This window comes from Paenibacillus konkukensis (genome assembly GCF_023523925.1).
Lineage (GTDB): Bacteria > Bacillota > Bacilli > Paenibacillales > NBRC-103111 > Paenibacillus_S > Paenibacillus_S doosanensis.
In genome coordinates, this window is sequence record NZ_CP027059.1 from 3,197,210 (window position 1) to 3,310,000 (window position 112,791).

The window sequence follows — 112,791 nt, forward strand, 5'->3', positions numbered from 1 at the left end:
CAGCGAATTTCTGTTAATTCCGAATTTGACGACCAAGGAGTGCACTCCGGCGAACGTTCGCCTGAAGACGCCTCTGGTCAAGTACAAGCAAGGGGAAGCGCCGGCAATTTCGCTCAATATCCCGTTCTCCTCCGCCGTCATGCAGGCCGTATCCGACGACGGCATGGCGATCGCCCTCGCCCGCTGCGGCGGCATCTCGTTCATCTTCGGCTCGCAGTCGGTCGCGGATCAGGCCGCAATGGTCCGCAAGGTCAAAGGCTACAAAGCCGGCTTCGTCGTCAGCCGCTCCAACCTGACTCCGGAGCATACGCTCGCCGACGTGCTGGCGCTCAAAGAGCAGACCGGCCATGCCACCGTCGCCGTCACGGAAGACGGCACCGCCAAGGGCAAGCTGCTCGGCATCGTAACGAGCCGCGATTACCGGATCAGCCGCGATTCGCAAGACAAGCCGATCCGCGACTTCATGACCCCCTTCGCCTCGCTGATTTACGGCCAATCCGGCATTACGCTGTCCGAGGCCAACGATCTCATCTGGGAGCATAAGCTGAACTGTCTGCCTATCGTGGATGAGCGGCAATGCCTCGATTACCTCGTGTTCCGCAAAGATTACGACGCCCACAAGGAAAATCCGCTTGAGCTGCTGGACGCCAACAAAAGCTATATCGTCGGCGCCGGCATCAATACCAAAGACTACAAAGAACGCGTGCCCGCGCTCGTCGCAGCCGGCGTAGACGCGCTCGTCATCGATTCGTCGGACGGCTACAGCGAATGGCAGCGCGAAACGGTGCAGTACGTCAAGGAAAACTTCGACGTGAAGATCGGCGCCGGCAACGTCGTCGACCGCGAAGGCTTCCTGTATCTGGTCGAATCGGGAGCCGATTTCGTCAAGGTCGGCATCGGCGGCGGATCGATCTGCATCACCCGCGAGCAGAAGGGCATCGGGCGCGGTCAAGCTTCCGCCGTGATGGAGGTCGTCGAAGCGAGGGATCAATACTTCAAGGAAACGGGCATCTACGTGCCGATCTGCTCGGACGGCGGCATCGTGCACGATTACCATATTACGCTGGCGCTGGCCATGGGCGCGGATTTCGTTATGATGGGCCGCTATTTCGCGCGCTTTGACGAAAGCCCGACCCGCAAGCTGAGAGTCGGCAACAACTTCGTCAAGGAGTTCTGGGGCGAGGGCTCGAACCGGGCGCGCAACTGGCAGCGGTACGATACCGGCGGCAAGAGCGGTCTCTTGTTCGAGGAAGGCGTCGATTCGTACGTGCCTTATGCGGGCACCCTGCAGGAAAATCTCGACAAGACGATCGGCAAAATCAAATCGACGATGTGCAACTGCGGCGCCACCAGCATTGAGGAGCTGCAGCGCGTCGCGCGGATTACGCTCGTTTCGGCGACAAGCCTTGTCGAAGGCGGAGCGCATGACGTCATTTTGAAGGAAAGCAGTCTTTCGGAAGAGTAAAAGACAAAAAGCCGGCGGAAGGTCATCCCTTCCACTGGCTTTTTCCATGATGACGCCGATTATTGGCCCGTCGCTTTGAGGAACGGATCGGTGACGATGAACTGATCCGCCGGCACGACTTCCTTCAGGCTGCCGTTCTGTACGAACAGCTTCTCCAGATTTTCATACCATTTCTTCGCCGTTCCGTCCTTGAACGCATCGGCCACCCGTTTATTATCCAGCCATTCGAGCGAGTCCAGCTGCAGCTTCAACGATTCTTCGGGAACCTGCGTATAGGCGGCGGTCATTTTGATCGCTTCGTCCTTGTTTTTCAATTTGTAGTCGGTCGTCTGTGCGATCGCTTTCAGAAATTGCTGCACAAGCTCCGGCTTCTCCTGGAAAAACTTCGGATTCACAACCCAGCTGGCCGGGAATATATAGTCCGGGAAAAAGTCGCTGTTATCGCCCAGCTTCACCATATTTTCCTTGCCGACCTGCTTCTCGATCTCCTGCGTATACGGCGACCAGATCGCCACCGCGTCCACCTTGCCGGCGACATACGCGGAAACCGCGCCGGCTACGTCCATATTGACAATGTTCACATCGCTCGGCTTCAAACCGCCTTTTTCCAAACCGAGGTTCAGTACCATTTCGCCTGACGTTCCTTTCGGCACGCCGACCGTCTTGCCTTTCAGGTCTTTCCATTCTTTAATGCCCGATTTCTTGGTGGCGAACACCATGTCGCTCTTGCCTAAGCTGACGATATCGATAATATGCCCTTTGCCCTGCGCCGCCAGGAACGTAGCTCCCGGTCCGATGTAAGCGATATCGATATCGCCCGAAGCCATCGCCTGGAATTCAGGCGGGCCGCTTAAAAATTTCACGGCGTTGACGTTGATTCCGGCTTCCTTGAAATAACCTTTCTCCTCGCCGATGACGATCGGAGTCGCGCCGTTCATATCCGGCATATAAGCTACATTGATCGTAGGCAGCTTGCCTGCCGGTTTGTTCGGCTCCGGCGTCTGGGCCGGAGAGGCGGCGCCGCCTCCGCCGCTCGGGGCGCCCGAGGAGCAGGCGGCCAGCACGAGCAGGATGCTGAGCATAACGGCGGCGATAGGAAGCTTAAGCGATAATTTCGACTTGCGAACCATAAGAATCTCTCCTTTAAATATGAGACTATTTTGCCACTTCCAGGTATTCGCGATACACCTTGGACCAGATCTCGTTCTTGATTTGCACGAACCGCTCGTCCAGCTTCGTTGCCTGATCCCGCGGGTAAGGAATGTCGACGTCGATAATTTCCTTGATCCGTCCCGGTCTGGCGCTCATGATGATCACCTTCTGGGCCAAAATGACGGCTTCCTCGACATCATGCGTGATGAAGAAGCAGGTTTTTTTCTCCGTCTGCCACGTCTTAAGCAGCTCTTCCTGCAGCTGCGCCCGCGTCTGGGCGTCCAGCGCGCCGAACGGTTCATCCATCAGCAGCACCTCCGGCTGCACCGCGTAAGCTCTGGCAATCGCCACGCGCTGCTTCATCCCGCCGGACAGCTCCTTCGGATAAGCGTGGGCGAAATCCTTCAGCCCGACTATCTCCAAATATTTCTCCGCCGTCTCCTTCCGCTCATGCTTGCTAAGGCCGCGCAGCTTCAATCCGAATTCGACGTTTTTCAGCACCGTCTTCCACGGGAACAGCGCATACTGCTGGAAGACGACGCCCCGTTCTTTGCCCGGCCCCTTGACTTCCACCCCGTCGACCTTCACCGAGCCGGAGGTCGCCTCTTCAAGGCCCGCGATAATGTTGAGCAGCGTCGTTTTGCCGCAGCCGCTCGGGCCGACGACGCAGACGAACTCGTTCTGATGAATGGTCAGATCGGTGTTTTGCAGCGCGGTCACGTCGCCGCTGCGCCCTTTATAAATTTTGGACAATCCGCTGATTTCAATCTTGGGACGGCTCTGCTCCTGCTGAGCCTTCGCGATCTCTAGGCGTTGCGTACTTCCTGCCATCCGGTTAGCCTCCTTTCCAAGAAGAGAACGAACTTATCCATGGCCAAGCCGATGATGCCGATGACGATAATGCCGAGAATGACGACTTCCATCCGGAAGTAGAGGCTCGCTTCCATAATCATATTGCCGAGCCCCTTGTTCGCTCCCGTCAGCTCCGCCGCCACCAGCGTCGTCCACGCGGCGGCAAGACCGAGTCTTACGCCGACAAGAATATAGGGAAACGATGCCGGTACGATGACTTCGAAGAAAATATCTCTATCTCTTGCTCCCAGCACCCGCGAAGCGCGGATTAAGGTCGGGTCCACGTTGCGGACGCCCTGGAAGATCGAAATGACCATAACCAGGAAGGTCGAAACGAAGATAACCGTCACTTTGGCCGATTCTCCAACCCCCTGCGCTACGATAACGAGCGGAATGAGGGCGATCGGCGGAATTGTCCGGAAAAACTGAATCCATGGCTCCACTACGGAGCGTACGACGCTGTACCAGCCCATCAGGAAGGCGACCGGTATCGCTACGATCAGTCCGAGCGAGAAGCCGCCGAGAACCCGGAACAAGCTTGCGCCTACATTCGTCCACATGCGTCCGCTCGCCGTTTCGGAGATGAAGGTTTTGACGACAATGGTCGGATTGGTAATAATGGCTCCAATCGCCGGAATGGCCGACAAGATATACCAGAGCACGATCCCGATAACGATCGAGACGGCCGTAAGCAGGGAGTGCGGCATCTTTTTCATAGTTGTTGTCCTCCTTATCCGTCGTATGCCGGCTGCACGGCTTCTCTGCTGTAGGTGCTCCGCAGCTTCTCGGCGGCTTCCTTCCAGCCCTTCTGATTCAGCCGCCGCACCCAATCGTTGGCGCTCAAATATTTCCAAGGGCCCGTTTCGATCACCTTCTGCATCGGATCGACCTTATAGCCCGGCTTGCGGGCCTGCTCATGCTGCCACTGGGACAGCCGGTGATCCATTTCTTTCACGATCTCGGGATGCCGGTCGGCTACATTCGTCGTCTGGTTCGGATCGGCGATCATGTCATAGAGCGTCACTTCGTCAAAATGCAGGTACAGTCCCGGATGGTACGTGCGGATGAAATACCAGCGTTCGTCCCGCACCGCCCTCTGGCATACATACAGAGCGTGATCCATCACCAGATAATCGCGCCCCTGCCAATGCTCGCCCCGCAGCGCCGGAAGGAACGACTGACCGTCCCAGCCCGACGGCACCTTGAGCCCGGCCATCTCCGCTATCGTCGCTATGACGTCGACATTGTAGACGAACCCGTCGATGGCCGTTCCCTTGTTCTCCATCCCCGGAGCCTTGATGATCAACGGCAGATGATGCACCGCTTCGGTAGCGCTTGCATGTTCGAGGTAAATGCCCTGCTCTCCCATCGATTCGCCATGATCGGCGCTGATAATGAAGCATACCTCATCCTCGATGCCGAGCTCCCTCAGCGTCTCCAGCAGCTCTCCGACATGCTTATCCATGTAGCTGATGCCGCCGTCGTAGCCGTCGACCGCATGCTTGAAATCGCTGCGGTTTGCGATCTGCCCCGGCATCGTCGCCGGATATTTGTCCCCCCAATGCAGGAACGGCGCGGATCGCGGAAAGCTGTGTTCCTGCTGCGCGGCAATCGCCGCTTCATCCGGGAAAGCCTTAGCCGGCGAATCCTTCCACTGCTCCATATACTCGATCGGATACGTATAGAACGTGTGCGGGTCCCAATATTGAATGTGCAGGAAGTAATTGTCTTCCTTGCCGTGCTGCCGCAGCCACGGAATGACCGAAGCGTTCACTTCGTCGGCGTTTTCGTTGCCTTCTTTTAGCGAATGGGTGTGCACTTCATTCCATCCGGCAAAATACCACCAAGCATGGTGACGGTCGCCGAAGGTCGAAAACGTAACCGTTTTCATTCCTGCTTCACGCAAATAACGGGTGAAAAAAGGGATTTCCTTGCTGTGTCCGTCCCCTTCGGGATATTGGAATTCTCCCCCGGGTCCCCAGTGCGTAAGCGCGCCGTGATGAATGCCGAACCGGCCGGAAATGAAGCTGCCCCGCGACGGCACGCAAGGTGATGAAGCGCAGTAGCAATCGTTGAAGCGGACGCCCTGCGCGGCGATCGCATCGATGTTGGGCGTCGTATTCCGGTGATACCCGTAGCAGCCCATATGATCCGGCCGCAGCGAGTCGATGTCCAAATAAATGATTCTCATTATGACTGATGCCTCCTGCCAATTGATTTGCGAGTGGGATTACTGCTAATTATAGAGGAGGTCCGAGGGGCTCAAAAGGTTGAACTATTTTCAAACCTTTTGGGGAGGCATCATGGGGATATGCGGTCTATATAAAACGAATGCGACCCGCAGCCATGGACTGCGGGTCGCAAATCTATATTAAGGGGGGTCACTGTCTATCATACAGAACGATGCTTAAAATCACCTGAAAGGAAGGTTATGTTTTCCTTAAAATATGCCCGATATTAGCGTCAATCCTCGAACAGCTCGGCCAAAACCGCCTTCCGGTTTTCCAAAAATCTTCGGGTGACGATATAATGCAGCGTGTTCTCGTAACGGATCTCTTCCAGCGGCGAGCTGTCGAAGTTCCATATTTGCGCGTTCGGATAACCGAGCAGAATCGGCGAATGGGTCGCGATAATAAATTGCGCGTCTTTCTCCAAATCTTTGATAATGCGCAGCAGCGCCAATTGACGGGCTGGAGACAGCGCGGCCTCCGGCTCGTCGAGCAAATAGATCGCTTTTTTGCCGAACCGGTGCCGGAACAGCGACAAAAACGCTTCTCCGTGCGATTGCTTATGCAAGGAACGACCTCCGTAATATTTAAGGCTCTCCGGCATCTTGTCAATATGGGTGGCAAAATGATAGAACGTCTCCGCGCGCAGAAAAAAACCGTTCGTCACTTTAGGCATCCAGGACAGCCGCATATAATCTCCGAGCGAAGCTCCGGAAGCTTCCACTTCGTACGTGTTGTTTCTCCCGCCTCCGGCCGTATTGAAGCCGCATTGATAGGCGATCGCCTCCAAAATCGTCGACTTGCCCGAACCGTTCTCTCCGACGAAAAACGTCACGTTGCCGTTCAAAGCGATCGTGCCGGCATCCCGCAGCACGGGAATCGAGAACGGATATTCCGCCGGTTGCGGAAACCGGCTTCTTAAAATTTCCACGCTTTTCAGAAACACAAGTCTCACCTCCACCAAAGGGAACGTATGTTTCTGTATTATACAGCAAGCCGGCCGATTTGGAAAGCTCGGGAGTAAGGCGGAAGGCTTGCGCTGCGGAGAACTAACCGCAATGTTTAATATCCGCTTATTTGGTAAATGAATGTATAGAAGCATGAGAAGCGTGGTGAAAAAAAGAGCGGAGGGGCCATTTGAAGCTGGAAAAGCGTTAGCGCTCGCCTTTGAAAACGGATTTTGTCCATAGAAAAAGGAGACGACACTCCAAAAATCCGGTTTCAACAGTTATTGGAAGACCAAATGGGCGCCGCAGCGGACTTTTTCATCTCGCTTTTAGATAGAACGTTCAAAACAAAATGGGGGTCTATAATGGAAGCAAGCTGGGTTCGGATATGGAGAAGTCCTTATATTATCATTACTTTGCTGCTGTGGGTCAAGGTCGCCCTGCTGAGATATTTTTTATTCGACGAAGTGATCGTTTCCTGGTGGCTGCTCGATCTCGCCAGTCTTGCCGTGTTGTCAGGATGCGTCGAGCTGTTATTCCGTTATCCGGCCAAGAAAACCGCCTACTGGATTGTTAATGCGGTGATGTCGCTGATCTTTTTTGCCGCTACGCTCTATTTCGAGCATTTCGGCTCCGTTATTACCTATACCTCCGTTTTGGAGATCAAGCAAGTTTTGCAGATTTCCTCCAGCGTCAAAGCGACGATCCGGCTTGCGGATTATTTATTTTTCCTTGATTTTGCCGTGTTTTTTTTGTTATGGCTTGTTTTTAGACGCAGCGGGGCTCATATCCTGCTTGCCGTCGCTTTGCGCAAGTATGCGGTCATCGCCGTAACGGCCGCCTGCCTCATCGTCTGCGCCGTCTTCATCAAGCTGAACCTCGGCATCGTCAACGAGCTGGTTCGCGCCAATCAGTTGGGGCTGCTCAACTATGAAGCGTCGGTTTTGGCCAATAGCATTAAAGGCAGAAAAACGACCAACTTCAGCACCACATCGGAAGCTTTGAATGTCGTAAGCGATTATGAAGCGAGCTACGGATACAATCCGAACGCCGGAGAAACGCCAAAATATTTCGGCTCTCAGCAGGGGAAAAATGTGATCGTCGTGCAGTTGGAAGCGTTCCAGAACTTCCCGATCCATCTTAACTTCCACGGTCAGGAGGTTACGCCCGTATTGAACAAGCTGGCTGCCGAAAGCTACTATTTCCCTCACATTTTCCAGCAGATCGGCCAAGGGAATACGTCCGATGCCGAATTCATGTCCAACACGTCGATTTATCCGACAGGGACGATTCCGATGTCGACCGGTTACGGCGACCGCGTGCTGCCCAGTTTGCCCCGTCTGCTCGAAGCGATCGGCTATGAAGCCGATACGTTTCACGTAAACGAGGTTCATTTCTGGGACCGGTATAAGCTGTATCCGGCGCTCGGCTTCACCCATTACTACGACAAGCCCTATTACAACAACGACTTCTTCAACTCCTTCGGAGCATCGGACGAGGAATTGTTCCGTGTCGGGGCAGAAAAGCTAAGCGAGCTGCACAAGCAGGGCAAACCGTTCTATGCCCAGTTTATTACGGTATCCAGCCACTTTCCGTTCAAGATTCCGAACGATCGCCGCAAAATGACGATCCCGGCCGATCTCGAAGGCAAACAGCTCGGCGATTATTTGCTGTCCGTCAATTATACCGACTATGCCGTCGGCACGTTTATCGACCGTCTGAAGGCGGCCGGCATATGGGATAACACGATATTCGTCGCTTACGGCGATCATTTCGGCCTGCAGCCGGAGGACAACGATCCGAAGGAGCTGAGCGAGCAGCTCGGAATGACGTACCATCCGGTTATCTCCCGCTTCAACATCCCGCTGTTCATCCATGTTCCCGGGCAAACGGCCCCCCAAGTGGTGAACCAGGTGGGCGGGCAGCTCGACATTATGCCGACGATAACCAACCTGCTCGGCATTTCGCTGCAGCAGCAGCAATTTCTTCATTTCGGGCAGGATTTGCTGAATATGCGCCATAATGTGCTCGGGATGAGATATTATATGCCGACAGGCTCCTTCTTCAACAACATCATTATGTTCCAACCGGGCAAGGCATTCGACGACGGTACGGCCGTCACGCTTCGCACGCTGGCTCCGGCCAACATTCAGCCGTACCGAAGCGACTTCGACTATATTATGAACTTGATGAAAATGTCCGATGACTACGTGAAGCTGCTGCCCAAACGATGATCCGTCCGGGATTCTCGCTTCTCTGTAAGCGCCTGCGGCTGTGCGGCAGGAGGAGAGGGCCGTCCCGCCATGACCGCGGCGCGGGCAGGAAGGGTTACGCTTGCATAACGCCGCGCGTCTGCGTTTGCGCCCGCGGCATATCGGGAAGCTCGTTGACCGATACGACGTCGTCGGTCCGTTTCTTCGGACGCTTCCAGAAGCGTTCGCTGCCGGGAAGATCATCAAACCAAGCGGCGTCTTCGGGGCAATCGAGCACCATAAATTTGCCGTATTCATCGTCCCGCGACTGATGGTATTTGAGATAAGCCTTGCCGTTCTCGATAGCCAAAATTTCGATTTTGCCCGAAGTGTGGCTCATGGACAGGCGGATTCGTTTGCCGAGGCCGGAAGTTCTGGCCTTGGCGCCTTCTACGATTCGGTACACTTCCTGCAGCGGCAGCACGAAATCGCGGTTGCCGGCAACGGGGCGGTTGATGAAGAAATAATACGGGGTTACGCCGGCCCAGGACAGCTTGTCGAGCAATTCGCCGAGCACGGCCGGGTCGTCATTGATTCCGCGCAAGACCGGCGTCTGGTTAACGACGATGGCTCCTGCCTGATGCAGCGCCTCGAAGCCGAGCTTCGCCTCGCGCGTAATTTCTCGCGGATGATTGATGTGCGCCATCACATAAATGCGCTTGTTGGCGGTGGAAAACTCGCGGATCGTCTCCAGAAGAGCCTCGTCCTCGTAAATCCGCATCGGATTAAACACCGGAATCTTCGAGCCGAGCCGGATGATCTGAACATGCTCGATCGCTCTAAGCCGCTCCAGTATACCGCGCAACTTGGGCGTTCCGAGAATCAGACTGTCCCCTCCGGTCAGAAGCACGTTATTGATTTCGGGGTGGTTCTCGATATATTGAAGCCCGGGATCGACGTTCGACATCGCTTCCTTGACATCGTTGCGGAACAATCTTTTGCGGAAACAGTAACGGCAGTACGCCCCGCACACCTCGGATACGATGAGCAGCGCCGTCGTCTTGTATTTATGCTGACAGCCCGGCACCACATAGTTGGTATCTTCGTCGGACGCATCCCAGCGCCCGTATTCGGAAAGCTCGCCTTCATTGGGGATGACCAGCTTGCGGATCGGATCGTTGGGATCTCTCCAATCGATCAGGTTCAAGTAATAATCGTTTACGCGAAACACGAACTTCTCCGTTATTTGCTTAAGCTTTTTTCTCTCCTGCTCGGGAATCTCCAGGATTTTGTCGATATCGGTCAAATATTTCGGCTGCGGCATAGAGTATCCTCCTTGAAATGACAGATTGGTTATGGGGAATCGGCGTCATTAGCGGAATATCAAGGTAAACGCTTGCATATCCTTCTGCGGCTCCGGTCCGATAAAGCCAGTCTGCTAACCTGCTCCTGCTTACGCCTCCCTGTACTCCCTCCTTCCACGCGGTATGAATAAGCTTGCGTCAGCTTCGTCTGCGCCGGCTTGCTGCTTACATTCAGCGCAAACGATAATTCCATGAATGAACTTAAAAGTTAATTTATGTATAAAATTACATTCAAAAAAGACCCGTGCTCCATTCGGAACATGCAAGCCGTAAGCGCTGCATGGTTCTCCTCCTGGCTCTAGCCTCGGGTCCTCATATGCAAAAAGACCCGATTTCCACGGGTCAATGAATGCAATTTCATGCATAAATAATAACTTGACCCATCCACTGCTGACGAGGTTAGCTGCCGGGCTCGGGAAAGATGGTTCCCTACAATCGTTACTGATTCGCCCCAAATAATGGTTCCCCCGCTTCCCGGTTCCATAAACCGGAAATTAAGCGTAGTACTATCATACACTACGAAAGTGGATGAGTCAAATTGGATCGTGCCTAGTCTTCGCGGGCAGCGATAAATTCCGGTCGCGGCGGCTGTCCCGAGTATGGCGGCTGCAGCTTGTTCTCCACGCTGTTATAGACGATGAAGACATTGCTTCTAGGCATCGGCGTAATGTTGCTGTTCGAGCCGTGCATAATGTTGCAATCGAACAAAACGATCGATCCTGCCTTGCCTACCGGCGTATCGATGCCGTAGCGCTGCACGAGCTCAGCCAAACTATCGTGGTCGGGCACGCCGTACTGCTGCCGGCGCAGCGATTTCTCATAATGATTGTCCGGCGTCCGTCCGACGCAGGAGACGTAATCCATCTGCGAGCCGGGCACGACCATCAGCGGGCCGTTAAAATGGTAATTGTCCTCCAGCGCGATGGAGCAGCTGAGCGCCCTCATTCTCGGCATACCGTCCTCCACATGCCATGTTTCGAAATCGGAATGCCAATAAAACTCTTTGCCGGTAAAACCCGGCTTAAAGTTGATCCGCGATTGATGGATGTACGTCTCGCTTCCCAAAATGTAGTCGGTGATGCTCTTCAGCCGGGAATGGCCCGAGAGAGCCTTGAACACATCGCTGCTGCGGTGAACGTTAAAGATCGATCTTACCTCGTCGCTGTCCGGCTCGCGTATGACCTCTCCGTCGGCCGAGTCACGGCTTGCCGCCCACATCCGCTTCAGCTCCTCCTTCAGCCCTTGCACCTCGCTCGGGGAAAAGAACGATTCGATAAACAAGTAGCCGTTCCGGCGGTAAAATTCCGACTGCTCCTCGGTGATGGAGCAATTGGGCGACCATGCGGAGTAGACGACGGGGTCCCGGCGTTCCGTAATCGACGGCGTATCGGAGATCCGTGAAGGATACAAATCCGTTGCGTGCTGGACTTCGCTTGCAGGATGCGTGCTTTTCATAAGATATTCCTCCTCGCAGGTTTTAGTAAAATTAGATCAAGCTTAGACCGGCATCGGGTTTAAGCGGGTTAAGCGGGTTAAGCGGGTTAAGCGGGTTAAGGCAGCAAAGGATACGTACCGTTCTCATCGTGCACTTCCTGCCCGACAAGCGGGGGATTGAACACGCAGAGCATGCGCATCTGCGTCTTGCCGCGCAAATAATGCTTCTCATGCCCGTCGAGCACATAAAGCATGCCCGGACTGATCGGATATGTCTCTCCTCCGATGACCTCGATCTCGCCTTCGCCTTCGATGCAGTACACCGCCTCAATATGGTTCTGGTACCAGATCAGCGTCTCCGTCCCCGCTTTGATGATCGTGTCGTTCAGGGAGAAGCCGACGCCGTCCTTGCGCAGCAGCAGTCTTCTCGAATTCCATGTCTGCGTATCCACATCGTCGACCGTATGAATCAGTTGCTCCAAATGCTTCACAATCATGATGATCCGCTCCTTTTATTTCGAATAAATTACCGGGACAAGGATTACTGTCCCTGCGCCTGTTCAGCCAGTTCTTTCATGGCTTCCGCCATAATCTGCAGCCCTTGCTCCAGCAGCCCGTCTTCAATGGTCAGCGGAGGCATCAGCTTGGCGACCTCGCTGCGCGGTCCCGAAGTTTCCATGATCAAGCCCTTATCGAATGCCGCTTGGCATAACCGCTCGGCCAAGCCGTCTTCCGCGAACGCAATGCCCTGAATCATCCCTCTGCCGCGAATTTCCCCCTGCAGCTCGGGATGACGGGCTGCCATCCGCTCCAGCGCCGCCCTTACGGTTCGGCTTTTAAGCTCGATCGCCTTCCTGAACTCGTCGTTCGCCCAATACTGCAGCGCCTCGGCGGCCGCCACAAAAGCGAGATTGTTCCCGCGGAAGGTGCCGTTATGCTCGCCGGGCGACCATTGGTCGATGTCCGGCTTCAGCAGCGTAAGCGCCATCGGCAGACCGTATCCGCCGATCGACTTGGACAAGCAGACGATATCCGGCTCCAATCCGGTATCGTCGAAGCTGAAGAAGGAACCGGTCCGGCCGCAGCCCATCTGAACGTCGTCGACGATCAGCAGGATGCCTTTGCTTCGGCACAAGGCTTCCATACTTTTGAGCCAAGCCGGGCTCGCCGCATTCAGTCCGCCTTCGCCCTGAACCGTCTCCAGGATGACGGCGGCCGGCAGGTCGACGCCGCTTCCCGGATCGTCCAGCAGCTTCTCCATATACTTCACGGTGTCGACATCCGGGCCGAAGTAGCCGTCATACGGCATAAAGACAGAGTGGCTCAGCTCCACTCCCGCGCCCTTGCGTTTGAATGAGTTGCCGGTGACGGCCAAGGAACCGAGGCTCATGCCGTGGAAGGCGTTCGTAAAGCAGATGACCGTGGACCGCCCCGTTACTTTCCGCGCGATCTTCAGCGCGCTCTCTACCGCGTTCGTTCCGGTCGGACCCGGGAACATAACCTTATAGCTCAACCCCCGGGGCTTCAAAATAACGTCGTTAAATCTCGTTAAAAACCGCTCTTTGGCGCCTGTCGCCATATCCAAACTATGCGTGACGCCGTCCTTCAGCATATAATCAAGCAGTTTGCCGCGAATGCGTTCATTGTTATGACCGTAATTCAACGCTCCCGCTCCGGCAAAAAAATCGATATATGCATTGCCGTTTTTATCCCATAGCCTGGCGTTTTTGGCTTTGTCGAAAACCGTTGTAAAGCTTCGGCAGTAACTGCGAACCTCGGATTCCATCTCTTCGAATACGTGCATAGAGGGCTTTTCCAGCGTTAGCGTTTTCATCGGTTTTCCTCCCTGTGTGCGGTTCTTTTTATCACTGTGAATCTGCGGCTATATGCCCGGGGCTGATTTCGGCCCCAATACGAACAATATTTCATCCTCGTGCTGCTGCCCTTCGGAGAACATCGAAGCCGGATATCCTTCGGTTAGCTGAACCTCGACTCCCCGTTCCTCAGCAACGGCCAGAAACAGCGCCTGCGAAGCCCGATTCGAGGGGCTGATCGTCGTCTCCGCATAGCGGACGCCTTCGCAGCAGGGCGATGAGAACAGCTCCCGCAGCAGCTGTTTGGCAATGCCTCTTCTCTGCCGGTCCGGCGCGACGCCGATCTGCCATACGAACAAGCGGTCCGGCTTGCCGGGAATGCGAAATGCGGACACGAAGCCCGCGATGCCCGCTTCATCCTCGGCGACGATGCAGCTGTCCCTGAAGTAATCGCACAGCAAAATGTAGCAGTAGACGGAATTGACGTCGAGCGCCCCCGTTTGCTTCGCGAGGCTCCACACCGCCGCCCCGTCTTCCTTGACCGGGTGGCGGTAACGTATGACAGGCGATTCCATGAAGCCTCTCCCTCCCTTCAAGACGAACGGAATCGTTTGAGAAACGATTGCAGCCGTTCGCTTTGCGGATTTTCAAAAATCGCCTCCGGAGGACCTTGTTCGACGATCCTTCCTTCGGCTCCGAAGATGACCCTGTCGGCGACATCCTTGGCAAAATCCATCTCATGCGTGATCAGCATCATGGCCATGCTGCCTTCCTCGGCGATTTCGCGAATGACTTCGAGCACTTCGCCCACCAGCTCCGGGTCCAGCGCCGAGGTCACCTCGTCGAACACCATCACCATCGGCCGCATGACCAAAGCTCTGGCGATCGCCACGCGCTGCTTCTGTCCGCCGGACAACTGGGCCGGATACACGTCCAGCTTATCCTGCAAGCCGACCTTGCCCAGCATGCTGACCGCCCGCTCGGCCGCCTCTTCCCTGGACAGCCCTAGCACCTTGCGGGGCGCTTCCGTCACGTTGCGGAGCACCGTCATATGCGGGAACAGGTTAAAATGCTGGAACACCATGCCGACCTTCCCGCGCATCCGGTGCAGATGCCGTTCATCCGCCCGCACGAATGCCCCCTTCCGGGGCATATGCCACAATCCTTCGCCGTCCAGCTCGATCGTGCCCGAGGTCGGTTCCTCCAAGGTCATCAGCATCCGCCCGAGCGTCGTCTTTCCCGAACCGCTCGGACCGATCAGCGCCAGCTTCTCGCCCGGCGCCATCTCCAGATCGATGCCTTTGATCACTTCGAGATCGCCGAACGATTTGGTTACTTGCGAATATTTCACTATTGGCTGCATGCTCTGCCCCCTTCGTTGTCCTAGCTACTTTACGAGCCGACCGCCTTCTTGGCGCTCCTCCCGGCCTGCCCCCGTCCGCTCTCCGGCCGCTGCCCCGGCTGAAGCGTAAGCCGCTTCTCCAAGGCGCGAATGAGCAGCGAGGCCGGGTAGCTAATGATCAGGAACAAGACGCCGACCATCGTGTAAGGCTCGAATACGCGATACGATTCGGAGACGATATTTTTGGCGGTCAGCAGCATTTCGACCAACGTAATCGCAGACAAAACCGGGGTTTCCTTGAACATTACCAAGAGATAATTCCCCATCACGGGAATGACGGGCGGTATCGCTTGCGGCAAAATGACCGTCATCCAAGTTTTCGCCTTCGGAAAATTCAAAGCGACCGCCGCCTCCCACTGCCCTTTGGGCACCGCCTCGATCCCGGAGCGGTACACCTCGGACATGTACGTGCTGTAATGAAGCCCAAGTCCAATAATCCCTACGGCAAAAGCAGACAATGAGATGTTTGCGACTTTGGGCAGCGTATAATACAGGAAAAAAATTTGCACGAGCAGCGGCGTGTTGCGGATAAAGCTCACCACTCCCCGCGAGACCGCGGACATCACGGCCCAGCGGGAGGCCGAGGCCATTGCCAGCAGCAGCCCGCCGAAGCAGGAGAGCGCGAAGCCGCAGCATGTCGCGAGCACCGTCATCTGCAGCGCTCGCAGCAGCTCGGGCAATATTTGCATTGCATAGTGCCAGTTCCACATGCTTACTTACATCCTTCCCGCCGCCATTTTACGCTCGGCCAGCCTAACCGCCATCGATACAAGCGAGGCAATGGCAAAATACATCAGAAGCAGCAGCACCATAATGACCGGCGACCAGGAGATGTAGTTGTTTCGCAGCACCATAGCCTGATACGTTAAGTCGGCCAATGTGATGAAGTAGACGAGCGATGTGCCTTTGATCAGCTCGACGAGCAAATTGCCGAACGGAGGCAGCATTCTTAGAAACGCCTGCGGCAAAATAATCGTTTTCATCGTCTGCCATGGCTTCATATTCAAGGCCGTGCAGGCCTCCCATTGCCCCTTGGGAATCGCCTGAATCGAGCTTCTGACGATTTCGGAGCCGTACGCGCCGTAGTTCAGCCCGAAGGCGACGACGGCCGCAGCGAATTTCGGCAGTTCAATTCCGATGAACGGAAGCGCGAAATAAATCCAGAACAGCTGAATGAGCAGCGAGCTTCCCCGGAAAAATTCCACATACACCGCAGATACCGCTCTTACCGCCCTAAACCTGGACAGTCTGCACAAGCCGATCAGCAGCGAGACCGCCATCGCAACCGCCGAGGAGAGGAAGGCGATCGCAATCGTCACCTTCGCTCCTTCCGCCAGCAGCGGGATGAACTGCGTCCACGAAGTTACCATGCTACTGCTCCTTGCAGAGCGCTTCGGATGTCATGTCGCCGGGAAGCTCCTGTTCCGTAAATCCGAATTTTTGCAAAATTTCGAGCAGCTCTCCGGAATCCTTCAGCTTCTTCAGCTCGGCGTTAAACGCTTCCTGGAAGCTCTTGTCTTCGGGACGGAACGCCGTTGCGCCGTATCCTCTGACACTCTTGGAATCGATAAGCGGCTGCTCGAAATCGGCGACGCGTTCGAGCTTGCTGTCATTGGCCGAATCCAGCATCGCCTGCAGCGCAGGCCCGGTCATCGTTACCGCTTGCGCCCGGTTGGCTTGAAGAGCGTTCAAAGCCGACGCCTGATCGGGCACGAGCACCATCTGCTCTTTGGCGACGCCCGATTTTTCCAAATAACCGATCTCGATCGCACCGGTCATAACGGCCACTTTGGCCTCTTTGTTATTGGCGATGTCTTGATAACTGCGGAGCTTGTGGGGATTTCCTTCCTGAACCGCGATAGCTTCTCCGATACTGTACTCCGGATTAGCGAAGAGAACCGCTTGGCAGCGCTGAGGATTAATAAACATGCCGGCCGTAATCATGTCGAACCGTTTGGCTTGAAGGCCCCCGATTAATGATCCGAATTCCGTTAATTCGCCTTTCATTTCGTTGATACCGAGTTTGCCCAGAACTACCCGGGCAATTTCTACCGCTTCTCCCGTCAATTGACCGTCGGATGTCTTATAGGCGTACGGCTTCTCGTTAGCGAAGCCCACCGTCACCGAGCCTTTCTGTTTGGCTTGAGCCAACGTATCGTTGCCCGCTTCGGACGCCTGTTTGCCTGCATTGCCGTCTCCGGCGCCCGCTTGCCCGGCGCTTCCGCAGCCGACGACTGATGTGAGAAGCGTTAGAAACAGCACCATCGCTAGCCCCCTTCTCAAGCAGCATCACTACCTCTCTTAAGAATTCGTTCGCGCGAACAGTTATAATGCTAACACAGTTTTTTGGGCTGTGTCATACAGGCTGACACCGGGTATTTCCAGTAAATCCCTCCTGTCCTAGGGTATGGGGGGGATTACCCGGCCTATGCTCCTTTTTCCTTCCCTATCGTCCCATATCGTGTATAACTCTCCATTTTCGATTTCTAAGCCAATATGGTATTGGTAATGATAAATGACTCCTTTATATCAAAAGATGTCCCTGATCGGCATTTATTGCAGCTAAAATCACATTCAGAAGGCATATCGCGGAGTGATCCCAATGGCAAAATGGATAAATCGGCCTTCGCAGCGCCTTAACCGCATAGCCTCCCCTGTCTTATGCCAAGCCGTACCGCTCGCCCGACAAGTGCGGTTGCCGTCCCCTCGATGATTGCGGCATTTTAGCGCCAAGGAAATTTTTTCTTTCCCCGCCCAACCGGCTCATCCTACTCGCACGCTCCATTCCTTTTCGTCGCATCATGTCGCTTGTCGTCGCCTGATTTATTTAACCATTGGTAAAATAAAGCGAATACCCGTCTCACAAAACTTCCCTCGCAGAACAATCCCCCAAAAGTGACGTGATGCTCTGAAGCTTATTCCGTCCGCATCCAGCCTAGGCTGGATCGGCGTCTAACCCTTCCTCTGGGATCGTTCTATGGGTAGACATTCCTTTCGGGGGAGCCACAGGATATCCACAGGAATTTGCTGCGCATCATAACAAAGAAAAAAGACAGCCTCTTTTAAAAGAGACTGTCCCAGAGGGATAACGCCCTAGCTCAACGTTTTCAGCAGCCGCTTCGCTTGCCCGTCAGGCGTTTCGATAACTTCGTACATATTGACAGTAATCGGGAATTCGAACTGTTCGCTGGCAATGCTGTTCGTCACAATCGTCTGCGTGCCGCTAACGAGCTTCTGGCTTCCCGTGAAGCTGCCGTCCGCCGTGCCCAGCACCCGTCCTAGCTTGTCTACGACCTCGAAATGAAGCTTGGAGAAATTTTGATCGACGACCACGTTCTCCGCTTGTTTCATATCGAGCGTCAACTTCATTTTATAAGAATAAGATGCCGTCGTCGTTCCATAGTTCGTGCCGACCGTCCAATCCGTCAAATGAATGTCGTAAGGGTACAGATGGAGCGTATTATCGTCGCTTTCCTTCTGGAGCGGCGCCTGCACCGACGCGATCGCTATTTTGTAAGGAGACGCCGTCTGGCCGTCCAGCAGCTTCAGCACGAGCCCGTCTCCGCTTTCGGTCTGCGGGATGTTAAACGAATAGCTTACGACATAGCTGAGACCCGGGTTAAGCGTCGCCGCAACGTTCGTCTGCCTTACGCCGGAATAGGCAGCTCCGCCGCCGCCGACCAGCTCGGTTTCGAAAGCCGGCGTCGGTACCGGCTTATCGCTCTTGTTCGTCAGCACAAACTTGCCGATGGCGGTCTTGTAGCCTTCTCCCGGATTTTGCTGCATATGCAGCTCCATCAGCGTCACCTGCGTATGATCGATCAATTTCGACAACGGATCTACGGCGATCGGCGAGCCTAACGTATAACTTGCCGTAGAGGCCGGGTCAGCCTGCGCCCCAGCGGGCAAAGTTACGGCCAGACGGCCCGTATCGATCTGTGTGCCCGCTGCGGCTTGTCCGCCGCTCGTCTGAGACGAGCCGGAGCCCGAGCCCGGCAGGAACGTATCGGTAGTCATGAGGATCAAGCTGGACGGCTCCGCGTTATTCTCCATCGGAACGGCAAAATGGATATATTTCTGCTCGCCCGCTTCGACGGTTACGTCATCCTTCTCCGTGCGCGCTCCCGCAAAAGTTTTCTGCCCGGCGCGGACGTCCAAGCGGAAATCGGGCACCGTCTCGCGTCCGAGTCCGGGATTTTGCGTCAACAGCGTGACGACCGCTACCGGACCCTTATCCGTATTCTCCGTAGTCAAACCGGCCGGCGTATAGAGCAAATCGGAATTGAGGCCGGGAATGGAGAACGTTTGCCCCCATGCCAGCTGCGTGGTTGGAAGAGCGCTGCCGCTGGAGCCGTACCATACTTCCGAGCCTAGCGGGAAGCCGAGCAGCGTCGTCTCCGTCTTCGGATAGGCGTATTCGTCCACCTTCACGAAGGAGACGCCGGCCAGCTTCATCGCCGCCTTGCTGTCCACGACGCTCATATAGACGAGCTCTCCGATTTCCTTGGGCTTCAGCGCCTTCTTGTTATCGGAGCTGGCATCGAGGGTATAATCGAGACCGTCCGCCGTTTGCACCCTCAGCTCGTAATCGGGCACGCGCTGCTTCTCCGTGCCGCCGTTATACAGTCTGACCGTGACGGCGATGCGCAGCCCGTCCGGCGTCGACTCCACAGATGCCCCTTTGACGGCGGCCTGAATATTCTCCGTCAAATGATTGTCCGCCGGCGTCTCGGCCGCGGCCTCCGTTGCAGCTGGTTCCGCTGCCGCATTCTCGCCGGCCTCCGTTGCGGACGGCTCCGCCGCGAGCGCCGCTGCGGGCAGCGCCGCGCCTCCTTGCATAATAATAGCGGTGCCCAGCATAACCGATGTCAGTGTCATTTTCCATCGTTCATTCATTGTGTCCACTCCTCACTGTCGGATTATTTGGCTTGCTTCTGCCCGTCCGGGGCGGCTCCCGCCGGAGCCGGAGACGGGGAAGGCGCCGCAGACGCGGCTTCTACCTTCTGTCCGTCCTTAAGCTGATGCTGTCCGGTAACGACCAACTGCTCGCCTTCCTTCACGCCGTCCAGCACTTCCTGATAAGAGCCGTTGATACGGCCCAGCTTGATTTTGCGCTTCTGATACGTATCTCCCTGCTGCACGAAGACGAACGCGTCCGATTCCTCCCGGATAATGCTTAACGTCGGCACGACGACGACCTTCTCTTCTTCCTCCGTCGTCAGCTGAACCATCACGCGCGTCCCGGGCGTGATCGTATGGTCCGGATTGGCGACCTCCAGCTCCAGCGTATAAGTTTTCGTCTGCGCGCTCATGACCGGAGCCAGGTAGCTGATTTGAGCCGTTCCCTTCTTGTCCGGGTTATCCGGGCTATAGTAAACGAGCTCCTTCTTGTTTTTGACCAGCTTCATATTGGTCTCGCTCAGCTCCGTCGTGATCTTCACAGGGTCGATCTGCAGAACCTGACCGAGCTTCGATGCGGTGTTGACCGTCTGCCCGACCTCGGGGGTAAAATCGGTCAGCACCCCGCTGGCCGGAGCCTTGACGTTATAATTGTCCAGCGCGCGGATGGAATCCTCCAGCGCCAGCTGATTGGTTTCCGCCTGCGTCTCGGCCGAAGCGATCGTATTGTTGTTATCGTTTGCGGCCAGCTTGTTCTGAGCCGATTCCAGGCTCATGCGCGCATTGTCCACCTGCTGCTGCGCCTGCTCCAACTGATGGTCGCTTGCCAAACCGTTGTCGTAATCGTTGCGCATTTTGTTATAATCCTGCTGCGCGTTCTTCAGCGCCGTTTCGGCCTTCTGCACCGCATCGGCCAAATCCTTGCGGTTGTTGATCTGATCGTCCTTCGCCTTCTGCAGCGACTCTTGCGAGCTCCTTACCGCCAGCTCGTTTTTCCGCTTGGCCGATTCCGCATCCTTGCTGTCGACACGGAACAATACTTCGCCTTTTTCGACATAATCCCCGCGTTTCTTCAATACTTCAATGACTTCCCCGTTCGCTTTGGTTGCAATATCAATCGCGGTTCCGGCCGAAATATCCGCCACCTGCTCGGCCGGATCGCTGATCCGCTGCTTGGCCACCGGTTCCGTCTTAACGGCTCTTACCTGCAGCTGCGCCTGCGCCGCTCCCTTGGGCCCGCCGGGGGCCGAGCAGCCGGCCGCCATGACGGCCGCCAGCGTCAATACGGCCAGAATGCGGACGGCGTGATATTGCCTTGTACCCTTTCCCATGCTGATCCTCTTCATCGTTCTGCCTCCTCCATGCTTTTCCAAATCCCCTGATTGATTCCTTGCATTCTATACGGATCGGATTCGTGCACCGACCTTTTATCCTTCTAGCGTGCTTGTCGGAGCGGCCGAATGGTCCGCTTTATGCAGCAAGCGGGATATGCGCGCCTTGATCTCCTCGATCAGCTCGTACACAATCGGAACGACGATCAGCGTTAAAATCGTCGAGGTGATCAGCCCGCCGATAACGACGACGCCGAGTCCTTTGCCGATCAGCGCGCCTTCCCCGGATAAGCCGAGTGCGAGCGGGAACAGCGCCATAATCGTTGCACCGGCCGTCATAATGATTGGTCTTAGGCGGACTTTACCCGCTTCGATCAAAGCATGACGAACCGTATAACCCTCTTCTCTTAGCTGCTGGGCGCGGTCGATCAGCACGATCGCATTGGTAACGACAATCCCGATCAGCATCATGAAGCCGATCATGGACGTCACGTTCAGCGCCTGCCGCGTAACGACCAGACCGATCAAGCCGCCGATGGCGGCAAGCGGCAGCGAGAACAGAATGGCGAACGGTGCCGCCGCATTTCCGAAAGCGAGCACCATGACCAGATACACCATGAATACGGCGACGGCCATAGCCATAAACAGCTGGGTGAAGCTTTCGTTAATATCCTCGTTAACGCCTCTGACCTCGCGGGTTACGCCGTCAGGCAGTTCAACGGAACGCAAGGCGGCCGATACTTTGCCGCTTACGGCGTTTTTGTCTTCCGCTTTAATCTTCGCCGTCACCCGCACCAGCTGCTTCTGGTCGTCGCGTCCAAGCGATACGGCGCCGGGAACGAGACTAATTTTGGCGACTTCCTTCAAGTAGACAGTTTGGCCGCCCGTACCTGCGAGCGGAATATTGCCCAGCTTTTCCAGCGAGTTTTTATCGGATTTATCCATCGACACGGTTGTCGTATAAGTTACGCCGTCCAGCTTCAGATCGCCGAGATTTTGCTTTTGAATCCACGTGCTGGCGGTCTCCCGCACCGACGAGGCCGTCAAACCGAACGCTCTCGCCTTTTTCTGGTCGACCGCGATCTCTACCTCGGTTTTGCCGTCGCTCAGGCTGTCTTCGATTTCGCTAAGCTCGGGAAACTCCTCCATCTTCGTCTTGATGATGGCCGCAGCCTCCTCCAGCCTCGTCTGATCTTCCCCTTTCAGGTTATAGGAAAAGTCGGTGCTCGACACGCCGTTGCCGCCTCCGACTCCCCTCGGCTGCACCTCGGACCCTGCGGGAAGCTCCGAGAGAATGAACTGCTTCGCCTGCTCCTTTACTTGATCGGGGTCTACTTGCTCATTAACTTCCACATAAATTTGCGCAGCGTAAGCGACCCGGTTATCCCCGTTGCCGTTATACCCCGCCAAGCCTTCGACATAAGTAAACAACTTATTGCCTTGGCTGTCCTTGGCGTCCATCAGCAGCTGCTCCAGCTCCTGCGTCTTTTCCTTGGTCGCTTCGAATGCCGTTTCATTGGGCAGCTTCATGACAAAATACATCGTCCGCGACGGCTTCCCGTCAGGAAGAAACGATACGCCGAGCGCAGGAATGGTCGCAGCCAGTGTGCCTACGAACAACAGCGCCGCCAGAAGCAGCGATTTGATTCGATGGGTCAGCGACCAATGAAGGACATTCTCGTAAACGGTCATAAATTTACCCTGCTTCTCCTGATCATGGGACGCATGCTTCACCTTGCCGCGCAGCACGAGCAGCTTCGCCAGCATCGGAATGACCGTCAATGCGACAAGCAAGGACGAGAGCAGCGCGCAGGCCAGCGTAATGGCAAACGGCCGAAAAAATCCGCCGACGACGCCGCTGACCATCCCGATCGGAGCGAACACGCCGACCGTAGCCAGCGTAGACGAAGTGATCGCCATCGCCACCTGCTTCGTGGCCAGGACGATGACCGATTCCTTGCGCTCCTGAGCTTTCTCCAGCGTCGTATAGATGTTCTCGATAACGACGATCGAATCGTCGACGACGCGCCCGACCGCGATGAACATGCCGCCGAGCGTCATCGTATTCAGCGTCAGCCCGAGCTCCCACATCAGCAACAGCGTAATCAAAATGGACAACGGTATCGACACGAGCACGATCAGCGTCATCCGCACGTTGCGCAGAAACAGGAGAATCATAAAGGAAGCCAGAAGCGCTCCGACGACGCCCTCCCGCAGCATCCCGTTGATCGATTCCTTGATTTCGTCCGCTCCGTCATAGGTCGTTTTGAACACAGCGTTAGGCATAGATTGCTTCCACTGCTCTTTCAGCTTCTCGACACTGTTCGAGAAATCGACGGCGTTTGCGCTGCCGGTTTTGTACAAAATCATCGCAATGGCCGGCTTGCCGTCCAAACGTCCGGAGAAGTTGGACTCGGTAATCGCTTTAACCTTAGCCACGCGATCCAGTGTAATAATATCTCCCTTAGGAGTCGTTATTTCGATTTGTTCAATATCGTAGACGCTCTGAATATCGCCCGTCACGCGGGCGCTCTTGTCGTTCCCGCTAATTTCGACGCTGCCGATCGGACTCTTCGTCACGGCAGCCCGCAAGGCGCTCGTCACCTGAGGCGGCGTTAATCCGTACGCGTTCAGGGCGTCTGCGTCCAGTTCAATGTCGAGACTGGTATCTCTGACGCCGATCGAATCCAGATGGTCGATCCCTTTGACCGATTCCAGGTCCGGCTTGATCGTATCCTCATAACGCTTGTCCAGCTCGGTCTGGCTCATTCCGTTCTCGGCATAAGCCACCAGGTAGATCGAAGGCATCGAGGACGCACCGAACGTCGATGCTTTCGGCGTACCCGCCGAATCAGGAAGCTGAACTTCCTGCAGCAGGCTCTCGACATCCTGCTTCTTCTTATCCGTATCGACATTTTGCTTGAACTGCAAAATGACTCTGGCATTGTTCTCGCTGGAAGTCGACGACATCGAGTCCAAATCCTCGATATTGGCCAGCTTCTTCTCCAACGGCTCGGTCACTTGTTCCATGACGTCCTTCGGCGAGCCCGTATAGGTCGCGCTTACCATAACGACCGGGAACGATACGTTCGGCATGTTCTCCACCTTCAGCTTGCTCGTGGCGTAGACGCCGCTGCCGAACAAGAGAATCATGATGATGAACAAGGCGGAGACATTTTTCATCGAAAAATGGGTTAATCGGTTCATTTCAGCACTCCCCTCGGTCCTTTCCTGATTTATCTTTTGGTTGTATGTACACCAGAATAGAATAATATGGAAGTATGAACTGAATATGAACTGGCGCATATTTTGTCGGGAACCGGCTTCTGTATGGCCACAACCTGCGGCTGTAACCGTTGCGCAAGCCTCCAACGGACACTGATGCCGTTATTGGACCCCCTAATCAGCTTCTTGAATTCTAGCGGACATGATTGCAGCTATTTAATAGAAATATCTCTCTTGATAAGCAAATCGGGACTAATAAGCGCCGTGGCGACCGTTGCCATTTGAAAACGGCCGTTTGCAACGAGATTAGCTCCCATGGTGTCCGTTAAATTTTATGGGTAACGCAGACGGTGAGAATAAGCGGAACAAATCCCCCAAAAGCCATCCATGCCGCCGACGCGGCACCACAGACAATGGAAATGGGGTACCAAGAGTAATTTCCAGGGTAGTGACGTGATGCTCTGAAGCTTATTCCGTCCGCATCCAGCCTAAGCTGGATCGGCGTCTCCTCTAGGATCGTTCTTTGGGTAGACATTCCTTTCGGGGGAGCCCACGGATTTCCACAGGATATGGCTGCGCATCATTTCCTAAACAACCAAAAAACTGACAGAGAACTTCACCGTCAGTTTTTAACCATCTTTGCGGGCTGCGCCTTCAGGCAGTTCACCGCATTCTTCCGCAAGCTCTTAAGAGCACGGAGCGCAATATAATCTGCCGCCCTCAAGCGCCGGCGTTTCTTTTCTTCACCGCGCCGGGCAGCATCACCTTAAACAGGGAGCCTTGGCCCGGCTTGCTGTCGACCGTAATGATCCCGCAGTGAAGATCGACGATTTTGCGGACGATCGCCAGCCCCAGCCCGCTGCCCCCGACTTCGCGCTGTCTGGCGCGGTCCGCTTTATAGAAGCGGTCGAATATATGCGCCAGCTCCTCGGGTCCCATACCGATGCCCGAATCGTGCACCGTCACCTGCACCCGGTCGACCAGCGCCTCAAGCTTCACGCGGATGACGCCGCCCTCGGGGGTGAACTTGATCGCGTTATGCAGCAGGTTAATCCATACCTGACTCAGCTGGTCTTCGTCGGCCGACAGCATGACGGGCGGAAGATTCAGCTGCAGGTCCAGCCGCTTAGCCGACCAGATCGGCTCCTGGGTGACAATAATGCGCCGGATTTGCTCGTCCAGCCGGTATACGACGGGATGGAACGGGTGATGCTCCGACTCCAGCGAAGCTAAGCTGAGCAAGTTTTCGCTGAGCCGCGATAAGCGTTCCGATTCCGTTTGGATAATATCCAAATAGTGGTTGCGCTCCTCCTCCGGCAAATCCGAGTACCGAATCATTTTGGAAAAGCCGGCGATCGAGGTTAACGGCGACTGAATCTCGTGCGACACGCTGGAGACGAAATCTTGTCGCATCAGCTCGAGCTGCTTCAGTTCGCCCGCCATTTGGCTGAAGCTGCGCGCCAGCTCCCCCACCTCGTCCTTGCGCTCGAGCCAGGTGAACGTAATGTCGAAGTCTCCCTTCGATATGCGCTGCGTAGCGCGCGTCATCAGCTTCAGCGGCTGCACCAAATAACGCGCCGCGATCAGGACGAACAAGCTGCCCATAATGAGCGTAATTGCCAGGACGGTAAACAAAATATAGCGAAAATTGTCCTCGTTATTGCGCATGACCGGCTGTACGAAAACCGCGTAGCTGTGCCCGTTCAAGGACAGAGGACGTCCGACCCACTGCTCGATCGGCTCCCCGGACTGGGCGGCTTGCTGTCCTTTCAATACTTGATCCACCGCCTGCTGCGGAATTTCCGGGAGCGGCTGGTCCGGGCCTAGCACCGTCCGGTGCAGCTGCTCGTCGAACACCGTAATGTAATACCGCTGCACCCAATGCAAATGATGCAAATAAGCGTCCATATCCACGCCTTTCATTTCCCGGAAAATAGCGGCAATATCCTCCGACGCATTGGACAAATCCTTCTGCATCCCCGATTCGAACATATCTCTGAACCAGTAATTCGATGCATAGAAGGCGATAATCAGCCCCAAAATGACGGACAGCATAAACGTCAGCGCAACCCGGACATATAAAGAACGGATCATGCTCTCAGCTCCAGTTTGTAGCCTAGCCCGCGCACCGTCACGATCGCGAAGGATGAAGTCTCTTCGGGAAATCTCTCGCGCAGCCTTTTAATATGTACATCTACCGTACGCTCTTCGCCCTCGTAGTCCATTCCCCAAATTTGATCGACGAGCTGGTTGCGGGTAAACACCTGATTCGGATGCCCGGCCAGCTTGAACAGCAGCTCGAATTCCTTCAAAGGCAGCGTTTGCCGCTGTCCTCCTTGAACGACCTCGAGATTGCTCCGGTTGAGCTCGACATCGCCTATTTGAACGGTTTGCGATACGTTAATTTTATAGCGCTTCATCAGCGCCTTGACCCTCATCGCCAGTTCCAGCGGATCGAACGGCTTGACCACATAATCGTCGGTCCCGAGCTGGAAGCCTTTGACCTTATGGGCCTGCTCGCTCTTGGCGGTGACCATCAGCAGCGGCAGATCGGGATAACGCGTCCGCACTTCCCTGCACAGCTCCCAGCCGTCCATCTGCGGCATCATAATGTCCAGAATCATCAAATCTACGCGCGTCCGCTCGAGCATCTCCAGCGCTTCCACGCCGTTACTGCTGTCCAGAAGCTGCATCTCCTCGCCGCGCAGGGCCAGCTTAATCAACTGGCGTATAAACGGATCGTCGTCAACGATTAAAATTTTGGCCATGACTTTCTTCCCCCACGTCACTTCATTTCATCCACCATACCATAAATAGGCAAGAACTTCCCTACATTATCTTACTGCACTAATATGAACTAAATATGAATGGAGTGGCAAAAAGTTTTATCCAATTTTTGGATATTGCATGGCTCCGAAAACCGTACACAGCCCAAACCGTTATACGAAAAAAAAGAAAAAGCAGCCGTGCGAGGCCGCCTTTCCTTCATTCTGCGCTATGCGATTATCGCTTATTTCTCTCCCGATACGGTAATTTCATTTTTGCTGAACCCGGTAACGGAGCGTGTTTTCTCGTAAAAATGCGTGGCGTGGGCTTGAATCCCCTCTCTTGTGTAAAAAGGGTCTTCCTGAGCAAGCGGCAGCTTCACCAGCTGGTTCGTGCTCGCCGATTTATAGATCGCGGTAATCAGCTCCAGCGTGCTGCGTCCGCTATGCCCGTCGATCAGTACCGGCGTGCCCTGCTCGATCCCTTGGAGCACGTTGTCGATCTGACCTTTATGCCCTTCATGCTCCACTTCGGGCAGCCGGTCGTACAGCTCCTGAAGCTGCCGTTCCAGCTCCGGATTCGGCTGGGGAAAGCCGTTCTCCTTGGAGACGGACGCCTTGACCTTCCACGGAGCGGAAATACGCGCCGCCGCGCCTTGGAAGATCAGCTGCTGCTCCTCCCCGTGATGCACGACCGAGCTTGTCACCTGGCCGAGCGCCCCGCTGTCAAAGCGCAGAACCGCTACCGACAAATCCTCCACTTCGGCATTGTCGTGCGAGGTGTTCGCCATCAGCGCCTGCACTTCCTTCGGCATCCCCATCATCCACTGCAAGGCATCGATATGATGAACGGCGTGGTTGATCGTGCAGCCCCCGCCTTCCTTCTCCCAGGTGCCGCGCCACCACAGATCGTAGTAGCAATGGCCCCGCCACCAGTACGAATCGACCTGGGCGTGGACGATCTTGCCGGCGAGTCCTTCATCCAGCACCTGCTTCAGCTTCATCATCGGCGAACGGAAGCGGTTCTGCGCTACGACGGACAATATTTTGCCGCTCTGCGCCGCCGCTTCGTTCATCTCGTCGCATTCGCGGAGCGAGGCGGCCATCGGCTTCTCCACCAGCACATGAGAGCCCGCCAGCAAGAACGATTTGGCAATTTCGGCATGCGTATACGGCGGCGTGCAGACGGAGACAAGGTCGATTCCTTGACCGAGCAGCTCCTTGTAGTCGGCTGCGGCTCGGGCTTGGCCCGCCAATCCGAATTTGTCGACCGCTTCCTCGGCCTTTTCCACAAAAATATCGGCAACCGCAACAATCTGGCATCGCTCCGGAAACGCCAAATATCCTTCGATATGCGCTCTCGAAATCGCTCCCGCGCCAATAATCGCAACACGAATCATATCGTACATTCCTCCCTCGTCATCATACTTCCATCATAAGCGAGAGCGGGATATTTTTATGATCCGATATTGTGTAAAAATGCTCAGATCTTGCTATAATGGAACCAAGTTATTCGGCCTGGCGCGCCGCGCCATAACTATGCTTGGGGAGATGAACCGGATGACCGCCGAACCGTTCTCGTTTGACTACAAACGCACTTCCGAAAGCGCCTTCAAGGAGGTGTTTCACGCGCATCTCGAAATGGAGTTCACCTATATCCATGAAGGCGTCGGCAACTTGATCGTCGAAGGCCGCACCTATCCCATCGGTCCGGGAACGCTGATGGTATTCCACCCGTTTCAGCTGCACCGCGTACAAATTCACGTCACCGCGGAGCGGCCGTTCATCCGCAGCGTGATCATGTTCGACCCGGCTCTGCTCACCCCGTATTGGGAGACGTTCCCGCTGCTCAAGAGCTTCTTCGCGTCGCTCAGGCAGCATGCCAAAGCGGCCCGGCCCATCCGTATGCTGGATGAAGCGGACCCGGCCCTCTTATGGATGAAGTCGTTTCACGAAGCGCGCAGAACCATCCCTCCGGCGGAAAAACAGGAGGAATGGATGTTCTTCCTCCTCGGTTTGATGCGGCAGCTTCGCCGCGCCGAGCTGGCCAAGCGGGAAGAGCCGGACGAGCAGACTACGCTGTCGGCAAGACATCCTCACCGCGCCGAGCAGATCATGCAGTGGATCGAGCGGCATTACGCCGAGCCGTTTCGGCTGGAGCAGATGGCGCGGGAGCTGCACTTATCCCGTTACCATATCGCCCATCTGTTCAAGGAGGCTACGGGAACGACGATTCTCGCCTATGTGACCGCTACGCGGATCAGGCACGCCTGCCTGCTGCTGACGACGACGTCGCTAACCGTGCCGGAGATCGGTCTTCGTGCGGGCCTGCCCAATCCGTCGTATTTTTGCCGCGTGTTCAAGGAAACGATGGGCACGACGCCGCACCAATACCGGCTGAACATTCAGAAGAGCCGCGCTTAAGGCTTATCCCCCAAAAGTGACGTGAAGCTCTGAAGCTTATTCCGTCCGCATCCAGCCTAGGCTGGATCGGCGTCTAACCATTCCGCTGGGATATCCACAGGATATTGCTGCGCATCATTTCCTAAACAATTAAAAAAAGAACGGGCTCCCCGCAGCCTGTTCTCCTACAATCTGTTGCCGCTTATTGCGGCATTCCTTCCTCCACCAAAGCATCGATGCCGCTCAGCGGATGCAGCTTTCCCTTGAACGCAAACGAGGCGTCGCCCGTTTCCTCGGACACGACCAGAATGAGCGCGTCCGTCTGCTCCGCGAGCCCGATTGCTGCTCGGTGCCGGGTGCCGATTTTTTTGCCGGTCACGGCCACATGGGAAACCGGAAGAACGTTGGCCGCCGACACGATCCGGTCGGAATGGATGAGCACGGCTCCGTCATGCAGTGGGTTCCCAGGGTAAAACACGGATTCGAGCAGCGGATACGACAGGTTGGCCTGCATCGGAATACCCGAATGCAAAATTCCGTCGAGCGGATCGTTTCGCTGCACGACAATGAGCGCGCCGTGGCGCCGTTCGGACAAATGCTGAATGCAAATGGACAGGTCCATGAAATTGTTCGTAAACGCAGACAAGTAGCACTGCAAATAAAAAGACGCCGCCTTGGCCTGCACCTGCCTGAACGCTTCACGGATGTCATCGAATTGGCTGAGCATGCAGTAGTCTTCGTCGTTCATCTCGTCCAGGCTGCGCTGAAGCTCATCGGCAATATGACGCATCTGCTGCTTCAGCTGTTCTCTCATCGGGGATACGTCGCATTCGGGATGCAGCATACGGTTCACCTCTAGCTTTAATATGCCCGTTTTCATTCCGTCTATTACACCGCGGTTCGTCCGGAACACAGCCAAAGAGAAAGAGCTACCGGCTCTTCACCAGCAGCTCTACCGCCTGCTTCACCATCTTGCTTGAATCTCTGCCCGCTTCCTTCTCCTCGGTAATGCATCTTTCCAAATTGACCGCAACGACGTAGGCGATCGCCTTGTCCGCAGCGCTGCGCACCGCAGACAGCTGGCTGACCACATCCTTGCAGTCCTGCTCTTCCTCCATCATTTTCAAAATGCCGCGAATTTGCCCTTCCATCCGTTTCAGCCTTCTCTTCACATCGTCGTCATATGTCATCGACATGGCGTATTTCATTCCTTTCGTCGTATACCTGTATAGGTATATTATTGCCGATACGCGCGATGAACACAATATGCCGCGAGAAAGCCGCCATCGTCAAATGAACAAATTTACTTTCGCCTCGGCGGCGTCGCCCAAATAAGCGGCTACGCCGGCATACTCGATTCCGTCCAGCAGTTCCTCCTTCTGAAGGCCGAGCAAATCCATCGTCATCGTGCAGGCCACCAGCTTGACTCCCTGCTCCCGGGCGAGTTCAATGAGCTGCGGCAGCGAAAGCGCCCGATGCTTTTTCATCACATGCTTGATCATCTGCGGGCCCATACCGGCAAAATTCATCCGGGAAAGTCCCAGCTTATCCGCTCCGCGCGGCATCATTTTGGCGAACAGGCTCTCCAGCCAGCCTTTTTTCAAACGTACCGGGGCGTCCTTACGCAGCGTGTTCAATCCCCAGAAGGTAAAAAAGATCGTCACTTCATGATCGTAAGCCGCGGCGCCATTGGCGATAATGAAGGCCGCAATCGCTTTATCCAAATCGCCGCTGAACAGAACGATCGTCGTTTTCTCCGGATGCTCCTCCATAGGAACGGCTCCTCCCGCTTGTTATTTTACATATACCCGTATAGGTATTAATAAATTCAAAAAAAATTTAGTCTTTCTCTATCTTCAGCAGCCTCTGGAACAGCAGCACACATGAGCTTGGGCCGCTCTGACGCCCCGCTCCGCCCGTTTCAGCGATTGGATGCCATGCTCCAAGTAAACAAGCCGCGTAAATCCGGATTTGCGCAAAATTCGTGCAGCCTGCCGGCTCTCTCTATTTACATCGGCGATAATGATCGTTTCGGCTTCCTTATTCAGCCCATGCTTCTTAATAAACGGCAGTCTCCCGAGCGATATGTTGACCGAGCCTTCGATGTGATCCGCATAGTAATCGTTCTGATCGCGGACATCGACGATTTGCAAAGAGCCCGCTTCATTCCGAAGACGCTGCAGCAGCACGTTCGCCTCGATAGACGGCACGCCGCGAACCGGCCGGTTCCTGTACATCCAATACAAACTGACAGCTACAACCGCAATAAGGATCAGCTTCAAATCGATACTCCTCCTCCAATTCATTTGGTCGGCATAGGTCTTATTGTATACCCTCAAGGGTATGATGCACAAGCAGGAAAGGCTTGGTAAAGAGAGCGATTTTTTTTCCATCGCGCAGCCGTTACTTCTTTTGAATCCGGAATGCGTACATTCCCTGCTCCTCCCGTATTTCGACCAGCTCGTGGCCGGTGCGCTTGACCCAAGCCTGAACATCGTTCAGCGAGCCTTGATCCGTCGTTAACAATTCCATCATTTGGCCGCTTTCCATCGCATCGATCGCTTTCTTCGCCTTGACGATCGGCATAGGGCAAGCAAGCCCTTTGGCGTCTATGATTCGAGTGTTCATTTTATGTCCTCCTTTGATTAAAAAAGGTGAAAAACGCCGACTCCGCGTGCGGAAACGTCTTCCGATCACTCTTGTCGCCAGTGCTAATGCCGGTGATGGACGGCGCAGCGGTTAGGCCCCAGCTCCAGCTCGGCGCCGCGCTTGTCGTCTACCTGCAGCTCACCGCGGTTAATCGCGACAATTTCTTCAAAGTGAGGCGGTTTCTCCGTCGATACCGCTCCCGCCGCCTGCTCGATGAACGATTCGCGGTCGTCCGGATGCATCATCGCGTTCATCTTGCGGATCGTTCCCAGCGCTGCCGCAACCGTACCGTCCTCGCGCATCTCCTCGATATCGGCGTAATGCGCGGGCAGAACCAGCACCTCATCGGACAATCGGTTCACTTGGCCGATCAAGGTTTCGTACAGATCGTCCGCCCATTGCCGCGCCTTCCCTCCGAGGTCTGGCCTTCCCAAGCCGCTGACGAATACCGTGTCTCCCGACAGCAAGTACCGGCCATTCAGCAAAAACGAAGTCGAGCCGGGCGTATGCCCCGGCGTCGGGATCGCAAGTACCTCGATCCGCGCCCGCCCTACGCGGATAACCGGATGCTGCTCCAGCGGCTCAAACGCCAGGCCGGTTCCGTCCGCTTCGCCGGAGGATATATAATACACCGCCCCCGTCTGTTCCGCCAGCGACCTGCCTCCCGATATATGATCGGCATGCAGATGGGTGTCGGCGACATGCTCGATCTCGAACGGCGACGCTTCCGCAAGCTGAAGATACACGCCGGTTCGGCGGCTTGCATCGACGATCATCGCCTTCCCTTCCGATACGATCGCATAGGATAAGCAGCCTTTGGCAGGCCGGACGATCTGAATCAGCTTCATCGTCTCATCCTCGGCAATAACGGCGGGATGATGCAGCTCGCTCCAGCCGCGCATGCCTCCTTGCAGGACGGCGGCCATATAACCGCGTTCTTCGAGAAGCCCTGCGACGAATTGGGCCGAGTTGCCTTTGGCACAGACGACGATAATCTCCTTATCCCGCGGCAGAGCGCGGAACAGCTCCTCATCCTCCTCCAGAAAATCGAAGTAAGGGATAGGAATATGCGTCAGCCGCCTGCCTTCAATCTTCCACGCGGCCGCATCGTCCGCATTGCGGACGTCCAAGATAACGGCCTCCCGGCCGGATTGCATCTGTGCATACAGTTGCTCCGCAGTAATCAATGAGAGAGCGGACATACGTTAGCCTCCTTTATTTATGAATGAAACTTGACTTGCTCGCTGTAACTCCCCTCCTCCCAATACCCCCATGGGTATTTTTTCAACAAAAAATAATGAGGCTGCTTTTTCGCAGAACCTCACATAATTACATATACCCGTATGGGTATGTTATCAATATATTCGAAAACTGCGAATCCGTCAACAGGAAGCCGCTATCTTTGTCTTGCAGCTTCCAACATCTATTTCGTCTCGCGCAGCGCTTCCAGCTCCGCCTGCAGCTCGTCCCCGATCCCTTCGAGCTTGGCAGCCAATACTGCGGCACGGCGGGCAAATCCGGCCGGTTCCTCGATCAGCCGATTCTCCATCAGCGCTCTCGCTTGCTCCAGTGTCTGCCGTTCTCTCTCGTCGAGCCTCGAAACAACGGCGGTATAAACCGCTATTTTGTCCAGCGGCCTGCGGCTGTTCAAGTCGATCGCCGCAAATAGCCTCGTTAAAGCATTTTTCACCTCGTCTGCGCTGTTCATCGTGCTCCAGCTCCTTCCTTCATTATCTTTCCCAGAGGCGGATTCATCCTTGTATGCAAATCATTCGCAGCGGCAGCCCAAATTCGGTGAGTCGGAGAACGAAAACAGGAAACATTTTCTACTTTATAAAGTTTGAACCGATACAAAAGTCAAGTCTCCGTGCTTGAACTCCCCTTATGGCGGATGTTCAGCACAAATAAACCGCCTTATCAAAAGGCGGCTCATTTCGCTAACGTCGCTATAATAAACATTCAATTCCATTCCCAAAAATTCGGGCTGGATTGAGGCAAGCTTCTCCATTTCTTCCGCCATTTCAGCGTAACCATGATCCCCCTCTGTCCGCTCGGATGTGAAAATGACTGCATACATAATAAGGCGGCTTTGGTGTTCGGGCAATTCCGCTCGTATCAAACCTCCTTGAATCCTTGCCGCTGTTTGATTTTATCTCCGGTCTCCCGGTCTATCGATTCTCGGATCGGATTCAGAAGCGGAATCCGTGTCGCCCACTCCTTGCCGTAGGAGAGATTGAGGGAGAACAGCGCTAACCGCCACGAATGCTCGGCGACGCTTTCCCGTCTTCCTTCCTGCGTCCAGGCCGTTCGCGTCGTATCTTTTAAATGCCCCAGCTCCTTAACAAAATCCAAAATACGATCGTGACCGTTAGTTAGGCGTAACCGGGAAGAGCGATCCTTTGCCCCGTCTCGTAGGACTCTCTTGCGGCAAGGGCGATCTCCAGCGCTATTTTGCCGTCCTGTTCGTTGACGGAAGGGGCCTCGCCTCGGCGCAAGCAATCGATAAAATGGCATATTTCATTCAAATAAGCGTCTTTGAAGCGCTGCGGGAACGCCGGAACAATATCGTGCGTGCTCCCGTTTCGAGTCAGCAGCTGCACGTCATGATGCCGCAGCGAGCCGATCAGCAGGCTGCCTTCGCTGCCGATGACCTCTCCCCGAATATCGTAGCCGTAAAAGGCGTTTCGGCTCGCCTCGATGTCCGCGGCGGCGCCCGAATCGAAGCTCAAATAAGCGATCGCTTGATCCGCGTCGCCATAGGCTTCCATGAACGAATGGACCAAAACGTTTCCATGAGCCGATACCGAAGTCGCCTCCGCGCTCAGCAAAAACCTCGCTATATCGTAATCATGGATCGACATATCCAGAAAGATGCCGCCGCTGTTTTTAATGAAAGCCTCCGGCGGAGAGCCCGGGTCCCGGGAGACGCCCTTGAAGTAGAGCGGAGTGCCGATGTCCCCGGCTTGAATCCGCCGCTTCGCCTCCGCATAAGCGCCGTCGAATCTTCGCATAAACCCTACCTGGCAGCTGACCCGATGCTTTCTAACCGCGGCAATCGCCCGGTCGGCTTCAGCCAAGCTCTGTGTCAGCGGCTTTTCAATAAAAATATGCTTGCCGTGCTGCGCCGCCTTCTCCAGCATTTCCGCATGGGTATGGGTCGGCGTGGCGATAATGACCGCATCGATCGACGGGTCTTCCAGCACCCGATTCGCATCGGTCGCGAATTTTTCAATGCCGAGCTCCCTCGCCGTTCTCTCCGCCAAATCGCCAAACGGGTCCCCCACATAGACCAGTTTGGCTCCTTTCACTTTGGACGCCAAATTCTCGGCATGCCAATACCCCAATCTCCCAAGCCCAAGCACTGCGCAGCGAATTTGCTCTTTCATCGTCAGCCACCGCTCCTTCGGTCATTTTAAGAATGGATGTCACACCACCAGAATAGCTCCTTGCGCCGCAAAGCAACATTTCATTTTGGCGTTAAAAATGATACATTTGTTGTCCGGTTTTATGGTACATTCAATGTATGCGCTGCCATTCTAACGGGAAAAGCGGTGATTTCCGTGCAACAATTATTCATGATCTCCAGCATTGTCGGGTCCATTCGCCTGGTCGACCTTCAATACACGATCGGCCGCAAGGGCTATTCGTTCCCTGCTCACCGCCACTCCATCTTCGAGTTTATGTACATCATTTCCGGAACGCTGCATAAATGGGTGAACGAACAGCCTTTATCGCTGAACGCCGGCGACTGCCTGGTGATCAAGCCGGGGCAATACCACCATACCCCTCCTACCCCGCATGAGGCCGAGTGGTTCGTGTTACACTTCGAAATCGAGGACAAGACGATCCATGAAATTTTGCAGATGCTGCCTTATCCCGTTATCACGCAGGAAGAGGAAGAAAGCATCCATCTCTTCGTGCGTTCGTTCATCGCCAAGTACGGCTACTTTCTCCACAACCTCACAGGCGAACAAGCGAGCAAACCGGCGGAATCCAAATATACGGCCGTCCAAATGCTGAAGGTGCAGTCAGCGATCTTAAGCCTGATCGGGCTGCTGGCAACCTACGCGTATACCCGAACGGAAGAACTGGGACTCGCGTCCGCTCAGCCGGCGGTCAAACCGTCGCAAATTCATCTGGCGCATGAGGCCGCCTACTGGATCGAGAAGCAGGCCGCGCATAACATGAGAATCGGCGAGCTGGCGGCACAACTGCATGTAGACCGCTGCCACCTGGCGACCAGCTTCAAGAAAGTGTACGGCGTATCCCCTCGCCATTATTTGACGCAGGTCAAGATGCGCCGCGCCAAAGAGCTGCTGATCGACACCGACTGGAGCGTGGAGAAGATCGCCGAAGAGCTGCAATTTTCCTCGCCGTCCCATTTCGTCAAATTTTTCCACAAGGCAGCCGGTCAGACCCCGTTCAGGTTCCGCAATCATTCGAGGTAGAGGGCGCGGCGGCGGAAAACAAAAAGACTGGAATCCATCCCGGACGATTGTCCGAGACATGCTCCAGTCATTTGGTGCTTCGCCGAAAGCGAATTACACATTCCAATTTCTTCGCGGCTTGTAGCCCGCGTTTTCGACGAAATCTCGCTCCACTTCACGAGACAGGCCGTTCATTTTTATGTTAGCCGTTTGCGAAGTAACAAGCATTTGGCAGGCCATCTCCAGCGTCTGCAATGCCATCCGCGCCTCGCGGATGCTCACGTCATAGACCAGCACGCCGTGATTTTCCAACAGCAGAATGTTGGCCTCCTTCGCTTTCGCCGCTACCGCATCGCCCAATGAGGTACTGCCGGGATGACAGTACGGCACCCGCGCCACACGCTCCAGATAATACATCGTCTCGACAAACCAATTGGATGGAATGTCCACCGAGGAGCAGGCAACAAGCGTACTGTAAAAAGGAGATGCGTGCAGCACCGCTCCGATTTCCGGACGATTGTCATAAATGGCCCGGTGCATCGGGGTTTCCTTGGACGGCTTCTTGCCGTCGCTCTCCAGTACTTCACCGGAGAGCGAGCATTCCACAAGATCGGAAGCCTCCAGTTCGCCCAGGAATGTGCCGCTTGCCGTAATGACATAGCGGTCATCCGTTGTACGAGCACTGATGTTGCCCGCATTCCCCCATGCAAGACCGTATTCCATCATATATTTTCCGGTTTTTCTTAATTCCTGTTTAACGGATTCCAGATCCGGCATTTGCACTCACCTTCGCCCTTCATTCAAAGCTATTTTAACAAATGAACAAGACCTATCGACAACTGCGGTATAAACGTCAACAGCAGCAGCGTGACAAGCAGCACCACATAATACGGAAGCATTCCCCTGGATATTTGGTCAAGCCTTATCTTGGCCAGCTGCGCAGATATGAACAAGTTGACCCCCAGCGGCGGTGTACACATCCCAAGCGCAAGGTTCACGATCATCACAATACCGAAATGGATCGGATCGATACCCAAGTTAATCGCAACCGGCAGCAGCAGCGGAGCCAAAATAATAATCGACGCATTCGTTTCCATGAACATCCCTACGATCAGCAGGAAGACGTTCACAAGCAGCAGGAACACCATCGGGTTATCGGAGATGCTCATAAAGAATTGAGCGACCATCTGCGGCACATTCTCCCGCGTAATGATCCAGCCGAACAAGCCGGCGCTGGCGATAATAAACATAATGGTCGCCGTCGTAACGGTAGATTGGGTCAAAATGGTAAAAATTTGTTTCAGCTTGATCTCTTTATAAATGAGAACACCGACAATAAACGCATATCCTACGGCAACTCCCGCCGCTTCTGTCGGTGTAAAAATTCCGCCGTAAATACCGCCAAGAATGATGACCGGCATCAGCAATGCCAGGAAAGATTCTTTAAACGCAACCAACACTTCACGGAACGATTTCCGCGGACTGCGCTTATAGCCGCGTTTTTTGGCAATGATCAGTACGGTAACAATTAATGAAAGACCGATCAGAATACCCGGTATGAAGCCGGCCATAAACAAGTCGCCAATCGATACGGAAGCGGATACACCAAATAAAATCATAGGAATACTTGGTGGAATGATGATGCCGAGCTCGCCGGATACCGCCTGCGTCGCGCCGGCAAAATTAGCATGGTAGCCGCGCTGGATCATAGCGGGAATCAGCATGCTTCCCAACGCTGCCGTCGTCGCCGCGCTCGAACCGGAAATCGCAGAGAAGAACATAGCCGTTACGATCGTTACGATCGCAAGACCGCCCGGCAGGTGTCCGGTTAATGCGTTGGCAAGCGCAATCAGCCGTCTGGAAATACCGCCGAACTCCATTAACGTACCTGCCAAAATAAAAAATGGAATAGCCATCAACGGGAACGAGTCAATAGAGGTAAACGAACGCTGAACCAATACGATAAGCGGCGTGCCGCCGTCCCACCACAAGGCGACCGCGGAGGCCAGACCCATAGATACGGCAATCGGTACGCTGATAATGAAGAGGATCAGCATCGTAATCATTAATATAACAGCCATTAGTGAGCGTCCTCCTTCTTAGGAATAAACTGATCCAGGAGCGCCGCAATGGAGTTAATGGTGAGGAGCACAGCCCCGATCGGTATGGCCGCGTAAGGAAAAGCCATCGAAATTCCCAGCGATGCGGAAGACTGCATTTTTACCCGGCTTAGCATATCGATCCCCTGTTTGAACAGTATTACGAAAAACACAATTGAAACGATAAAAACAAGGCAAAGAAGAACTTTGCGCTTCATGCCGGTCAAAAGCTCCGGAAGAAGCTCAATGGAAATCAATTTATTGTGACGCATAGCGAGACTTGCACCCAAAAAAACGATGTACACCATCAAATAACGCGATAGCTCTTCAGACCAGGTGAGTGGAAAGTGGATGAAAAAACGGCTGATAACCTGTGCGATGATCAAAAGCGACATAACCCCGAGCATAATAGCAAGAATTATGCCGACGACCTTGTTCAAGCCATCGATAATTTTGACTACTTGTTGCATGATGCATCCCCTTTGTTTCCAAGTTCGAAAAAGAAAGAGGTTCCCGATCCGCTCGCGCGGATCGGTTATCCTCGGCGCCTTTTATTACTTCGTGTTCATGATGCCGTCATACAGCTCTTGATCCGCGGGAGATTTTTTCGCAAATTCAGCGTGAACGGTTTTCGCTTTTTCAATGAACGGCTTTGTATCAATATCGACAACTTCCATGCCTGCGTCAGTTACTTTCTTCAGAAGCTCTTTTTCTTGATCAAATACAAGCTTGTTTTCGAAATCTGTAGCTTCCTTGGCCGCTTCTTCAACTGCTTTTTGCTGATCCGGCGTAAGCTTCTTATACGTAATGTCGCTCATGGTAAGCATAACGTAACCGTAAACGTGGTTCGTGTTGATCAAATACTTTTGAACCTCTTGCAGCTTGGAGCTTGTCATCAAAGCAAGCGGGTTTTCTTGCGCATCGATTACGCCGGTTTGCAAGGAAGAGTACACTTCACTAAATGCCATAGGCGTCGGTGTAGCGCCCATTGCTTTCCAAGCGGCGATCGAAGCCGGAATTTCCGGAACGCGGATTTTCAGACCGTTCAAGTCGGCAGGCGTCGTTATCTTCTTGTTCGCTGTCAGCTCGCGAGGCGTGCGCTCCCAGAACTGCAAACCGCGGATTTGCGCGTTTTTCAACAAATCTTCCTTCAGCTTCTCGCCTACAGGTCCGTAAAGCACTTTGTCCATATGCTCTTTGTCGCGGAACAAATAAGGAAGCTCCAAGATCGAGAACGGCTCGTAGAAATTGGACAACACGCCCGCAACGAGTGCGAAGTCGATAGAGCCCAATTGCATGCCCTCGATCAGGTCACGGTCATTGCCAAGCGTAGAGCTCGGGTACAGATCGATTTGTACGCTGCCGTTCGTTTTTTGCTTGACGAGTTCGGCAAATTTCTTGGCGCCCGTATTCCACGGATCGTCTTCCCCCGCAATGTGACCCAGCTTCAATTTCACCGGCTTGGCGCTTGCTCCGCCGGCAGCGCTATCCGCGCCTTGAGTGCCTCCTTTTTGTCCGCAAGCGGCAAGGCTTGCGCCGAGAACTACAGTCAATGCTAATACGCCGATTTTTTTCAACATCATGATGAGTTATACCCCCAAAAGTTTGTTTAATTATAAATGTAGAAATACGAATTAAAAGTGTACAAGGACCTTTAACGAGGAATCCTCTTTCTTATCAACCATCTGGAAGCCCTTGGCCGCTTCATTGTAATGAAGCTTATGCGTAATAATCACATCTTCCTTCACATGGCCTGCAGCGATCAGATCGATGGCCGAAATCGTATCCTCGCGAGTATACGTCATGCAGCCTACAATTTCTTTCTCGCCCTGCTGAAGATTAACGATATCGAACGTTTGCGTGCCGTGGAACATGGCGATCGTTACGCAGCGTCCGCCTTTGCGAAGCAGCGAAATCGCATTGTCGACGATACCCGGAACGCCGGCAGCGACCAATACCTTATCAAATTCCCCTCCGATAAGCTCCTTCGCTTCCGTCGTCCAATCCTGCTTGTTCATAATGTTCAGCGTATGTGTGGCGCCCATGCCAACCGCACCTTCCAGCGCATAATCGATCACGTCGGTCACGAGAGTCGTTGTTGCGCCCGCCGCTTTCGCAGCGGCCATAGCCAGCAAACCGATCGGACCCGCGCCAAGAATCGCTACCCGGTCGCCAAGCTGAATATCCGCTTTACGAACCGCATGTACGCCAACCGCAAACGGCTCTACCAATACGCCCTGATCGTAGCTCATAGATTCCGGCAGCTTGAAGACCGTCTGCTCCGGAGCTGCGAAATATTCCGCCATGGTGCCGTACCATCCGTTGAGACCCGGCGCGCCGCGGCGTGAGCAGTAGTTCAAGTTGCCGGTCAAGCAGCTTTCGCAAACTCCGCAGCCTGTCTGAGGCTCAACCGTTACCCGGTCTCCAATCCGGAATTTAGTTACTGCGTCACCCACCTTAACGACTTCACCGGCAATTTCATGACCGATGATAACCGGCGGCTTCCGGAATAAATGCAAGCCTTTGTAGGTATGGATATCGGAACCGCAAATTCCTGTGACTTTCACTTGAATCAATACTTCATTCGCAGCGATTTCAGGCACTTCTACATCTTTTACGACAACCTTGTAGGCATCGTCGACAAATACAGCTTTCATCTGGTTTCCCTCCACTGAATATAAAGTGCTTCTCTCTGTTGTTGTCCTTCTTCCGGATCTACAAAAATAGCTTTTGTTTGGACTGCTGCAGGTGATCTCTCATTTTGTCTACACTGCGAAGATCCCCGTTTTTCAATAATTCGTAAATCTCTACATGCTCCTGCCAAAACTGCTTCATCCGATGAGGATCTCTCTTTAAGTGCCGCAATGTAATGCGCAGCAAGTGGTCTTGATAATTGAGCAGCACGCGGTAAATTTCCTGATTGCCGGAAAACTCGCACAGCAGCCGGTGAAACTCGTGATCCAGCTGGGCAAAGCCTTTGCCGTCCAGCTCATTGACCTTCTCTTCCGTTTTGCGAAGGTTCTCCTCCACCAGCCTGCACTGCTCTTCTGTCAGTTTGTCGGTAATTTCCGCGCAAATATACGTCTCCAGAGCAATGCGGAGATTATAAATATCCATGATCCGATTTACTGTCAGATCGTTGATGATGACCCCCTGCTTGGAAAAGACGGTAACAAATCCCTCGGTTTCTAACCGCACGAGCGCCGACTTGATCGGCGTTTTGCTCATCTCCAGCAGCTCGATCAGCTCACGCTCGGACAGAAAGCGCCCCGGAGCGAAACGCTCGTCCAGAATATGCTCTTTAATAACCTGATAAGCCACGTCCTTCAGAAGAGGACTGGATGCAGGCTTGTCGTTTGTATGTTCCTTGTCCATCCTCATACCGCCTTCTTGTATTTCGAAAGGGCATCCATCCTTACAGGCTGGAAGCCTTTCTTACATTTTCGAAAAAGTCCGGTCCGCCAAGCTGCCCGCCTTTCAGCGCCAGTTCGACGCCCTCCATCTCCGCTTCCGCAGAATAGGCTTTGCAGAGCGGAGCGCCCGGAGAAATCGGGAGCAGCATCTCCAAACCGTAAATCCCCATCTCGCGTGTAACGAATCCTGAGGTATCGCCGCCTGCTACAATGACGCGACGGATGCCGGTAGCCTCCATCACTTCCCGTGTCCAACGGCCCAGCTGTCTGCCGATAAATTCGCCCGACTGAAGCTCAGGCATTCCGAGTTGCGCGAACCGTTCGCGTGTAGCAGCAATCGCTTCGTCCTCCGGACCCATCGCCGTGTACAGAATGACGCTTTCTCCCTGCTTGACGAGGCGGATTGCCTCATCCAGAAGCTCGCGCGGCGCCGACTCGGCGTTCATGATTTGATCTACCGAAACCCGGATCGCATGAAAGCCGGCTTTCATGGCATTCTCAATCTGCTGCTGGGTAACCATCGAAGCGCTGCCCGATACGGCAAATACTTGCTTAGCCGGTTTTACTTGCGCCTTATGCTGCGCGTTGTCACCCGTACCCATGCCTGCCGCATTCCAATGAGCGGTCAGTGCATAGCCGACGCCGGACGAACCGACCACAAAATGAGTATGCCCGCTCTCCGCAGCGGACTCCCAGATGAGCCGGCCGCTTACACGCATGCGCTCCTCATCCAGCACATCGAACAGCAGCACGCCCGGCTTGTTCGCTTTGCCGTTGTACCTCTCTTTAACCGCTTCGATGTCGCCTTCCAGCTCCAGAATGTTCATAAGCTCGATCGGCTCATCGGTCTGCTTGGCCAGATGAAGGCGAAGATCCGCTTCCTTCATAGGTGTAATCGGATGCTTGGACATGACCGGATGGCGGTCCAGCCGGTACACGGTATCATGCATTCTGGCAAAATGCTGGCCGAACAAGGTAAAGCGGCCTAACGGCGGAGCGCCCACAAGCAGCGGAATGACAGCCTGATCCTTGAAATAGCTTCTGGCTAATTCAATCGCTTTGCCGATACTGCCTACTTCCGGAGCCGAATCGAATGTAGAACAGGTTTTATAATGCACTATCGGCGCTTGAATATCTGCAAACTGCCGATACACCGGCTGCAGCTCCGCTTCCATATCCGTTGGATTTTTCGCCCGGCTCGTTCCGGCAACGCCAATGCAGCGGATGCCGTCAAACCGTTCAACCATCTCCGCCGTCGGAGGCTCCAGAAAGAGCACGGTCCGGTAACCGCTTATTGCAAGCGCCTCCATTGCATCCGTAGAACCGGTAAAGTCATCGCCGTAAAATGCGAGCAGCAGTCCGTTGTCTTTCGTCATCGTGTTTCCTCCAGCTTGTTATTTAGAAAAAGTACGTATCGCCTGCCGCAGCTCTTCGTGCCGCTCCGCGTAGTCTGCGAGCGGAATGCCTTGTACCGCCGCTTCCCACCCTTGGCGTACGCTGCGAACTCCGGCCGCAATGCCGCCCGGATGAGCAAGAACCCCGCCGCCGGCGACCATAATGACATCCGTCGTTTGCACAGCTTCGTACGTAGGAACGGCCGTTCCGGCCCATTGCGCGGAAGATAGCACCGGCATGACCGGATATCCACCCAAAAACGGCTTCATGCAATCTTGAATCGCACGTGCAACCGTTGCATTATCCTCAGAAAACTTATTGTTAAGTCCGTTGGTATGCAGATGATCGACCCCGGCCAGTCTGCAAAGCTTTTGGAATACCGTAAAGCTCATTCCCAGCAGCGGACTTCTGGACATCGCTCCCCACTGGGTACGATGACCGTGTATCGGAAGCTCGGAAAAGCTGCGTAAGTAGGCTGTTCCGGCAAAGCCTAAGCTGTTGACACAGGCCATTACACAGGTTCCTCCGGCTTTCACGACAAGATCGTGGTTCCGGCGAAGCTCATCGATGTCACCTGTAATGTTAAAAGCGTACATGACCTTCTTCCCTGTCCGATCCGCCACACGGTTAATTTCATCCATGACAACCCTTACACGCTGCTCCAGCGGTGCAAATGCAGGATTAGCGCACAGCTCGTCGTCCTTAATGAAATCGATTCCGGCTTCCGCCAGTTGTCTGACCAATGGTCCATAATCCTCCGTATGCAATCCAATGCTCGGCTTAATAATGGTGCCGATCAACGGACGATCGTGCACGCCGCTCAGTGTCCTCGTACCTTCGATACCGAATTGCGGACCCGGATATTTGTTAGCGAATGCATCCGGCAGCTCCAGGTCGATTAACCGCAAACCGGAGAACTCGCCCAATTCATACAAATTTCCGGCAACCGTCGACATCAAATTCGGCAGCGAGGGACCCACATTATCAAGCGGAAAGGACAGGACGACAATCGCTCGCCGATAGCCCGCGCCTGCGCCGCTCTGTTTGGGAACCTTTGCTCCAGGCAAGGACGGATGGTCGACCGATTCAAGCTCGGTAATGCTTACAACGCGAGCGCCGTGCATCTCCTGCAGCTCCGGCGTTTCACCGGGTACGGATATGAACGTTCCCGTCGATTGCTCGCCAGCCATAACCTCGGCGGCGTGTTCCAGAGGATAAGCCGTTTCAATGTAGTAAGAGGCCAAAATCCGATTTTGCTCCAAGATCGAATCCCCCCTGTCTCTGAAAAAACTATTGATGAATTTAGCGTTCAAAACTATGCAACAGAATCTCGGATCTATCTTAGATCTATGTTAGATCTATCTACGTCCTCTATCATATTTAATCGCGCTTTCAGTGTCAATGTTTTTTTAATAATTTAATTATTACCAGTTTGCCCCAATTCCGCCTGAATAAATTTCAATTGTTTTCTTCGAGCCTCCTGCTATATAATGGCCTTTGTGAAATTTTACATATTTGGATTACTACATGAAGAAGACAGGAGACGGAGGCGCAGTATGAAGTGGTTTCATAATTTAAACATTGCTGTGAAGTTTGTTGGATGCTTTGCTGCCATTCTCATTATCTTGATGATCGGCAACGGAATGGGGCTGCTGAATGCAGGCAACATGAATAACAATCTGGTCAATTTGTATGAAAATGATTTAAAAACCATCAAGCAGTTAGGCGAAATATCAAGCTCTTTCCATCTCGTCAACGCTTCCGTAAGCAGCTATGTGCTTTTGAACGGCAGCGACACGAGAGCGAACGCGAAAGAAACGATCGCCGCACAGCAGCAAATCATCAAAGACCGTATGGCATCCATTGCCGGTTCGCCGATAACCGAGCAGGAGCAGAAGGAGCTGGAGCTGGTTAAACTTCTCTGGAGCACCTATCCTCCATCCATCGAGAAGGTGCTGCAGCTTGCGGACCAAAATCAAACGGAATTTGCCAAGTCGGTGCTTGAGAAGGAATTGTTGACCAAGCAGGATGGTATCGATCGAACGATTCAAGGCTTTATCGAATTGAACCAGCAAAAGGCCGACACTCGATACTCGGCTTCTCTCGGCCAATATCAATCGATCAAATGGTCCACCATTATAATTCTGGCGGTGTCGCTGCTGCTGTCCGCTATCGTCGGCACCATCATGACCTTCTCCATGCTGAAGCCGATCAACCGGCTGTTAGCTGCATTCCGAAGCATGGAATCCGGGGACCTCTCGAAAAAGGCCGAAATCAACCGCCGGGACGAATTGGGGCAGCTTGCCGCCGGTTTTGAGAACATGAGGCAAAGCGTCGCCTCCATCGTGTCGCAAACGAAGCAGTCCGTGGGCGTATTATCTGCCGTTGCCCGCGATATTCGCCAAGATGCGCTAACGACGGGCGAAGCTTCGCAGAACATTTACGGCGGGCTGAAGGAAGCTGCCGTTATGTCGGACGAGCAGGCCGCTCGCGTGTCCGACGACGCCGTCGTCATCAAGGAAATGTCCCTTGGTTTAAAACAGGTAGCAGCCGCTATCGACAACGTCAGCAGCTTGTCAAGCGATATGGAGCAAGCGTCGGATCAGGGCCAGAAGATCGTTGCGACCGCGCTTGAAACCATGCAGACGATACAGCGCAAATCTGAGCAAACCAATGCCGTTGTACAAACTTTAAGCCAGCATTCGCAAGAAATTGAAAGTGTCATGATCACCATCAAACAGATTGCCGAGGAGACCAATTTACTTGCGCTCAATGCCTCCATCGAAGCCGCGCGCGCCGGAGAAGCCGGCAAAGGTTTTGCCGTGGTAGCCAGCGAAGTACGCCAGCTTTCCGAAAACAGCAAAAACGCTGCCGGACACGTTGGGTCCGTCATAAAGCGTATTCTCGAGAGTACGCAGGAGCTTGCCCGTTCCAGCCAAGCCTCAACGGCCGAAATGAATGAGGGATATACGAAAGTAAGCGAGGTATCCGCCGCTTTCCGGCAAATTTTTGAATGGATACGAGCTATGAACGACAGAGTACAAGATATTACGGCAACCATCGAAGAAATGGCTGCCGGAAGCGAGCAAATTGACCAATCGATCAAACGGATTGAAACGTATACCGTCAATTTTTCCAGTATCAATCAAGAATATGCAGAGAAATCCGGACAACAGGCTCATCTCATGGATAAAGTCAACGATTCAGCCGAAGAACTGCTGAACATGTCCGGTGAGCTCCTTGCGCTCGTGAACCGGTTCGTCACCTCGGACAGCGAATTCCAGGAACATTCGGCCAACCACGACGTAGCCCAAGCTGCGGATGATAACCAGCTTGACCGACATGCAATTTCATCCGAAATATAAAAGGCTGGAGTGCGAACGGGAATCCCCCGATTGCGCTCCAGCCTTCCTGTTTCCCTCCCGCATCCCCCAATGTCACATATACGTCATTTCACATGACATACGGCGGTGCAATTCCAACTCATAGGCCCCCTCAGCCTTTGATTGTTGATTTTAAGCCGCGCACCCCGTGCGGGATGCGACACCGATTGCCATCAATCAGCCGTTACTTAAACAGACAGGAAATGAACCCTCCGCACAAAAAAATTACCAATAAATCCCATGTGCATTTCAATTTCCTTGTTCTTAAATTTATAACATTCGATGTTATTATATTATTCATAGTTTTAGACAACTCTCATACTTCAAACCAACCGTGCTTGATAATCCAACGTTTCAGGATTCGGTGCGAGGGTGCTCATCCCTATACAGAAATGATAGCTGCTCTCCTCATCTCACGATTAATTTAACATTCCGCTTTGCTTACTGCTCGGAATCCGGCGAGATGCTGTTCCCCGTAACTAATTGCTGCAATGCCGCAGCCACCTCCGGATGTTTCGACTCCCATTGCTTTCCTTTCTCTACCAACTGCTTGCCCAGTTCGGTTTCACCCCAGCCTTCCCCTTTACGCTCTGCATAACGAGTAAGTGCATAGATCAGAAGTTCCGGGCTAAAGCTAGCCACCACCATAAGTTCTTCGTTGTACGAGTCTAGGTTCTTCTCAAACATTGCGCTGATGAAATCGTCTATTGCTTCTTCGTATCTGGTCATAGAAGCGTAAAGTCTAGCACGGTTGGCAAACAAGATATTCTTTTGACTGGCTTTAAGTCTCATGGATTGATTATAATCTTCCAACGCTTTTTTATAGTAGTCGTCTTTCATCTTGGAATCCTCGGATATATCCCCATTAACATGCAAGGCGATTGCACGCCGATTGTAATCATTATAGTTGATTTCTTTAGATCCATTCGCAATAATATACTCGGTAATATCCAGAAACTTTTGTGCTATTTGTACCTGTTCCTTCCCAACTGCCTCGTAACAATAGTTAAGGTATGACCTTACCAGCAATCTGCGATAATAAATATACGGCTTCTCGCTATGATCAAGAACCTTTTCGTAATATTCCGCAGATTTCTTATAATTCTCCTTTTTAAACCAAGTATCACCCAGAAGAAAATAATTCTCATCGTCGATTTCGACGGTTCTTCCCGCTTGCGCCAACCGTTCCTCGAACGATTTTACTTTTCCTTCCGCAATCTTCTCTTTCTCGGTTTCCTTGATGTAATCAACATATTCCTTGACGACTTTCCGTGCCGTTCTCTCCGTAATCGGCTCCGGTATTAAATTCACCATACCGTCTTCGGAGATAATAACGATGACGCAGGGCGTTGGCTCCAGCTTCAGCTTCTCCAGATAACGATGCGCTGAATTGAATCTGGCGCCGCGGCTGGCGTCTCCGATATGTTCTTGCGCCAGTCCGTCGAGAATGACGCCGATAGCATGGCAAGAAGCATCGGTATCGCAATACAGCGCGCCGTCGATCGCCGTCAAATGCTTGATGAACGCAGAATTCAGCTGCGTCTTAATAATTGGCGTAGATTGCTTCTTCAATCGCCGTACTTCCGCCTCGGCCGTATCCGGTTTGGCGATGACAACCATCGTGCCGCTTTGCTGCCGGGTCGCCTCTTTTATTAATTTGCATAGCTTGTCCAAATTTTTCTCTTGAATCGTCGTATCGTCGGCAAAAACGGCAGAAGCAATCCGCTTGAATAAATCCGGATCGAACCGGTCGCGCCCAATTTCAGGGTTCTTAAAAGATATCCCTAGCAGCTTCGTTGAAACGATGCGAAGATTGGTCGTCATTTTGAATAGCTTCTGGTCTTCGTCCGCCTCAACTCGTTTATCTGTGGCTGCCTCTTCTTGCAGCGTGATCAGCATCAGATCATAACGGGACAAGCCTTTGAATTCCAGCTTAAACACACTATCGGTTCCCAGCAAGCTCCAATCGACTTCTCCGATCCCATAGATGGTTTGCTCATCGGCAATAAGGAACAAGTCGCGCTCATTATTGGTCATCTCCAGCAATTTGCGTATCCGATGACCGTCCTCCAGGGCAATCCCTTGGTCCCTTTCGAATTGAATCGCGTAATTCACCAGCCCGGTCCGCGTGCTTAACAGCTCGCTGCTCATGAGCAGCATGCACCCAAATGGGCTCTCTCCCTCATAAGTTCTGGTAGCAATGCCCTCGATTTTCTCCATCAGTGTATTCACATAGTATTGTTGGTTCGGTTCTTGATACCCGCCAAGCAAATATTCAGGGTCAGCTTCGCCCGCTTCCGTTACATACTGCTGAATCTTGCCTAGAAATACGCGTGCCATACGCTGCAAGAAACCGGCCTCGTTCTCCTTGTACTTGGACTCCAGCTCTTCTCCGAGTCTGCCGTCCGCATCCTCCTTATAGTAATCGGCGAAATAATAATCAAGCACCATCCGGAGAAAGGAGAACTGCGGCATCTCGTAAAACATATCGTAAACTTGCGGTCCGGCATAATCTATCGACAAAATATAGACCAAATCAACTGGCTTCCCTTGCAGAGTCAAGTTTAGCTTGTTAGGATAAAGGATGCTTTTTGTCGAACTTTGTATAGAAGCCGGAGCAGCAACCGGTTGAGTCTTACCTATAAAATCCTCCAATGCTGAGTCCTCTGTCGAGTCCTCCGCTGGGTACTCTGCCGCAGCATCAGCCGCCGGCTTCCTGTTGCGCGATTTTTCCGCAATGCTCCGGTTCAGCTGCTCTACGGAATCCTCCCACGGCAGGTCAGATAAACCAAGCTTGGTCAATACTTCGTCAGGCCCGGCTAACTTCTCGAGTATGACCCGCGTTTCTTCATCGCGCGATCCGGTCAAAATCCGTTTAATTCTAGCAGACGCCCGCGAACTACTTTCTTCCTGACATGTAACAGCGTACAGTTTAAGCTCTAACCGATCATCCAGCTTCCGCACCATTGCTTCAAGGTGATGATATACGGCTTTATGAATATCCTCAATAAGTTCCAGCGACATAAGGTCTATCCCTCTCCCAGTTCCTTCATAATGTTTCTATAATACCATAGAACTGGAAGAATACGACCATATTTTAGCAGTAATGAACTACACAGAACATGACGATGAGGAAGCGTCAAGCCTAACGCCAGTCTTTTCACTGACTTCGGCCCCATAGATCACATGCGGATAATAGCTGGAAGGCGCTCTTGAAACAAAGCGAGGACGGTCTCGATCTCTTCCCTCGTCGTAAATCGGCCCAAACTGAATCGGATGGCGCCCAATCCTTCATATTCACTGACGCCCATAGCCCGAAGCACCGGAGAAAGGGAAGTACTTCCGGAATGACAAGCCGAACCGGTGGAAGCCGCGATTTCCGGAAATTGACGCAATATGTCTTGGCCGTTCATTCCTACGAAGCTTACGTTTAACGTATTCGGCAGGCTCAGCTTCGGATCGCCATGGAATCGAACCCGATCGCCGAAAGCGGAGCTAAAGCCTTCACGCAATGCTTCTCTCAGGACACGCATCGCCGGGGAGTGAGCGTGCTCGGCCGCCAGCTCCGCTGCTTTGCCCAGTGCGACAATATACGGCACATTCTCCGTTCCCGCACGTCTTCCGTCTTCATGGCCGGCACCATGTACCAAAGGAGCAAGCTCTACTCCTTCACGCACATAAAGCGCCCCGATGCCCTTGGGAGCATACAGCTTATGTCCGGCGACGGACAATAAGTCCACCCCTAGCGAGTCGACTCGGACAGGAATTTTACCGAACGTCTGCGCCGCATCCGTATGGAAAAGTATTCCACGCCGTTCGGCGATTTTGGCAATATCCTCAATGGGTTGGATCGTTCCTACCTCGCTATTGGCATGCATGACGGAAATCAGGATCGTATCGCTGCGAATCGCCCGTTCGATATCTTCAGGCGCTACCCTGCCCAAACGATCGACCGGAACATAGGTCACCTCTGCGCCAAGCGTTTGAAGGAAGGCACAGGGGTTTAATATCGCCGGATGCTCAATCGTCGTTGTAATAATATGACAGCCCCGCCCCCGCTGACGTGCAGCAAAAAAGACGCCTTTCAAAGCATGGTTATTGGCTTCCGTTCCGCCGCTTGTGAATATAATCTCGCCGGCATTGGCCCCCAAAGCGGCAGCTATCTTGCTTCTCGCCGTCTCTATCGTCTCTTTGAGCGTTGCTGCAGCCCAGTGCGATGAGGAAGGATTGCCGTAGTGCCGCTGCAGATACGGCCACATTTCTTGAAGCACTTCAGGAGCCACCGGCGTACTTGCGTTATAGTCCAAATAAATCGAGTTTAGTGCATCTGTGCCTGATATTCCTGCCATTCATATACCCCTTCCTCCACACGAAATGCCGTAAATCCCGCATTGTGCATAATCTCCACAGCCTGCTTATTCTTCATAAGGATGACAAAAAAGTCTGCGATTTCGAATATGTATTCAATCAATTACTTGAATTACAAACGTCATATCGTTTTATCGTCAAGCTCGATTGAACCAAAATAGAGCAGCCCATCGAGACTATAGCTTCGTGGAAAAGAACTCCATTGCTTTTTCAAGTATCGTCTTATCGCGTAAAATCATAAATTTAGCCGAGTACTCCTCACAATTCCGAGCTGAGTTATTCATCGCTTCTAATGCTTGGTCCAGCGGCATCCATCTTGTTTCCATACCAAGCCGCGCTTCATTCTCACTAAGCATCGTGACGCCTTTCTTACAGGCCTTGGCTATAAAACAGTAGGAATATTGCATAAACTGATTTCTGTTCTTATGCTCCTCGATGTAACCTAATTCATGAACAATTTCGGCCTCATAGCCTGTTTCTTCTTTGATTTCGCGCAAGAATGCCGCTTGCCTATCTTCTCCTTCGTCTACGCCTCCGCCGGGCAACTTGTAAAGTTTTGTTTTGGCCATATACATCATGGCTACGTTCATCTCTCCGTCTACCAAGACGCCTCTGGACCCATAGCGTGAAACCTTGTCTATCCATACAGGGGCGCCTCCCATAAAATCGCTATCCGTTATTCTTTTAATCAACCGCATCCAATCACCGTTCCTTGTAAGCGTAGTCAAAGTTCAACTCGAGGATATTTCATCATAAATTCGCAGATCTGAGACGCACTTGGCGAATCATTTTCACGATCTTCCAGATCGATATAAAGATGAAGTCAGTCAAGATCTCCTACTTCCCCTTGAGACTTCATATTTTCTCCAGTTTCTATAATCTTCATTGTTACATTCGGCAACCACATTAACATCGACATTATCGTATCCTTTGATTTTTCCGTTCCATCCCATCCGCGATTAGCCAGCATTGTCTTTACAATATATGGAGCAAACACTTTCTGTAATCTCCAATTGGTTATATACTTGGATGATGTTATTACAATCGAATAATTGCGTCGTCTTCTTGTTCTTCCAATGACTTTGATCTCCTCATATCCATCTCCCCACAACGCTGGAAAACAATACACTTTTGAGTTGGGGGAAAATTTCTTCGTCCCTTTTCCTATTACTTTTGCTTCTCCAACATATCTTTCTTCAATAATATTGCCGACAAGACACCAAATAAATGGGGGATTATCCTGATTTATGAATTCCTCATCTCCATTATTTGAATCCTTCAAAATATCACCCAACCTATGCCAGCTTGATGAATTTCTTCTCCGACAATTCGTTTGTTTTCTCGCAAATAGTCCTACTACCTTAATAACTTCAACCTCTCCAACTTTCCTTGACCCTTCCATGAAATATCCTTTAACCCTGGTTGAATTCGGTGTCGATGTACGGCTTCTCGCATTTCGGGAATCACGACCCACATTCTTGCCGTCCCTTCTAATGCAATCGCCATCTCGCGATCTAAAATAATCTCGCCTTGTTTATCAACGAATTCTGGATGGATCATATAGAGGCCAGTCTTGGTTATGTCGTCAGGCACCCATATCACAATTTTCACCATCCCATCATACTATGATGAAATACTTAGGTTTAGGCTTGGGTAAAAAATTCGAGATCGCCCAGGAATTTCCTTCTTCTGTATGCCGCGGCAAAGAAAAAGACGGGAGAAACGCTTGGGGAAAGGCCCTTGCATTTTCCAGTCTTTGTGAGTGGTGGATACTAATTTTTATTCAGGGACAGTTTTGTTTCCATACCGTGCCCTCATTCCGTCACTCCATACCCACCCTATAATTGTCATATATTCAGACGAATTCCTTTTTAGAGAGGTTCGATCTTTATCCCTGTACAATAAGAATGAGCAACCTTACGGGAATGGCGGGTATCCGAACTCAACACCAAGTTATTTTTCAAAATTGACGCTTCCGAATCCATGAGACCGATGAATTCCCGGATCGGCTGTCGTCTATATAAACGAAGGCATAAATGAACACAAACTAATTTGACGAAGAGGTGTTTTGAAAATGGCATTAACGTCCGCATTCACGAGCTTCAACCTGCCTGTAAAAAACGTAGAACAATCGAAGGCGTTCTTCACCGGACTCGGATTCGAGCTCAACCCGCAATTCCCCGACAACGAGAATTCGGTAGCCATCGTGATCGGCGACAACCTGCAGGTCATGCTGATCCATCAAGCATTCTTTAATACACTCACGGAGAAGGAATCCGTCGATACGAGCAAGTATGCGCAGATGACGATCGCATTAGCCTTCGTAAACCGAGAAAAGGTCGATGAAATCGTAAATACCGCGGTCTCCTTGGGCGGGAAATTGCACGCTGAACCTGAAGATCATGGGTTCATGTATCATTGGGGCTTCGTGGACTTGGACGGCCATCTGTGGGCCATTAACTACATGAACATGGATGCGGCACAAGGTTAAGGCTAACGGAAAACACGCTCGTACTAAGGTTCAAAAAGAAAGACGCCGGGCATCTTCCCCTGCGTCTTCTTCGCGATGATTAGTTTTGTTCGGTATAGGCTTTGAAATTGTCCATGATCGCTTGCCAGCCTGCTTGCTGGAACTCGACGGGATTGGAGCTTTCCGCGTCGAACGTTTCAATGACCTTCGTCTCATTCTCTTGATCGACGAAAGCAATATCCACTCTTCTTCCGTCTTCCATGGTGTAGCCGATCGCCTCATGCCGATTCACGACATCGTAGACGCCGCCAAAATCAAAGCCCATGCTGCCATCCTTCGCTTCCATCCGTGTCAGAAACTTGCCGCCGACCCGCAGATCGTTTTCGGCTTTCGGCGCATGCCAGTCCTCGGACGCTTGATTCCACTTCGTGATATGATCCGGCTCGGTCCAATAGCGCCATACCTTCTCGACAGGGGCTTGAATGACGGCTTGCACGGTTACTTTCGTCGGTTGACTCATTTCCATTTTAAATAGACACCTCTCTCATGATATTCGTCGTTTGGTTATTCTCAATGTATAGACGTAAGCCGATGGCGAAATTCATCGGTCAATTCGCTCAGGCAGCCCAAATCGCGAAAATAATGGCGTATGAATGAAGTTTTGAACGTGCAGAATTTGATTTTCTTTGGTTTCGATAACGTGGATGCCCCAGGGTACCAGGCCAGAGGAGCCCTCTTTGTTCGGCATATACTGGGCCAACGCCGGATAACCGCCATTCACCGTAATGGGCACAAATCGCGAACCTTCGCAATGCCAGCGAGTAAGCGAATAGAAGGCGGACAAATCTTCCTTGCCGCGAATCCACATCTCGAAGGGCGGCATCGACATGCAGCCTTCCTCGTGGAACAACGCGACGAGCGCAGCAATATCGAATTGCTCGAAGGCCTCCACATACCGGGACAGCAGCAGCTGCTCCGGTTGAACGTCCATGCTGCTGAGCTCATCCGAGCGAAGATGCGCCCGATCCATCGTCTCTCGGGCTCTTTGCAAGGCGCTGTTCACCGCTACCGGCGACATCGCCAACGTTTCCGCGATCTGCTTGGAGGACCATTCAAATACATCCTTCAAAATGAGTACCGCGCGCTGCCGCGGAGGCAAAGTCTGCAGGAGAGCGATGAAGCATAGACGAAGGGTATCTCTGCGGACGAGCCGATCCTCCGGATTGCCCCCAAAGTCGGGAGACGGCCAGATCCAGGCAGAGTCCGGCAGCGTGTTGCGCGGCTCGACGATGGCGACGGCCGGATCGAACAGGTCAACGGGAAGCGCGCGGCGTTTGGATTGTCTCAGCTTGTCCAAGCATAGGTTCGAGGCAATCCGATAGACCCAAGTTTTGAACGAAGAATCCTGTCTGAACGTGCTCCAGCTCTGCCAGACCCGAATACTCGTCTCCTGAACAGCATCATCCGCATCGTCCATGGAGCCTAGCATTCGATAACAGAACGAGGTTAAGCCCGGCTTCAAGCTTGAAAATAATGGTTCGTCAAATGCTTTCTCGTTCATCGCGGCCTCCCTTATCGCTCTCCCCGAAGGGCATTTCCTTCATTATATGCAATGAAGCGGACAGCCTCAATAGAATAAATAAGCAGGATTATCAGCCCTCTCAACCTGATTGAAGTTATGAATCTATCGAAGCCTCTTTACATTATCGCCAGGTTTTATTATTCCTGGACAGTTATTTGGGTAAGTGGACAGGAATAATTGTTGTTTGGTTAATTGCACTTTTCTTTCAATAATTCAATAATCCTTTCGTTTTGATCAATTTGAGTTATGATATTTGAGTTAAGTTTTTGAATAGCAACAAATATTCCAAACAATGCACCTAAAATTAAGAATCCAACAAGACCGCCCATAATTGACTCCTTTCATCAAAAAACATGGTTTTGGAACACAAAACATTTCCATTGATATTCATCATAACAAACTCAATGTCCTTTTTACGTAATATATCCATTGGGTATGGTGGCACTAATCTGCCCGTTCGTACGCCACCGGCTCAGTCCAATTTTAGAAATAGCTGTTTCTACAGCTGGTTTACTTTTCTCAACCTCAATGTCGCTCAAGCTGCCCTGAGAAAACTCCTATCTTTTGAGCAAAATTGTTATTGCAACAATTTCGCTACCAATTTCTCACACAATTTCCCATCGTATCTTGAAATGAAGTGAAGTTCATACAGATCAAGAGACAAGAAAAATCCCGATGTGTCAGGGCTTTGAACCACATCGGGACTATCTTAGTTGTGACAAAGTGAATTACAACTCACATTAGTCATGTATGATCGCTCAGCTAACTCCCCGCTGCCGCATCGCCTCAAACAGCACGACCGTCGCCGCCATCGCCGCGTTCAGCGATTCGGCCCGGCCTTGCATCGGGATGATGATCTCCTCCGTCGCCAGAAGCGATACTTCTTCGGAGACGCCCTGTCCTTCGTTGCCGACAACGAACCAGACCGGCTCCCGGAAGTCGTACTCATAGCAGCTCATCTTAGCCTGCAAGCTGGTGGTCACGATAGCCGCCCCGGCGGAAGCCGCTTGCGGCAGCGCGTCCCGCAGATCGCCTTGCACGATCGGCAGATGGAACAGCGAGCCCATCGTCGAGCGGACGGTCTTCGGGTTGTACAAGTCGACGGTGCCTCTGCCGAGCAGGACGCCCGTCGCTCCCACCGCATCGGCGCTGCGGATAATCGTCCCCAGGTTGCCGGGGTCCTGGATGCCGTCGATGACGACGACAAGCCCTGGCGCCGCGGCGGCAAGCAGATCGCGCGGCTCATAGCGCAGCTTCGGCAGCACGGCGAGCACCGCCTGCGGCGCGAGCGTATCGGTGCATTTCGCCAACACCTGCTCGCTGACGGCGACGCACTCGATGCCCGCTGCAAGCGCCTGCTCGAGCAGGCCGGTCGGCAGCTCCTGCTGCCGGTCCGAGGCGACGATAAGCGTCTCCACCGCCGCCCCCGATGCCAGCGCTTCTTGAACCAGATGAACGCCTTCGATGATGAATTGTCCCTGCTTGTCGCGGCCCTTTTTGTCCAGAAGCTGGGCCCAGCTCTTCACCCTCGGGTTATGAACGGACGTAATGGATGATTCCAATAAAGTCATAGCCAGTCTCTACTCCGCAAATGTTTTTTCGAATTGGTTCAAATCTTCGTTTTTCCCTACGATCACCAGCGTATCGTTTTCCGTGATCAAATCTTCAGCATTGGGTGCGATATTCATACGCGCTCCCATCTTGATGGCGATGACGTTGCAGCCGTATTTGGCGCGAATATCGAGCTGGCGCAAATTTTTGCCGATTAAATTCCGCGACGCCTGTACTTCGATGATACTGTAAGCATCGGATAATTCGATATAGTCAAGAATATTGGAAGAGATCAGATGATGAGCGACCCGCTGGCCCATATCGCGCTCGGGATAGATGACCTTGTCGGCGCCGATTTTTTTGACGACCTTGCCATGCAGCTCGTTTTGCGCTTTCACGACGATTTTCGGCACGCCGATTTCCTTCAAAATAATCGTTGTCAGTATACTCGATTGAATATCCTGGCCAATCGCCACGATTACGACGTCGAAATTGCGCAGCCCCAGCGAACGAAGCGCTTCTTCATCCGTAGAATCGGCCTGAACGACATGAGTGACGATAGCCGATATTTCCTGCGTTCTCTGCTCGCTGGCGTCAATCGCCAATACTTCGTAACCGAGATCGGCCAACGTCCTAGCTACACTCGAACCGAAACGCCCCATTCCGATAACGGCGAACTGCTTTTTCATGGAAACATCCCCTTAACCGTGAGTATATGTACTTGCGTATAAGCCATCACGTCGCCGCTGCCCGGTTTGTCCAGAAATAGACTTGCCAATAGGAAAAATTCCCGCGCAAGGTTGACGGTTCAATAAATTTTAAAGTTCCTATGTGGTGAAAGTGTAAGCCATAAAGCGCTTCTTCATATTATACCATAAAATGCTGCCGCCTATCGAAGGCATGAATCGGGCTGTTTTGGAGCATAGTAAGCGGGTAAATCCATGTGATGAAAGGCGAGGACATTTCCATGAATTTAAATCTGAGACAGGCTATCATCCAACGCGTTACGGACAAAAGCAATGAGGAGCTTTTCGAGGTGATCGAGGATTCCATGGGAGGACAGGAGCAGGTGCTTCCTGGCTTGGGCGTGCTATTCGAGATTATTTGGCAGCATAGCAATCCCGACACACAATCGCAGCTTGTTTCCACATTAAAAGAGCATTTGGCTTAAGGACTAGCGAAAATCCCTTCAAGCTGCGCGGGCGAGCAAAGCTCGGCAGTCATATGCGCCCGTTTCTAAACGGGAAAAAATGCCGTGCACGCCAGTTCCCATTCAGTGGGAGCTTGGCAGGCACGGCATTTTCTAAAAAGGCATAATTAATCCAGAACACCTTTCACTAAACCGGACAGCATCGGCTCAGGTGTATCGCAGCTGCTTTGCATCGTATAATGCTTGCCTTCGGCTGAGGCATCATGGAATCCGTGCATCGCTTCCAGCACATGATAAGCCAGCTCGCCGTTAGCCCGGTTCTTTCGGCCCCCCGAATGGCGTAAGCCATATCCAGAACGCCGAGTCCTCGGCTGTTGTCTGTATATCCGTGCGTCAGCGGAATTTCGCTGAACTCCTTGGCGTCAGCCCGGCGCAGCAGAACCGGACCGCCGAACGTATTCGGGTCCGGCACGCTCAGCGTGCCTTGGCTGCCGTAAATTTCGATCCGCGGCAACTGCGATCCGCCGAACGCATCGAAGCTGGTGATGATCGTGCCTATAGCTCCGCCGTGGAAATCGATAACCCCTGCGACATGAGTCGGCGTCTGCACCTGAATGGTCTGGCCGAATTTGGGCTGGCTCGTAATCGTGCGCTCGGGATACGAAATTTTGGCCGACCCGGTCACTCTTTGCATAGGTCCGAGCATAGCGACCAGAGCCGTCAAATAGTAAGGGCCCATATCGAACATCGGACCGCCGCCTGGCGCATAATAAAATTCCGGATCGGGATGCCAATGCTCATGACCGCGGCCGATCATGAAAGCGGATGCGGCTACGGGCGTACCGATCCAGCCGTCCCGAATCAGCTTGATGCAGGTTTGAATCCCGCCGCCGAGGAACGTATCCGGCGCGCTGCCGACCAGCAGTCCTTTGCTGCGCGCCGTATCAAGTATGCGCTTACCTTCTTCGCGCGTTACTGCAAGCGGCTTCTCTACATATACGTGCTTGCCCGCTTCGAGAGCCTGCAAGCAGACTTCGGCGTGAGCGGCCGGAATCGTCAAATTAATGACCAGATCGATGTCCGGATCGGCGAGCAGCTCCTGAACCGAGTAAGCCTTCGGAATACCGTATTCTTCGGCGCTCGCTCTGGCGCGCTCCACATTCAAATCCGCGCAGGCGGCTACTTCCGGCGCCGCGAACGAGCCGCAATTTTTGAAATAAATGCCGCTGATTTTGCCGCAGCCAACGATACCTACTCTAACCTTCTCCATATCCTGCCGCATCCTCCTCTTGTTATAAGCCCTTATTGAATCGACCCAAGCGCCGGCCGTGCTCTACCGAGCGCCTCTGCATCCGATTAATTGCTGTCCCCCATTCCCGTATAGGCTGCGCCTGTCGCGAAGGCTCCGGCATCCCGTGCTGCCGCCAATTTGCCTTCGGCCGCCCACAGCAGGCCGCGGCGCATAATTTCCTTCACTTGCGGCATTTCTACTATATTAGCCTGATGTCCGAGCGAGCAGTAGAATACGCGGCCGACGCCCCAGCGCTTCGTCCAGATCACCGGCATATCGACCGCTTTATTCAGCGAATGCGGGCCCGGAACGACAGGGAAACGAGTCGTAGCCAGTACCTCTACGGCCGGATCGACGTGCAAATAATATTGTTCGCTCTTGACGGTGAAATCTTCGATCCCTTCGACAAGCGGGCTGGAGCTGTGCTTGATGTTGACGACATACTCCACGCCGTCGTTGCCCGGATGGGCGACCCATTGTCCGCCGGTCATAAATTGCCAGTCGACGTTATTGCGGAACGCATCGCACATCCCGCCGTGGCATCCGGCGATGCCTACGCCGCTCTGCACGGCCTCAGACACGTTCTTGACCAGATCCTTGGTAATTTCCCCCATCGTCCATGCCGGTACGATCAGATCGAGCCCGCGCAGCTTCCCGGCGTCGGCGAACGCTTCCAGCGTATCCGATACCTCCGCTTCGAAGCCCGCTTCCTCCAGCAGTCCGCGGAAAATCTCGGACACTTCCTTCGGCTGATGCCCCTGCCATCCGCCTTGTACGATCAATGCTTTTTTCATCGTCAGCACGCTCCTTTACACTTCCTCGATTTTAACCCAGCGGCGCTCTTCAATCGAGCGTTCCACCGCTTCCAGCACTTCCTGGCATTTGACACCGTCCACGAAATTCGGAACCGGCTGGCGGTCTTCCTCCAGCGCCTGCATCAGCTCCACGACTTCGTGCACGAACGTATGCTCATAGCCGATCGTATGACCGGCAGGCCACCAGGCGTCCATGTAGGCATGAGCCGCGTCGGTCGCGAGCACGCGCCGGAAGCCCTGTACATCATCGGCATCATCGGTAAAATATACCTGCAGCTCGTTCATCCGCTCGAAGTCGAATTTGACGCTGCCTTTGGAGCCGTTGATTTCGAAAGCGTTCGTGCAGCGGTGACCCGGAGCGAAGCGCGTCGCCTCGAAGCTGCCGAGCGCGCCGTTCGCGAACCGGCTCATGAACAGCGTAGCATCGTCGACCGTCACCGGCCCGCGCGGCGCATCCTTTCTGCCTTTGGCGCTAAGCCCCGTCATCGTCGTCGGCAGCGGCCGCTCCTTGACGAACGTCTCGCTCATCCCGATCACTTCGCTCATCCCGCCGACCAAATAATGCGCAAGATCAATCAGATGCGCGCCCAGATCGCCGTGAGAGCCGGAGCCGGCGATTTCCTTCTGCAGCCGCCAGACGAGAGGAAAATCCGGATCGACGATCCAGTCCTGCAGAAACCAGGCGCGGAAGTGATAAATTTGCCCGAGCCGTCCTTCGTCGAGCAGCTTCTTCGCCAGCTGCACGGCCGGAGCGAAGCGGTAATTGAAGCCGACCATATGCTTCACGCCCGCATCCTCCGCCGCTTGCAGCATCTCGCGCGAGTCGGCCAGCGTCAGCGCGAGCGGCTTCTCGCAGAACAAGTGCTTGCCCGCTTTGGCGGCGGCAAGCGCGATATCCTTATGCGCGTCGCTCGGCGCGTTGATGTCGATCAGATCGATATCGCTGCGCTGCACCAGCTCGCGCCAATCGGTGACGTAGCCTTCCCAGCCGAATTGCTCGGCGGCCTGGGCGACGCCCGCTTCGTCGCGCCCGCAGATCAGCTTCATAACCGGCCGGGCCGATTTCGGAAAAAACATATGCAAATCGCGGTAAGCATGGCTGTGCGCCTTGCCCATAAATTTATAACCGATCATCCCGATATTGAACTGCTTCATTCCCGTTCCTCCCGTTCATGAAAATGAATTTCATTTCATTCGATTTGATTCGCTTACCGGTTGGACTTACCGTTTGGAGCACGACTGCCGGACGACCAATTGCGTACCCAGCTTCAATTGAAACGGTTCGCCTTCCTGCAGCACGAGCGACAGCAGCCGATCGGCGGCCAGGCTCCCCATCTCATAGAATGGGACGCCGACGCTGGTCAGCGGCGGATCGGTAACGCGCGCCGCATCGGAATTGTCGCAGCCGATGATCGCGATATCCCGCCCGGCTTCCCAGCCGAACTCGCGCAATCCCTGCATCAGCCCGGTCGCCATCCGGTCATTCGCGGAAAAAACGGCATCGATTTCCTCCCGATGCTCGTAGATGCGGGCCGCTGCGCGGTAGCCGCTCGTCCGGCTGTAATTGCCCTCATAATACCAATGAGGGTACCCCGCAGGCTCGATGCCCGCTTCGCGCATCGCCCTCTCATAGCCCTTGCGCCGATCGTCGCTGCTGGAGAACTGAGGCGATCCGTTCAGGAATGCGATCCGGCGGTATCCTTTTTGAAGCAAATGCCGCACCGCCATGTAGCTGCCGGCCTCGTGATCGGCATCCACTTCGTTGAAGCGTTCGCCCGGGAAATGCTGATTAACCAAGCAGAACGGGTGTCCCGCCTCCTGCAGCCGTTTCAGCTGATCCCGCTCCTGCGGCGTATCGCCGGCGCCGAGAATAATACAGGCATCGACCTTCTGTGAGCGAAAAATATCGCTGTAATCGCTTTCTTCCTCCATGGTGCGGAGCATCAGCAGCAGGTCGTATCCCTTCTCCCGCACTTTCGAACCGATGCCGCTCAAAATTTCCGAGAAAAAATACGTCGAGAATAAATGAACTTTAGGAACGTATGGAAGAACTACGCCCAAATTGCCGCTGCGGCGGCGGGCAAAGCTCTGAGCAATCGCGTTGGGATGATAGTTGAGTGTCTTGGCTGCTTCCAGCACCCGCTGCTTCGTTTCCTCCTTCATCGGCCCTACGCCGTTGAATACTCTGGAGACGGTAGCTTCGGATACGCGCGCTAACTCAGCCACTTCCTTCCTCGTTACAATATGCGCTCCCTCCTTTTCCAAATCAAAGCAAAATGTACACGCGTACATTTTCTCATGCGAACGCCTATCTGTCAATCGGGTATTTTGACCTTATTCCTATAATGATAGTGGTATTGATATTATGCTGACAAGCGTCTATGCTGTTAGTAGCCGCGGGCGAATTAGAATCACCCGCTTTCACATTATTCGTTCAAGGAGTGTTTGCGAATGAAGCTGCTTGTGGCCGAGGACGATACGTCCGTTTGCGAAATGCTGCAGCTGTTTTTTCAAAAAGAGCGGTACGACACGACCTTCGTACACGATGGGCTTACGGCACAGCAGCGTATCGACGGAGAGCCCTGGGATTTCATTATTCTCGATTGGATGCTTCCGGGAAAGGATGGCGTCAGCCTGTGCAAGGATCTGCGTCAAACCCGCGAGACGCCCGTCATCCTGCTTACCGCCCGCGACCGCGAGCAGGATCGGATTCAAGGGCTAGAGCTTGGAGCCGACGATTATGTCACCAAGCCGTTCAGTCCGATGGAGCTGATCGCCCGGATGAAAGCGGTGCTGCGCCGTTACCGGATCGGGACCTCGTCGGAAGCACGAGAAACCGCCGCGGCGGTAGAAGAATCGGACCGCTTCAGCGTGCTTAAGCATAAATCGATTACGATTCAGCTGGAATCCCGTACGGCGGTCATTCAAGGTCAGGAAATTACGAATTTGACCCCGAAGGAGTTCGAACTGCTCTGTCTGTTCGTCCGCTACCCGAAGAAGGTGTTCACCCGGGAACAGCTGCTTGAGAGCATCTGGGGCTACGATTACATCGGAGAAGAGCGCACGGTCGACGTACATATTAAGCGGCTGCGCAATAAAATTTCGACTCAGGAATGCCCGCTGATCGTCACGGTATGGGGCGTAGGCTATAAGCTGGAGGAGTAGCATGCCCAAGATCAAATACCGTTTTACCTTTTTCCAGCGGCTTGCTCTAAGCCACCTCATCGTTTCGCTGCTCATACTCGCCCTGCTCAGCATGGGCTTCGCCTATTACGTCAAGCAGCAGGTGTACGATTCGGTAACGCAGGAGCTGAACAATTCGGCGAAGGTCGTCTCCAAACTGCTGTCCAAGGACGAAGAAAACTCCGGACCGCAGGTGCAAAATTACCGCAACCTGCTCAATGAGCGCAAAATTTCGTTTATTCTTTTCAACAAGACGGGGGAAGTTCTCTTCAGCGATCCGAATATGCCGGCGGCGCTGCTGGGCAAGCCGTTTCTGGACAGTCTTCGCGCGCGAATTTCTTCCATTCAGAACAACGAGAGCTTCATCGTCAGCCGGAATATCCCCGAGCCGCTGGTCGTGCTGGGCAAAACGATCAAGCCCCGCAGCGAAAAGGGCGATATGCACTTGTTTATATTTTCGCCGCTTGAAGGCTATAAGGAGACGCTGCAGACGTTCTATGACGCCCTGCTCTTCATGATCGCGATCGTCTTCTTGCTGGCCGTTTTCGTCAGCTTGCTCATCTCGCGCAATATAAGCAAAAGCATTCAGCCGCTGCGTCAAGCTACCCGGCAAATTGCCGCGGGGGACTATGCCGCCCGCCTCCCCGTAAACCGTACGGACGAGCTCGGCGACCTGGCGGCGGACTTCAATTCGATGGCCGCTCAGCTGGAAGCCTCATCCAATATGCTGGGGCAATACGAGAACCGCAGGCGGCAGTTTATTATGGATGTCACCCATGAGCTGCGAACGCCGCTGACTTCGATTCGCGGCATTATTGAAGGGCTGAAAAACGATCTGGTCGCGGAGCAGGAAGAGAGGTACCGGTATTACGGCATTATCGAGAAAGAAACGTTCCGTCTGATCCGGCTCATCAATGAGCTGCTCGACATGGAGAAGATCGAGAGCGGCATGATCTCGCTGGCCAAGAAGCATACGCCGCTTCGGGAACTGATGGAGATCGTCGCGGAATCGCTGGAAGTGCTGGTGGAGGAGAAAAATCTGCAAATCATTATCGAATGCGAGCCCGGTTTGCAAGTTTACGGAGATTATGACCGGCTGACGCAAATTTTGCTTAATCTGGTCAAAAACAGTATCCAATTCACTCAATACGGCTCCATCCGCTTGAAAGGGTCCGAGACGAATACGGAGACGAGAATCGAAATATCCGATACCGGCCGGGGCATGTCCAGCGAGGAGCTGTCGCTAATTTGGGAACGTTTCTATAAGGCGGACCCGTCCCGGACCAAAAGCAACAGCGAGACCGGCTTGGGACTGTCGATCGTGAAGCAGCTTGTCGAAGCGCATCAAGGGACTATCGAAGTGCAAAGCGCACCCGGCCTGGGCTCGGTCTTTATCGTCTCGATGCCCAAAGAAGAGCGGCAGTCCGCCTTGCCGCAATCGGAGAGAGGCCTGTCCTCGTCCTAGGCCCGAGGTTGCAGCTCCTGGCCCTTCGCGCGATTTGACCGAACCAACGATAATCCCGTATCTATTTCGGTAGCATACGGGATTATCTCTGGGCATAGCAGCCGGCTTACACTCTTCCATAGGCTTTGGCATAGCGGTACACCTTCCTGTACATGCTCTTATTTTTCAATTTGTTGAACACATACGGGTCCGGGCGCGTATTGACTTCCAGCAGCCACGGATTCATATTTTTATCCAGCGCCACGTCGAGCCCGATCTCTTTAATACCGCGGTATTTGGAATGAAGCTGCTTGGCCGTAAGCGTCCCCAGCCTCTTCAAATAAGCTATCAGTTCTTGCTGTTTGTCTTTAGGCAAATAAGCGCTCAGGACCGCTTCCACCGCTGTCGGTGTGCCGCCGTTGTGGATATTGGTCACTACTTTTTTCGGATCGCCTACCTTGCCGATCATCGCGGTCGTCTCCCACTTCTTGCTGGGAGACTGCTGAACCATCACCCGGATATCAAAGCGGCGCTTCCGGTACCGGGCCAAATGAATGCCCATTTGAACGAGGTACAGACGGTTTTTCGTCTTTTCTTTAATGGAATCGTACATCTCGTCATAGGTCGCAAACCGTTTGATTTCGAGGCCGCTCTGGTACCGGTATACCAATTGCGACCGGTCGGCCTCCATCTCGACACGCATAACCCCATGGCCGTAGGTTCCTACGTCCGGCTTGATATACACCATTTGGAACTGGCTAAGCATCTGTTTTAACGAAGCTCGCGTCATTTTCTCCGTATCGGGAATAAAGCGGCGGATTCGGGCATTCGGAATCAGCGCGCATGTTTTTTTCCATTTGCTGAGAATGTGCCGCTTGGATTTGACTTTGCCCATGGGAACCACCTTTCTTTGCCTCATCACAATATTGTATGCATAGACGGCGGCGGCGGCCTTCGTCATCCGCCTAGAAAGACGGCGTCAACCTACTTTTTCTACGTAATTCGGTCGTCCGCATTCTGTTCCCCGTGCCATTTACGTCAGCCAGCAGCCCTCCCCATCCCGGCCGCATGCCAAACACCCCCTATCCTAAAAATGCTGTAAAAACGACGGCTGCGCATGCGCAGGCACATCTTCTTTTTCACCGCAATTTTATATGAATGGGGGGTGTTCAAATCATGTACGGTTCGCCGTTTTCCAAGGTTAGACCGAGGCGGAACCGAGTTCTTTTTCCTTGCGCAGCAAAAACGTAAAAAAACGGATGTAGTAAGAAACCAGCACGAAAAATATGCCTACGGTCAGCGGATCTCTGCCGTACATTTCCATCGGATTTCCCGCCGGAGGGTCGGTCATAGGCGCCTGAGCGTTCATTTGCATCACCCTGTAGGCGATACGTCCGACCAGAAGAACAAGCACCGCGATATTGACCCATAGATGCGTGCGATAATACAAACCGTCGGCCCGCTGCTCGAACTCCGTATGCTTGACGGCGTAGTAAGCAAGCACAAGACCGCAGATCAAGCCGGCGGCAGCGGCAATCAGATTGACAGGATGCAGAAAGCCCGCATACAGGAGCACGCACCCGATAATCGCAAACAACACGGTTCGGAACAAGAGGCGGGAGCGGACCAGCTTTTGCAAGCCGATCGTTCTTTTCGTCCGGCGGTATATCATCAGCCCTACGAGCAGAGCTATTCCTAGAGTCGGTCCAAGATGCTGCATTCCGTCAACTCCTGCCGTCATCGATTTCCATTCTTTTTTTACTTAAGGCGCATTCTCCAAAAATTTCGCAGTCGGATTTTTCTCCATCGCCGACCGCATCGCATATTCGCTTTCGAACAAGACGACATAATGGTCGTTCTTGTCTTTAACCAGCTGCGAGTTGATCCGGAACTTGCCGGGATCGACCTGCTCGTCTACGATCCAGCGGGCGAATTGATAGTTCATTCTTTGCAGCATCACATCGACCCCGTATTCCGCCTTCATGCGGTATTCGAACACTTCGAATTGAAGCTGGCCGACGACGCCGAGAATCATATCGTCGAAGCCGATCGTCCGGAACACCTGAATCGTGCCCTCTTCGGTCAGCTGATCGACGCCTTTTTGAAACTGCTTATGCTTCAGCGCATTTTTGACCGTCACCTTGCAGAACAGCTCCGGCGAGAAGGTCGGCAGCTCATTGAATTCGATGCTGCCCATTTGACTGAGCGTGTCTCCGAGCCGGAAGATACCGGGGTCGAACAAACCGATAATGTCGCCGGGATACGCTTCCTCGACGATATCGCGGTCCTGGGCGAGAAACTGCTGCGGCTGGGACAGCTTAATATCTTTGCCGGCGCGAACGTGCTTAACGGACATACCGCGCTCGAATTTGCCCGAGCATATGCGCAGGAAGGCGATTCTGTCGCGATGCGCCGGGTTCATGTTGGCCTGAATTTTGAAAATATAGCCGGAAAACTTATCGCTCAGCGGGTCGATTTCCCCTGCGCTGCTGCCGCGCGGCGACGGTGTCGGAGCCAGCTTGAGGAAATTTTCCAGGAACGTCTGCACGCCGAAGTTATTGATCGCGCTGCCGAAGAAGACCGGCGTCAGCTCGCCGCTCGCCACCTTGTCAAAGTCGAACTCGTCTCCGGCCACGTCGAGCAGCTCCAGATCCTGAACCAACTGATCGTAGAAGAAATCGCCGGCGATTTCCTTCACAACCGGATCGTCATAACCGCTCACCGAACGCACTTGAATCTCTTTATGGTCGTCGCCCTGAAACAGCTCCACCTGCGTCATCTTACGGTCGTACACGCCGCGGAACTGTTTGCCCGAGCCGATCGGCCAATTCATCGGATACGAACGGATGCCGAGCACCTGCTCCAGCTCTTCGAGCAAGTCGAACGGATTTTGCCCTTCGCGGTCCAGCTTGTTGATAAACGTAAAAATCGGAATGCCGCGCATCCGGCACACCTGGAACAGCTTCTTCGTCTGCGCCTCGACGCCTTTGGCAGAGTCGATCAGCATCACGGCGCTGTCGGCAGCCGTCAGCGTACGATACGTATCCTCGGAAAAGTCCTGGTGACCCGGCGTATCGAGAATGTTGACGCGGTGTCCTTCGTAATCGAATTGCATGACGCTCGACGTAACCGAGATCCCTCTCTGTTTCTCGATTTCCATCCAGTCGGAGGTCGCATGCTTGCTCGCTTTACGTCCTTTGACCGTCCCTGCCAGACGAATCGCTCCGCCGAAGAGAAGCAGCTTCTCGGTCAGCGTCGTTTTCCCTGCGTCAGGGTGGGAAATAATGGCGAAGGTGCGGCGTTTCTGCACCTCTTCATTCATTTTTTGCTTCGTATCCATACTCATGAGATTCGTAATTCCTTCCCTATATTAAGTTAGCTTCAAGCTCCAGTCCGCTTCCTTCAGCCACGTGCGGTTGCTGAATTCTCTGCCGCGTACGGTCACTCTATCTTTATATACCTGTACATACAATCCTTGCGATTTTTCTTTGGATGCATTCTGATAACTGCGGTTCAATACCCGTCCTACGGAGGAGTTATGGAAGTAATGGAACGTTTCTTTTACATAATGCTCCGACCCGTTCTGGAAGTCCTGATGACGGTGCCCGCAAAAAACGAACACATTGGGGTACGGTTTCAAGATCTCTCTGAACTTCTTCGCGGGAATAAGCTGGTGGGTTCCACCGTCCGAGCCGATCGGCGGCAGCGGCTGATGCGTCATAACGAAAATAGGCTTGCCGTCCTTATGCTCGGCCAGCTTGTTCTTGAACCAATCGAGCTGTTCGTCGGAATACCAAGCGCCTTCTCCAACTTCAGGCTTCTCTTGGACATAGCACTCCTGCGACAGCAATATGAGCGGGAAGCCGTTAATAGTAGCCGCATTATATATTTTATCCACATTAAAAAATTTCTGAAACCTTTCGCGGGCCTGCCAATCGGTTTTTCCGTTCGGCATCGTGTCTTTATTGAAAGCGCCTTTCTTATCGACCCATATATCGTAATAATCATGATTGCCCATGTTCGCATAGAGCGGAGGAAGCTTATAGGCGGATAACAGCTTATGCAGCTCCTTGTACCCGTCGTCTCCTCCGAAATCGGTCATATCGCCCGTTATAATTAAGGAATCGATCGGCGACTCGAAATGCTTGATGTCCTCCAGCGCTTCTTTCATGTGCTTAATCGTATTTTGATCGTATACCGAAATATGGAGATCGCTTAAGATCATAAAGGAAAATAACGGCTCCTTCTCGTCCTCCGGCGCAGGCTTCGGAGCAGGCGGCTCCTGCCTAGCCAGCGACAGATCCGGATCTCCGCTTGCATTCGCGGTCTGCTGTTCGCCTGCAGACTTCTGAAGCAGCTTGAACAAACCGGTAAGCGCGGCGCCAATAAGGATCAACAAACCAAGCATCCAGCGAATAAAAGCCCGACGCGACATGATTTACGATAACCCCCCAAATAATATGAATCCGTCTCTCTCGTATCGATTGCCTTACGATTGGTTTCTCTATTATAGCGTTTTATTCGGCTGTCTGCACATATTTTCGGATGGCAAAAAGAAAGGGCCCGTACCCGGTAACAAGTACGGCCCGCTGGATATCGATCCCACTAATTTATCGCTTCTTTACCGCTTCGTAAACTCCCAGGCCACTTCGCCTTCGTCTTGACCGTTCACAGGCCACCATTTGAATCCGTCTTCCGATAAAAGCTGCTGCGCCTGATCCGGTCCCCATGTGCCGGCTTGGTACAAGTTCAGGTTATCCGTGCGCTCGCCCCATGCGGCGGCGATTTTGTCCACATACTTCCATGCCAGCGCCACTTCATCCCATCGGGTGAAGTAGGTCGAATCGCCGCGGGCCGCATCGTGCAGAAGCCGCTCGTAAGCTTCCGGCGTGTTCAACCCGACCTGGCAGCTTTGGCAAAAATCCATCGCCACAGGTACGATCGCACCTTCGGAACCGGGCTGCTTGCCGTTCATCTTGAAATAGATGCCTTCCATCGGATTCACCCGGAATACGAGCAAATTCGGTTCCAGCTTATGCTTCTTGGACAAATAGACGTTGTTCGGCACGTTCTTGAATTCCACCACGACTTCCGTGGTTTTAACCGGGAGACGTTTGCCCGTGCGGATGTAGAACGGCACGCCGGCCCAACGGAAATTGTCTACGAATACGCGCGCCGCGAAATACGTCTCCGTCGTCGATTCCGGATTGACCGAATCTTCTTCGCGGTAGCCTACAACGGGTTTACCCTTCAGATTGCCGGCGGCATACTGCCCGCGCACCGTATTGGCTCTAGCTTCGGCAGCGCTTTGGAATCCCCTCAAGGAACGGAATACTTTGACCTTCTCGTCGCGAATATCTTCGGGAGACAGACGGCTCGGCGGCTCCATCGCCATCATAGCCAGCATCTGCAGCATATGGTTCTGCCCCATATCGCGGAGCGCGCCGGAATGATCGTAATATCCTCCTCGTTCCTCGACGCCGACGGTTTCGCTCAGCGTAATCTGGATGTTCGCAATGTACTTGTTGTTCCATAACGGCTCGAAGAACGCGTTCGCGAACCGGACGACGTTAATGTTCTGTACCATTTCCTTGCCGAGATAATGGTCGATCCGGTAAATATCCTTCTCTTCGAAAACTTGGCGGATTTCGGCGTTCAGCTTCTCTGCGGACGGCAGGTCGTAGCCGAACGGCTTCTCGATGACCAGACGGGCCCAGCCCGGCGTCTCCAGCAAGCCTCCGGCCTGCAGATGATGCGACACGCTGCCGAACAGTTCCGGAGCCAATGCCAAATAGAACAGCCGGTTTCCTCCGACATCGAACTTATCGTCCAGACGGTCGGCGACGGTTTTCAGCTCGCGAAAAGCTTCCGTATTGTTAATATCAAGGGGCATATATTCAAAATGCTCTGCAAAGGACGCCCACTGCTCGTCCTTCGTCACATTGTAGCGCGCAAATTCTTTGATGGATTCGAGCACATCCTCCCGGAATTGCTCGCTTGTTTTGGGGCGGCGCGCCAAGCCGATGACGGCGAAGCGGTCACCCAGCTTACGTTCGCGGTAAAGGCTGTAAATCGCAGGATACAGCTTGCGGCGGGCGAGATCGCCCGTAGCTCCGAAAAGGAAAAATACAGTATTGGTCATATTGGCATCATTCTTTCATATGTATTTTTTCACGATTTTCTTTATTTGTGTCCGAACCCTTTTAGCATAACGAAAACAGCCGCAGGTTTCAATAATTTCCCGTTTATTTAGTATAGAAAATGTCGATTGGACTGATCGAAAACGGAACGAAGCTTGCTAAATCCGTAAAAGCTTCCCCGCTTCTCCGCCGCTTTATACAACAAAATAGGCTCATATCACTGGGCATTCGACCAATCGCCCCGGCGCTGTGCGCATAGACTGGAGTGTAGAAATTATGACGGAGGTGCAACAATGAGGCGTATTCATCCGATAGACGAACCAACCTGCCGGGAGCATTACGGCAAACCGGTTCTCATTGTTCTAAGAGACGGCAGTGAACTGGTAGCCATATTGAGCAGGCACGAGACCGACAAGCTGATCCTGAACAGCAGAATTAATTACGCGGAAAATGCGGTAGCGGCCGAGGACCTTCAGGCCACGAAAGCTTCTCTGAAATCCAAGAAGGCCAAAGTAAGGGGCAAATCTGCCGCCAAAGTAAAAGCAGTGGCGGGACCAGGATTCGGACCGGGATTTGGACCCGGCGTAGGGCCGGGATTTGGACCAGGATTTGGACCGGGATTCGGAGGAGAGTTCGCAATTGATCTCTCGCTGATTGCTCTCTTGTTCCTGCTCATCTAAAGCTTTCCGCTCGCTGCTCCATCCCCTATCGACTCTCCGGACCAAACATTCGGGAAACCGGGGCAGAGGTCTTCGAGGGACCGCTGCGAATACCGCCGCGGCGGCTCCCCTCTCTTCCCGTATCATTCCGTCCCGGACCGGATCATATGCAAAAAAAGAGCCTCCGACCGACGCGGCTGACGGCCCTTGGCTCTTTGCAACTATTCAAGCTGTTTGGACATTAAATAACAGCGAATCGTTTCGTTATATTGAATGGGTATATAATGCCGTGAAGTATAAAAGCTTTGCGCCTTGGCGTTGGCATCGTCGACCCAGAGCCTCACCTCGCTTCGCCCCGCCAGCAGAGCCTGTCGCTCCGCGTGCTCCAGCAATCTCGAACCTATCCCTTTACCTTGGGCGCGGGGACTCACGGCAAGCATGTCGACGTACATGGCCTCGCGCTGCTTTCTAAGCGCAATAAATCCGTTGGCCGCCCGGCCGCCCGATGCGGAAACGAACGTGCTGCAATCCTTCAACCGTTCCCGAATCGCTCGAAGATCGATACGAATATCGGGCTGGGTCTTTCTTGCAAAAGGGACCAGGAGCCGATCCACCAACTCCAAAATGATTCTATCGTCCTGACGCGGAATCCGTTTGCGAATCAACTGGCGTCGCCTCCTTGGATAAAGACTCTGCTTTATCGTATGAAGCGATCGCGCGCTCTGCTATTATTTTAAATATTTTTTACCGACAAAGGCTAAGAACAGCACGCTGACGATAATGACAGCCGCAATAACGGCCGTTTGTACCCATTCCATGATGCATGCCCCTTTTAGGAAAGTTAATTAACCATCATACAGGACAAGCACTTCGGACGTCAAGATCCAATTTACGGAAAAGGCTTCCGGCTGTATACTGAAAGCACAGGCTTATTTAACGAAGAAAGGCGAGGTGACGCAGCATGATCATGAGTATCGCTCAAGTGACCCGTACATACCGGACCAACGCGTTATGGCAGCATCATGACGATTACGGACGAAGGCAGGCCGGAGCCGTCCGTTCCGTCATCCGTCCCCGGCCTGCGGACACTCCCGCCGCCGACCGCGCAACCGCCTTCGAGCCGCAAGCTTACGCTGCGGCCCGGCATTTGGCGGAAGTGATCTTCGCCGCCCGGCAAGCTAAGGATCTGGCCGATGCCCGCTCCGCCGCAACGGAGGCCGATTCGGATGAGACCGCTCATTCATCCGGCACCCAAGCCGCCCCTCTCCAAGAGCGGGAGGAGGGGCTTGCAGCCGCGCATGGCGCAGAACGGCTGAAGGAGAGCTGCAAGCAATTACAAGCTGCGGTTACCGCCGCTTCGCCATGGCTGGACGCCGGCGCCGCGTCGGAGGCGCTCAGCGGCCTTTCGCTGCGGCGCAGAACGGCTCAGCCGGATGATGATTCCGGAGCGCTGCAGCCTCCAAGCGGCAGCTCCGGAGCCGGCAATGCGGATACCTCCGCCTCCGCTTCGGTCGCAGCAGATGCCCCCCTCACCGACGCTTGCTGCGCCGATGCAGAGGGACTCGCAGCCGCCTTATCGGCAGCCGCAGGGCAGCTGCTTTCGCGGCCGCCGGGACGGCTTCTGGACCCGAATGCGCCGACGCTGCGTTCCTTCGCGCATTATGGGTTTAATTGCTGGGACGGGGGGAAGCCGCAGGCTTATCTGCCCGTTCCGCTTGCGGGTCTGCTGCTTAACCGTTATTTATAGCGCTTGCAGCCAGCAGCCTCTTCCTGCATTCGAGCGCCTGCAGCATCGCTATGCGCTTGATACGCTCCATGCTCAAGGAATGGGTAAGCCCGCGCCATTCCTTGCATAGGAACAGTGCGGCGAGCGTCTGCTCGGCGGCCTCCAGCGCTTGCCGCTCATCCCTCAGCATATAGAACGTCACCTGATAGCAATACTCTTCGTACGTTCGAAGAAGCGCCGCTTTTTCGTTTGCGTTCCGCGTGAGTCCGCCAGGCCGCGTAGCGACGTGTGCATTTGCGTACATATTCCCTCCCCCTTGACGAACAACCTGTCAGCCCGTCGCTTCCTTACATCAATCAACGTTTGTTCAAAGATGCTCGACTGCGTTTAACGGCAGTTTTACCGCAAACAGGAAATTTTCTTTACTACGCTAACGCTTTAATAAAAGATCATTTTTCCCATGTGATAAATTACTTTGTTCCGCATCGCTTCTACATTTACTTCTACATTATATAGACGAAACAACGTGCCGATTTCTTGCGCTATTTCTGAAATTTTTTCTTTAGTTGCCCCTTGACTGATGTTCACAGCAAGCAAAACACCCTTCGCGAACGATTGCCGGCAAGGGGGGCTCGGTTTTGGACCCTATTCGAGATCCGAGATCAGTGCAAGGTGTACAGGCGAAAAGCCACCCATAATTACGAACGGCTTGCGTACGTCCTTCAGCGCCTGGCAAATCGGCTCAACGACGCGCAGATCGGCCCCCGCTTGAACCTGTTGCCGGTCACTCCCGACCGGGATTGCCAGCAGAATGATACGGCGGCAGCTTCATTACAGAACGGGGCCGCAGGTTATTTTGTCAATTTCCCTGGAAATAATCGCTTTTTGTTGACCGTTTCCCGACAAAGATCTGGCTTTGAAGCGCAGGAGCGCGCTCTGGCGTCAAATTCCTTAATCTATCGCCGTCAGTGGACGCCAATATAGACCGACTTCTTGACGGGAACCTCAATCGCCCGCAGGCTGCGCATCATTCACACCAATTCGAAGACGATTTTGTGTCGATTCGGCCCTGCCGCCTTCTGCGATAAGCGGCAGCCTTGTCGAAGATATTCATGTTTCTCCCGAAGCCTTCGACAAATCCAACCCTTGAGGATCGACTCCTGGGTTGTTCGACAAGCGGCTCCCTTTCTAGTTGTCGACAAAGAAAACGCTTCCATGAAGAGAAGCTGCCGTTATATTGAAAAAGACTCATCCGCGATGAGTCCGTTCGTTCGTTAGTTCATTGAAGATGCAGCGGCGGCTCCCGGCGCAATCGGTAAGGAAAGGGCGTTGGAAACCGGCGCTTATTCAACCAGACCGTTCTTGAAGGCGTAGATGGCCGCCTGCGTGCGATCCTCTACCCCCAGCTTGGCCAATATGTTCGTAACGTGAAATTTGACCGTCTTCACCCCGATGAACAGCTCGTCGGCCACATCCTGATTCGACTTGCCTGAAGCAATCAGCCTGAGCACCTCCATCTCGCGCTCGGTTAGCTCCTCGTGCGCAGGAGCCGCCGGCTTCGGTTGGCGGAAGCGGTTCATAATCTTCGAGGCGACCTGCGATTCGAGAATCGACTGCCCTTTCACGGCGGCGCGTATCGCCTGCGCGATTTCCGCCGCGCGCGACGTTTTCAGCAGATAGCTGAACGCGCCGGCTTCAATGACCGGGTACATTTTCTCATCATCCAAAAAGCTCGTCAGCACGATGACCTTGCATTCGGGATACAGCTGCAGCAGCTTGCGCGTCGTTTCGATCCCGTCCATGCCTTCCATTACGAGATCCATCAAGACGACATCAGGCCGGTATTCCTGCGCCAGCCGGATGCCTTCGGCCCCGTTGCTGGCCTCGCCTACCACCTCAATGTCCTCCTCCGTGCTCAGAACGGCAGCCAATCCGATTCTCACCATCTCATGATCGTCGACCAGCAGCACCTTAATCACTGTCTCGTTCTCCAAGCCAATCTCCTCCTTCCGCCATTATCGGCACGCGAATGTCGATCCGGGTCCCTTTGCCCGGCGCCGTAATCAGGTTCAATGAACCGCCGATCTCATTAACCCGCTCCCTCATCGTGACTATGCCGTAAGAAGCATGCTTCTTCGCATCCATGTCGAAGCCTACGCCGTTGTCGCGGATCAAGAGCCGGATGCCGTCGCTGGCCGGCTGCGTCAGCCGCACCTCCAGCTTCGTCGCCTTCGAATGCCGGAGCGCATTGGACATCGCCTCCTGCACGATGCGGAACAAATGATCCTCAATGCCTTTCGGCAGGCGGATGTTTTCGTCCAGCTCCCAGGCCATCTCCATAGGCACCTTGGCCATAAGCTCCTGCATCAGCTCAAGCAGCCCTTCGGCCAGCCGCTTGCCCTCCAGATGCACCGGCCGCAGATGCAGCAGCAGCGCGCGCATCTCCGACTGCGCCACCGAAGCCATCTCTTCGATCAGATGAATTTGCCGCTTCGCCTTCTCAAAGAGCGTCTTGTCGAAATCTTTGTCCAGCGTCCGGCCGACCGCCGTCGCCGTCATCGAGATCGCGAACAGCTGCTGGCTGACGGCGTCATGGAGCTCTCTGGCAAGCCGCTGCCGCTCCTCTACGATCGCCGAATATTTCGCCTTTTGCGCAAGCTGGGCGTTATTGTTCGACAGTCGCTGCAAAGAACTGACCTGATCTTCCCACTTCTTCGTAATCTGGTTCAATTGCTCGCCGAGCCGGCCGATTTCGTCTTCCCCGATCGGGGGCACCTTACGGCTAAGATTGCCTTTTTCCAATGAAATCATAACCTCGCGGAGCAGCTCCAGCCGCCGCTTCGTCTTGCTGCTGCTCCACAGTCCGTAGGTGCCGCCGATCACGGTGACGATGACGATCAGCGTCAGGCTGAGCTTGACCCCTTCCTGCCAAGTCGCAAATTCCTTGATAAATCCGTTGGAATTCAGGAAGTACACGATGACGCCAAACAAAAGAAGGCTGAGTACAATGGACTCGCCCATGCTTCGCCATATCATGTTGGTCAGTCTTTTATCGTGCCCTTCCATCGATTGCAATCCTCCCGTAATGTCGAGAAAACCTCTGCGGGGATTCTCAGATTATGCCAACGCGCTTCATTACACCACTTTGATATCAATGTCGGCTACAACATAGGTGATCAGCAGCTCGACCCGCGTATCCGCCGTTTCATAGTTGGCCGATTGCCAAACGGTTTTATTGAACACTCCCGCTTCTTTATTGGGACCGATATCGGATTGTCCGAACAGCACCCAAGCCGTGACCGAAAGCCCCATATCCTCCGGCACGATAATGTCTACATCGGCGATAACGCCCTGCAGCACGATCGTCGTTTCCGGCTGTTCGGGAATCGCGTACGTCAAGTCGATCTGCAGCTCGCCGAGCACGTTCCAGATCGAGCTGCTGCGCAGCACCCATGGTTCTCTGCCCCAGCGGATGCTATCGATCAGCGACTGCTTGCGGACATATTTGTCGTCCCGCTGCAATTGTCTGGAGCGTATATAGAAATATCCTAAAGAAATCAGCACGACAGACAGCAGGAGAGAGAGATTCCCTCCGATCAGAATGACCAGCCCGATTCCGATAAAAATATAGCCTTTGCGTATCGAAGCCGAACGGATTTTATTAATGCCGAAAAGAATAAACAGAAGGGCCATCACGGTGAAAAAACCGAAGTGGTTGTTGAAGAGCAGATAAATGCCCACTCCAATCAAGATTAGAGCCACGTTCCGGTTATTGTTTCGATGTCTCCAGTTTCTCTTCATCCGTGCTGCCTCCCTTCTTATGCCGATTCTCGGGTCGCTTTGCCATAGGAGCTAAAAGCCATAGCGGCGGCCTTGCCTGCCCTATGGCTTTTTGCCTTTCCTAGCATATCATAATTTACTATGGCCTCAAAGCGGATTTTATCCGGCGGCCCTGCTTATTGGGACTGTTCGGCGCTCAGCTTTTCTTTCAGAAGCTGCAGCTGATCGTCCACCTTTTGCTGCTTGGCCGGGTCCGCCGACGCATAACCGGCTGCACCCTGCCCGCCGAATGCCGATCCGGCATAAGAGGTGCCTACATAAGGCTTGCGGGCTATTTCCGCCTCGACCTCCAGCGATAAAATTTTGTCTTCCATCCGGCGGAAGCCTTTGACGGCATTGCCGCCTTCGATGACGTTGCTTGAGGTCACTTCGGCCATTTGCTTTTTAGCCTTGGCCAGCTGAGCGCGAGAGATCAATTCGCTGCGTTTGTTGCGCATTTGATAAAAAGCATCCTTCATCTCATGCAGCTGCTGTACCAGCTCTTCCGCCTGCGCTTTCGACTGGGCGTGCATCTCCGCATATTCGACCGCTTTGCCTTCGTAGTACAGCTTTTGCTCCAGCGCCTGACGGGCTGTCGCTTCTTGGCCGCTTTTCAGCGCTTCCTTCGCTTGCTCTTCGCGCTGCGACGTCAGGCGAACCGCTTCATCCCAGCGCTCTTTCACTTTGCGCTCGTTGGCGATTTGACGGGCTACCGTCACCTCGGCCTGGGCGATCTCCTCTTCCATATCGCGAAGATATTGATTCAGCATAATGATCGGGTCTTCCACTTTATCCAGCAGCTCATGCATCGAAGCCTTCGTCATATCTTTAATTCTAGAAAATACTCCCATCATTAAACATCTCCTTTGGATTGTTGTTGTTTTTCGTAATTGGCCACCTTAGCCCGCAGTTCTTCGATTTCTTTCCACATAGCCTTCTTCTCGATGTCTTTCATCATATCGTCCAGATTTGAACCGGCCTGCTGCCCTTGCGCTTGTCCGCCTTGATAGCCGCTGCCGGCTTGATCGTAATGGCCTTCCTGTCCATGATGTCTTCCGCGGTCTCTGCCGTGATGTCTGCGCGATCCGTCGAAACGTCCGCCCCACTCAGCCTCGCCGCCGTTCCAGCGGCCCGCGCCTCCGTAGCCTCTCGGCCCGTAAGTGCCATCCGGATACGGCTCCGTCGGAATAACCAACGTCGCCAGGAAGTACAGTGGAATCACCACTCCGGCCGAGAAAAAGGTAGTCACGACAACAATCAAACGCAGTATATTGGAATCGATCCCTAACGTATCGGATAACCCGCCGCAGAGGCCGGCTACTTTACGGTCGGTGCGTGAACGGTAGATTCTGGTCATTATCGCATCCAGCCCTCCTGCTGCAATTTAGATTTTAGTTTGGCCATTTCACTCTCCAGCGCTTGCGATGCGGCATTGCCTACCGACAGCAGCGCGTCGCGGGTTTGGCCGCGCACCTCGCGCAGCGTGCGCGCAGTCATCTCCATGTCGGATACGCGTTCTTCCAGCCGGTCGAACATCCGCGGCGGCGTGGAACCGTGGCCGCCGCCCATGCCGCGCAGCCGCTCGTTCATGCGCTGCTGCAAGCGTACGCTCTCAAGCCTTGCGATGTAGTAGCTGCGCTTGGCGGCCACTTCCTCGAAGTCCGCCTTCAGCTGCTGCAGCTGCTCCTCCAGCTCGACGATGCCGAGCTTGCTTTGCTCGTACAGCGCCTTGTACTGCACGCTGCGTTCCTCCTGCTGCAGCTTCTCCTGCAGCGCGATGCGGGCCACTTCCTCCTCGCCCGCCTTCAGGGCGATCAGCGCTTGCTGCTCGCGGCGTTCTTTCAGCTGCGCCGCACTCATATATTCCTGCCGCAGCGATGCGGCGTGGGATAAGCATTGCTGCAGCAGCTTCTCCGATTCGCGGATTTGCTCGGCTTGCGAGCTCAAATATTTATCGATCAGGCGAACCGGATCTTCCGATTGCTCCAGCATGTCGTTAAACGTTGCAACGGTAATGTCTCTGAATCGTTTGCCCAAGCTCATGCTCTAACCACCTTTTACATGTATTTCGTTACATTCTGTGCGGGCATTGACAACCCGGTCATTCAACTTAATAAGCGCCGCCCGATTTATTTTTCAGCAAAGTGACGCCGTAGCAGATAAATCCGATGGCAACGGCAATTGCGATCAATCCGGACAATTTGCCAAGAAGCAACAACCCTCCGAATACGAGCAAGATCCAACCGATTACGGAGCGTCCGTTTTTGATACCCAACCAACCTAATCCGGCAATGGCCACCGGAAACACGTAACTCATAACATGTCCGGTATGAAAGCCAAACTTGTTCAGTAAGATGAGGGCTCCGAAGAAGATCAAGAGAAGCGCCAGTCCGCTGTGTCGATTCAGTCTCATTTATGTATTCACCGCCTTTCGTTGTGATGTCGTTCGTTCATGTCTTTATTTTAGGTGGTTTAGCGTTTTTCCAAAACGGACCTGCGGCGGTTTTTAAACCTAGACCAAAGTCGAGTAGGCGGATAGACCTTAGTCAAATGCTGCGCCGTACAAAGCCTCAAGGCCGGCATACCGCCATCCGCCGGGGATGAAAAGCGCCCGGTTGGACCATACTACGGCTAGACCCGCGGGTGATAGGCGTCCTTCTAGCTCCGCGAATCAATCGTTGAAAGAATAGGAGAATACATACCGTGAAACGCCTGACTATCCGTATTTTGCGCCGGCTCCGTCGGGGCTTGGCCTTATGTTTATGCTTCGCGGCATTAACGATGGGCTTCCCGCTCGCTCCGAACGCCGCAAGCGCCGCTTCGCAAGCTCCGATTCAAGTATTTGACGTCCAGAAGGAACAGGTCGTAGCGACCCTGCCCAACTCTCCCGCCTTCAGAGAACAGGCGGACCATTGGCTCAGAGCGGTTCGGCGGCTCTCCGAGCGGTCGCGCATCGAGGCCGAAACGGGCATCGTCGTCCATATTCCGCTCGATCCCCCGCTGCCGGTCAGCCACAAATGGCTTTCCTTTCAAGCCGCGGAGATCTACTTATTCGTCGACCCGCAGGAAAAAGAAAGCCCTCACCTGCTCGTATTCAGCAGTGAGGGCAAGCCGTACGTATTCGATTGTCCGGAAAAGCCGGATCTGTTCCTGCAGCAGCACGGGCTGCAGGTTTATATGAAGTAGCCCTGCGCCGCGCTTTTAGAAAAAATCCGGCAAATACGTCGACCGCACCGGGATAAGCCGCTCCAGCAGGAAGGCGGCTTCTTCGTCTCCATCGAGCCGTCCTATTTCGCGCAAATAGGACGGCCGTTGGTAGCCTGTCAGCATCGCGGCAAGCGTGCCGATACCGCAACTGGCGGCCGGCAGACCGGCCGCCGATTCCCCTGCGGGAAGCTTGACGGCTTCCGCCTGCCCGTCCGCGGAAACTTGCAGCAGAAATTCGCCGTCGTTCCATCCGGCCTGCGCATCGCTTATCTGCAGCCGCATACGGGCGCCGTCTCCGCCTATAGGAGCGAACGGGTACTGCTTCACGAACTGCTTCACATCCACGATCCTCGCCATGAAATATGGCTGGATCTCCTGCTTGACGCGCGGGTTGTCCAGTTGGAATGTCAATCTGTCGTCGGCGGGCGCGCTCCAAGTCACTTTATCGATCATCGAGTCGTGATCGGCAATAAATTTCCACAGTCCCTTCCACGCTTCCTGATGAAGATAGACAAGCTCGTGAATTCTGCAATGCCGCTCTCTGACCATGTAGTGCACATACCCCGAAGGCTCGCCTTCGCTGTCATAGTAGACGGCGAAGACGCCTTTTTTATTCGCCACAATCCGGTTCTTCCACCACGATGCGTCGCGGTCGAGCGTGCCGTTATAGCGCCTGGCATATGCCGTATAGAGCGGAGCGATCAGAGCTTCGTCCCAAGCCGTCCGCTCCACGCGTCCGGGCTGCGGCGGCAGTTTGGGCAGCAGCTCCGTCGGAATTTCGTACTTCTTCGTTTCCGTGTACGTCTCCCAGCCGTATTTGCGGTAGAACGCAAATTGAAACGGGTGCAGAAACGAAACGGCCTGGCCTTCCTCGCGCATCACCTTCAGCGCATTGCCCAGCAGCGACGCTACCATACCGCCGCGGCGGTATTCGGGCCATGTCGCAACGGAAGCGACGCCTCCCATAGCCATACGACGCCCTAGAATCCACGTATGCAGCCCGTGAATCGTCATGCGGGCCGCCAGCTTTCCGCCGACGAATGCCCCCCAGCACTCCCGCTCCTTCAGCAGCGCCATCCTGTTCTCCCGCTCCTCGGGCGGAATTTCGTATTGAAAGGCAAATTCAGACAAGGCCAAGCTGTCGGCAAATTGTTCCCGCGGAATATTGCGGATTTCGTATGTTTTCATTGTAGTTCCTCCCTGCTTAGTTCCGTCGCTAGCGGCAGCCGGATCGTGACGGTCGTTCCTTCGAGCTTTTTGCTGTCGAAGCGGATCGTCCCGCCTGCCGCCTCAATTATTTTATAACATATCATGATGCCGATCCCGGTCCCTTTCGTTTTGGTGGAATAGAATAACGAGCCTAGCCGCCCGAGCTCCTCCTCCGTCATCCCGATCCCTTTGTCCAAAATCCGAATGACGGCATGTCCTTCCTCCCGGTACAGCTCCACGTCCAGCATCCCTCCGTCAGGCATAGCTTCGATCCCGTTTTTTAACAGGTTGACAATTAACTGCCCGAACTTTTTGCGGTCATAAATAATCGACAGCGAAGTTTGCCAATACGTCTGGATTTCTACCTGATTCATATGAGCATAAGGAGTGACCGTATGTACCGCATGCGATAGCTGACCTGACAAATCAATCCGCTCCCAGGCCGTTTCCTGCGGCTTGGCGAACGACAGATAATCGCTCAGAATCGACTCGGCTCGATCCAGCTCCTCAATAATCATCGGAGCGTATTCGTTAAATCGTTTCAGCGCAAAGCTATGCCCGTTCATAAGCTGCATGAACCCGCGCACGACCGTCATCGGATTGCGGATTTCGTGAGCGACGGAAGCGGCCAGCTCCCCCAGCATGTCCATCTTCTCCCGCTGCCTGATTTCCGCCCGCATCTGCGCATTTTCCTTCATTTTCTCGATGAAATAAATGCTGATATATGCTGAACCCGCGTGCAATAAACCGAACATAATAACGTGACCGAATAATGGATAGCTCCATAAATAGGCGTCGTTTTGCCGTAACGCGGAAACCATGGCGATAGTGAGCACGCCGCTTCCACCGGCAAGAGCCGCCCCGGCGATCAGCCTTCCGCTCATCTTTAAGCGGGAATAATATCGAATAAAGAGCGAAATCAAGACGCAAGCAAGCAGCACGACGAGAATCATCGTCCATAAGCCGCCCATCCCTTGGACCATTCTGACCGTTATAGTAAACAGCGCCAGAACGACGCCGGCGTTAAGCCCGCCGTATAAGCTTCCGATCATCAGCAAAACTCCGCGCAGATCGAACGGATACTCGGGAAAATAACAGATCGGAAACGACATGCAAGCCGCTATTCCAACAGCTATAATTACCGTGAACACGATTTTATCGCGCTTCGAGTCGCGATTCATCCGCTCCAGCCACAACATTTGATACAAAAAAATGCATGCCCAAATAATCAGCACATTCAATAGCAAATGATTCAAACGTCAAGCACGCCTCCCTACGTAACAAAGATAGGTTCATGCAATCAATCACGCTCCGGAGAAACGCACCATTCCACCGAGTACCTAATACATATTAGCTTTAGAAGATAAGTAATCCTGCCTATCCCGCAAAAATCTGAAACATATTTTCCTCTATTATTTAACATTATGAAAGAAAACTTCATACAAGTTAATAGGCATTTTTCCTTATATATCCCATGAAATTCCAAAATCCAAAAATAAGAACGTATATTCTGCATTTCTCGCGGTTAATCCGCAAGTTTCGACCATGTCTTCAGACCTGATTTTTTGTTCGCCCGCCCTGCCTGTTTTGGATATAAGGCGGCTTTCCGTTAATCCATGGTTCGGAAACCAATAAAATAGACCGAAGCTTTTATTTCGCATCCGCCGTAAGACCTTTTTCATATGAACCTAAATACCCATCGCATCGACATCCGTCGCCGGGATATGCCATATTTTACAACTCAATTATTGAAAAAGGCTATGTTATGATCCCCTCAAGAGGCAGATTCTGAGAATCAAGGAAAGGTCTGCTTCGATAAAATCTATCATCCGAACACGGAGGTCACCTCATGAACAAAAAGCTGCTCGCCCTGTTTCTTGGCACCGCCATCTCTTTAACCGTCATCCCACTGCAAGCCTTGGCTTCTTCCGCCCCCGCACAGACGGCAGAGATCGTTCAAACCGTCAACTTCCGCGATCAGCCTTCGACATCCGGAAAGCGCATTCGTTATCTGCAGCCTGGGGAAACGCTCGAAGTGATGCAAACCGTGAACAGCAGCTGGCTTCAGGTCAAAGACTCCAAAGGCGTCACCGGCTATGTATCTTCCTCGTCGACATACGTCCGGTTGAAAACCGCAGCAGCCGCCGACAAGCCTAACGGGATTGTGCTCAGCAGCGTATCGTTTCGCACGGGGCCTTCCACCGATGCAGCCCGCATGCGGTATTTGCAAAAGGGAGAGCTTGTATTAGTTTTGGAGAAAGTGAACGATTATTGGTACAAAATAGAGGATAAAGACCAAAAAGTCGGTTATGTCAGCACCAATGCGCAGTACATCGATACCGCCTTCGGGGACAACGGAGATCAGCAGGAGCCGGTTCTGCCCTCGCCTCCTAATGCGACGATCGTAAGCTCCGTCTCCTTCCGAACCGAACCGAACGCCGATGCCAGCCGGATACGGTACTTGCAAAGCGGCGAAAAAGTTCTCATCATTAATAAAGTGAACGATTATTGGTACAACGTGCAGGATCAAAACGGGGTGACAGGCTACGTCAGCACCAGCTCCAAATACATATCCACGACGTACGTAGAACCCTACAAAAAATTGGATCACGCCGTGGCGGCTGACCGCGTCATTGCCGCGGGAATGAACTATTTGGGCACTCCATACGAGTTCGGCTCCAGCCGTTCGGACACCTCGACGTTTGACTGCTCCGATTTTGTCCGGCAAGCCTATTTGGACGGTATCGGCCAGCAGCTTCCGGGAGACTCGCGCAGCCAGGCGGATTACGTGAAATCGATCGGCAAAACGACAGCGGATTGGCATAAGCTGAACAAGGGGGATCTGATGTTCTTTATGTCGTACAAGGGCTACTCGGCGGCCGATTACGCAGGAATTGACAGAAGCAAGGAGACTGTTACTCATGTGGCGATTTATTTGGGGGACGGTAAAATACTGCACACCTACTCCCAGACTTCCGGCGGCGTCCGGATCGATTCTATCGCAGGAACGCAATGGGAAAACCGTTTTCTTCAAGGAGGCGCCACTTATTAATGCTTTCCCCCAGCCGAACGGATCGTTGTATTTCCCGTAAGGACAACAGTTTTTCTCCTAAAAAAGAGGCTTAAGTCCAATCAGCATTCATCTCCCTGACATATGATATAGTATGTCTTCTGAAAGGGGGATTTCAAATGAGCGGTGTAGGCGGAGTTTTTACAAGCACAGGCGTGATCCTTGTATTGTTCATTTTGCTGGTTATTGTTTCTCGCGGCTTCTTATATTAATAGCTAATTTAATCCCCCGCTAAAGCGTTCGCTGTTAGCGGGGGGTTCTTTCATACCGTGCTTATTTCGTTTCCTGCAGCAGCAGAACGCAGACAAGCTGTCCGGCAGCCGCGCCGCGCCCTCCGGCAGGGATCAGAATCAGGCATTCGGCATCTTTGATCGATACCATTATGCTCGATTTATCCGCACCGGCGGGCTTTGCCTGCAGCTTGCCGTCGTCTGTCGTCTCGAGTTTGCCTCTTACGTATCGCGGATAGGCCGAGCCTTTGGAATAATCGGCGACCAAGCTCGCCTTCGCCTCCTTAGGCAGCGGCGAGGGATGTCCCAGAAGCCCGCGCAAAAATGGCCTTGCGAACAGCTCGAAGCCGACGAAGCAGGCGCCGGGATTGCCCGAAAGCGCGAAAAGCAGCTTGCCCTGCCATACGCCCGCGGATGTAGGGCTTCCCGGCCGCATGGCTACCTTGTTAAACAGGAGGCGGCCTTCCCATCGTTCGAATACGCTCGCCATCACGTCCTTGTCACCCACGGACACGCCCCCGCTCGTTACGACGCAGTCGAACCGGTCCATGAGAGCGAGCAGCTCTTTCTCGACCAGCTCCGGTTCGTCGGGCAGCGCCGGCATAATCACCGGCTCCCCTCCAGCGGCTCTAACCTGAGCAGCCAGCATATAGCCGTTGCTGTTGCGGATTTTCCCCGGTTCCAGCGGCGAACCGACGGCTAGCAGCTCGGAGCCGGTCGAGCAGATAGCTACCCTTGGCTTGCAGTACACGGGAACGCGCGCGTAGCCGAACGCGGCCAATATAGCCGCCTCACCCGCTTCAATGATTCTGCCGGGCATGAGCAGAATGTCCCCGCAGGGCGTCTCTTGCCCGATTGCGGTAATATTGTCTCCATCCGCCATCCTCCGGCGGATGCACACCGCCCCTTCCCGCTCCGCCGGCGCGGTCATCTCCAGCATCACGACCGCATCGGCCCCTTCCGGCACGACGGCCCCCGTCATAATGCGGGCGGCTTGACCCGGACCGACGCGGCGGAGGGGAAGCGTCCCGGACGTGACGCACTCGACAACTTCAAGCACGGCAGGACGCTCGGGAGACGCCGCTGCGGTGTCGGCACAGCGAACCGCATAGCCGTCCACGCCCGACCGGCGAAAATGCGGCACCGGATGGTCCGCCGCCACCGGCGCTGCCAGCCTGCGCCCGAAGCTGTCCTCCAGATCGACCCATTCCGTGCGCTGTAAGCGTATGTGCTCCAATATAGCCCGCTGAGCCTCTTCAACCTGAATCGTTGTGCGCTGGAACCTGAATCTGGACATCGGTCTTATCCTCCTATTTGCGACATTCTGCGCAGCGCAGGGCTTCGCCTTGCTCTCGTTATGGAATTAGCTTCTCGTAGTCTGCGGGCTCATTGACGTTGACGGCAAAGTCGGCCGCAATCCCCCTCGCTGCGAAGAAATGCTCGTCCGCCGTCTTGCAGCTGATCCTGCTCAGCAGCTCCATTACTTTATACTGCCGCTCTGCCAGCAGAGCGTCCACAACGAAACGGCAGCGCGCGCGATACAGCGCATGCAGCGGCTGCAGCTTCCCGGCAAGCTGCGGTACGATCGCATCCGCAGCCTCCGCGCCGTCCGCAAGCAGCTCCGCCATCGCTCCGGCGGCGGCTGCGGAGACATAAGGCATATCGCAAGCGACGACCCACAGCAGCTTGCCGGATGCCTGCGCCATCGCCGCCTGCAGCCCGGCGAGCGGCCCGCAGCCCGGATGCAGATCGGGAATGATCCGCGTCGGCGGACCGTAGCCGGGCAGCAGCGGCTCCAATTGTGCGGGCTCGTTCGCCACAATCAAAATCTCGCTGCACAGCGCCCCGAGCTCTGCCAGCTGCCGCTCTACGAACAGTTGCCCGTTCAAGGGCAGCAGCGCCTTCATCTTCCCGCCCATCCGCCGGTTTCGCCCTCCGGCCAACAGGACTCCCGTAAGACCTTCGTATATGCCTGTCGTCATGCTTGCTTCCCCTTCTTTAGCTTGATCTAACCTTGCTTGTCCCGTTCATCCAACCGTTTTTGCAGCGAAGCGCGCCAGCTGTCCGAAAGCGCCTCTACGGAGAGCAGTGCATTTATGGCATCCCAATCGCGCTTATCATGATACTTCACCCGATTCGCTTCCGCAATGCTGATTCCCGCAGCATCGCGCTGCACCAGCTTAAAACTCTGTCCCTGCTGCACATATCCCGTTTCAAGCACCCGGAAATAATATCCCGAATAGCCGGTTTCCTGCACCTGCATCGGCAAAGTAGGCTCATTATGTTTCTTACCCAATTTGAAACAGGGCTGCCGCGGCTGACTAATCTGTACAACGGTTTCTCCCAATTGGAATATATCCCCGATATGCACCTCCTGCTCCAGCATTCCCGATACCGTAAAATTTTCCCCGAAGGCGCCGTAAGGCAGCTCCAAATTCAGCCGCTCTCTCCAGTAGCCGTAACGGCCGGCGCTGTATACGCACAACGCCTTGTCCTCGCCTCCATGGTTGACCCTATCCGCTTGACCGTCTCCTTCCAGCTGCACAGCGGACAAATAGACGGCGTGTTCCGTCGGCTGCTTATATATTCCCGTCTCCACAGGCTTGCCGTTATAATCGATCACGATCGGCTTGCCGACATTAAGCGACAATAGTTGCATTGCGTTCATCTCATCCTTTCCTCCCGCCGGTAGACCAATATGATTGGACCCGCTCGCTGTTTAACGCTTTGCCGTCAAGGATACAATAAAATACAAGAACGAAGAATAGGAGATGTCTCCTAAATGATCGATAAAGGTAAAATCTCCGCCTTTCAATTGGCCGTCATGATGATTCCTACGGTAGTAGCTACGGCAATTCTCGTACTGCCTTCCGTCGCCGCCAAATATGCGGGCCGGGATTTATGGTGTTCTCCGATTTTGGCGTGCGTTACCGGGCTATTCATAGTGTATGTTTCGTATAAGCTGTTTCAATTTTATCCCGGGCAAAACCTGATTCAATACAGCGAACGCATTATTAGCCGAATCCCCGGTAAACTGCTTGGTTTGATCCTAATATTCTCTTATTTTATTAATGACGGCATTATCGTTAGAGAATACGGCGAATTTATAATGGGCGCTTTTTTAAATAAGACGCCGATGCAAGTGGTAACGTTCAGCATGGTATTTATCAGCGCGCTGGCTGTGCGAAGCGGCATCGAAGTTTTAGCCCGCTGCGCGCTCATTTTCGTTCCGATCGCCATGATCATTTTGTTTTTCATTTTTCTGCTGCTAATACCCGATTTCGATCCGCATAACATGTTCCCGATGTTTGAGTATGGACTCAAACCGTCCTTGCTTGGAGCCGTTCCGACATTGACCTGGTACAGCGAGTATATCGATCTTGTCATTCTGATTCCTTTCGTCGCCCGGCAAGACCGCGGCAAGATTATGAAATGGAGCAGCATTTCCGTACTGATCGTCATGATGTCGATGGTTATAACCAACATTGTCGCTCTTTTTTTATTGGGCAAGCTAACCGCCGACGAAAGCTACCCGGTCATGATGGGAGCGCGCTATGTCAGCCTGGCCGATTTTCTGGAACATCTGGAAGCTCTCGCCATGGCTTTCTGGGTGCTCGGCATGTTCATTAAAATATCCGTCGTCTATTATGTGCTTGTCATCATGATTGCCGATTGGCTGAAACTCGCAGACTACCGGCCTCTGGTGTTTACGGTCGGCTTCCTGATCGCGCTGAACAGCAAATGGGTCGCCCCCAATGCGGAACAGCTTAATGCGATGCTGTCGTCGTCGCTGGTCTTTTTTTACATAACGTTGCAATTGATCGTTCCGTCCGTGCTGTATTTGGTTGCTTGCATACGCAACAGACGTGCTAAGCCTCAAGAACCCGGGGAACAGCGGACGCCGCGGGCTCGTGCGCCCGAACAGGGATAAGCTCTTACCACCATCGATATAGCCTTGATTGCCTTGTGCAACGACCGCAGCTTTAGGGCAACCGGTATATGCTCTTTGTCGATCAGCCGGATATTTTTATTAGTATTGTAGCATAAGCGCGCCCTATAAATCCCGCGTTTTACGCCACGACAAACAAGCATGCAAATCCGCCGGAACGGACCGCATGCCGTGTGTTTTTCCCATAAGACTACTGTATATATCCCATAATAATGCCCGCTGTTTCCTCAATTGCCTTATCCGTCACGTTAATGATCGGACAACCGACCTGCTTCATCAGCTTCTGCGCATAATCCAGCTCCTCGACGATCCGCTCCATAGCCGCGTACTTGGCGCCGAACGGCAAACCGACCGCCCTTAACCGTTCGGTGCGGATTTTGAGCAGTTTGTCCGCATCCATAATAAGACCGACGATCCGGTTGCCCGGGAGCATAAACAGCTCTTTCGGAGGCTTGACCTCGGGCACAAGCGGCAGGTTCGCCACCTTCATTCCCTTATGCGCCAAAAAAATGCTGAGAGGCGTCTTCGAAGTCCGCGAAACCCCGATAAGCACGATATCCGCTTTTAACAGCGAGCTCGTGTCGCGTCCGTCGTCGCATTTTACGGCGAATTCGATCGCTTCCACCCTTTTGAAATAATCTTCATCCATCTCATGAAGCAATCCGGGCTTGCGCTTCGGCGAATCGTTGAAAGTATCGATAAACGCCTGCATCATCGGCCCCATAATATCGACCGCGCGTACGCCCAGGCGGATCGCTTCCTCTCTCATCATCTCCCTCAGCTCCGGCTGCACGAGCGTATAGGCTACGAATCCGCCCCGTTTCGCCGCTTCCTCCATAATCGCCCGGATCTCATCCTCATGCTTGATATGACCGATTCGTTTCGTTTTGACCTGCTGCGCATCGAACTGGCGCATCGTCGCTTTTACTACCGCCTCGGCCGTCTCCCCAACCGAATCCGAACAAATCGTTATTTGATATTGCTGCTCGTCTTTCATCATCCGGCTCTTCTCCTTTATTTGCTCATTAACCTTTTATCCCCTGCCGCAGCTTACGGCTCCGTTGCCAGCTCCAATAAAATCTGCGTCATGATCGTCTTCGTCACCCGGCCTACAATATCCCAGCGCGGCCTTCCGTTCGCGGTATTATGCTTGGAGCGAACGACAACCGGTAGACTGTCGACCTGATGATGTATCATTTTGCGCGCCGCATCGATGACCGTATCCTCCGGCTGCACATGAATGACATTGGGCTCCCTGGTCATGACCATGCTGACCGGCATCGAAGCCGCCGCCGTATTGCCCAGCGTAAATTTCAGCAAATCCTTACGGGAAATGACGCCGGATAAGCAGCTTTCTTCATCCACCACCATCAGACTTCCTACATTTTCCATAAAAAGCGTTACTACCGCATCGTGCACCGAAGCGTTCTCCCGCACAATGACCGGCATCGACTGCACATCTTTCACTTTAAGCCCCTGCAATCGGCGGGAAGCCTGACTTCCGGTCGACATCGCCGATCCGGGGGAATACCCTACTTTGGGCTTGGCGTCAATGTATCCAAGCATCACGAGAAGAGCCAAATCCGAACGAAGCGTCGGACGGCTTAAGCCGAGCATTTCTGCGATCTGTTCCCCTGTAATCGGGGCATGTTGTTTGACAAATTCCACAATTTGTAGTTGTCTGGCAGTCAGTTCGATGTCCATAACCTCCCTGTCCGTATCGTATCGAACATTAACGATTATCTGCATTGTATCAAATATTGCGGCTAACTTGAATCCATAATAGCTTGCCGCCTTCAAATAGACCGTCCCTTCTAAACGGAAATTCGGCCTTTCAATTGACCGCATCCTACTTTTAAAGGCGTTATATTCATACTTTTGACGCGATAGTGACCTGTTTTTATAAAATATATTGCACATTTATTCCTTAATTATTATACTATATTCAGTAATCATTGTATCCTATTTGATCAATAAACAACACATAATCACGAAATATTCGGATACCGGGAGGAAAAGTAGAGATGGAAAGAGAACTGGCGCTGGAAATCGTTAGAGTTACGGAGTTGGCTGCATTGTCCGCCGCACAATGGATGGGTCGAGGCGACAAAATTCAAGCCGACGGAGCCGCCACATCCGCGATGAGAACAATGTTCGATTCGGTATCCGTACAGGGAACCGTCGTGATCGGCGAAGGCGAGATGGACGAGGCTCCCATGCTGTATATCGGCGAGCAGGTGGGCAACGGGCAAGGGCCCGAAGTAGACGTAGCCGTCGATCCTCTGGAAGGGACGGAGCTTGTGGCCAAGGGGCTAAACAACGCTCTCGCCGTTATCGCCATAGCCAACAAAGGCTGCCTTCTGCATGCACCGGATATGTACATGGAGAAGCTCGCCGTAGGACCGGCGCTTGCCGGCAAGCTCTCGCTGAGCGATCCTCTGGAGATCACGCTTCAGAAGGCTGCCCATGGTTTGGATAAGCCGCTCAGCAATTTGACCGTCATGATCCTCGACCGCGATCGGCATCAGGATATGATCGGCACGCTTCGCCGCGTCGGGGTCCGCATCAAGCTGCTCAGCGATGGCGATGTAGCCGGGGCCATGGCGCCGGCTTTGTCGGAATCCGGCATCGATCTGTACGTCGGTTCCGGCGGCGCTCCCGAAGGCGTGCTGGCGGCCGCGGCGCTGTCCTGCCTTGAAGGCGAGCTTCAAGGACGACTGATGCCGTCCAATGACGAAGAATATAACCGCTGCCTGCAGATGGGTATTTTGGACCCGCACAAAGTGCTTTCCATGGAGGATATGGTCGGTACCGAAGATGTCATCTTCGCCGCCACAGGCATCACTCCCGGCGAATTTCTGGGCGGCGTGCAGTATTTGGGCAACCAGCGCGCAGAAACGCATTCCATCGTCATGAGGGCCAAGACGAAAACCGTGCGCTTCATCCGTTCCATTCATTACTTGCCCAATAAACCGATTGCGGTAGCTTCTCTGTAAAGCCCGCGCTTTTTCACCGCGCTTCTAGTGATCTTCTTCCCCTATATGGTAAAATGTCCATGACATCTCCAGGGAAGAAGGTCTATTTTTTATGTCGTTCTTTTTTTATACCGCTGTCGGCTTGCTATCGGCTACATTCGGCAGTCTAGTCGGTTTAGGCGGCGGCGTCATCATCGTCCCTGCGCTCGTTTATTTGGGACCTTGGTTCATCGGCCAGCATATATCCGTTGCTACTGCCGTAGGCACCTCGCTTGCCGTGCTAATCTTCACCGCGTTTTCCTCCACGATTACTTTTTATAAGCAAAAAAGAGTCGATTTCCGGAGCGGCTGGCTGTATTTCATTACTTGCGGCCCGGGAGCTATGCTCGGCTCCTATACGACCCAGTTCGTTAACGCCCAATCGTTTCAGCTCATCTTCGGCTTATTTATGCTGGTGATGGCGTCGCTGCTCGTGGCAAGAGACTACATCAAGCCGCTGCAAGTGAACTGGAGCATCCAAAGAACTTTTACGGACGCTCAAGGAAAGCGGCATGAATACGGCTACGGGATCGTTCCAGCGCTCGCCATCGGACTGATTGTCGGCTTTATTTCCGGGCTGTTCGGCATCGGCGGAGGCTCGCTCTTCGTGCCCGCCATGGTGATTTTGTTCCGTTACCCTGCCCATGTCGCGACGGCAACGTCCATGTTCGTCATTTTTTTATCGTCCATCATGGGCTCCGTAACCCATCTAAGTCTGGGCGAAATCGACGGCTGGATGGTTCTTGGCCTTGCTCCAAGCGCTTTGGTCGGCGGCTGGCTAGGCGCCAAAATCGCCGGCAAATTAAGCGGTAAAGCGCTGCTCTGGGTGCTGCGGATTACGTTCTTTGCCGTCGCCGTCAAAATGATCGCGGAAAGCGTCTAGAAGGGCGGTGAAAAAGTCCGCTGCGGCGTCCATTTGATCCTCCGATCGCTGTTGCAAACGGATTCTTTGGATTGTTTTTTCGTTTTTCTGTGGAGAGAATCCGTTTTCAAAGGCGAACGCTTACGCTTTTCCTGATTCAAATGGCCCCTCCGCTCTTTTTTCACCACTCTTCCTAGAAGTGTGATGATTTAGTCGTGTCCTGCGGTCGTCAGAGCTTTCCACTCGTTCTTGTAGCCGGATTTCTTTCATTTCACTTTTTCACCATGCTTCTCGGCCCGGAAATTATTTATTCGGGAAGGATAATCTTGCGCTCCTCCACAAAGACTAATGGTTATCTATAGTTCAAGGGGGAGAGCGCATGAAACCGTCTTTACGGCAAACGGCCCTTTTTCTGTCTATTGCCGTTTTTAGCATCTCGGGTTGCGAGCAGCATCCCGCACAGTCCAACAATGCGCCGAATCCGGCGTTACATACGCAAAACCGGCAAGGGGAGACGCGTTCTGCCGACGACCTTATGTTCCCTGCCCTTACAGAGCAAGATATAGCCAAAGCGGTGCGGCCCGATCCTGCCGACCAGGCTCCTCTGCAAATGCCCAAGCTTACGGTCTCCGATTCTTCGCAGCAGGGACAACAGGACTCCTCGGCCGCGAAGCCTCCGGAGCAAACGCAGGCATCTCCCGCACCTGCACCTGTACGTCAAACCGATAAAAAGCCGGTAGCCGTTGCCAAAGAAAAGTCGGCGTCCACCGCCACCAAAAAAAGCACGGCCGCCAAACGGCTGACGTTGGCTCAGCTCGTTCAGAAATATCCCGATCTATTGCTGCTTAAGGGATCTTCGAAAAGCAAACAGATCGCACTTACGTTCGACGATGCGCCGGATACCAAATATACGCTGCAGGTGCTCGACATATTGAAAAAATACGATGTTCGGGCGACGTTCTTCGTCGTTGGCCGCCTTGCGGAAAAACATCCGGCGGTAATAAAGCGAATGCACAAGGAAGGACATGTCGTAGGAAACCATACGTACAACCATGCTTTACTAACGAAGCTCTCCGTCGAGCAGTTTCAATCGCAAATCGCCAAAACGCAAATCATCGTAAAAAACGCGATCGGCTACACCCCGCGGCTGATTCGTCCGCCTTACGGGGAAATATTGGAATCCCAGCTGCTGTGGGCTTCCAAAAACAATTACGTTATCGTCAACTGGAACGTAGACTCCAAAGACTGGAAGCAGCTCAGCCAGGAGCAAGTGACCGACAACATATTGAGCCATGCCGCATCCGGCTCTATCGTTCTTCAGCATTCCGGCGGCGGCCCTCGCCAAAATTTATCGGGCACCGTTGCCGCTCTGCCTACCATCATCGAGTCGCTTCAGTCACGGGGCTACAAGCTCGTCACCTTGCCGGAACTGCTGAACGTCTCCAAACAGCTCTAAGAGGATGGTAAAAAACGCCCACTTCGCCTCTGGGATCGTTCTATGGGTAGACATTCCTTTCGGGGGAGCCCCCGGATATCCACAGGAAATGGCTGCGCATCATTTCCTAAACAACGACAAAGCCCGGAGATGCCTCCGGGCTTATTCAAGCTGCCTTCTCTTGCGATGAACTTGATCCGGATCAAACCGGGCATCCAACCAATCGTGCCTCGATTATTTTTGCTGCTCGGCCAGCTTTTGCTGAGCCATGCGGATCATTTCCTTCACCATGCTTCCCCCGATTTGTCCGCCGATCTTGCCTGCTTGCTCCGTCGACAGCTGCCCGTTGCCGCCTTGAGCTTCCAGCGGAATGCCGAGCGAGCGCGCAACCTCGTACTTCACATCATCCGGTCTGTTCATATTTACTTCATAGCCTTGTCTGCGCATGACTTCGCCCTTGAACTGTTCCATACCCGCAGAGGCGTTCGGCACGACCAGCCGGTTCCTATTTCTTCTTGCCATTACGATTGTCCTCCTTTATCAACGTCATCAGTCATAGCATGGTCGCAAAGGAAACGGAGTATTCTTCTCAACACATAAAACGGGGTAGCGGCGCGAACACTAATGACATTAAACGAACATGAAAAGTTAAAGGAGAACAGAAGAACCTATGAGCCACTTATCTGAAATTATAGAAAACCATAAAAATCTGGACGATTTATTTGCCATTATTAAGCATTACGGCGTCAGCGCCGAATTCGTTACCGATGCGCTTGTCCAACGCTTCGAGCAAATTCAGAAGGATGAAGACGGCGAGGACAAAAATACAGAGGAAGAATCGGCTTACTGCGCAGAAATTATCGATTCTTTAAGCCAATACTATGCCCGCTTGTAACGACTAGCCGCCAGACAAAAACAGGACGCCTCCGAAGAAGCGCCCTGCAGCGATGCTCAATTTTTTCTTAACGTATTCGAATGATGATAACTGGAACCGTTGGCATTTTGCGATGTCACCCGGTAGTAGTAGGTCGTGCCGGCTGCCGCGCTATTGTCCGTATACGAAGTCCCGGTAATTCCGCTTTGCAGTACGGTAAAGTCCGTGTGCGTCCTGGTGCTGCGGTACACGGTATAGCTGACCGCATTGTTTCGGTAAATGCGCGTCCAATTGTAGTTCGTCTTCACATTCAGCGAATACAGCCCGAATTTGCCGCTGGGGAACGTATTATCCGTCACCTTCAGAATCGGGCCCAACTGATTCAGCGAGCATTCAATCGTGTTTCCTTCGACGCGTATATACATAAGCAGCTTCGACAAGTCCACCGATTTGGCTTTGACGTCCGCCAATACTTGGGCTCGCGTTTTGCCGGCCAGCACCGTCTCCGCGCCGTTTTGGACCTTCACGATTTTAAACCTGTCTTCGTTAATGTTGTAAACAAATTTGTAATAATTGTTATCGTCGACATATCTGGCAACGACCCCGTAGGCATAGGCAGCTTTTCCGGAGGCTGCGGCAACTTGCTCCGCCATCGCTTCGCCTTCATAATTTCCGGTTGCGCTGCTGCTGAATATAGTTAGACCCGTTCCTTCCTGCGGTGACTGGTATAAATTAGCATCTCGTCCGTTGTCAGTGACCACGGACCACGTTCCTTTATTTTGCGTCCACTGGTTGGCTTCCCCGTCCTCGAAATATTCGTGATACGTCTCGGCGCGCGCCGGAGTCCAGCTCATGGAGATGGACGTCGAGCTCTCGCCCGTTATCCTTGCGTCGTACGGCGCCAGCGGGAGTATGCCGGCAGCCGTCGCCGTCATCTCGGAAGATGCCGCGCTTTCTCCTCTGCCGTTATAGGCGGTAACCGCAAAATAATATGCGGTCCCCGGCGTTAAGCCCGTAATCAGCCGACCCACATTATTGCCCGCATCGACGGTGCTCGTATAAGAACCCGAGGCGGTCCCGTACTTGACCTTGTAGCCGGTTGCTCCTGCGACGCTTTGCCATTCTACGGCGATATTGCCCGCTGTCTCCGCATAAGCCCGCCTTGACATCGGAGCCGCAGGGCTCGCTAACGTCGCATTCGTCTCATTGGAAAGCGCGCTTTCGCCCGCAGCATTGTAAGCAGTCACCGCGAAATAATACGTTGCATTGTTAGCAAGTCCGGCGATGCTCGCCGTTAACGCGTTGCCCGCATCGATGGTATGCGTATAGTTGCCGGAAGCGGTGCCGTATTTGACTTTATATCCAGCGGCATTCAAGCTCGGCTGCCATTTGAGGGTGACCGTTTGATTTCCCGCTTCGGTATTCATCAGATGCGTCGGCCTCGGAACTGCCGGTTGGCTGCTGCGCGTCCACTCTACGCGAACGACGCTGTAAGGCGGAACGAGCACGGGATTGGCCGTCGGCTCCGTTTGAACGGCAACGGCGTCCGGGATATCCGGACTATTAGTCGTCAGCGGGTCCGCGCTGGTCGTATACGTTTTGGTCATTGCCGCCGTTACATTGCTTCCGTCGAGCCGAATAACGACATCATGCGCGTTCGCCGATTTGTTCGTAATGACCGCGTAGTTTTTGCCGTTATCGCCCTTGAACGCCTGGGCGAAGAGCGCAGGCATCGTACCGCCCGTCTTGGTCACCGTATCGCCGCCCGTTACCGTCGTTCCCCAGGCGGTCGTCCCCTGGTTAATGGCTCCGTCGATGACCTTCAGCGAGGCGGCCGGCGTGCTGTAGTAAGGAGCCATGTCCAAGCCCGCCGTATCGATCGTCGCGCCGTCCTGATAAGCGTCCTCCAGCGGCATGCTGTAGTCGACAGAAGGCGTGAACACGCCGTTCGTCATGCGATAACCGGCCAAATAGGCGATGTTCGGATTGGTGACCAGACGGAGAACGGACTCGCTGACATAAATGCCTCCGTACTGGGTATTATCGAGAAGTCCCCCCAGCGTAACGCCGTGCTCGCCTATAAAGATTTTGGGGTTGGTCAGATGAGAAGTATAGTTATCGGCAATGAGCGAATTCCAATCATCCAAATACCCGTTGGCGTCGGTCATAGCCGCAGCGGGCGTAGAACCGTTGCCGCGAAATCGATGGGTTGTGATGGCGTCCCAATATTTGTCGGGATATTGATAAACGTCTTCATCGAAGCTTTGCGCCTGCGTATTGCTCATGGAGATTACCGTTTTGGCGCCGGGATACGCGCTTTTGATCACATCGTTAAACGTTTTGGCGCGGTCCAGATAGTCCGTGCCGGTTTTGAACGCCGCCTGCTGATTGCCGCTTTCCGGCACGTAGAACGAAATCTCATTCCCGAGCTCGAAGTAGAGGACAGGAACGTGGTTATCGTTCAAATACTTGGCCAGATCGCGCGCCTGCTCCGGATTATACTGCAGCACATTGACCATGATCACAGCCTTGGCCCCTGTCTTTTGCAAAAATTCCACGTAGTCGGAGATGCGCTCGCCCCCCTTGGCCATCTGATAGCGTCTGGAGTATAGCTGGTTGTAATAACGGCGAGGCTCCTTCTGCGTCTGTCCGTTAAATTCGGCATCCGTTGCCCCCAGCTTCCAGGCAAAGCTGTTCGTCGGGGTGCCTCCCGGCCATCTCATAAAACCGATACGCCCGTAGTCGATCGCCGAGTCAATGAAATCCGCGGCGTTCATTTTGATGGGAGTACGCTCCGGCTCGTTATTGAGTCCCCTGAAATCGGGATTATAGTTTATAACCGATCCGGTATCAATGTCGATGGTGGCTGAAGGGTTAGCCGCTAGCGCCGGAAACGGCAAGGCACAAGACAATGACAATACTAGCATGCACAAAATAAAGATATGAGACCTGCAAATGTTCTTCATGTCATATCTCCTCTCCATGAGCAAAGGTATCCGTGCAAATTGCATCCGTCCTTCAGAAACGGACAAGCGCAAGCTTATTTACGCTGCTGATAAATTTCATTCACTTCTTTGGTTAACTGCTCGCCGCCGTTTTTGAGCCACTCGTCCGCAGCTTTATCCACTTCTTCGATAGGAGCGTCCCCGGCAATAACCCGCACCATGGAGGACATCCATTTTGTATTTAAGGTCGTCAGGTTCAGCTTCTTGTAAGCGGCGGTCTCCGCCTCGAGGCCCAGCCCGTAGTTCGGCCAGTCGTACTTGTCGTTGTTATTGAGCCACTGCTCCACTTGCTTGACGTACTCCTGGTCATGATACTTATGAAGCTGAATTCCTTTGTCGGCGCGGCGGAAAAAGTTGATCGAGAACAAGCTTCCCGTTTCCTTCGTCTCCAGCTTCTCAAAGCCGCCGTCCGCCTTCTTTTGATAGTCGACGCCTTCCACGCCTTCCTTGATGAGATCGTACCCTTCGTCGGAAAGCATATAATCAAGCAGCTTGAGGATGCGTTCCTGCTTCTTCGGGTCGATATTTTTGTTAATGACGACCTTGTTTTGCCCCATTCCGTCGGTTTGCGTAGCTCTGATCCCGTTCGGACCCGCCGGCGGAGGCAGCTGGACGAGCTGGGCCCCCGGCGCATTTTTCTTCATATTCGGAATGTCGAGGCGGATCACCTCGTTGGGATTGACCAGCTGAATTCCCGACTGGCCGTTCCACAGCTTGTTGCGGGCGTCCGCCGACTTCATGACGAGGAAGTTTTTGTCCAGAACCCCTTCCGCGTAAGCTTTGCGCAGAAACCCGATGAACGCTTTCAGCTCCTCCTTCTGAGCCTGCATCGCCACAAGCTTACCGTCCTTCAAAGCCCAATCGTTCCCCAAACCGAACGCCCCCTGCAAATAGGCGGCATTGCCGAAGGTGCCGTTCGAATTAACGAGAATCGAGAAGCCTGTCGTGTCCGCCTTGCCGTTGCCGTCCGGGTCCTCCGTCGCAAAGGCTTTGGCGACCTGATAAAAGTCGTCGATCGTCTCGGGCATCTTCAAATTCAGCTTGTCCAGCCAATCTTTGCGTATGGACATCGAGAACAGATGCGGAATACCGTAATACGGGATGCCGTAGTAGGCATCTTTCGGATTCAGCTCCATCCACGCTTCCTCGGGAAGATGCTTGGTTAAATTCGGATATTGGCCCAGCAGCGGCTTGACATCCAGGAAGACGCCTTTATCGCGCCACTGCATATAATCCTGGGTTGCGATCCGATACACGTCGGGTAAGCTGTTCGACGCGGCAAGCACGCTGATCTTGTCATTGTAGCTGGCACCGGGAACCCATTGGATATCCAGCTTGATATTCAGTTTCTCGTTCAGTTTCTTCACAAGCGCCGAATCGCTCGATGGCCCGATTTCCGCATATTGCGGAACCATCAGCGAGATGTTCATCGTTTCTTGTTCAGCGCCGGCGTCGGCCTTCGCTCCGGCTCCCCCGGCTTGCGACGAAGGACTTCCGCTTGTCGAGCAGGCCGTGAGGCTGCTGACCGCGAGCAGTACGGCCATGCTAATGCAGCAGCTTTTTTTCATAATGGACATCCATTCCCTTCTTTAAAAATGTGGCGAAAAACGCCGTATGCGCATGCGAGAGCATCTTCCGATCGCTCTTGTTCCCAGATTCCTTGAATGGTTATTGCTTTTTTCTATGGAGAAAATCCATTTTCAAAGGCGAAAGCTAACGCTTTTCCAGATTCAAATGGCCCCTCCGCTCTTTTTTCGCCGCGCTTCTAAACGCATATGCAATCTTGCGACCGAACCCGCCGGCATGACGAATTCAGCATAACCGGCAGACGTTATCTCCAGAGCCGATTCGTTTAAGTGATAGCCGGTTCTTCGATCCCACTGCGCATGGATTAAAAAAGGCGAATCGCTGTATTGCAGCAGCAGCAAAGCCTCCGCCTGTTCTCCGTCCCAATCCCCCTGCAAACGGACCGTATGCGCATCCCGCAGGTCGCGATTGGCCAAAAACAGAATGATTTCATCTCCCCGCTCCGATATGACGGCTGCCGCATCGACATGAGGCACATCGTCCATCGGCCGGATACGCACCCAGGTTTGCGGCATCGCAAAGGCCGAGCCTTCCGCATCAAGAGGCAAATGCCGCCACCGCGTATCCTCTCTCAGAAAAGGCTCCGCGTACAAACGAGAGGTGTCGTTCCCGGGGTTCACGGGCCGCATATCCACCGGATAAGCCCGGTAATACAGCGTGTTATCCCTCTGATAGGCATATTTCACGGCATCGCCTTGACGAATAAAGGCATTGAGCATAGAAGACACATAGCAGGCGTGAGCCATCGTCTCATATTCCGCTTTGGGCCAGCCGCTCTCCGTTTCCGGCTCGAGATTCCATTCCCCTATTTCGAGAATGAGCGGGTTGAAGCCGTACCGTTCGGCCAGCTCCTTCAGCTCGATAATATTCGCCTCATATTGCGTCGGATAAGATACAAGCACCTGATTGTAAAACACGGGATCGGCTTGATTGGCGGCAAGCCAGTCTCTTCGCAGCCCCTCGTCCCGAATCCCTCTCGTATATTGATGAATATCGAGTCCGTCGATATAATCCGGTCCGGCCGTTTCAAACATGCGCCGGTTCCATATAGGCGGCTCTCCCGGAATTTCCGAATAGTCCACATACATCGGGTCCGCGCCGGCCATAATGATCGTAATGCCGGGATCGACCTGCTTCATCATGGAGTAGTACGTTTGAATCCTCCTGGAAAAATCGATCGAATTCGTGTAGCCGAATTGATAATCGCCGTAGCTCTCATTGCCCACCTGCCACAGCTTGACTCCCCAAGGCTCCGGATAACCGTGCTCCGCCCGCAAACGGCCCATCGGCGTCGTCTCGTCTCCGTTAACATACTCCACCCAGTCCGCGGCCAGCTCCGGCGGCAGGTCGTAGCTGAAGCCTACATTCAGAAGCGGCTCGGCCCCGACGATCCGGCAAAACCTAAGAAACTCGTTCGTGCCGAAATAGTTGGGCTCAAGCCCGCCCCAGTTCTGATTGTCCCGGACGCAACGCTGCTCCCACGGGCCGATGCCGTCTTTCCAATTGTACTCGTTCGCGTAATTGCCGCCCCATCGAAGGGTGGTGACGCGATACTGCTTGAGCAGCTCAATCGTCGTCGGGTTGTAGATTTCCTCTACCGCATCGCCGGACGCCAGCATAACCCAATCCAGATCAAACCAGCCCGGCCCATCCGCATCCGCCGTCAAGCTCAGTCTATATTCGCCGAAGGGAGAATCTTTATAGCGGAACTCGGTTGCCCTTGGCAATGTCAGCTTGACTTCATAGCGCTTCCACTGCTCGCCCAAGACGATGCTGCTCTCGGCAAATGTAGCGCCCGCCTTATCCTCGATCGCCGTATATAGGCGGGTAACCGCTCCTGAGGCTCTGGCATAAAATCGCAGACAATATTCCAGCGTTCTTTCATCGGCCAGCGTAATGCGCTGCATAATCCCTTGCCTGCCCGTTCCTTCGCCGATCTTGACCCGCTGAAACCGCTTCTGCCCCTGCTTGCCGTGAACCCCTCCGTCACGCTGCTCGAAAGCGCCGTCCGTGCTGCCTGCAGGCTCCCATGGATAGGCCAGCCCCGGCGTCAGCGGCGTATCTCTGTACATGATCTCGGTCCGCATCATCCACGGCAAGTTGGTGCCGTCCTTTTTTCTTTTGGAAAACCAGTTCTCGAACGAGCCGTTGGCGATACAATCCTCGATAATGCCGGGATACGTATCCCGCCCGTTCATTTCAAAAAACTTCCCAAATATCCGCTTGTCCACATACCACGAACTCGGCTCCGCCGATCCGGTGCGAACGGTTGTATGCAAGCCCATGACCGCCCTCCTGCTTTTTTATTCCAGGGAACACTCGCCATGCCGGTTAGACATGATGTCAGCCAAGCTGCGACTTGGATGGGGGAGCGCGGTCAACACACGGTCAACACCGTCTTCCCCTCTAGCCCCCGCTTCTTCCAGTATGCGCGGAATCCATCGCTATTTCGTTACACAATCCCTCGAAATATTATCCGATTTCAGGATGATTGTTGGAGCGGCACTTCCAAGACGTACACGGAATGAGGCCTCAGCTCATAGGTCCAGACAGACCCGTCTATTCGCACGCGCTGCGCTTCGGCCGTAATTAGGGAAGGTTCGAATACCGTATTGTACCGCTCATAATGTTCTCCCGTCAGAGTATGCAGAAGTACCTCTTCCTTCGGCTTCCATGCGCCCAGATCGCAGACGAGCTCCGTAGGCTCCAGCGTCCGGTTGACGACAAAAACCGTCAAGAGATCGCCCGTTTCGGAGATGCAGGCAACCGTGTCCACATTCGGCAGACTGTCGCACTCCATCGGCAGCTTGCAGGGACCGGCATGAAACGTACCGGACTGCGTCCGGGTTTGCACGACACGATGAAGATTACGGTTCGCGTATAAGCGCAGCAAGTGATAGGTGGCCGTTCCGAATATGACGTCGTTTTTTCCGCTCCAGCCGGGCTTTTTCATACGCTCGTAATGATCCCCTACCCGAATGCAGCCGCCGACCCACCCGTTAACCAGATCGGAAAAGTTGGCTATTTGCACAAGATGACTTTGTCGAATCATTTCATTCAGCATGCACGCATTCGCCACGGCCGCCTCCAGCGTATGATTGTTCGGCATATCGGGATTTGGAAAATACATCGTGTTCCATTCCGTCACCGCGATTTTCAGATGCCGTAAATCTTCCCTGCCTTGAATGATCGATTCGATTTCTTCGAACAAATATCTTGCCGTTTCCGAGAAGGCGGCGATCGCTTTGAACCGGTCGCTTCCCGGCGTTGCCGCATCGATAGGGAAAAAATTTTGTCCTTGGTAAATATGCAGCGTAATGAAGTCCATAGCATGACCGGCTGTTTCCAATACGATGCGGTTCCAGCCGGGAACCAGCGAATCTCGCGCCGTCCCGCAGCCGAGCAGCACAATGGACGGATCTTTGGCCTTCATCGCTGCCGCGAATGTGAGGAATTGCTGCGCGTACGTCTCCGCGGAGCAGACGCCCGCCTGCCATGGTCCGTACATCTCGTTGCCCACTTCCCAATATTTGACCCGATAAGGCTCCGGATGCCCGTGGCTCGCCCTGAGCGCTCCCATAGGGGTGCTCGCGTCTCCGTTGCAGTACTCGACCCATCTGGCCGCTTCTTCTGCCGTGCCGGTACCCATATTTACGCAAATTTGCGGTTCGGCGGCAAGCTGCCGGCATAAGTCCACGAACTCGTCGGTGCCGAAATATTTATGCACCTGTCCTGCCTGCTCCCAAGCTTCGTTGACATAATTGGGACGCAAATACACAGGGCCGACAAACTCCTCCCAGTGATACAAGCTGATATAGTTTCCGCCCAGCCGCAGAATACCGCCGTTCAGCGCCTTGGCCATTTCGAACACTTCCCGCTTCAGCAGTCCGGTCTGCCCTTCGGGGAGAAGGGAAATATGATCGAACCAGATCACGCCGGTCGAAGTCGAATCGGCCCATGCGGCCGGCGGAAGAGGGACGGCCCACACCTGCAGCTCGGCCGCAGCGCAGGAACGGGAAGCCGTTATCCGGCCGGTAACTTCCTTCCAGCTATGGGAGTTTACCTCAAGCTCCAGTTCCCCCAGCATGTCGCCGTTCGCGCGGTCGACCAGCTTCAGGTGCACCGCGTTTAATTCGCGTGTCGCTCTTACATACATCCTGACGGCATAAGGAATACTCCCGTCGACTTGCATCCGCTGTCCGATTCCCGACGCGCAGCGGTCTTTATTGAATATCCTGATTTTCTGGCTATGGCCGGAATGAAATCGGGCCGGGGGCTCCAAGGCATACTGCGTATGCTTTCCGAAATTGAGCGGATACCAAGGCCCGGACACGCCGTCCAAATTATGATCCTCCTCTTCGAAATCCATATTTGTTAGAGGATACGCCAGCATCGCGGGCATATGATCATCGATATCCTCGATAAAATGTCCGAAAATATACGGATGAATGCAATGATCCGCAATATCTCTGCCGATAGTAAGCCGTGCATTTTGTACGTTAACCATCATTTTCCGCTCCTTATCACTTATTTGCGGGCCGTTCTGTCAGAAAAGGGATTCTGATGGACACGACCGTCCCTCTGTTCTCGAATGAGGTAATCGTGAGCCCGTACTTCGAACCATACTGCAAAACCAGCCGGGCATGAACGTTCACAATGCCGAGCGATTCGCTTCGGATCAGCGTCTTATTGTCCTGCATCGTGATGATATTGAGCCGCTGCTGCAGCTGCGCCAGCTTGCCGTCCGAAATGCCTTTGCCGTTATCGGCGATTTCAATGATCAGGTCTTGAGCTTCATTGTAGGCGCTGACGATGACCGTGCCATGGCCTCCGCTTGGCTCCACCGCGTATTTGACCGTATTTTCGATAATCGGTTGCAAAGAGCATTTCACAATGAGAACGTCCAAATATTTCTCGTGAACATAAAAACGGCTTTGAAAATGTCTGGGAAAGCGAATCTTGACGATTTCCAAGTATTTCTTGACCTGACTGATCTCTTCTCTCAGAGAAACGACAGGCTCGACGATGGAGGCCGTATACCGGTAATAATCCCCCAAATTTTTGGCGATCACCTGAATGCGCTCGTTTTTTTCGATGTAGGCCAAGCTATTAATAATTTCCAATGTGTTATACAGCAGATGCGGATTGATTTGATTTTGCAGAGCTTGAATCATCGCTTCCTTCTGTCTAAGCAGCATTTGCATCTCATTCACCTTCATGCTGCCAATGGTTTCTATATACTCGTGCAGTTGCCTGGTCATGCGATTGTAACTGCGGCTTAGCAGCTGAATTTCGTCTTTACCCGGAACAACCTCCGCCCGCATATCCAAATTCCCTTTCTCTACATGTTCCATAAGCTGCTTCAGCTTGCGCAGCGGACTTGTAAACCTTTGCGCAATGACCGGCACAACGATCAGAACCATGGCGGCGAGCCCGAGCATAGCCACGATCATCGCATTGCGCGCTACGGTAACCCCGCTGGCCATCACTTCGAACGGAACCATCGCTACCACTTTCCATCCGGTAAGCTCGGAGGTATTGTAGGCGACCAGCATCTCCTGGCCTTGTACAGGCTGAACGGAGGATGCGGTATCGAACTTAAGCCCGGCCAAGGAGGTCGATTGAAGCGATTGGCCGATCATGGCCGAGTCGGGATGATACACAATGGTCCCCTCCTTGGATACAATGAAAAAATACCCCTTCTTAGCGAATGAGGAACGGACGATAGTTTTTTCCAGCTCGCTGATTTTCAGATTCATGACAAGCCTTCCCGCCAGCTTCATCGTTTCCGTCGAATAGACAGGAACTAGCATGGAGATGACGTTTTTACCTGTCACCTGGGATCTGTGAGTCGGAAGCAGCTTCAAGTCGCTCATCATCTCCAGTCCGTACCACGGCTCCTTCATATACGATTTGGAAATTTCGTCAAAGCGCTGAATATTGGATATGGCCCTTCCGTCGAGAGACATCAGAAACAGACTGTCTACTTCGCTATAGTTCAGAGCGACATAGTTGTTCAATACATCCTCAATGTCCGCAGGATAAGTCGGCGTGACCGCCCCTCCGCTGACAAGCCAGTTCTGAATAATTCCCGCTTTGCCCCTGTTTCGGGTGAAATCGTTGCGCTCCGGCAGCGGGCCGGCTATCAGGGTAGATACGGATATTTTCATTTGTTGAAAATACAATTCGATTTGCCGGTTGAGGCGATACGAAGCATCGTCGGCAAACTGGTAAAAATCGTTTTTGGCCGCTTTCATATAGAAATATTGCGACAGCGCGCCCGTCAGCAATATGGAGGACAGCGCCGCCGCCAGCAGGATAACAATCAGCTTGACTTTGATCGAGCGGCGGCTGAACCAGCTTCCCGCATTCATAGGCCTAACCCTTTGCGGTACTCGTTAGGAGTCACCAGCGCGACATGCTTGAATACGCGATTGAAATAGGGCAGCGTGGCGAAACCGACATCCTCGGCGATTTCATATACCTTTTTATCCGAAGTCCGAAGGAGCTCCATCGCTTTTTCAATGCGGATATAATTCAAATAGTTCACAAAGCTTTTGCCTGTATATTGTTTGAACAGCACTCCGAAATACGAAGGACTCAAATTGGAGTAATCCGCCATTTGTTTCAGCGTCAATTCGTCCTGCATATGCGCCCCCATATACTCGCAGGCGCGTTTGATGACCAATCTCATATTGTTCCCGGCAAACTGGGGGTAACGAAGCGTCCATTCGTGCAGCAGATCGTGAAATACGTGCCGCACCCGCTGTTCGTTCAAATCCTCCGGAAGTGAGGCATCCTGAAATTCCGGATGAATGATCTTGATATATTCCGTGAGCTTCCCCATAAAAATGCGAAGATAACTGGTTTGGGAGCCCTGATCCAGCGAACGTCCGCCCAGAATCGCATGCAATATCCGGTCGGTCTGTTCAAACAGCCCGATCGGCTCGAATTCATGCAACCGGTCGATGAACCGCTGAATGTCGCGCAATATTTGATTCGGCTCTATGCACGTTTCCAGCCTGCCGACAGAACGAGACAGCGCGGAGTGAAGCTCGACCTCCGAGATGGGCTTCAGTAAATATTCGGATACATGCAGCCGGATCGCATTTTGCGCATAAGAGAATCGGTCATGCCCGCTGATAATGATAGTCACCACCGGCAGCCGCTGATTGCGAATCCGGTGAATCAGCTCCAGACCATCCTGATCCGGCAGCTGAATATCGGTGATGACCACCGTCGGCCATAGCTCCTGCATCAGGCGCCAGCCTTCTTCACAGCTTGCGGCCTCCCCCGTAACCTTGAATCCGTCCAGCTGATGCACCATTTCCACAAGCGCATCCCTAATCAGCAGTTCGTCTTCCACGACAAGCACATGATACACTGTAATCCCCCCAATACCGCGCAGGGTGCTAAGCTATCCCTTGACCGAACCCATCATCATGCCTTTGCTGAAATATTTTTGCATGAACGGATACACCATAAGCAGAGGCAAGGCCGTCAGCAGAATAGCTGCATGCGGTACGGCGGGGGTATAGCTGTACCCGGTATCCGTAACAACGAGCCCCAGCTCGGAGGAGTTCACGATCAGGATTTGGCGAAGAAACACCTGGAGCGGATATAAATTGGCATCATTCAAATACAAAATCGCTTGAAAGTAAGTATTCCAATTAGCCACCGTATAAAATAACGTAAAAGTGATTAGCACCGGCAGCGAAACCGGAAGGATGATCCGCCATAATATTTTAAATTCCCCGCAGCCGTCGATCCGGGCCGACTCTTTGATTTCGACGGGCAAAGTCTGAAAATAGCTGCGCATCACAATCAGGTTAAAGGGAGCGATCGCTCCCGCAAGCCATATGGACCAATACGAATTGATCAGTCCGAGCCCATGGATCACCAGGTAAGTTGGAATCATTCCGCCCTGAAATAGCATTGAGAACAGCACGATGACATTGACGGCCGCCCTGCCCTTTACCCCCGGATGAGAAAGCCCGTAAGCCATAAGCGTCGACAGCGCCATATTGATGAGCGTTCCTACTGCGGTAATGTAAATAGCATTATAGAAAGCGCGCGTAAATTGGGCGTTGTCCAGCAAAAACCTGTATGCTTCCAGCGTCCATTCCTCAGGCCATAGAACAACGCCTTTCAGCAGCAGCTCCTTGCTCGACGCAAAAGAACTGGACAAAGTAAACAGCAACGGGAAGACGACGGTCGCCGCCAAACCGATGAGGATGACGGTCACGCAAGTATTGAAGACATTATCCTTAAAAGACTGTCCCGCTTTCATCCGCTAGATCACCCCTTCCTCGCCGAATTTGCGCGCCAGCTTGTTGGCAGTCAGCACCAGCGTAAGACCGACAATCGATTTAAACATGCCGACGACCGCCGAGTAGCTGTAATCCCGCTGAAGTATGCCGGTACGATACACATACGTATCGAATACGTCGGATACGCCCACATTGAGCGGATTTTGCAGCAAGAAAATATGCTCGAACCCGATATCCATAAAATGACCCAGTCTTAAAATGAACAGCACGATAACGACATAGCGAATGCCCGGCAGCGTAATATGCCATATTTGCCGAAACCGCCCCGCACCGTCCACCTTGGCCGCCTCATACAACGACGGATCGATGGAGGCCATCGTGGCCAAATATAAAATCGATCCCCATCCCGCACCCTGCCACATATTTTGCAGCAGCCACATCGGACGCAGCCACTCCGATTTCGTAAACAGCTCGATTTTACCGAAGCCGGCCGACACCAGCCATTGATTGATAATTCCGTCTTGTGAAGAGAACAGAGTCATCGTCATGGACACGATAACGACCCAGGAAATAAAATGCGGTCCGTACATGATGGTCTGTACGGTGTTCCGAATCGTTTTCAGTCTGGATTCGTTCAATAGCAAAGCGAGGATGATAGGAGCCGGGAAAAAAAACAGGATATCCAAACAAGCGAAAGCAAATGTATTTGTAAGCAGTAACGGAAAATCCGGTTCGGTAAATAACCTGTTGAAATTATCCATACCGACCCATGGACTGCTCCACATGCCGGAAAACGGATCATAGCGCTGAAACGAAATAAGTAATCCAAGCATGGGCACATACTTAAAGATCAGGAAATAAACCAATCCCGGCAAAATCATGACATAAAACGGAAGATGGGCTGCGATCCGCGCTTTTTTTAGACCCTGCCCGACGGATGCAGCTGCTGCTTGAGCACCTCTCATAATGACCTCCAATGTATAAACGGCATTTGAACTCATTATAGAGGCTCATCCTGTGAATTGCGTTCCCCAATATATCGATTTCTTAACTGATTTCACTTTGTTATCGATGATCGGCAGACCCTAGTATAAGTTCGAGGAAACGCTTTCATAAAACTATCATACATTACGACTCCAGCGGGTTTGAATACAATTGCCAGCCGGAAAAGTGAGTATTTCGGACACATAGCGGATTTAAGATCGACTGGGGATTTTCGTATAAAATACAAAAAAGCATGAATCTTAAAGATTCATGCTTTTTTGTATGCCGGTGAAGGGACTCGAACCCCCACGGTTTCCCTCACGATTTTGAGTCGCGCGCGTCTGCCAATTCCGCCACACCGGCAAGTATGGCGTGCCCTAAGAGATTCGAACTCCTGACCTTTTGATTCGTAGTCAAACGCTCTATCCAGCTGAGCTAAGGGCACATAATTATGAAGTTTTACTTGGTGCCGAAGACCAGACTTGAACTGGTACGGTAGTCACCTACCGCAGGATTTTAAGTCCTGTGCGTCTGCCGATTCCGCCACTCCGGCGTAAAAAAATGGAGGCGCCACCCAGACTCGAACTGGGGGTAAAGCTTTTGCAGAGCTCTGCCTTACCACTTGGCTATGGCGCCAGGTAACATATGGAGCGGAAGACGGGAATCGAACCCGCGACCCTCGCCTTGGCAAGGCGATGCTCTACCGCTGAGCCACTTCCGCATAAAATAAACTGGGGATCTAGGATTCGAACCTAGGCATGACGGAGTCAAAGTCCGTTGCCTTACCGCTTGGCTAATCCCCAATATAAACATGGGGCGATCGATGGGACTTGAACCCACGAATGCCGGAGCCACAATCCGGTGCGTTAACCCCTTCGCCACGACCGCCACAGCTATAATAAAAAAATTGGCAGGGGCAGCAGGAATCGAACCCACACCAAAGGTTTTGGAGACCTTTGTTCTACCTTTAAACTATGCCCCTATAATATGGTGGAGGCTGATGGATTCGAACCACCGAACTCGTCAGAGAACAGATTTACAGTCTGCTGCGTTTGGCCACTTCGCTAAGCCTCCATATTATGTTGTAATCAATGGTGCCGTCGAGAGGACTTGAACCCCCAACCTACTGATTACAAGTCAGTTGCTCTACCAATTGAGCTACAACGGCGTAACACATTGTGTAGTACATGGTGGCTCGGGACGGAATCGAACCGCCGACACGAGGATTTTCAGTCCTCTGCTCTACCGACTGAGCTACCGAGCCTTACTATACATTCGCTTCTGACTTAAATGGCGGAGCCGACGGGATTCGAACCCGCGGTCTCCTGCGTGACAGGCAGGCATGTTAGGCCTCTACACCACGGCTCCACACTATAAAAGATAAATTGGTTGCGGGGGCAGGATTTGAACCTGCGGCCTTCGGGTTATGAGCCCGACGAGCTACCGGGCTGCTCCACCCCGCGTCGTTGAAGTTTATATGGTGGAGGCTGAGGGGATCGAACCCCCGACCCTCTGCTTGTAAGGCAGATGCTCTCCCAGCTGAGCTAAGCCTCCATATAACCATTATAACATAAATGGTGACCCGTAGGGGATTCGAACCCCTGTTACCTCCGTGAAAGGGAGGTGTCTTAACCCCTTGACCAACGGGCCTTACTGCTACGGAGAGAGAGGGATTCGAACCCTCGAGACGCTTGTGACGCCTACACGATTTCCAATCGTGCTCCTTCGGCCAACTCGGACACCTCTCCATATGGCTCCCCGAACAGGACTCGAACCTGTGACAACTCGATTAACAGTCGAGTGCTCTACCAACTGAGCTATCAGGGAATGTACCGCTTGGCGACGTTCTACTCTCCCAGAACCCTTCGGTTCAAGTACCATCGACGCTGGAGGGCTTAACGGTCGTGTTCGAGATGGGAACGCGTGGTTCCCCTCCGCCATCATCACCAAACGGTATGACTTGTTCAAGGCTTGCGCCTTGAAAACTAGATACGAAACTCGTGCGCGTTTGTGAGCAATGGTTATTTGTTCTTCCCGGTTTGTTTCCGGGCCCCGAGAAAGTATTTGGAGTCAGCTTCGAAGCTACTCTTCACTTTCTTGGGAACTAGGTTAAGCCCTCGACCGATTAGTATTCGTCAGCTCCACACGTTGCCGTGCTTCCACCCCGAACCTATCTACCTCGTCGTCTTCAAGGGGTCTTACTTACTGGGAAATCTCATCTTGAGGGGGGCTTCACGCTTAGATGCTTTCAGCGCTTATCCCGTCCGTACGTAGCTATCCAGCCATGCTCCTGGCGGAACAACTGGTACACCAGCGGTACGTCCATCCCGGTCCTCTCGTACTAAGGACAGCTCCTCTCAAATTTCCTACGCCCACGACAGATAGGGACCGAACTGTCTCACGACGTTCTGAACCCAGCTCGCGTACCGCTTTAATGGGCGAACAGCCCAACCCTTGGGACCTACTTCAGCCCCAGGATGCGATGAGCCGACATCGAGGTGCCAAACCTCCCCGTCGATGTGGACTCTTGGGGGAGATAAGCCTGTTATCCCCAGGGTAGCTTTTATCCGTTGAGCGATGGCCCTTCCATTCGGTACCACCGGATCACTAAGCCCGACTTTCGTCCCTGCTCGACCTGTTTGTCTCGCAGTCAAGCTCCCTTCTGCCTTTGCACTCTTCGAATGATTTCCAACCATTCTGAGGGAACCTTGGGGCGCCTCCGTTACGCTTTAGGAGGCGACCGCCCCAGTCAAACTGCCCACCTGACACTGTCCCCATACCGGTTCACGGTACCAGGTTAGAACTCCGATACGATCAGGGTGGTATCCCAACGTCGCCTCCACACAAGCTGGCGCTCATGCTTCTCAGGCTCCCACCTATCCTGTACAGATCGTACCAAAGTCCAATATCAAGCTGCAGTAAAGCTCCATGGGGTCTTTCCGTCTTGTCGCGGGTAACCTGCATCTTCACAGGTATTAAAATTTCACCGGATCTCTCGTTGAGACAGCGCCCAAGTCGTTACGCCATTCGTGCGGGTCAGAATTTACCTGACAAGGAATTTCGCTACCTTAGGACCGTTATAGTTACGGCCGCCGTTTACTGGGGCTTCGGTTCATAGCTTCGGGTTACCCCTAACCACTCCCCTTAACCTTCCAGCACCGGGCAGGCGTCAGCCCGTATACTTCGCCTTGCGGCTTCGCACAGACCTGTGTTTTTGCTAAACAGTCGCTTGGGCCTTTTCACTGCGGCCCCCTCGGGCTATTCACCCTACCGAGGCACCCCTTCTCCCGAAGTTACGGGGTCATTTTGCCGAGTTCCTTAACGAGAGTTCTTCCGCGCGCCTTAGCATGCTCTGCTCGCCTACCTGTGTCGGTTTGCGGTACGGGCACCTTCTCCCTGGCTAGAGGCTTTTCTTGGCAGCCTGAACTCATGACCTTCGCTACTGTTATTTTCACTCCCCATCACAGACCAGCCTTATGATGTGCGGATTTGCCTACACATCAGCCTCTCTGCTTGGACGGGCATCCATCAGCCCGCGTCACTATCCTTCTGCGTCACCCCATCGCTCATAACGGTTCACGGTGGTACAGGAATTTCAACCTGTTGTCCTTCGACTACGCCTTTCGGCCTCGCCTTAGGTCCCGACTTACCCTGAGCGGACGAGCCTTCCTCAGGAACCCTTAGGCTTTCGGCGGATCAGATTCTCACTGATCTTTTCGTTACTCATACCGGCATTCTCACTTGTGTACTGTCCAGCGCTCCTTACGGTACACCTTCAACCTATACACAACGCTCCCCTACCAGAGTAGATAAAATCTACAATCCATAGCTTCGGTGGTGTGTTTAGCCCCGTTACATTTTCGGCGCAGAGTCACTCGACCAGTGAGCTATTACGCACTCTTTCAATGGTGGCTGCTTCTAAGCCAACATCCTGGTTGTCTGCGCAACTCCACATCCTTTCCCACTTAACACACACTGGGGGACCTTAGCTGATGGTCTGGGCTGTTTCCCTCTTGACAATGGATCTTAGCACTCACTGTCTGACTCCCGGGATAAAG

Annotated in this window: 100 protein-coding genes, 17 tRNA genes, 2 rRNA genes, 2 pseudogenes and 1 riboswitch (2 of these 122 only partly in view); of the genes and pseudogenes, 19 read left to right on the forward strand and 102 right to left on the reverse strand. The window is 53.4% G+C overall.

The window, feature by feature from the left end; translation table 11 throughout:
- On the forward strand, nt 1-1,465 hold the 3' portion of the coding sequence (locus SK3146_RS13590) for an IMP dehydrogenase (protein ID WP_249865546.1). 35 nt of this gene lie to the left of the window's left edge; 1,465 of the gene's 1,500 nt are visible here — the last part of the coding sequence; the start codon falls outside the window, past its left edge; its stop codon occupies nt 1,463-1,465.
- Between the two features lie 59 nt (nt 1,466-1,524).
- Here SK3146_RS13590 and SK3146_RS13595 read toward each other — a convergent pair whose 3' ends face one another.
- The 5 genes from SK3146_RS13595 to SK3146_RS13615 all read right to left on the reverse strand — a co-directional run bounded on the left by SK3146_RS13595 (nt 1,525) and on the right by SK3146_RS13615 (nt 6,643).
- A complete protein-coding gene (locus tag SK3146_RS13595) occupies nt 1,525-2,595 on the reverse strand; it encodes an ABC transporter substrate-binding protein (RefSeq protein ID WP_249865547.1) in 1,071 nt (356 codons plus the stop codon).
- A gap of 25 nt (nt 2,596-2,620) precedes the next feature.
- A complete protein-coding gene (locus tag SK3146_RS13600) occupies nt 2,621-3,448 on the reverse strand; it encodes an ABC transporter ATP-binding protein (protein WP_249865548.1) in 828 nt (275 codons plus the stop codon).
- Nucleotides 3,424-4,185, reverse strand: coding sequence for an ABC transporter permease (locus SK3146_RS13605; protein ID WP_249865549.1), 762 nt, complete (start codon nt 4,183-4,185; stop codon nt 3,424-3,426). The genes SK3146_RS13600 and SK3146_RS13605 overlap by 25 nt, the downstream gene beginning before the upstream one ends.
- A gap of 14 nt (nt 4,186-4,199) precedes the next feature.
- The gene (locus SK3146_RS13610; RefSeq protein ID WP_249865550.1) at nt 4,200-5,660 is read right to left on the reverse strand and encodes a sulfatase family protein; all 1,461 of its coding nucleotides are present in this window, start codon (nt 5,658-5,660) and stop codon (nt 4,200-4,202) included.
- 272 nt (nt 5,661-5,932) lie between these two features.
- A complete protein-coding gene (locus SK3146_RS13615; RefSeq protein WP_249865551.1) occupies nt 5,933-6,643 on the reverse strand; it encodes an AAA family ATPase in 711 nt (236 codons plus the stop codon).
- Between the two features lie 366 nt (nt 6,644-7,009).
- On the opposite strand from SK3146_RS13615, the gene SK3146_RS13620 reads away from it, so the two are divergent.
- Entirely contained in the window at nt 7,010-8,878 is a 1,869-nt protein-coding gene (locus SK3146_RS13620) for an LTA synthase family protein (protein ID WP_249865552.1), read from the forward strand.
- Nucleotides 8,879-8,972: 94 nt separating this feature from the next.
- Here the strand turns inward: SK3146_RS13620 and SK3146_RS13625 are convergent, their stop codons facing one another.
- The 16 genes from SK3146_RS13625 to SK3146_RS13700 all read right to left on the reverse strand — a co-directional run bounded on the left by SK3146_RS13625 (nt 8,973) and on the right by SK3146_RS13700 (nt 28,470).
- On the reverse strand, nt 8,973-10,160 hold the full coding sequence (locus SK3146_RS13625) for a KamA family radical SAM protein (RefSeq protein ID WP_249865553.1): 1,188 nt from the start codon (nt 10,158-10,160) through the stop codon (nt 8,973-8,975).
- Nucleotides 10,161-10,219: 59 nt separating this feature from the next.
- The gene (locus SK3146_RS13630; protein WP_249865554.1) at nt 10,220-10,393 is read right to left on the reverse strand and encodes a hypothetical protein; all 174 of its coding nucleotides are present in this window, start codon (nt 10,391-10,393) and stop codon (nt 10,220-10,222) included.
- Nucleotides 10,394-10,573: 180 nt separating this feature from the next.
- Nucleotides 10,574-10,711, reverse strand: a riboswitch (cyclic di-AMP (ydaO/yuaA leader).
- Nucleotides 10,712-10,749: 38 nt separating this feature from the next.
- The gene (gene thpD, locus SK3146_RS13635; RefSeq protein ID WP_249865555.1) at nt 10,750-11,655 is read right to left on the reverse strand and encodes an ectoine hydroxylase; all 906 of its coding nucleotides are present in this window, start codon (nt 11,653-11,655) and stop codon (nt 10,750-10,752) included.
- Between the two features lie 95 nt (nt 11,656-11,750).
- Nucleotides 11,751-12,131: an ectoine synthase gene (locus tag SK3146_RS13640; protein ID WP_249865556.1), complete on the reverse strand. Its 381-nt coding sequence runs from the start codon at nt 12,129-12,131 to the stop codon at nt 11,751-11,753.
- A gap of 44 nt (nt 12,132-12,175) precedes the next feature.
- Nucleotides 12,176-13,468, reverse strand: a complete 1,293-nt coding sequence (ectB, locus tag SK3146_RS13645; protein ID WP_249865557.1) for a diaminobutyrate--2-oxoglutarate transaminase — start codon at nt 13,466-13,468, stop codon at nt 12,176-12,178.
- A gap of 48 nt (nt 13,469-13,516) precedes the next feature.
- A complete protein-coding gene (ectA, locus tag SK3146_RS13650) occupies nt 13,517-14,023 on the reverse strand; it encodes a diaminobutyrate acetyltransferase (protein WP_249865558.1) in 507 nt (168 codons plus the stop codon).
- A gap of 17 nt (nt 14,024-14,040) precedes the next feature.
- The gene (gene ehuA, locus SK3146_RS13655; protein WP_249865559.1) at nt 14,041-14,811 is read right to left on the reverse strand and encodes an ectoine/hydroxyectoine ABC transporter ATP-binding protein EhuA; all 771 of its coding nucleotides are present in this window, start codon (nt 14,809-14,811) and stop codon (nt 14,041-14,043) included.
- 29 nt (nt 14,812-14,840) lie between these two features.
- The gene (gene ehuD / locus SK3146_RS13660) at nt 14,841-15,560 is read right to left on the reverse strand and encodes an ectoine/hydroxyectoine ABC transporter permease subunit EhuD (RefSeq protein WP_249865560.1); all 720 of its coding nucleotides are present in this window, start codon (nt 15,558-15,560) and stop codon (nt 14,841-14,843) included.
- A 6-nt stretch (nt 15,561-15,566) separates the two neighbouring features.
- Nucleotides 15,567-16,220, reverse strand: a complete 654-nt coding sequence (ehuC, locus tag SK3146_RS13665) for an ectoine/hydroxyectoine ABC transporter permease subunit EhuC (protein WP_249865561.1) — start codon at nt 16,218-16,220, stop codon at nt 15,567-15,569.
- A 1-nt stretch (nt 16,221) separates the two neighbouring features.
- Complete coding sequence (gene ehuB / locus SK3146_RS13670; RefSeq protein WP_249865562.1) at nt 16,222-17,115, reverse strand: ectoine/hydroxyectoine ABC transporter substrate-binding protein EhuB; 894 nt, start codon at nt 17,113-17,115, stop codon at nt 16,222-16,224.
- Nucleotides 17,116-17,943: 828 nt separating this feature from the next.
- Nucleotides 17,944-19,746 carry a hypothetical protein gene (locus SK3146_RS13675; RefSeq protein WP_249865563.1) on the reverse strand — a complete coding sequence of 601 codons (1,803 nt, stop codon included), beginning with the start codon at nt 19,744-19,746 and terminating at the stop codon, nt 17,944-17,946.
- A 23-nt stretch (nt 19,747-19,769) separates the two neighbouring features.
- The gene (locus SK3146_RS13680; RefSeq protein WP_249865564.1) at nt 19,770-21,095 is read right to left on the reverse strand and encodes an efflux RND transporter periplasmic adaptor subunit; all 1,326 of its coding nucleotides are present in this window, start codon (nt 21,093-21,095) and stop codon (nt 19,770-19,772) included.
- 81 nt (nt 21,096-21,176) lie between these two features.
- Nucleotides 21,177-24,287 carry an efflux RND transporter permease subunit gene (locus tag SK3146_RS13685; RefSeq protein WP_249865565.1) on the reverse strand — a complete coding sequence of 1,037 codons (3,111 nt, stop codon included), beginning with the start codon at nt 24,285-24,287 and terminating at the stop codon, nt 21,177-21,179.
- Between the two features lie 738 nt (nt 24,288-25,025).
- Nucleotides 25,026-26,399 carry a sensor histidine kinase gene (locus SK3146_RS13690; RefSeq protein WP_249865566.1) on the reverse strand — a complete coding sequence of 458 codons (1,374 nt, stop codon included), beginning with the start codon at nt 26,397-26,399 and terminating at the stop codon, nt 25,026-25,028.
- Complete coding sequence (locus SK3146_RS13695; protein ID WP_249865567.1) at nt 26,396-27,073, reverse strand: response regulator transcription factor; 678 nt, start codon at nt 27,071-27,073, stop codon at nt 26,396-26,398. Before SK3146_RS13695 ends, SK3146_RS13690 begins: the two co-directional genes overlap by 4 nt.
- Nucleotides 27,074-27,315: 242 nt before the next feature.
- On the reverse strand, nt 27,316-28,470 hold the full coding sequence (locus SK3146_RS13700) for a Gfo/Idh/MocA family protein (RefSeq protein WP_249865568.1): 1,155 nt from the start codon (nt 28,468-28,470) through the stop codon (nt 27,316-27,318).
- 79 nt (nt 28,471-28,549) lie between these two features.
- Between SK3146_RS13700 and SK3146_RS13705 the strand changes: the two genes are divergently transcribed.
- On the forward strand, nt 28,550-29,494 hold the full coding sequence (locus tag SK3146_RS13705) for an AraC family transcriptional regulator (protein ID WP_249865569.1): 945 nt from the start codon (nt 28,550-28,552) through the stop codon (nt 29,492-29,494).
- Between the two features lie 181 nt (nt 29,495-29,675).
- Here SK3146_RS13705 and cdaS read toward each other — a convergent pair whose 3' ends face one another.
- The 10 genes and pseudogenes from cdaS to iolG form a co-directional block, all read right to left on the reverse strand.
- The gene (gene cdaS / locus SK3146_RS13710; RefSeq protein WP_249866290.1) at nt 29,676-30,317 is read right to left on the reverse strand and encodes a sporulation-specific diadenylate cyclase CdaS; all 642 of its coding nucleotides are present in this window, start codon (nt 30,315-30,317) and stop codon (nt 29,676-29,678) included.
- A gap of 85 nt (nt 30,318-30,402) precedes the next feature.
- Nucleotides 30,403-30,669 carry a metal-sensitive transcriptional regulator gene (locus SK3146_RS13715; protein WP_375295495.1) on the reverse strand — a complete coding sequence of 89 codons (267 nt, stop codon included), beginning with the start codon at nt 30,667-30,669 and terminating at the stop codon, nt 30,403-30,405.
- Nucleotides 30,670-30,762: 93 nt separating this feature from the next.
- On the reverse strand, nt 30,763-31,245 hold the full coding sequence (locus SK3146_RS13720) for a DsrE/DsrF/DrsH-like family protein (protein ID WP_249865570.1): 483 nt from the start codon (nt 31,243-31,245) through the stop codon (nt 30,763-30,765).
- An 84-nt stretch (nt 31,246-31,329) separates the two neighbouring features.
- Nucleotides 31,330-31,755, reverse strand: coding sequence for a rhodanese-like domain-containing protein (locus tag SK3146_RS13725; protein ID WP_249865571.1), 426 nt, complete (start codon nt 31,753-31,755; stop codon nt 31,330-31,332).
- Nucleotides 31,756-31,876: 121 nt separating this feature from the next.
- On the reverse strand, nt 31,877-32,101 hold the full coding sequence (locus SK3146_RS13730) for a sulfurtransferase TusA family protein (RefSeq protein WP_249865572.1): 225 nt from the start codon (nt 32,099-32,101) through the stop codon (nt 31,877-31,879).
- Between the two features lie 83 nt (nt 32,102-32,184).
- Entirely contained in the window at nt 32,185-33,324 is a 1,140-nt protein-coding gene (locus SK3146_RS13735; RefSeq protein WP_249865573.1) for an MBL fold metallo-hydrolase, read from the reverse strand.
- Nucleotides 33,325-33,545: 221 nt separating this feature from the next.
- On the reverse strand, nt 33,546-33,830 hold the full coding sequence (locus SK3146_RS13740; RefSeq protein WP_249865574.1) for a hypothetical protein: 285 nt from the start codon (nt 33,828-33,830) through the stop codon (nt 33,546-33,548).
- Between the two features lie 255 nt (nt 33,831-34,085).
- Nucleotides 34,086-34,227 (reverse strand): annotated as a pseudogene (locus SK3146_RS13745) (antibiotic biosynthesis monooxygenase); the annotation flags it as partial.
- A gap of 10 nt (nt 34,228-34,237) precedes the next feature.
- Nucleotides 34,238-34,474 (reverse strand): HD domain-containing protein, encoded by a 237-nt coding sequence (locus tag SK3146_RS13750; RefSeq protein WP_249865575.1) that lies wholly within the window; start codon nt 34,472-34,474, stop codon nt 34,238-34,240.
- Between the two features lie 20 nt (nt 34,475-34,494).
- Nucleotides 34,495-35,508 carry an inositol 2-dehydrogenase gene (iolG, locus tag SK3146_RS13755; protein ID WP_249865576.1) on the reverse strand — a complete coding sequence of 338 codons (1,014 nt, stop codon included), beginning with the start codon at nt 35,506-35,508 and terminating at the stop codon, nt 34,495-34,497.
- A 189-nt stretch (nt 35,509-35,697) separates the two neighbouring features.
- Between iolG and SK3146_RS13760 the strand changes: the two genes are divergently transcribed.
- On the forward strand, nt 35,698-36,570 hold the full coding sequence (locus SK3146_RS13760; protein WP_249865577.1) for an AraC family transcriptional regulator: 873 nt from the start codon (nt 35,698-35,700) through the stop codon (nt 36,568-36,570).
- Between the two features lie 93 nt (nt 36,571-36,663).
- On the opposite strand, the gene SK3146_RS13765 is transcribed toward SK3146_RS13760, so the two are convergent.
- From SK3146_RS13765 to SK3146_RS13800, 8 genes are all read right to left on the reverse strand, one after another.
- A complete protein-coding gene (locus SK3146_RS13765) occupies nt 36,664-37,326 on the reverse strand; it encodes a class II aldolase/adducin family protein (RefSeq protein WP_249865578.1) in 663 nt (220 codons plus the stop codon).
- A gap of 29 nt (nt 37,327-37,355) precedes the next feature.
- Nucleotides 37,356-38,630 (reverse strand): TRAP transporter large permease, encoded by a 1,275-nt coding sequence (locus tag SK3146_RS13770; RefSeq protein ID WP_249865579.1) that lies wholly within the window; start codon nt 38,628-38,630, stop codon nt 37,356-37,358.
- The gene (locus SK3146_RS13775) at nt 38,630-39,088 is read right to left on the reverse strand and encodes a TRAP transporter small permease (protein WP_249865580.1); all 459 of its coding nucleotides are present in this window, start codon (nt 39,086-39,088) and stop codon (nt 38,630-38,632) included. The genes SK3146_RS13770 and SK3146_RS13775 overlap by 1 nt, the downstream gene beginning before the upstream one ends.
- A 114-nt stretch (nt 39,089-39,202) precedes the next feature.
- Nucleotides 39,203-40,231 carry a TRAP transporter substrate-binding protein gene (locus tag SK3146_RS13780; protein WP_249865581.1) on the reverse strand — a complete coding sequence of 343 codons (1,029 nt, stop codon included), beginning with the start codon at nt 40,229-40,231 and terminating at the stop codon, nt 39,203-39,205.
- Nucleotides 40,232-40,282: 51 nt separating this feature from the next.
- Complete coding sequence (locus SK3146_RS13785) at nt 40,283-41,305, reverse strand: zinc-dependent alcohol dehydrogenase (protein WP_249865582.1); 1,023 nt, start codon at nt 41,303-41,305, stop codon at nt 40,283-40,285.
- Nucleotides 41,306-41,363: 58 nt separating this feature from the next.
- Entirely contained in the window at nt 41,364-42,023 is a 660-nt protein-coding gene (locus SK3146_RS13790; protein ID WP_249865583.1) for a GntR family transcriptional regulator, read from the reverse strand.
- A 40-nt stretch (nt 42,024-42,063) separates the two neighbouring features.
- Nucleotides 42,064-43,437 (reverse strand): four-carbon acid sugar kinase family protein, encoded by a 1,374-nt coding sequence (locus SK3146_RS13795; RefSeq protein ID WP_249865584.1) that lies wholly within the window; start codon nt 43,435-43,437, stop codon nt 42,064-42,066.
- 18 nt (nt 43,438-43,455) lie between these two features.
- Complete coding sequence (locus tag SK3146_RS13800) at nt 43,456-44,718, reverse strand: ribulose-bisphosphate carboxylase large subunit family protein (protein ID WP_249865585.1); 1,263 nt, start codon at nt 44,716-44,718, stop codon at nt 43,456-43,458.
- Nucleotides 44,719-45,042: 324 nt separating this feature from the next.
- Here SK3146_RS13800 and SK3146_RS13805 point away from each other — a divergent pair, with 324 nt between their 5' ends.
- Nucleotides 45,043-46,821, forward strand: a complete 1,779-nt coding sequence (locus tag SK3146_RS13805; protein ID WP_249865586.1) for a methyl-accepting chemotaxis protein — start codon at nt 45,043-45,045, stop codon at nt 46,819-46,821.
- A gap of 459 nt (nt 46,822-47,280) precedes the next feature.
- Here SK3146_RS13805 and SK3146_RS13810 read toward each other — a convergent pair whose 3' ends face one another.
- From SK3146_RS13810 to SK3146_RS13830, 5 genes are all read right to left on the reverse strand, one after another.
- Nucleotides 47,281-49,401, reverse strand: a complete 2,121-nt coding sequence (locus tag SK3146_RS13810; protein WP_249865587.1) for a diadenylate cyclase — start codon at nt 49,399-49,401, stop codon at nt 47,281-47,283.
- Nucleotides 49,402-50,021: 620 nt separating this feature from the next.
- Nucleotides 50,022-51,188, reverse strand: a complete 1,167-nt coding sequence (locus SK3146_RS13815; protein WP_249865588.1) for a cysteine desulfurase family protein — start codon at nt 51,186-51,188, stop codon at nt 50,022-50,024.
- 195 nt (nt 51,189-51,383) lie between these two features.
- Entirely contained in the window at nt 51,384-51,905 is a 522-nt protein-coding gene (locus SK3146_RS13820) for an NUDIX hydrolase (protein WP_249865589.1), read from the reverse strand.
- A gap of 125 nt (nt 51,906-52,030) precedes the next feature.
- Nucleotides 52,031-52,489 (reverse strand): hypothetical protein, encoded by a 459-nt coding sequence (locus SK3146_RS13825; RefSeq protein WP_249865590.1) that lies wholly within the window; start codon nt 52,487-52,489, stop codon nt 52,031-52,033.
- A 74-nt stretch (nt 52,490-52,563) separates the two neighbouring features.
- Nucleotides 52,564-52,821, reverse strand: coding sequence for a hypothetical protein (locus SK3146_RS13830; RefSeq protein WP_249865591.1), 258 nt, complete (start codon nt 52,819-52,821; stop codon nt 52,564-52,566).
- Nucleotides 52,822-53,281: 460 nt separating this feature from the next.
- Between SK3146_RS13830 and SK3146_RS13835 the strand changes: the two genes are divergently transcribed.
- Nucleotides 53,282-53,698, forward strand: a complete 417-nt coding sequence (locus SK3146_RS13835; RefSeq protein ID WP_249865592.1) for a VOC family protein — start codon at nt 53,282-53,284, stop codon at nt 53,696-53,698.
- Between the two features lie 79 nt (nt 53,699-53,777).
- Here SK3146_RS13835 and SK3146_RS13840 read toward each other — a convergent pair whose 3' ends face one another.
- From SK3146_RS13840 to SK3146_RS13860, 5 genes are all read right to left on the reverse strand, one after another.
- A complete protein-coding gene (locus SK3146_RS13840) occupies nt 53,778-54,203 on the reverse strand; it encodes an SRPBCC family protein (protein WP_249865593.1) in 426 nt (141 codons plus the stop codon).
- Between the two features lie 75 nt (nt 54,204-54,278).
- Nucleotides 54,279-55,238, reverse strand: coding sequence for a sigma-70 family RNA polymerase sigma factor (locus tag SK3146_RS13845; protein WP_249865594.1), 960 nt, complete (start codon nt 55,236-55,238; stop codon nt 54,279-54,281).
- 209 nt (nt 55,239-55,447) lie between these two features.
- Complete coding sequence (locus SK3146_RS13850; RefSeq protein ID WP_249865595.1) at nt 55,448-55,588, reverse strand: hypothetical protein; 141 nt, start codon at nt 55,586-55,588, stop codon at nt 55,448-55,450.
- A 429-nt stretch (nt 55,589-56,017) separates the two neighbouring features.
- Nucleotides 56,018-56,830, reverse strand: coding sequence for a TrmH family RNA methyltransferase (locus SK3146_RS13855; protein WP_249865596.1), 813 nt, complete (start codon nt 56,828-56,830; stop codon nt 56,018-56,020).
- 9 nt (nt 56,831-56,839) lie between these two features.
- Entirely contained in the window at nt 56,840-57,499 is a 660-nt protein-coding gene (locus tag SK3146_RS13860; protein ID WP_249865597.1) for a potassium channel family protein, read from the reverse strand.
- A 278-nt stretch (nt 57,500-57,777) separates the two neighbouring features.
- Here SK3146_RS13860 and sspI point away from each other — a divergent pair, with 278 nt between their 5' ends.
- The gene (gene sspI / locus SK3146_RS13865; protein WP_249865598.1) at nt 57,778-57,981 is read left to right on the forward strand and encodes a small acid-soluble spore protein SspI; all 204 of its coding nucleotides are present in this window, start codon (nt 57,778-57,780) and stop codon (nt 57,979-57,981) included.
- 146 nt (nt 57,982-58,127) lie between these two features.
- On the opposite strand, the pseudogene SK3146_RS13870 reads toward sspI, so the two are convergent.
- From SK3146_RS13870 to SK3146_RS13885, 4 genes and pseudogenes are all read right to left on the reverse strand, one after another.
- A pseudogene (locus SK3146_RS13870) lies at nt 58,128-59,230 on the reverse strand (Gfo/Idh/MocA family protein).
- A gap of 86 nt (nt 59,231-59,316) precedes the next feature.
- Nucleotides 59,317-60,045 carry a ThuA domain-containing protein gene (locus SK3146_RS13875; protein WP_249865599.1) on the reverse strand — a complete coding sequence of 243 codons (729 nt, stop codon included), beginning with the start codon at nt 60,043-60,045 and terminating at the stop codon, nt 59,317-59,319.
- A gap of 15 nt (nt 60,046-60,060) precedes the next feature.
- Nucleotides 60,061-61,221, reverse strand: a complete 1,161-nt coding sequence (locus SK3146_RS13880) for a Gfo/Idh/MocA family protein (RefSeq protein ID WP_249865600.1) — start codon at nt 61,219-61,221, stop codon at nt 60,061-60,063.
- Between the two features lie 66 nt (nt 61,222-61,287).
- Nucleotides 61,288-62,358 carry a LacI family DNA-binding transcriptional regulator gene (locus tag SK3146_RS13885; RefSeq protein ID WP_249865601.1) on the reverse strand — a complete coding sequence of 357 codons (1,071 nt, stop codon included), beginning with the start codon at nt 62,356-62,358 and terminating at the stop codon, nt 61,288-61,290.
- 159 nt (nt 62,359-62,517) lie between these two features.
- Here SK3146_RS13885 and SK3146_RS13890 point away from each other — a divergent pair, with 159 nt between their 5' ends.
- Together SK3146_RS13890 and SK3146_RS13895 are read left to right on the forward strand one after the other, a co-directional pair.
- Nucleotides 62,518-63,231, forward strand: a complete 714-nt coding sequence (locus SK3146_RS13890) for a response regulator transcription factor (protein ID WP_249865602.1) — start codon at nt 62,518-62,520, stop codon at nt 63,229-63,231.
- Nucleotide 63,232: 1 nt separating this feature from the next.
- On the forward strand, nt 63,233-64,714 hold the full coding sequence (locus SK3146_RS13895) for a sensor histidine kinase (RefSeq protein ID WP_249865603.1): 1,482 nt from the start codon (nt 63,233-63,235) through the stop codon (nt 64,712-64,714).
- 106 nt (nt 64,715-64,820) lie between these two features.
- On the opposite strand, the gene SK3146_RS13900 is transcribed toward SK3146_RS13895, so the two are convergent.
- The 5 genes from SK3146_RS13900 to zwf all read right to left on the reverse strand — a co-directional run bounded on the left by SK3146_RS13900 (nt 64,821) and on the right by zwf (nt 70,835).
- A complete protein-coding gene (locus tag SK3146_RS13900; RefSeq protein WP_249865604.1) occupies nt 64,821-65,654 on the reverse strand; it encodes a YheC/YheD family protein in 834 nt (277 codons plus the stop codon).
- A 240-nt stretch (nt 65,655-65,894) separates the two neighbouring features.
- A complete protein-coding gene (locus tag SK3146_RS13905) occupies nt 65,895-66,413 on the reverse strand; it encodes a CcdC protein domain-containing protein (protein ID WP_249865605.1) in 519 nt (172 codons plus the stop codon).
- Nucleotides 66,414-66,455: 42 nt separating this feature from the next.
- Nucleotides 66,456-68,033: a peptide chain release factor 3 gene (locus SK3146_RS13910; protein ID WP_434006874.1), complete on the reverse strand. Its 1,578-nt coding sequence runs from the start codon at nt 68,031-68,033 to the stop codon at nt 66,456-66,458.
- 30 nt (nt 68,034-68,063) lie between these two features.
- Nucleotides 68,064-69,128, reverse strand: coding sequence for a metallophosphoesterase family protein (locus tag SK3146_RS13915; protein WP_249865607.1), 1,065 nt, complete (start codon nt 69,126-69,128; stop codon nt 68,064-68,066).
- A gap of 186 nt (nt 69,129-69,314) precedes the next feature.
- Nucleotides 69,315-70,835 carry a glucose-6-phosphate dehydrogenase gene (zwf, locus tag SK3146_RS13920; protein ID WP_249865608.1) on the reverse strand — a complete coding sequence of 507 codons (1,521 nt, stop codon included), beginning with the start codon at nt 70,833-70,835 and terminating at the stop codon, nt 69,315-69,317.
- A gap of 291 nt (nt 70,836-71,126) precedes the next feature.
- Here zwf and SK3146_RS13925 point away from each other — a divergent pair, with 291 nt between their 5' ends.
- Nucleotides 71,127-71,513 (forward strand): hypothetical protein, encoded by a 387-nt coding sequence (locus tag SK3146_RS13925; protein WP_249865609.1) that lies wholly within the window; start codon nt 71,127-71,129, stop codon nt 71,511-71,513.
- Between the two features lie 200 nt (nt 71,514-71,713).
- Here the strand turns inward: SK3146_RS13925 and SK3146_RS13930 are convergent, their stop codons facing one another.
- A complete protein-coding gene (locus tag SK3146_RS13930; protein ID WP_249865610.1) occupies nt 71,714-72,157 on the reverse strand; it encodes a GNAT family N-acetyltransferase in 444 nt (147 codons plus the stop codon).
- A 296-nt stretch (nt 72,158-72,453) separates the two neighbouring features.
- Here SK3146_RS13930 and SK3146_RS13935 point away from each other — a divergent pair, with 296 nt between their 5' ends.
- Nucleotides 72,454-73,239: a hypothetical protein gene (locus tag SK3146_RS13935; protein ID WP_249865611.1), complete on the forward strand. Its 786-nt coding sequence runs from the start codon at nt 72,454-72,456 to the stop codon at nt 73,237-73,239.
- On the opposite strand, the gene SK3146_RS13940 is transcribed toward SK3146_RS13935, so the two are convergent.
- From SK3146_RS13940 to SK3146_RS13975, 8 genes are all read right to left on the reverse strand, one after another.
- Nucleotides 73,223-73,522 (reverse strand): hypothetical protein, encoded by a 300-nt coding sequence (locus tag SK3146_RS13940; RefSeq protein WP_249865612.1) that lies wholly within the window; start codon nt 73,520-73,522, stop codon nt 73,223-73,225. The two genes, SK3146_RS13935 and SK3146_RS13940, sit on opposite strands and share 17 nt — an antisense overlap.
- A 1,039-nt stretch (nt 73,523-74,561) precedes the next feature.
- Nucleotides 74,562-75,164, reverse strand: coding sequence for a response regulator (locus SK3146_RS13945; protein WP_434006899.1), 603 nt, complete (start codon nt 75,162-75,164; stop codon nt 74,562-74,564).
- Between the two features lie 25 nt (nt 75,165-75,189).
- Nucleotides 75,190-76,284 carry a sensor histidine kinase gene (locus SK3146_RS13950; protein WP_249865613.1) on the reverse strand — a complete coding sequence of 365 codons (1,095 nt, stop codon included), beginning with the start codon at nt 76,282-76,284 and terminating at the stop codon, nt 75,190-75,192.
- Between the two features lie 69 nt (nt 76,285-76,353).
- Nucleotides 76,354-77,019, reverse strand: coding sequence for a cell wall-active antibiotics response protein LiaF (gene liaF / locus SK3146_RS13955; protein ID WP_249865614.1), 666 nt, complete (start codon nt 77,017-77,019; stop codon nt 76,354-76,356).
- A gap of 155 nt (nt 77,020-77,174) precedes the next feature.
- Nucleotides 77,175-77,888: a PspA/IM30 family protein gene (locus SK3146_RS13960; protein ID WP_249866293.1), complete on the reverse strand. Its 714-nt coding sequence runs from the start codon at nt 77,886-77,888 to the stop codon at nt 77,175-77,177.
- A gap of 2 nt (nt 77,889-77,890) precedes the next feature.
- Nucleotides 77,891-78,394 carry a PspC domain-containing protein gene (locus tag SK3146_RS13965; protein ID WP_249865615.1) on the reverse strand — a complete coding sequence of 168 codons (504 nt, stop codon included), beginning with the start codon at nt 78,392-78,394 and terminating at the stop codon, nt 77,891-77,893.
- On the reverse strand, nt 78,394-79,080 hold the full coding sequence (locus SK3146_RS13970) for a PspA/IM30 family protein (RefSeq protein WP_249865616.1): 687 nt from the start codon (nt 79,078-79,080) through the stop codon (nt 78,394-78,396). The genes SK3146_RS13965 and SK3146_RS13970 overlap by 1 nt, the downstream gene beginning before the upstream one ends.
- A 67-nt stretch (nt 79,081-79,147) precedes the next feature.
- A complete protein-coding gene (locus tag SK3146_RS13975; protein WP_249865617.1) occupies nt 79,148-79,450 on the reverse strand; it encodes a LiaF transmembrane domain-containing protein in 303 nt (100 codons plus the stop codon).
- Between the two features lie 290 nt (nt 79,451-79,740).
- Here SK3146_RS13975 and SK3146_RS13980 point away from each other — a divergent pair, with 290 nt between their 5' ends.
- Nucleotides 79,741-80,223, forward strand: coding sequence for a hypothetical protein (locus tag SK3146_RS13980; RefSeq protein ID WP_249865618.1), 483 nt, complete (start codon nt 79,741-79,743; stop codon nt 80,221-80,223).
- A 15-nt stretch (nt 80,224-80,238) separates the two neighbouring features.
- Here SK3146_RS13980 and SK3146_RS13985 read toward each other — a convergent pair whose 3' ends face one another.
- Both SK3146_RS13985 and SK3146_RS13990 read right to left on the reverse strand, forming a co-directional pair.
- Nucleotides 80,239-81,432 (reverse strand): GNAT family N-acetyltransferase, encoded by a 1,194-nt coding sequence (locus SK3146_RS13985; protein WP_249865619.1) that lies wholly within the window; start codon nt 81,430-81,432, stop codon nt 80,239-80,241.
- Complete coding sequence (locus SK3146_RS13990; protein WP_249865620.1) at nt 81,429-82,709, reverse strand: ATP-binding protein; 1,281 nt, start codon at nt 82,707-82,709, stop codon at nt 81,429-81,431. Before SK3146_RS13990 ends, SK3146_RS13985 begins: the two co-directional genes overlap by 4 nt.
- A gap of 593 nt (nt 82,710-83,302) precedes the next feature.
- On the opposite strand from SK3146_RS13990, the gene SK3146_RS13995 reads away from it, so the two are divergent.
- Nucleotides 83,303-84,505 carry a C40 family peptidase gene (locus tag SK3146_RS13995; RefSeq protein ID WP_249865621.1) on the forward strand — a complete coding sequence of 401 codons (1,203 nt, stop codon included), beginning with the start codon at nt 83,303-83,305 and terminating at the stop codon, nt 84,503-84,505.
- A 137-nt stretch (nt 84,506-84,642) separates the two neighbouring features.
- On the forward strand, nt 84,643-84,735 hold the full coding sequence (locus SK3146_RS14000) for a YjcZ family sporulation protein (protein ID WP_249865622.1): 93 nt from the start codon (nt 84,643-84,645) through the stop codon (nt 84,733-84,735).
- 61 nt (nt 84,736-84,796) lie between these two features.
- Here the strand turns inward: SK3146_RS14000 and SK3146_RS14005 are convergent, their stop codons facing one another.
- Genes SK3146_RS14005 through SK3146_RS14015 form a run of 3 tightly spaced genes read right to left on the reverse strand, consistent with a single transcriptional unit; the run spans nt 84,797 to nt 87,421 of the window.
- Entirely contained in the window at nt 84,797-86,050 is a 1,254-nt protein-coding gene (locus tag SK3146_RS14005) for a molybdopterin molybdotransferase MoeA (protein ID WP_249865623.1), read from the reverse strand.
- A gap of 58 nt (nt 86,051-86,108) precedes the next feature.
- On the reverse strand, nt 86,109-86,735 hold the full coding sequence (gene mobA, locus SK3146_RS14010; protein ID WP_249865624.1) for a molybdenum cofactor guanylyltransferase: 627 nt from the start codon (nt 86,733-86,735) through the stop codon (nt 86,109-86,111).
- A 26-nt stretch (nt 86,736-86,761) separates the two neighbouring features.
- Nucleotides 86,762-87,421 (reverse strand): MOSC domain-containing protein, encoded by a 660-nt coding sequence (locus tag SK3146_RS14015; RefSeq protein ID WP_434006875.1) that lies wholly within the window; start codon nt 87,419-87,421, stop codon nt 86,762-86,764.
- 114 nt (nt 87,422-87,535) lie between these two features.
- Here SK3146_RS14015 and SK3146_RS14020 point away from each other — a divergent pair, with 114 nt between their 5' ends.
- A complete protein-coding gene (locus SK3146_RS14020; protein WP_249865625.1) occupies nt 87,536-88,684 on the forward strand; it encodes a GerAB/ArcD/ProY family transporter in 1,149 nt (382 codons plus the stop codon).
- Between the two features lie 208 nt (nt 88,685-88,892).
- Here SK3146_RS14020 and SK3146_RS14025 read toward each other — a convergent pair whose 3' ends face one another.
- Together SK3146_RS14025 and SK3146_RS14030 are read right to left on the reverse strand one after the other, a co-directional pair.
- Entirely contained in the window at nt 88,893-89,699 is an 807-nt protein-coding gene (locus SK3146_RS14025; RefSeq protein WP_249866295.1) for a pyruvate, water dikinase regulatory protein, read from the reverse strand.
- A 53-nt stretch (nt 89,700-89,752) separates the two neighbouring features.
- On the reverse strand, nt 89,753-90,406 hold the full coding sequence (locus SK3146_RS14030) for a transcriptional regulator CcpN (protein WP_249865626.1): 654 nt from the start codon (nt 90,404-90,406) through the stop codon (nt 89,753-89,755).
- A gap of 320 nt (nt 90,407-90,726) precedes the next feature.
- Between SK3146_RS14030 and glpX the strand changes: the two genes are divergently transcribed.
- The 3 genes from glpX to SK3146_RS14045 all read left to right on the forward strand — a co-directional run bounded on the left by glpX (nt 90,727) and on the right by SK3146_RS14045 (nt 94,034).
- Nucleotides 90,727-91,698 carry a class II fructose-bisphosphatase gene (gene glpX, locus SK3146_RS14035; protein ID WP_249865627.1) on the forward strand — a complete coding sequence of 324 codons (972 nt, stop codon included), beginning with the start codon at nt 90,727-90,729 and terminating at the stop codon, nt 91,696-91,698.
- Between the two features lie 91 nt (nt 91,699-91,789).
- Entirely contained in the window at nt 91,790-92,599 is an 810-nt protein-coding gene (locus SK3146_RS14040; protein ID WP_249865628.1) for a sulfite exporter TauE/SafE family protein, read from the forward strand.
- 358 nt (nt 92,600-92,957) lie between these two features.
- Nucleotides 92,958-94,034 (forward strand): polysaccharide deacetylase family protein, encoded by a 1,077-nt coding sequence (locus tag SK3146_RS14045; protein WP_249865629.1) that lies wholly within the window; start codon nt 92,958-92,960, stop codon nt 94,032-94,034.
- A 213-nt stretch (nt 94,035-94,247) separates the two neighbouring features.
- On the opposite strand, the gene SK3146_RS14050 is transcribed toward SK3146_RS14045, so the two are convergent.
- The gene (locus SK3146_RS14050) at nt 94,248-94,535 is read right to left on the reverse strand and encodes an alpha/beta-type small acid-soluble spore protein (RefSeq protein ID WP_249865630.1); all 288 of its coding nucleotides are present in this window, start codon (nt 94,533-94,535) and stop codon (nt 94,248-94,250) included.
- Nucleotides 94,536-94,683: 148 nt separating this feature from the next.
- On the opposite strand from SK3146_RS14050, the gene SK3146_RS14055 reads away from it, so the two are divergent.
- Nucleotides 94,684-94,908: a hypothetical protein gene (locus tag SK3146_RS14055; protein ID WP_249865631.1), complete on the forward strand. Its 225-nt coding sequence runs from the start codon at nt 94,684-94,686 to the stop codon at nt 94,906-94,908.
- 56 nt (nt 94,909-94,964) lie between these two features.
- Here the strand turns inward: SK3146_RS14055 and SK3146_RS14060 are convergent, their stop codons facing one another.
- The 27 genes from SK3146_RS14060 to SK3146_RS14190 form a co-directional block, all read right to left on the reverse strand.
- On the reverse strand, nt 94,965-97,814 hold the full coding sequence (locus SK3146_RS14060) for a fibronectin type III domain-containing protein (protein ID WP_249865632.1): 2,850 nt from the start codon (nt 97,812-97,814) through the stop codon (nt 94,965-94,967).
- 113 nt (nt 97,815-97,927) lie between these two features.
- Nucleotides 97,928-99,469 (reverse strand): extracellular solute-binding protein, encoded by a 1,542-nt coding sequence (locus SK3146_RS14065; RefSeq protein ID WP_249865633.1) that lies wholly within the window; start codon nt 99,467-99,469, stop codon nt 97,928-97,930.
- Between the two features lie 153 nt (nt 99,470-99,622).
- Nucleotides 99,623-101,764, reverse strand: coding sequence for a hypothetical protein (locus tag SK3146_RS14070; protein ID WP_249865634.1), 2,142 nt, complete (start codon nt 101,762-101,764; stop codon nt 99,623-99,625).
- A gap of 197 nt (nt 101,765-101,961) precedes the next feature.
- Nucleotides 101,962-103,989, reverse strand: coding sequence for an alpha-L-arabinofuranosidase C-terminal domain-containing protein (locus SK3146_RS14075; RefSeq protein WP_249865635.1), 2,028 nt, complete (start codon nt 103,987-103,989; stop codon nt 101,962-101,964).
- Between the two features lie 13 nt (nt 103,990-104,002).
- Nucleotides 104,003-105,853, reverse strand: coding sequence for a sensor histidine kinase (locus SK3146_RS14080; protein WP_249865636.1), 1,851 nt, complete (start codon nt 105,851-105,853; stop codon nt 104,003-104,005).
- On the reverse strand, nt 105,850-106,863 hold the full coding sequence (locus SK3146_RS14085; RefSeq protein ID WP_249865637.1) for a response regulator: 1,014 nt from the start codon (nt 106,861-106,863) through the stop codon (nt 105,850-105,852). The genes SK3146_RS14080 and SK3146_RS14085 overlap by 4 nt, the downstream gene beginning before the upstream one ends.
- A gap of 33 nt (nt 106,864-106,896) precedes the next feature.
- Complete coding sequence (locus tag SK3146_RS14090) at nt 106,897-107,769, reverse strand: carbohydrate ABC transporter permease (RefSeq protein ID WP_249865638.1); 873 nt, start codon at nt 107,767-107,769, stop codon at nt 106,897-106,899.
- Nucleotides 107,770-107,772: 3 nt separating this feature from the next.
- Nucleotides 107,773-108,714: an ABC transporter permease gene (locus SK3146_RS14095; RefSeq protein ID WP_249865639.1), complete on the reverse strand. Its 942-nt coding sequence runs from the start codon at nt 108,712-108,714 to the stop codon at nt 107,773-107,775.
- A gap of 302 nt (nt 108,715-109,016) precedes the next feature.
- Nucleotides 109,017-109,096: transfer RNA gene (locus SK3146_RS14100), tRNA-Leu, on the reverse strand.
- A gap of 5 nt (nt 109,097-109,101) precedes the next feature.
- Nucleotides 109,102-109,178 (reverse strand) — tRNA-Arg (locus tag SK3146_RS14105).
- A gap of 19 nt (nt 109,179-109,197) precedes the next feature.
- Nucleotides 109,198-109,286, reverse strand: a tRNA-Leu gene (locus SK3146_RS14110).
- Nucleotides 109,287-109,295: 9 nt separating this feature from the next.
- Nucleotides 109,296-109,369 (reverse strand) — tRNA-Cys (locus tag SK3146_RS14115).
- A gap of 10 nt (nt 109,370-109,379) precedes the next feature.
- Nucleotides 109,380-109,454 (reverse strand) — tRNA-Gly (locus SK3146_RS14120).
- A gap of 10 nt (nt 109,455-109,464) precedes the next feature.
- A tRNA-Gln gene (locus tag SK3146_RS14125) sits at nt 109,465-109,536 on the reverse strand.
- A gap of 9 nt (nt 109,537-109,545) precedes the next feature.
- Nucleotides 109,546-109,621, reverse strand: a tRNA-His gene (locus SK3146_RS14130).
- Nucleotides 109,622-109,641: 20 nt separating this feature from the next.
- A tRNA-Trp gene (locus SK3146_RS14135) sits at nt 109,642-109,715 on the reverse strand.
- Between the two features lie 6 nt (nt 109,716-109,721).
- Nucleotides 109,722-109,807, reverse strand: a tRNA-Tyr gene (locus SK3146_RS14140).
- An 18-nt stretch (nt 109,808-109,825) separates the two neighbouring features.
- A tRNA-Thr gene (locus tag SK3146_RS14145) sits at nt 109,826-109,901 on the reverse strand.
- 20 nt (nt 109,902-109,921) lie between these two features.
- Nucleotides 109,922-109,997, reverse strand: a tRNA-Phe gene (locus SK3146_RS14150).
- A 27-nt stretch (nt 109,998-110,024) separates the two neighbouring features.
- Nucleotides 110,025-110,101: transfer RNA gene (locus SK3146_RS14155), tRNA-Asp, on the reverse strand.
- An 18-nt stretch (nt 110,102-110,119) separates the two neighbouring features.
- Nucleotides 110,120-110,196, reverse strand: a tRNA-Met gene (locus SK3146_RS14160).
- 15 nt (nt 110,197-110,211) lie between these two features.
- A tRNA-Val gene (locus SK3146_RS14165) sits at nt 110,212-110,287 on the reverse strand.
- A gap of 21 nt (nt 110,288-110,308) precedes the next feature.
- Nucleotides 110,309-110,383: transfer RNA gene (locus tag SK3146_RS14170), tRNA-Glu, on the reverse strand.
- A 9-nt stretch (nt 110,384-110,392) separates the two neighbouring features.
- A tRNA-Ser gene (locus SK3146_RS14175) sits at nt 110,393-110,481 on the reverse strand.
- Between the two features lie 3 nt (nt 110,482-110,484).
- Nucleotides 110,485-110,560, reverse strand: a tRNA-Asn gene (locus tag SK3146_RS14180).
- 7 nt (nt 110,561-110,567) lie between these two features.
- A 5S ribosomal RNA gene (rrf, locus tag SK3146_RS14185) occupies nt 110,568-110,684 on the reverse strand.
- A gap of 154 nt (nt 110,685-110,838) precedes the next feature.
- Nucleotides 110,839-112,791, reverse strand: a 23S ribosomal RNA gene (locus SK3146_RS14190); it runs 968 nt beyond the window's last position.

Bases quoted from the DNA above. Each gene is read 5' to 3' on its own strand.
- SK3146_RS13730 (WP_249865572.1), bottom strand. From the start codon at position 32,101: ATGAACACTCGAATCATAGACGCCAAAGGGCTTGCTTGCCCTATGCCG.
- SK3146_RS13840 (WP_249865593.1), bottom strand. From the start codon at position 54,203: ATGGAAATGAGTCAACCGACGAAAGTAACCGTGCAAGCCGTCATTCAA.
- SK3146_RS13770 (WP_249865579.1), bottom strand. From the start codon at position 38,630: ATGGCTGTTATATTAATGATTACGATGCTGATCCTCTTCATTATCAGC.
- SK3146_RS13830 (WP_249865591.1), bottom strand. From the start codon at position 52,821: ATGGTGAAAATTGTGATATGGGTGCCTGACGACATAACCAAGACTGGC.
- SK3146_RS13685 (WP_249865565.1), bottom strand. From the start codon at position 24,287: ATGAACCGATTAACCCATTTTTCGATGAAAAATGTCTCCGCCTTGTTC.
- SK3146_RS13790 (WP_249865583.1), bottom strand. From the start codon at position 42,023: ATGGACAAGGAACATACAAACGACAAGCCTGCATCCAGTCCTCTTCTG.
- SK3146_RS14025 (WP_249866295.1), bottom strand. From the start codon at position 89,699: ATGAAAGACGAGCAGCAATATCAAATAACGATTTGTTCGGATTCGGTT.
- SK3146_RS13640 (WP_249865556.1), bottom strand. From the start codon at position 12,131: ATGATTGTGAAGCATTTGGAGCAACTGATTCATACGGTCGACGATGTG.
- SK3146_RS13715 (WP_375295495.1), bottom strand. From the start codon at position 30,669: ATGTCGATGACATATGACGACGATGTGAAGAGAAGGCTGAAACGGATG.
- SK3146_RS13875 (WP_249865599.1), bottom strand. From the start codon at position 60,045: ATGAAAAAAGCATTGATCGTACAAGGCGGATGGCAGGGGCATCAGCCG.
- ectB (WP_249865557.1), bottom strand. From the start codon at position 13,468: ATGAAAACGCTAACGCTGGAAAAGCCCTCTATGCACGTATTCGAAGAG.
- SK3146_RS13855 (WP_249865596.1), bottom strand. From the start codon at position 56,830: ATGACTTTATTGGAATCATCCATTACGTCCGTTCATAACCCGAGGGTG.
- SK3146_RS13850 (WP_249865595.1), bottom strand. From the start codon at position 55,588: ATGGGCGGTCTTGTTGGATTCTTAATTTTAGGTGCATTGTTTGGAATA.
- iolG (WP_249865576.1), bottom strand. From the start codon at position 35,508: ATGAAAGAGCAAATTCGCTGCGCAGTGCTTGGGCTTGGGAGATTGGGG.
- SK3146_RS13890 (WP_249865602.1), top strand. From the start codon at position 62,518: ATGAAGCTGCTTGTGGCCGAGGACGATACGTCCGTTTGCGAAATGCTG.
- SK3146_RS13690 (WP_249865566.1), bottom strand. From the start codon at position 26,399: ATGATCCGTTCTTTATATGTCCGGGTTGCGCTGACGTTTATGCTGTCC.
- SK3146_RS14030 (WP_249865626.1), bottom strand. From the start codon at position 90,406: ATGGACATCGAACTGACTGCCAGACAACTACAAATTGTGGAATTTGTC.
- sspI (WP_249865598.1), top strand. From the start codon at position 57,778: ATGAATTTAAATCTGAGACAGGCTATCATCCAACGCGTTACGGACAAA.
- SK3146_RS13935 (WP_249865611.1), top strand. From the start codon at position 72,454: ATGATCATGAGTATCGCTCAAGTGACCCGTACATACCGGACCAACGCG.
- SK3146_RS13610 (WP_249865550.1), bottom strand. From the start codon at position 5,660: ATGAGAATCATTTATTTGGACATCGACTCGCTGCGGCCGGATCATATG.
- SK3146_RS13950 (WP_249865613.1), bottom strand. From the start codon at position 76,284: ATGGAAGGGCACGATAAAAGACTGACCAACATGATATGGCGAAGCATG.
- SK3146_RS14055 (WP_249865631.1), top strand. From the start codon at position 94,684: ATGAGCCACTTATCTGAAATTATAGAAAACCATAAAAATCTGGACGAT.
- ehuD (WP_249865560.1), bottom strand. From the start codon at position 15,560: ATGTGGAACTGGCACTATGCAATGCAAATATTGCCCGAGCTGCTGCGA.
- SK3146_RS13630 (WP_249865554.1), bottom strand. From the start codon at position 10,393: ATGGAATTATCGTTTGCGCTGAATGTAAGCAGCAAGCCGGCGCAGACG.
- ehuA (WP_249865559.1), bottom strand. From the start codon at position 14,811: ATGCAGCCAATAGTGAAATATTCGCAAGTAACCAAATCGTTCGGCGAT.
- SK3146_RS13960 (WP_249866293.1), bottom strand. From the start codon at position 77,888: ATGGGAGTATTTTCTAGAATTAAAGATATGACGAAGGCTTCGATGCAT.
- SK3146_RS14065 (WP_249865633.1), bottom strand. From the start codon at position 99,469: ATGTCCATTATGAAAAAAAGCTGCTGCATTAGCATGGCCGTACTGCTC.
- SK3146_RS13985 (WP_249865619.1), bottom strand. From the start codon at position 81,432: ATGAAAACATACGAAATCCGCAATATTCCGCGGGAACAATTTGCCGAC.
- ehuC (WP_249865561.1), bottom strand. From the start codon at position 16,220: ATGGTAACTTCGTGGACGCAGTTCATCCCGCTGCTGGCGGAAGGAGCG.
- SK3146_RS13795 (WP_249865584.1), bottom strand. From the start codon at position 43,437: ATGACGAAAGACAACGGACTGCTGCTCGCATTTTACGGCGATGACTTT.
- SK3146_RS13785 (WP_249865582.1), bottom strand. From the start codon at position 41,305: ATGAAAGCTGTATTTGTCGACGATGCCTACAAGGTTGTCGTAAAAGAT.
- SK3146_RS14090 (WP_249865638.1), bottom strand. From the start codon at position 107,769: ATGAAAGCGGGACAGTCTTTTAAGGATAATGTCTTCAATACTTGCGTG.
- SK3146_RS13625 (WP_249865553.1), bottom strand. From the start codon at position 10,160: ATGCCGCAGCCGAAATATTTGACCGATATCGACAAAATCCTGGAGATT.
- SK3146_RS13605 (WP_249865549.1), bottom strand. From the start codon at position 4,185: ATGAAAAAGATGCCGCACTCCCTGCTTACGGCCGTCTCGATCGTTATC.
- SK3146_RS13695 (WP_249865567.1), bottom strand. From the start codon at position 27,073: ATGGCCAAAATTTTAATCGTTGACGACGATCCGTTTATACGCCAGTTG.
- SK3146_RS14075 (WP_249865635.1), bottom strand. From the start codon at position 103,989: ATGATGGTTAACGTACAAAATGCACGGCTTACTATCGGCAGAGATATT.
- SK3146_RS13860 (WP_249865597.1), bottom strand. From the start codon at position 57,499: ATGAAAAAGCAGTTCGCCGTTATCGGAATGGGGCGTTTCGGTTCGAGT.
- SK3146_RS13720 (WP_249865570.1), bottom strand. From the start codon at position 31,245: ATGGAGGAGCATCCGGAGAAAACGACGATCGTTCTGTTCAGCGGCGAT.
- SK3146_RS13995 (WP_249865621.1), top strand. From the start codon at position 83,303: ATGAACAAAAAGCTGCTCGCCCTGTTTCTTGGCACCGCCATCTCTTTA.
- SK3146_RS14050 (WP_249865630.1), bottom strand. From the start codon at position 94,535: ATGGCAAGAAGAAATAGGAACCGGCTGGTCGTGCCGAACGCCTCTGCG.
- SK3146_RS13845 (WP_249865594.1), bottom strand. From the start codon at position 55,238: ATGAACGAGAAAGCATTTGACGAACCATTATTTTCAAGCTTGAAGCCG.
- ectA (WP_249865558.1), bottom strand. From the start codon at position 14,023: ATGGAATCGCCTGTCATACGTTACCGCCACCCGGTCAAGGAAGACGGG.
- SK3146_RS14060 (WP_249865632.1), bottom strand. From the start codon at position 97,814: ATGCTAGTATTGTCATTGTCTTGTGCCTTGCCGTTTCCGGCGCTAGCG.
- SK3146_RS14070 (WP_249865634.1), bottom strand. From the start codon at position 101,764: ATGGGCTTGCATACAACCGTTCGCACCGGATCGGCGGAGCCGAGTTCG.
- SK3146_RS13835 (WP_249865592.1), top strand. From the start codon at position 53,282: ATGGCATTAACGTCCGCATTCACGAGCTTCAACCTGCCTGTAAAAAAC.
- SK3146_RS13675 (WP_249865563.1), bottom strand. From the start codon at position 19,746: ATGAATGAACGATGGAAAATGACACTGACATCGGTTATGCTGGGCACC.
- SK3146_RS13760 (WP_249865577.1), top strand. From the start codon at position 35,698: ATGATCTCCAGCATTGTCGGGTCCATTCGCCTGGTCGACCTTCAATAC.
- SK3146_RS14020 (WP_249865625.1), top strand. From the start codon at position 87,536: ATGATCGATAAAGGTAAAATCTCCGCCTTTCAATTGGCCGTCATGATG.
- SK3146_RS14095 (WP_249865639.1), bottom strand. From the start codon at position 108,714: ATGAGAGGTGCTCAAGCAGCAGCTGCATCCGTCGGGCAGGGTCTAAAA.
- SK3146_RS14015 (WP_434006875.1), bottom strand. From the start codon at position 87,421: ATGAACGCAATGCAACTATTGTCGCTTAATGTCGGCAAGCCGATCGTG.
- zwf (WP_249865608.1), bottom strand. From the start codon at position 70,835: ATGACCAATACTGTATTTTTCCTTTTCGGAGCTACGGGCGATCTCGCC.
- SK3146_RS13740 (WP_249865574.1), bottom strand. From the start codon at position 33,830: ATGAACAGCGCAGACGAGGTGAAAAATGCTTTAACGAGGCTATTTGCG.
- SK3146_RS13925 (WP_249865609.1), top strand. From the start codon at position 71,127: ATGAGGCGTATTCATCCGATAGACGAACCAACCTGCCGGGAGCATTAC.
- SK3146_RS14045 (WP_249865629.1), top strand. From the start codon at position 92,958: ATGAAACCGTCTTTACGGCAAACGGCCCTTTTTCTGTCTATTGCCGTT.
- liaF (WP_249865614.1), bottom strand. From the start codon at position 77,019: ATGAAGAGAAACTGGAGACATCGAAACAATAACCGGAACGTGGCTCTA.
- SK3146_RS13940 (WP_249865612.1), bottom strand. From the start codon at position 73,522: ATGTACGCAAATGCACACGTCGCTACGCGGCCTGGCGGACTCACGCGG.
- SK3146_RS13620 (WP_249865552.1), top strand. From the start codon at position 7,010: ATGGAAGCAAGCTGGGTTCGGATATGGAGAAGTCCTTATATTATCATT.
- SK3146_RS13735 (WP_249865573.1), bottom strand. From the start codon at position 33,324: ATGTCCGCTCTCTCATTGATTACTGCGGAGCAACTGTATGCACAGATG.
- SK3146_RS13910 (WP_434006874.1), bottom strand. From the start codon at position 68,033: ATGGATACGAAGCAAAAAATGAATGAAGAGGTGCAGAAACGCCGCACC.
- SK3146_RS13975 (WP_249865617.1), bottom strand. From the start codon at position 79,450: ATGAGACTGAATCGACACAGCGGACTGGCGCTTCTCTTGATCTTCTTC.
- SK3146_RS13970 (WP_249865616.1), bottom strand. From the start codon at position 79,080: ATGAGCTTGGGCAAACGATTCAGAGACATTACCGTTGCAACGTTTAAC.
- cdaS (WP_249866290.1), bottom strand. From the start codon at position 30,317: ATGCTGCATCCCGAATGCGACGTATCCCCGATGAGAGAACAGCTGAAG.
- SK3146_RS13965 (WP_249865615.1), bottom strand. From the start codon at position 78,394: ATGACCAGAATCTACCGTTCACGCACCGACCGTAAAGTAGCCGGCCTC.
- SK3146_RS13780 (WP_249865581.1), bottom strand. From the start codon at position 40,231: ATGATGTTGAAAAAAATCGGCGTATTAGCATTGACTGTAGTTCTCGGC.
- SK3146_RS13595 (WP_249865547.1), bottom strand. From the start codon at position 2,595: ATGGTTCGCAAGTCGAAATTATCGCTTAAGCTTCCTATCGCCGCCGTT.
- SK3146_RS13680 (WP_249865564.1), bottom strand. From the start codon at position 21,095: ATGAAGAGGATCAGCATGGGAAAGGGTACAAGGCAATATCACGCCGTC.
- SK3146_RS13820 (WP_249865589.1), bottom strand. From the start codon at position 51,905: ATGCGGTTGATTAAAAGAATAACGGATAGCGATTTTATGGGAGGCGCC.
- SK3146_RS13885 (WP_249865601.1), bottom strand. From the start codon at position 62,358: ATGTACGCGTGTACATTTTGCTTTGATTTGGAAAAGGAGGGAGCGCAT.
- SK3146_RS13915 (WP_249865607.1), bottom strand. From the start codon at position 69,128: ATGTCGCGTCGGGCTTTTATTCGCTGGATGCTTGGTTTGTTGATCCTT.
- SK3146_RS13900 (WP_249865604.1), bottom strand. From the start codon at position 65,654: ATGACGAAGGCCGCCGCCGCCGTCTATGCATACAATATTGTGATGAGG.
- SK3146_RS13765 (WP_249865578.1), bottom strand. From the start codon at position 37,326: ATGCCGGATCTGGAATCCGTTAAACAGGAATTAAGAAAAACCGGAAAA.
- SK3146_RS13700 (WP_249865568.1), bottom strand. From the start codon at position 28,470: ATGATTCGTGTTGCGATTATTGGCGCGGGAGCGATTTCGAGAGCGCAT.
- thpD (WP_249865555.1), bottom strand. From the start codon at position 11,655: ATGAAAAGCACGCATCCTGCAAGCGAAGTCCAGCACGCAACGGATTTG.
- SK3146_RS13705 (WP_249865569.1), top strand. From the start codon at position 28,550: ATGCTCAGATCTTGCTATAATGGAACCAAGTTATTCGGCCTGGCGCGC.
- ehuB (WP_249865562.1), bottom strand. From the start codon at position 17,115: ATGGTGCTGTTTCTAACGCTTCTCACATCAGTCGTCGGCTGCGGAAGC.
- glpX (WP_249865627.1), top strand. From the start codon at position 90,727: ATGGAAAGAGAACTGGCGCTGGAAATCGTTAGAGTTACGGAGTTGGCT.
- SK3146_RS13945 (WP_434006899.1), bottom strand. From the start codon at position 75,164: ATGGTGAGAATCGGATTGGCTGCCGTTCTGAGCACGGAGGAGGACATT.
- SK3146_RS14080 (WP_249865636.1), bottom strand. From the start codon at position 105,853: ATGAATGCGGGAAGCTGGTTCAGCCGCCGCTCGATCAAAGTCAAGCTG.
- SK3146_RS14005 (WP_249865623.1), bottom strand. From the start codon at position 86,050: ATGTCCAGATTCAGGTTCCAGCGCACAACGATTCAGGTTGAAGAGGCT.
- SK3146_RS14000 (WP_249865622.1), top strand. From the start codon at position 84,643: ATGAGCGGTGTAGGCGGAGTTTTTACAAGCACAGGCGTGATCCTTGTA.
- mobA (WP_249865624.1), bottom strand. From the start codon at position 86,735: ATGACGACAGGCATATACGAAGGTCTTACGGGAGTCCTGTTGGCCGGA.
- SK3146_RS13815 (WP_249865588.1), bottom strand. From the start codon at position 51,188: ATGGCAGGAATATCAGGCACAGATGCACTAAACTCGATTTATTTGGAC.
- SK3146_RS14040 (WP_249865628.1), top strand. From the start codon at position 91,790: ATGTCGTTCTTTTTTTATACCGCTGTCGGCTTGCTATCGGCTACATTC.
- SK3146_RS13905 (WP_249865605.1), bottom strand. From the start codon at position 66,413: ATGCAGCATCTTGGACCGACTCTAGGAATAGCTCTGCTCGTAGGGCTG.
- SK3146_RS13600 (WP_249865548.1), bottom strand. From the start codon at position 3,448: ATGGCAGGAAGTACGCAACGCCTAGAGATCGCGAAGGCTCAGCAGGAG.
- SK3146_RS13880 (WP_249865600.1), bottom strand. From the start codon at position 61,221: ATGAAGCAGTTCAATATCGGGATGATCGGTTATAAATTTATGGGCAAG.
- SK3146_RS13895 (WP_249865603.1), top strand. From the start codon at position 63,233: ATGCCCAAGATCAAATACCGTTTTACCTTTTTCCAGCGGCTTGCTCTA.